General features: G+C 59.5%; 89 protein-coding genes (1 of these 89 running past the window's edge). 31 read left to right on the top strand and 58 right to left on the bottom strand.

The annotated features are described in order from the left end of the window. The 4 genes from JFN93_RS20865 to JFN93_RS20850 form a co-directional block, all read right to left on the bottom strand. Positions 1-869: the 5' portion of a DHA2 family efflux MFS transporter permease subunit gene (locus tag JFN93_RS20865; protein WP_199386080.1), read on the bottom strand. It extends 535 nt beyond the left edge of the window; only the first 869 of its 1404 coding nucleotides appear in the window; the start codon lies at positions 867-869; the stop codon falls past the left edge of the window. Beyond that, complete coding sequence (locus tag JFN93_RS20860; protein ID WP_199386079.1) at positions 870-1436, bottom strand: cysteine hydrolase family protein; 567 nt, start codon at positions 1434-1436, stop codon at positions 870-872. Positions 1437-1438: 2 nt separating this feature from the next. Continuing rightward, positions 1439-1840 carry a hypothetical protein gene (locus JFN93_RS20855; protein WP_199386078.1) on the bottom strand — a complete coding sequence of 134 codons (402 nt, stop codon included), beginning with the start codon at positions 1838-1840 and terminating at the stop codon, positions 1439-1441. Positions 1841-1916: 76 nt separating this feature from the next. After that, positions 1917-2363, bottom strand: a complete 447-nt coding sequence (locus tag JFN93_RS20850; protein WP_199386077.1) for a MarR family winged helix-turn-helix transcriptional regulator — start codon at positions 2361-2363, stop codon at positions 1917-1919. A gap of 270 nt (positions 2364-2633) precedes the next feature. On the opposite strand from JFN93_RS20850, the gene JFN93_RS20845 reads away from it, so the two are divergent. The 3 genes from JFN93_RS20845 (at position 2634) to JFN93_RS20835 (ending at position 6214) form a co-directional block, all read left to right on the top strand. Continuing rightward, positions 2634-3329, top strand: a complete 696-nt coding sequence (locus tag JFN93_RS20845) for a VIT1/CCC1 transporter family protein (protein ID WP_199386076.1) — start codon at positions 2634-2636, stop codon at positions 3327-3329. 723 nt (positions 3330-4052) lie between these two features. Further along, complete coding sequence (locus tag JFN93_RS20840) at positions 4053-4421, top strand: cupin domain-containing protein (protein WP_199386075.1); 369 nt, start codon at positions 4053-4055, stop codon at positions 4419-4421. 179 nt (positions 4422-4600) lie between these two features. Continuing rightward, complete coding sequence (locus JFN93_RS20835) at positions 4601-6214, top strand: methyl-accepting chemotaxis protein (RefSeq protein ID WP_199386074.1); 1614 nt, start codon at positions 4601-4603, stop codon at positions 6212-6214. Between the two features lie 181 nt (positions 6215-6395). Here JFN93_RS20835 and JFN93_RS20830 read toward each other — a convergent pair whose 3' ends face one another. The 3 genes from JFN93_RS20830 to JFN93_RS20820 form a co-directional block, all read right to left on the bottom strand. Next, entirely contained in the window at positions 6396-6878 is a 483-nt protein-coding gene (locus JFN93_RS20830) for a glutathione peroxidase (RefSeq protein WP_199386073.1), read from the bottom strand. Between the two features lie 14 nt (positions 6879-6892). Then, a complete protein-coding gene (locus JFN93_RS20825) occupies positions 6893-7462 on the bottom strand; it encodes an SOUL family heme-binding protein (RefSeq protein ID WP_199386072.1) in 570 nt (189 codons plus the stop codon). 1103 nt (positions 7463-8565) lie between these two features. Further along, positions 8566-11631: a hybrid sensor histidine kinase/response regulator gene (locus tag JFN93_RS20820; RefSeq protein WP_199386071.1), complete on the bottom strand. Its 3066-nt coding sequence runs from the start codon at positions 11629-11631 to the stop codon at positions 8566-8568. A 564-nt stretch (positions 11632-12195) separates the two neighbouring features. Between JFN93_RS20820 and JFN93_RS20815 the strand changes: the two genes are divergently transcribed. The 4 genes from JFN93_RS20815 (at position 12196) to JFN93_RS20800 (ending at position 17546) form a co-directional block, all read left to right on the top strand. Further along, on the top strand, positions 12196-13221 hold the full coding sequence (locus JFN93_RS20815) for an alpha/beta fold hydrolase (RefSeq protein ID WP_199386070.1): 1026 nt from the start codon (positions 12196-12198) through the stop codon (positions 13219-13221). Between the two features lie 852 nt (positions 13222-14073). Further along, positions 14074-15282, top strand: coding sequence for an aminotransferase class V-fold PLP-dependent enzyme (locus tag JFN93_RS20810; RefSeq protein ID WP_199386069.1), 1209 nt, complete (start codon positions 14074-14076; stop codon positions 15280-15282). 1 nt (position 15283) lies between these two features. Then, positions 15284-16252 carry a DsbA family protein gene (locus JFN93_RS20805; protein ID WP_199386068.1) on the top strand — a complete coding sequence of 323 codons (969 nt, stop codon included), beginning with the start codon at positions 15284-15286 and terminating at the stop codon, positions 16250-16252. Positions 16253-17042: 790 nt separating this feature from the next. Next, positions 17043-17546, top strand: a complete 504-nt coding sequence (locus tag JFN93_RS20800) for a chemotaxis protein CheX (protein ID WP_199386067.1) — start codon at positions 17043-17045, stop codon at positions 17544-17546. A gap of 397 nt (positions 17547-17943) precedes the next feature. Here JFN93_RS20800 and JFN93_RS20795 read toward each other — a convergent pair whose 3' ends face one another. From JFN93_RS20795 to JFN93_RS20775, 5 genes are all read right to left on the bottom strand, one after another. Continuing rightward, on the bottom strand, positions 17944-18486 hold the full coding sequence (locus JFN93_RS20795) for a response regulator (RefSeq protein WP_199386066.1): 543 nt from the start codon (positions 18484-18486) through the stop codon (positions 17944-17946). Between the two features lie 38 nt (positions 18487-18524). Beyond that, on the bottom strand, positions 18525-19850 hold the full coding sequence (locus tag JFN93_RS20790) for an HD domain-containing phosphohydrolase (protein ID WP_199386065.1): 1326 nt from the start codon (positions 19848-19850) through the stop codon (positions 18525-18527). 26 nt (positions 19851-19876) lie between these two features. Beyond that, complete coding sequence (locus tag JFN93_RS20785) at positions 19877-20725, bottom strand: response regulator (RefSeq protein WP_199386064.1); 849 nt, start codon at positions 20723-20725, stop codon at positions 19877-19879. Positions 20726-20728: 3 nt separating this feature from the next. Further along, positions 20729-24205, bottom strand: coding sequence for a PAS domain S-box protein (locus tag JFN93_RS20780; protein ID WP_236021863.1), 3477 nt, complete (start codon positions 24203-24205; stop codon positions 20729-20731). Between the two features lie 1648 nt (positions 24206-25853). Then, a complete protein-coding gene (locus JFN93_RS20775; RefSeq protein WP_199386063.1) occupies positions 25854-27284 on the bottom strand; it encodes a hypothetical protein in 1431 nt (476 codons plus the stop codon). 507 nt (positions 27285-27791) lie between these two features. Between JFN93_RS20775 and JFN93_RS20770 the strand changes: the two genes are divergently transcribed. Then, positions 27792-28496, top strand: a complete 705-nt coding sequence (locus tag JFN93_RS20770) for a hypothetical protein (RefSeq protein ID WP_199386062.1) — start codon at positions 27792-27794, stop codon at positions 28494-28496. A 32-nt stretch (positions 28497-28528) separates the two neighbouring features. Next, positions 28529-29080, top strand: a complete 552-nt coding sequence (gene tssD, locus JFN93_RS20765) for a type VI secretion system tube protein TssD (RefSeq protein WP_199386061.1) — start codon at positions 28529-28531, stop codon at positions 29078-29080. A 170-nt stretch (positions 29081-29250) separates the two neighbouring features. Here the strand turns inward: tssD and JFN93_RS20760 are convergent, their stop codons facing one another. The 14 genes from JFN93_RS20760 to JFN93_RS20695 form a co-directional block, all read right to left on the bottom strand. Next, entirely contained in the window at positions 29251-30636 is a 1386-nt protein-coding gene (locus JFN93_RS20760) for a NarK family nitrate/nitrite MFS transporter (RefSeq protein ID WP_199386060.1), read from the bottom strand. Between the two features lie 198 nt (positions 30637-30834). Next, on the bottom strand, positions 30835-31518 hold the full coding sequence (gene narI / locus JFN93_RS20755; protein WP_199386059.1) for a respiratory nitrate reductase subunit gamma: 684 nt from the start codon (positions 31516-31518) through the stop codon (positions 30835-30837). Then, the gene (locus JFN93_RS20750) at positions 31494-32054 is read right to left on the bottom strand and encodes a nitrate reductase molybdenum cofactor assembly chaperone (protein WP_199386058.1); all 561 of its coding nucleotides are present in this window, start codon (positions 32052-32054) and stop codon (positions 31494-31496) included. The genes narI and JFN93_RS20750 overlap by 25 nt, the downstream gene beginning before the upstream one ends. A gap of 171 nt (positions 32055-32225) precedes the next feature. Then, positions 32226-33680, bottom strand: a complete 1455-nt coding sequence (gene narH / locus JFN93_RS20745; protein WP_199386057.1) for a nitrate reductase subunit beta — start codon at positions 33678-33680, stop codon at positions 32226-32228. Between the two features lie 4 nt (positions 33681-33684). After that, on the bottom strand, positions 33685-37260 hold the full coding sequence (locus JFN93_RS20740; protein WP_199386056.1) for a nitrate reductase subunit alpha: 3576 nt from the start codon (positions 37258-37260) through the stop codon (positions 33685-33687). Next, the gene (locus JFN93_RS20735) at positions 37260-38033 is read right to left on the bottom strand and encodes a c-type cytochrome (RefSeq protein WP_199386055.1); all 774 of its coding nucleotides are present in this window, start codon (positions 38031-38033) and stop codon (positions 37260-37262) included. The genes JFN93_RS20740 and JFN93_RS20735 overlap by 1 nt, the downstream gene beginning before the upstream one ends. Before the next feature lie 594 nt (positions 38034-38627). After that, complete coding sequence (locus JFN93_RS20730) at positions 38628-40298, bottom strand: GGDEF domain-containing response regulator (protein WP_199386054.1); 1671 nt, start codon at positions 40296-40298, stop codon at positions 38628-38630. A gap of 11 nt (positions 40299-40309) precedes the next feature. Beyond that, positions 40310-40684, bottom strand: a complete 375-nt coding sequence (locus JFN93_RS20725) for a response regulator (RefSeq protein ID WP_199386053.1) — start codon at positions 40682-40684, stop codon at positions 40310-40312. Between the two features lie 13 nt (positions 40685-40697). After that, positions 40698-42968 carry a hybrid sensor histidine kinase/response regulator gene (locus JFN93_RS20720; RefSeq protein WP_199386052.1) on the bottom strand — a complete coding sequence of 757 codons (2271 nt, stop codon included), beginning with the start codon at positions 42966-42968 and terminating at the stop codon, positions 40698-40700. 111 nt (positions 42969-43079) lie between these two features. Then, the gene (locus JFN93_RS20715) at positions 43080-44600 is read right to left on the bottom strand and encodes a CheR family methyltransferase (RefSeq protein ID WP_199386051.1); all 1521 of its coding nucleotides are present in this window, start codon (positions 44598-44600) and stop codon (positions 43080-43082) included. 10 nt (positions 44601-44610) lie between these two features. Beyond that, on the bottom strand, positions 44611-45627 hold the full coding sequence (cheB, locus tag JFN93_RS20710) for a chemotaxis-specific protein-glutamate methyltransferase CheB (protein WP_199386050.1): 1017 nt from the start codon (positions 45625-45627) through the stop codon (positions 44611-44613). Between the two features lies 1 nt (position 45628). After that, entirely contained in the window at positions 45629-47317 is a 1689-nt protein-coding gene (locus JFN93_RS20705) for a methyl-accepting chemotaxis protein (protein ID WP_199386049.1), read from the bottom strand. Further along, entirely contained in the window at positions 47314-47745 is a 432-nt protein-coding gene (locus JFN93_RS20700) for a CheW domain-containing protein (protein ID WP_199386048.1), read from the bottom strand. The genes JFN93_RS20705 and JFN93_RS20700 overlap by 4 nt, the downstream gene beginning before the upstream one ends. Beyond that, positions 47742-48260, bottom strand: coding sequence for a chemotaxis protein CheW (locus JFN93_RS20695; protein ID WP_199386047.1), 519 nt, complete (start codon positions 48258-48260; stop codon positions 47742-47744). The genes JFN93_RS20700 and JFN93_RS20695 overlap by 4 nt, the downstream gene beginning before the upstream one ends. 344 nt (positions 48261-48604) lie before the next feature. Here JFN93_RS20695 and JFN93_RS20690 point away from each other — a divergent pair, with 344 nt between their 5' ends. From JFN93_RS20690 to fusA, 5 genes are all read left to right on the top strand, one after another. Further along, complete coding sequence (locus tag JFN93_RS20690) at positions 48605-49777, top strand: sensor histidine kinase (RefSeq protein WP_199386046.1); 1173 nt, start codon at positions 48605-48607, stop codon at positions 49775-49777. Between the two features lie 29 nt (positions 49778-49806). Beyond that, the gene (locus JFN93_RS20685; protein ID WP_199386045.1) at positions 49807-50199 is read left to right on the top strand and encodes a response regulator; all 393 of its coding nucleotides are present in this window, start codon (positions 49807-49809) and stop codon (positions 50197-50199) included. Between the two features lie 208 nt (positions 50200-50407). After that, positions 50408-50584 carry a hypothetical protein gene (locus JFN93_RS20680; protein ID WP_199386044.1) on the top strand — a complete coding sequence of 59 codons (177 nt, stop codon included), beginning with the start codon at positions 50408-50410 and terminating at the stop codon, positions 50582-50584. Positions 50585-50681: 97 nt separating this feature from the next. Then, on the top strand, positions 50682-50963 hold the full coding sequence (locus JFN93_RS20675) for a peptidylprolyl isomerase (protein ID WP_199386043.1): 282 nt from the start codon (positions 50682-50684) through the stop codon (positions 50961-50963). Positions 50964-51087: 124 nt separating this feature from the next. After that, positions 51088-53160: an elongation factor G gene (gene fusA, locus JFN93_RS20670; protein ID WP_199386042.1), complete on the top strand. Its 2073-nt coding sequence runs from the start codon at positions 51088-51090 to the stop codon at positions 53158-53160. Between the two features lie 464 nt (positions 53161-53624). Here fusA and JFN93_RS20665 read toward each other — a convergent pair whose 3' ends face one another. After that, positions 53625-56285, bottom strand: a complete 2661-nt coding sequence (locus JFN93_RS20665) for a M16 family metallopeptidase (protein WP_199386041.1) — start codon at positions 56283-56285, stop codon at positions 53625-53627. 442 nt (positions 56286-56727) lie between these two features. On the opposite strand from JFN93_RS20665, the gene JFN93_RS20660 reads away from it, so the two are divergent. Beyond that, on the top strand, positions 56728-57060 hold the full coding sequence (locus JFN93_RS20660) for a hypothetical protein (protein WP_199386040.1): 333 nt from the start codon (positions 56728-56730) through the stop codon (positions 57058-57060). A 237-nt stretch (positions 57061-57297) separates the two neighbouring features. Here JFN93_RS20660 and JFN93_RS20655 read toward each other — a convergent pair whose 3' ends face one another. Next, positions 57298-59292 carry a cache domain-containing protein gene (locus JFN93_RS20655; RefSeq protein ID WP_199386039.1) on the bottom strand — a complete coding sequence of 665 codons (1995 nt, stop codon included), beginning with the start codon at positions 59290-59292 and terminating at the stop codon, positions 57298-57300. 1 nt (position 59293) lies between these two features. Next, complete coding sequence (locus tag JFN93_RS20650) at positions 59294-60676, bottom strand: sigma-54-dependent transcriptional regulator (protein ID WP_199386038.1); 1383 nt, start codon at positions 60674-60676, stop codon at positions 59294-59296. Positions 60677-61149: 473 nt separating this feature from the next. Between JFN93_RS20650 and fdnG the strand changes: the two genes are divergently transcribed. The 4 genes from fdnG to mobA all read left to right on the top strand — a co-directional run bounded on the left by fdnG (position 61150) and on the right by mobA (position 67194). Further along, positions 61150-64182, top strand: a complete 3033-nt coding sequence (fdnG, locus tag JFN93_RS20645) for a formate dehydrogenase-N subunit alpha (RefSeq protein ID WP_199386037.1) — start codon at positions 61150-61152, stop codon at positions 64180-64182. Then, positions 64179-65039, top strand: a complete 861-nt coding sequence (locus JFN93_RS20640; protein ID WP_199386036.1) for a 4Fe-4S dicluster domain-containing protein — start codon at positions 64179-64181, stop codon at positions 65037-65039. The genes fdnG and JFN93_RS20640 overlap by 4 nt, the downstream gene beginning before the upstream one ends. Beyond that, positions 65036-66244, top strand: coding sequence for an NrfD/PsrC family molybdoenzyme membrane anchor subunit (nrfD, locus tag JFN93_RS20635; protein ID WP_199386035.1), 1209 nt, complete (start codon positions 65036-65038; stop codon positions 66242-66244). The genes JFN93_RS20640 and nrfD overlap by 4 nt, the downstream gene beginning before the upstream one ends. A 254-nt stretch (positions 66245-66498) precedes the next feature. Continuing rightward, the gene (gene mobA / locus JFN93_RS20630; protein ID WP_236021861.1) at positions 66499-67194 is read left to right on the top strand and encodes a molybdenum cofactor guanylyltransferase; all 696 of its coding nucleotides are present in this window, start codon (positions 66499-66501) and stop codon (positions 67192-67194) included. A gap of 278 nt (positions 67195-67472) precedes the next feature. Here mobA and JFN93_RS20625 read toward each other — a convergent pair whose 3' ends face one another. Then, entirely contained in the window at positions 67473-69494 is a 2022-nt protein-coding gene (locus JFN93_RS20625) for an ATP-binding response regulator (RefSeq protein WP_199386034.1), read from the bottom strand. Between the two features lie 347 nt (positions 69495-69841). Between JFN93_RS20625 and JFN93_RS20620 the strand changes: the two genes are divergently transcribed. The 4 genes from JFN93_RS20620 (at position 69842) to JFN93_RS20605 (ending at position 73514) form a co-directional block, all read left to right on the top strand. Continuing rightward, positions 69842-70309 (top strand): pyridoxamine 5'-phosphate oxidase family protein, encoded by a 468-nt coding sequence (locus JFN93_RS20620; RefSeq protein ID WP_199386033.1) that lies wholly within the window; start codon positions 69842-69844, stop codon positions 70307-70309. Between the two features lie 92 nt (positions 70310-70401). Beyond that, positions 70402-71163, top strand: a complete 762-nt coding sequence (locus tag JFN93_RS20615) for an XdhC family protein (protein ID WP_199386032.1) — start codon at positions 70402-70404, stop codon at positions 71161-71163. Between the two features lie 151 nt (positions 71164-71314). After that, positions 71315-72112 carry a selenium cofactor biosynthesis protein YqeC gene (yqeC, locus tag JFN93_RS20610; RefSeq protein ID WP_236021859.1) on the top strand — a complete coding sequence of 266 codons (798 nt, stop codon included), beginning with the start codon at positions 71315-71317 and terminating at the stop codon, positions 72110-72112. A 160-nt stretch (positions 72113-72272) separates the two neighbouring features. After that, complete coding sequence (locus JFN93_RS20605; protein WP_199386031.1) at positions 72273-73514, top strand: cation:proton antiporter; 1242 nt, start codon at positions 72273-72275, stop codon at positions 73512-73514. A gap of 132 nt (positions 73515-73646) precedes the next feature. Here JFN93_RS20605 and JFN93_RS20600 read toward each other — a convergent pair whose 3' ends face one another. Beyond that, complete coding sequence (locus tag JFN93_RS20600; protein WP_199386030.1) at positions 73647-74066, bottom strand: Rrf2 family transcriptional regulator; 420 nt, start codon at positions 74064-74066, stop codon at positions 73647-73649. A gap of 44 nt (positions 74067-74110) precedes the next feature. Next, positions 74111-74533, bottom strand: a complete 423-nt coding sequence (locus JFN93_RS20595) for a GNAT family N-acetyltransferase (protein ID WP_328754494.1) — start codon at positions 74531-74533, stop codon at positions 74111-74113. Positions 74534-74976: 443 nt separating this feature from the next. Here JFN93_RS20595 and JFN93_RS20590 point away from each other — a divergent pair, with 443 nt between their 5' ends. The 3 genes from JFN93_RS20590 (at position 74977) to JFN93_RS20580 (ending at position 77747) form a co-directional block, all read left to right on the top strand. Continuing rightward, the gene (locus JFN93_RS20590) at positions 74977-75813 is read left to right on the top strand and encodes an AAA family ATPase (protein ID WP_199386029.1); all 837 of its coding nucleotides are present in this window, start codon (positions 74977-74979) and stop codon (positions 75811-75813) included. A gap of 1 nt (position 75814) precedes the next feature. Next, complete coding sequence (locus JFN93_RS20585; RefSeq protein ID WP_199386028.1) at positions 75815-76993, top strand: vWA domain-containing protein; 1179 nt, start codon at positions 75815-75817, stop codon at positions 76991-76993. 217 nt (positions 76994-77210) lie between these two features. After that, positions 77211-77747, top strand: coding sequence for a shikimate kinase (locus JFN93_RS20580; protein WP_199386027.1), 537 nt, complete (start codon positions 77211-77213; stop codon positions 77745-77747). 130 nt (positions 77748-77877) lie between these two features. Here the strand turns inward: JFN93_RS20580 and JFN93_RS20575 are convergent, their stop codons facing one another. Beyond that, on the bottom strand, positions 77878-79335 hold the full coding sequence (locus tag JFN93_RS20575) for an aminoacyl-histidine dipeptidase (protein WP_199386026.1): 1458 nt from the start codon (positions 79333-79335) through the stop codon (positions 77878-77880). A 281-nt stretch (positions 79336-79616) separates the two neighbouring features. Here JFN93_RS20575 and JFN93_RS20570 point away from each other — a divergent pair, with 281 nt between their 5' ends. From JFN93_RS20570 to JFN93_RS20555, 4 genes are all read left to right on the top strand, one after another. Then, entirely contained in the window at positions 79617-79847 is a 231-nt protein-coding gene (locus tag JFN93_RS20570) for a hypothetical protein (RefSeq protein ID WP_199386025.1), read from the top strand. A 33-nt stretch (positions 79848-79880) separates the two neighbouring features. Then, on the top strand, positions 79881-80237 hold the full coding sequence (locus JFN93_RS20565; RefSeq protein ID WP_199386024.1) for a hypothetical protein: 357 nt from the start codon (positions 79881-79883) through the stop codon (positions 80235-80237). Positions 80238-80319: 82 nt separating this feature from the next. Next, on the top strand, positions 80320-81099 hold the full coding sequence (locus JFN93_RS20560) for a C40 family peptidase (protein ID WP_199386023.1): 780 nt from the start codon (positions 80320-80322) through the stop codon (positions 81097-81099). Positions 81100-81154: 55 nt separating this feature from the next. Continuing rightward, positions 81155-83308 carry a glutamate--cysteine ligase family protein gene (locus JFN93_RS20555; protein ID WP_199386022.1) on the top strand — a complete coding sequence of 718 codons (2154 nt, stop codon included), beginning with the start codon at positions 81155-81157 and terminating at the stop codon, positions 83306-83308. Between the two features lie 186 nt (positions 83309-83494). Here JFN93_RS20555 and JFN93_RS20550 read toward each other — a convergent pair whose 3' ends face one another. Both JFN93_RS20550 and JFN93_RS20545 read right to left on the bottom strand, forming a co-directional pair. Continuing rightward, positions 83495-83803 carry a rhodanese-like domain-containing protein gene (locus JFN93_RS20550; protein WP_199386021.1) on the bottom strand — a complete coding sequence of 103 codons (309 nt, stop codon included), beginning with the start codon at positions 83801-83803 and terminating at the stop codon, positions 83495-83497. 140 nt (positions 83804-83943) lie between these two features. Further along, positions 83944-84936, bottom strand: coding sequence for a carbohydrate kinase family protein (locus JFN93_RS20545; RefSeq protein WP_199386020.1), 993 nt, complete (start codon positions 84934-84936; stop codon positions 83944-83946). Between the two features lie 227 nt (positions 84937-85163). Here JFN93_RS20545 and lon point away from each other — a divergent pair, with 227 nt between their 5' ends. Then, positions 85164-87581, top strand: coding sequence for an endopeptidase La (gene lon / locus JFN93_RS20540; RefSeq protein ID WP_199386019.1), 2418 nt, complete (start codon positions 85164-85166; stop codon positions 87579-87581). Between the two features lie 130 nt (positions 87582-87711). Here the strand turns inward: lon and JFN93_RS20535 are convergent, their stop codons facing one another. The 23 genes from JFN93_RS20535 to JFN93_RS20420 form a co-directional block, all read right to left on the bottom strand. Beyond that, the gene (locus JFN93_RS20535) at positions 87712-88839 is read right to left on the bottom strand and encodes a glycosyltransferase (protein ID WP_199386018.1); all 1128 of its coding nucleotides are present in this window, start codon (positions 88837-88839) and stop codon (positions 87712-87714) included. Positions 88840-88852: 13 nt separating this feature from the next. Then, positions 88853-89401: an acyltransferase gene (locus JFN93_RS25840; protein ID WP_199386017.1), complete on the bottom strand. Its 549-nt coding sequence runs from the start codon at positions 89399-89401 to the stop codon at positions 88853-88855. Between the two features lie 54 nt (positions 89402-89455). Further along, positions 89456-90070 (bottom strand): GNAT family N-acetyltransferase, encoded by a 615-nt coding sequence (locus tag JFN93_RS20525; RefSeq protein WP_199386016.1) that lies wholly within the window; start codon positions 90068-90070, stop codon positions 89456-89458. A 52-nt stretch (positions 90071-90122) separates the two neighbouring features. Beyond that, complete coding sequence (locus JFN93_RS20520) at positions 90123-90812, bottom strand: DapH/DapD/GlmU-related protein (RefSeq protein ID WP_199386015.1); 690 nt, start codon at positions 90810-90812, stop codon at positions 90123-90125. Next, positions 90793-91893 carry an O-antigen ligase family protein gene (locus JFN93_RS20515; RefSeq protein ID WP_199386014.1) on the bottom strand — a complete coding sequence of 367 codons (1101 nt, stop codon included), beginning with the start codon at positions 91891-91893 and terminating at the stop codon, positions 90793-90795. The genes JFN93_RS20520 and JFN93_RS20515 overlap by 20 nt, the downstream gene beginning before the upstream one ends. Before the next feature lie 213 nt (positions 91894-92106). Further along, positions 92107-92976: a glycosyltransferase family 2 protein gene (locus JFN93_RS20510; RefSeq protein WP_199386013.1), complete on the bottom strand. Its 870-nt coding sequence runs from the start codon at positions 92974-92976 to the stop codon at positions 92107-92109. Positions 92977-93015: 39 nt separating this feature from the next. Next, positions 93016-94551, bottom strand: a complete 1536-nt coding sequence (locus JFN93_RS20505) for an AMP-binding protein (protein ID WP_236021858.1) — start codon at positions 94549-94551, stop codon at positions 93016-93018. A 208-nt stretch (positions 94552-94759) separates the two neighbouring features. Next, positions 94760-95974, bottom strand: a complete 1215-nt coding sequence (locus JFN93_RS20500; RefSeq protein ID WP_199386011.1) for a DegT/DnrJ/EryC1/StrS family aminotransferase — start codon at positions 95972-95974, stop codon at positions 94760-94762. 59 nt (positions 95975-96033) lie between these two features. Next, entirely contained in the window at positions 96034-97014 is a 981-nt protein-coding gene (locus JFN93_RS20495; RefSeq protein WP_199386010.1) for a glycosyltransferase, read from the bottom strand. 127 nt (positions 97015-97141) lie between these two features. Next, a complete protein-coding gene (locus JFN93_RS20490; protein WP_199386009.1) occupies positions 97142-98338 on the bottom strand; it encodes a glycosyltransferase in 1197 nt (398 codons plus the stop codon). Between the two features lie 21 nt (positions 98339-98359). Further along, complete coding sequence (locus JFN93_RS20485) at positions 98360-99979, bottom strand: glycosyltransferase family 4 protein (protein ID WP_199386008.1); 1620 nt, start codon at positions 99977-99979, stop codon at positions 98360-98362. A gap of 177 nt (positions 99980-100156) precedes the next feature. Next, a complete protein-coding gene (locus JFN93_RS20480; RefSeq protein ID WP_199386007.1) occupies positions 100157-101866 on the bottom strand; it encodes a type 1 glutamine amidotransferase family protein in 1710 nt (569 codons plus the stop codon). 207 nt (positions 101867-102073) lie between these two features. Then, positions 102074-102739, bottom strand: a complete 666-nt coding sequence (locus JFN93_RS20475) for a NeuD/PglB/VioB family sugar acetyltransferase (protein ID WP_199386006.1) — start codon at positions 102737-102739, stop codon at positions 102074-102076. Beyond that, the gene (locus JFN93_RS20470) at positions 102729-103979 is read right to left on the bottom strand and encodes a DegT/DnrJ/EryC1/StrS family aminotransferase (protein ID WP_199386005.1); all 1251 of its coding nucleotides are present in this window, start codon (positions 103977-103979) and stop codon (positions 102729-102731) included. Before JFN93_RS20470 ends, JFN93_RS20475 begins: the two co-directional genes overlap by 11 nt. 13 nt (positions 103980-103992) lie before the next feature. Beyond that, entirely contained in the window at positions 103993-105006 is a 1014-nt protein-coding gene (locus tag JFN93_RS20465) for an NAD-dependent epimerase/dehydratase family protein (protein ID WP_199386004.1), read from the bottom strand. 82 nt (positions 105007-105088) lie between these two features. Beyond that, positions 105089-106747: a DegT/DnrJ/EryC1/StrS family aminotransferase gene (locus JFN93_RS20460; protein ID WP_328754489.1), complete on the bottom strand. Its 1659-nt coding sequence runs from the start codon at positions 106745-106747 to the stop codon at positions 105089-105091. Continuing rightward, positions 106744-107748, bottom strand: a complete 1005-nt coding sequence (locus JFN93_RS20450) for a Gfo/Idh/MocA family protein (RefSeq protein ID WP_199386003.1) — start codon at positions 107746-107748, stop codon at positions 106744-106746. The genes JFN93_RS20460 and JFN93_RS20450 overlap by 4 nt, the downstream gene beginning before the upstream one ends. 4 nt (positions 107749-107752) lie before the next feature. Further along, on the bottom strand, positions 107753-109018 hold the full coding sequence (locus JFN93_RS20445) for an ABC transporter ATP-binding protein (protein WP_199386002.1): 1266 nt from the start codon (positions 109016-109018) through the stop codon (positions 107753-107755). 38 nt (positions 109019-109056) lie between these two features. Next, positions 109057-109905, bottom strand: coding sequence for an ABC transporter permease (locus JFN93_RS20440; RefSeq protein WP_199386001.1), 849 nt, complete (start codon positions 109903-109905; stop codon positions 109057-109059). A gap of 45 nt (positions 109906-109950) precedes the next feature. Continuing rightward, positions 109951-111039: an XrtA/PEP-CTERM system-associated ATPase gene (locus JFN93_RS20435; protein WP_199386000.1), complete on the bottom strand. Its 1089-nt coding sequence runs from the start codon at positions 111037-111039 to the stop codon at positions 109951-109953. A 23-nt stretch (positions 111040-111062) separates the two neighbouring features. Then, entirely contained in the window at positions 111063-111953 is an 891-nt protein-coding gene (locus tag JFN93_RS20430) for an XrtA-associated tyrosine autokinase (protein ID WP_199385999.1), read from the bottom strand. 68 nt (positions 111954-112021) lie between these two features. Beyond that, positions 112022-113458: an XrtA system polysaccharide chain length determinant gene (locus JFN93_RS20425; protein WP_199385998.1), complete on the bottom strand. Its 1437-nt coding sequence runs from the start codon at positions 113456-113458 to the stop codon at positions 112022-112024. A gap of 51 nt (positions 113459-113509) precedes the next feature. Further along, positions 113510-114874 carry a TIGR03013 family XrtA/PEP-CTERM system glycosyltransferase gene (locus JFN93_RS20420; RefSeq protein WP_236021855.1) on the bottom strand — a complete coding sequence of 455 codons (1365 nt, stop codon included), beginning with the start codon at positions 114872-114874 and terminating at the stop codon, positions 113510-113512. Positions 114875-115343: the final 469 nt, after the last annotated feature.

Genomic DNA, 115343 nt, shown 5'->3' with positions numbered 1-115343 from the left:
AACAGGATGCCATTGGACAGAAACTGGGTGATCGCGGCGGTGGAGAAGGTGCGAATCCTGAAGAGCTCGAGGTCGATGAGTGCCTTCTCTTTTTTTCGCAGCGCCAACCAGATAAAGGAGCCGAGTAACAGTAGGCCCAGAGCCAGAAAAAACGGCGATTGATGGTGGGCGAACTGCTCCAGACCGTAGAGGGTGCAGGATAGCCCCGGCGATAACAGCAGAAATCCCGGGAGATCGAAGGGGCGTTTGCGGATCAGCGATTCGTCATGGGGAAGAAGTGCCGCCGCCAGGGCAACTGCCAGGATGCCGACCGGGAGATTGACGTAGAAAAGCCAGGGCCAGCTGGCGTGTTTTAAAATGGCTCCTGCGAGGGGAGGGCCGAGCAAGGGCGCAAGAAGGACCGGCGCCGAGGCGTAGCCGACCACTCTCGCCATCTGCCTTCCGGCAACCCGGGCCATCATCAGTTGCGTCAGCGGCGTCAAAAGTCCGCCTGCTAACCCCTGAACGATGCGGGCCGCGACGAGCTGCTGCATCGTGTGGGCCGCACCGCACAGAAAAGATGCCGCAGTAAAGGAGGAAAAGCAGAAGAGGTAGAGTCTCTTGGTTCCAAAACGGTCCACCAGCCAGCCGTTGACCGGGAGAATGAGGGCCAGCGCCAGGAGGTAGCCGCTGATGATCCACTGCGTTGCGGAAAGTGAGGCATGCAGATCTTCCCTGATGGAGGAAAGCGACACGTTGACAATGGTCGCATCCATCTGGGTCATGAACGGGGCGAGGATCACCACGGCGATTATTTGCCACGCCTTCGAATCAAGCTTCTCCGGTAAAGAAAGCTCGTTACCTGCCATCGTTGCGGCTTCCGTGCTCATTTAAGGTCCTTCTTCGGTCAGCTCCGCCACCGTCGTGACGATGGCTTGGCGTGGAAATACCTTTTCGGTGAGAACCCGATGAACTTCCTGGTCGGCATCGAAGCAGGCGTCTTTGAGGATGATGCTTCGGTAATCGAGGTCGAACGCCCGCCTGAGCGTGGAAAGAACGATGCCGCTGGTGGAAATTCCAAACAGCACCAGGTGATCGATGCCGCGGGCGCGGAGCATGAGGTCGAGATGGTTTTCGGAGAAGGCGCCGACCCGCTGCTTGTAGACGATGGGGTCGCCGGGCTCCAGGATCCCGCTGTGGAACTCGGCGGAAGGGGTCCCCTTCACGAACAGATTGTTCTGTTTCACCATCAGAAAGGGCGATTCGAAATCGGGAATTTCCGGGTGACCTTCGGAGAAACCGAGGCCGACGTGGATCACGAGGAATCCCTTTTCTCGGGCGAAATTCACCGCCTTCGTGGCGGAGGTAACGGCAGCCTCGGCGTTCGGGGCCATTGCCACGATGCCATTTTGGATATCGAGCGTGAGAAATGCGGTCTTTTGCGGGTCGAGCTTCATCTTTACTCCCGTTGCGTCTGGTCGGTGGTGGTTAGGGCTACTTCTCCATCCTTTTGGTGCCGCAGGCAATCAGTGGCAGCAGCAGGTGAAGGAGAGTTGCCGCCGTGAAATTTGCCAAAATGGCGAGCCGATTGAATCGAGATCAGGATGCCTCCAACTCCGAAGGCCGCCACGTCGGCTGGAGCATGGATATCAAAATGCCCAACATGCAACGTGAGGAGGTAACCTGCGCCGATGTTCAGCCATCCCCACAAGACGTTCACGGTAGATGATGAAAGTCCTTTCCCCGGAGGCTTGGCAAATGGGCTTTGGAAAGACCTGCCCATTAATCCGCTAACCAGGTGCGGGATAGAATTGGCGAGAAACATCCCGCCGAAGAAATAAGAGATATGGATCGCGGTCATGGTTTCTCCTGGTTGCCTGTTCCGAAAACGGGTCGGTATCCGTCACTTCCCCTTCGTTTGTGTCTATCCGCAGTCGTCATGACCTTTCCGCCATCCGTTTCATGATTTCCCCGGCCTGAAAAAGTACCGCCCGTTCTTTCTCGTCGAGTTGGGAGAAGGCCTCGGACAGCCAGTGCTGTTTTGCCTCTTTGAGGCTCTTTCGCATTGCCGTTCCTTTCTCAGTCAGCGCGATATTGATCTGGCGGCCGTCGCTGGAGTGAGCCTTTCGTTCCACCAGTCCCATCGTTTCCAGCGATGCTATGGCGGTACTCATCGACTGCGGCTTGATCCCCTCGGCGCGGGCGAGAGCGGCTGTGGTCGTCGGGCCATCTTTCTCCAGACGGGAAAGAACCGCTTTCTGGGTCCAGGAAAATTCCTGGAATTCGCGCGGGGCATCGGCGCGAACCCGCCGCACAATCAGTCCAATGGCCAAAACGAAATCTTCGATCGTATTTACCGCTTTATTTTTTCTGGTCATGAACATGACAGTAAAACTTATCAGGTAAACTGTCAATTTTAAAATTTGGGGCGGTGCGCGACCGGAACGTACCGTCGTAACTACGTCAACCCTGAGTGCTCACCTTCGGCATGCCACCGGAGTGGCAACCATGGGGCATGAGGCGCTAAGCGATCGTTGTGGGCCGATTAATGGCTGGGTATTCCTGCATTTCCTCGGGGGGAGGTGTAGACTCTCAAAAGCAAAGTTAAGCCTATCCCTTGACATAACCCTCTTCGGAACAAGGAGAAGATGTCCATGCCGCACGTTTCCCAAGAGTCCCACCGAGGTGGCCGTACCGGATGGCTTCGCGCTGCCGTGCTCGGTGCCAATGACGGGACCATCTCGGTGGCAAGCCTGGTCGTCGGTGTCGCGGCTTCCGGTGCTCCCCATGGCAGTATCCTGATAACCGGCGTGGCGGGGCTGGTGGCCGGCGCCATGTCCATGGCGGCGGGGGAGTATGTGTCGGTAAAGTCTCAGGCCGATACCGAAAATGCGGACATCGAGAAAGAAAAGCGCGAACTGGAAACGGAACCGGAGAGCGAATTGATCGAGTTGACATCGATTTATGTCGGCCGAGGACTCGATGAGCCGCTGGCACGACTCGTAGCCGAAAAGCTCATGACGAGCGATGCCCTTGGAACGCATACCCGCGATGAACTTGGCATTTCGGAAACCACACGGTCAAGGCCGATCCAGGCTGCGATCACCTCCGCACTATCTTTTGCCGTGGGGGCGGCCATCCCGTTTGCCGCGGCGTTACTGGCACCTTCGACTCGGGTTGGCGAAGTTACTTCGGTGACGGCACTCGTTGCTTTGATTGGTCTTGGGGGAACCGCGGCCTATGCTGGTGGGGCACCCGTTGCCAAGGGGGCATTGCGGGTCGCCTTTTGGGGCGCACTCGCCATGGCGATCACGGCAGGTGCCGGTCGGTTGTTCGGAGCCGCGGTTTAGGGGGATGGGGCTCAAAGGGCCAAACTCAGAACATCCTGAGAGTCGAGCCTACGCATTTGACGATGTTTAAAGAAAGAGCCCGCTTTCTTGCCTGAAAGCGGGCTCTTTACTTCGGGGCAGGGGAGGGGCTTCCCGTTACACTGAGGGACGCTGCTCGCCCCAAACCCGCCGGCAATTCCGGCGCCGCTTTTATTTGGTAAGGCCCTGGCCTTGGCAATTGGGGCACGTTACTTGGCCGGTTGCTTCGCATCTCTGGCATTGATCCGCGAAGACGCCGCCTACCGGTATCAGGGACGGATTGTACGTGCCCGTTCCATCACACGTTGAGCATTCGATCACTCCATTCCCTGCGCATCTCGGACAAGTCGTCATGTTGTCGTACCTCCCTTGTTGGTCGCCTAACTCATTATAGTCCTATGTTTTTTATGACCGGGCCTTAAATGATGGTAGACCTTCCGGCGCACGTCTCGTCCCTCACGTCGCAAGCTTGGCTCTTTGGCCTGCGGCAGCCCCTCACCCCGTCCCTCTCCCGGAGGGCGAGGGAGGTAAGGTCTTGTTGCAATAAGTAACCGGACAACGCTGCCCATCCCTTTGCCAAAGGGGGATATCAATGCCGGATACTGTTTTGGGAACTCCGTTAGATTGAGCCGCGATGTGGGGCGCGCGTATAATCGGAGGTGTGAAGGTGGCTTGTTTTCAACAGCGGCAATCAGGAGCTCAGCCATGGAAGTACGGGAGGAGTGCACGATGGACAGAGAAGAGGTGGCAGCTGAGACGAAAGGGGTTACGGTCGAGTCACTGGCAACGGTTGACCTTGGGCCCGAGATCGAGGGGATGGCTGGACGGCAGCTTCGCATGCGTATGGTGACGATCGAACCGGGTGGCGTTTTCGGCCCGATTCACGACCATAAAGACAGGCCGGGCACCGTCTACATTCTGCAAGGCACCATTACCGACCATCGAAATGGAGTCGCCACCGAGTATGGGCCCGGAGTGGGCTGGCCCGAGGATAGGAACACCCTCCATTGGCTTGAGAATCGGGGAACAATACCGGCGGTGGAGATCTCGGTCGACATAGTCAGGCAGGAGTAAGGGGGGACCCGACATCTAACATTAGGACGACCCCACTGCTTAGCTGGGAAAGAAAAGGGGGCAGGAGAGCTTTGGTTTTGGTATGGTTACGATAATGGTTTAATTAAAATGATAAAGCTTTGCGGTGAAGCTCCGATGAGGTTCGTATGTGGGGAATCCTTGATCCTTTAGGAGGGGCAATGTTTACGAACATGCGAATCGGGGCCAAATTAACCGGTGGGTTCATGGCGGTTTCTCTCGTTGCATTGGTAATAGGCCTGTTTGGCTATTTCCACATTCACACGCTCGACGATGCCGACACCTTCCTGTATGAGAAGTGCACGGTGCCGCTCGGGGAGTTATCCGATGTGACCGAAGGCTTCGAAAGATCGCTCGCGCATATCGCTTACATTGCCATAGAGAAACGATACGCTCCCGACTACGTGAAAGTCGTAGATAATGACTTGGCGCAGATCGATAAAGCACTCAAGGGGTACAAGAGCACTCTCATCGACGCCGAAGATGAAAAGATGTACAAACAGTTGCTGACTCAGTTCGACGCGCACAAAAAGTACGTGGAACAGATGAAGTCTCTCGGCCAAGCCGGGAAGTTCGACGAGATGCTCGCCCTGCGAGAAGCGAACCTGAAGGGAGTTGATGAGACGCGCACCTTGGTACAGAAGGTGTTCGATCTGAATCTGAAAGCCGCCAAGGATACCTCGGAGAAAAATGCGGTTGACGCCACCAGGTCGGGCCGGCTCATGATCGGCGCCGCGCTCCTTGGCGCGGTCCTGGCCTTCCTGCTGGGGCTTATCATCTCCAGATCCATTACCGCTCCGTTGCATCTTCTGGCTGGCCAGGCACGCCAGGTTGCCAACGGCGATTTGACCGTGGCGATCTCCTATCGTTCGGGGGATGAGGTGGGACATCTGAGCGAGGCATTCAGCGACATGACCGAAGGGCTCAAGATCATCCTGCGCCAGGTCGCCGATTCTTCGCAACTGGTTGCGACGGCGGCCAATCAACTTGAATCGACTGCGGAACAGATCGCCACCGGAGCGGAGGAGGTGGCCGCCCAGGCGGGCACCGTTGCCACTGCGGGTGAGGAAATGGCCGCCACCTCGGGTGACATCGCCATGAATTGTCAGCAGGCTGCTTTAGGAGCCCAGAATGCCGCCACAACGGCGGGAAACGGTGCCGCCGTCGTGGATCGGACCATCACGGTCATGGCCCAGATTGCCGAAAAGGTACAGCAGTCGGCGGACACCGTGGCAAGCCTCGGGCAAAGGAGCGACCAGATCGGACAGATCATCGGAACCATCGAGGATATCGCGGACCAGACCAACCTTCTTGCCCTCAATGCCGCTATTGAGGCCGCACGAGCCGGGGAGCAGGGGCGCGGATTCGCCGTCGTTGCCGACGAAGTCCGCGCCTTGGCCGAGCGGACCACCAGGGCCACCAGGGAGATCGGCGATATGATCAAGGCCATACAAAGCGAGACAAAAGGGGCCGTCGATGCGATGCAACAGGGGGTTCATCAAGTTGAGGCGGGAACTGTGGAGGCAGCGAAGTCAGGGGAGGCGCTCCAGGCGATCCTGAGCCAGATCCATGATGTCGCGATGCAGGTGAACCAGATTGCCACCGCCGCAGAAGAGCAGACCGCCACCACCAGCGAGATATCCAGCAACCTTCAGCTGATCACCGAAGTCGTGCAGCAGACCTCACAGGGGGCGACGGAATCGGCCGGGGCTGCAGCAAAACTGAGCCAAAATGCGGAAGAGATGCTGACGGTGGTGACGAAATTCAAGCTATAAAACATTCTTCTCAGGAGACCACCTCCCTGGGGCTGGGGCAACGCTGGTAACATCTTCCAACGCCCCGGGAAGACGGCGGAAAAAAAGGGGACGGCAACTTTTATGACAAAGTTGTCCGTCCCCTTTCATTTTTCCTGCCTGATGCCCCTTGGGAGGCACCCCCAGGTGCCCCCGATGTCTCTCAACGTAGAGCCGCTTCGATATCCTTTCTCAGGCTTTCCGGCGTGCTCGTCGGGGCGTAGCGCGCTCGTACCGTTCCCTGCCGATCGACCAGAAACTTGGTGAAATTCCACTTGATCCCCTCACTCCCGAGCAATCCTTTTGCTGCACTTTTCAGATACTGGTACAGCGGCGCGGCACCTGGTCCGTTGACGTCAATCTTGGCGAACAGGGGAAAGGTTACGTCGTAGGTGAGCGAACAGAAGCTCTGGATCTCCTTGATATCCCCGGGCTCCTGATCGCCGAACTGGTTGCAGGGAAAGCCGAGCACCACGAAGCCCTGCGAGGCGTAGCTGCGGTACAGCGCTTCAAGGCCTTGGTACTGAGGGGTAAAGCCGCATTTGCTCGCGGTGTTGACGATCAGCATGACCTGGCCGCGATATTCGGCCAGGGTCTTGATCTCACCGCTGGCACTCTGCACAGGAATTTCATAGATGCTGGACATGGCGATGCTCCTCCTTATTCATCGGTCGGTTTTGCCACCGGTATCAGGACCTCGTTGCGGCGCAGGAATGGGAGGGTGAAGGGCGGATTGTACCGGGCCCATACCGGTTCGCCCGTGATCACGAGACCGTTTTCCCGAATCCAGTTTTCCAGTTGCGTTTTGTGGTCGAGGTAGTTCTTTTCGCTCCAGGTCCCCGAATAGCGGACCGCTGCCATCCTCCGGGACGGAACTTGGCGCAAGATGATGCTGCTGTCGTTGGGAACGGGTAGCGTCTCCACCGTGTAGCTGGCCGGCATCGTGAAACTGACGGTCCATTTCCCCGCTGACGCTTCTTGGCTCACCGGCGCCGTCATGGCGATCTTTTCCCCGGATTGCTCCTGTGATACCGGGGCTGTCATGGCAATCGAACTGCGGGACTGATTGGCGCCGGAGATGTAGTTGAAGAGGCGCCGGAAGGCTTTGTTGCCGGCATCTTCGAGAGTGCTGTCAACCAGGATCTCGGCAAGTATCTGCGGCTCGTAGTCGCGCAGTTCGAAGATCCCGGAGGCCTTAACGACGGTGTAGGGTGCTTCTTCAGTTGCCATTGCCTGTTCTCCCGTTCCTGGATTGATCAGAAATCCCCTGGTAGCTTCGATATTAAGTCAGATTCGGTGCAAAACAAAGCTCGAACCGCGGAGGACGCGGAAGGGACAGAGGAAAAACGTGCCACGAGGGGACAGGTGCAGGGTGGTGAAGGTGCAGAACGCGCCGGGGAATGGCTGGTTGGGTGCTGGGGTGGGAAGCTGGAACTTCCCTAAGGTTGTGAGCGCTCCCAAGGTGGACCTTGGGAACGGGAGAAAAACATTAAAGCGTCCGCAGATGGACGCTGATGAACGCCGATGAGGGCGGGGTGGGGGACCCCTCGGGGGGAATCGCGACAGGGATGTCGCTCCTGCAGTTGGAGAAACGGTAACGCTTCGGTTGTATTTAACCCGCGGAAAATGCTATGCTTTTTTCTATCGTTTCGATTCGGAGGTAGTCCAAGATGATAAAGCGGCAGGTACGGGGGGGAGACCTCAACCTGATTGTTTTGTTGCGTCATGACCTGGCGCAATACCAGGTGCATAGGTCGCGGCCTCATGCATGGAGAAATATCGCTCTGGTTCTGGTTTTCATTACCGCTACGGTGGCTGCGGCCCTGATCTTCCAGGAGGTTTAACCGGACCGGCGTCGGGAGTCTCAACGCAAAAAGCGCCCTTCAATTCAGCTGGAATTGAAGGGCGCTCTTGTTTCCAAGAAAAAGAGGCTTACGCTCCGCGGAAATCGTGCCGGGAAGATGCCTTACTCTGGTTGCGGATGCGGAGATTACCAAGCTGGAGCTTGGGACGGCATTGCGTCCCCAAGGTGGACCTTGGGAACGAGAGAGGAAAGGACGGTGAGGGCCGCTTCGGGAAGAGGGGAGGAGGTCCCGGCTCAGCAGGGGAAAATCGCGCCCAGAAGGGCGCTCCCACAGTGCGGCAGAAGAGCTTCCGGCACAGTGGCCGGCAATCTGCGGAATAGGGCCCGTTGGCGGCAATTTGGAATCGGGCCCGATGGCGGCAATTTGGAATCGGGCCCGTTGGCGGCAATTTGCAGAATCGGGCTCAAGGGCGGCAATCTGCGGAATCGGGCCCGAGGGCGGCAATCTGCAGAACGCCTGGTTTTACGGTTACAGGTACGGCTTGGTCGTCTCGATGAATTGCTGGAAGGATTGATCGAGCTCGTCGAGCAGCGGCTGTACTCCGTCTAGTGTCCCGGCGCGGCCCAGGTCTTCGATGGTTGCTGAAATGTCCCTCATCCTTACCGCCGAGATGTTGGCGGACGCGCCCTTGATGGTGTGGGCTTTCAAAACGACCAGGTCCCGGTCGGATCCGGCATAGGCATCTTGCAAGGATTGGAGGTACTCGCCGGTGAGCCGGATGAACAGGCCGACCAAGGGGGGGATCATGGCTTCCTGGCCTCCCAGGCGTTTCATCAGGTCGTCCCAGTCGAAAACGTTCGGGTCTCCTATCGGTTGAGCGGTACCGGGCCGCAACTCGCCCGATGATTCCTCCCCCGGAACCGGCTTTGCCGATACCGGCTCCGCCGCTGATTCTGGAGAAGATACATGCTCGACCGGCAACTCTTCCAACTGTTCCTTTGCCTCGACGGCTCCTCCTGCCAATCGTTCCAGAAGGGCCACGACCTCGGCGGGCTGCGCCGGCTTGGCCAGGTAGTCATCGGCTCCCGCCTCGATGCATTTGTCCCGGTCTCCCTTTAAAGCGTAGGCCGTCATCGCCACGATCGGCGTCTTGCGTCCCGTCTGCTGCTCCAGGGCGCGAATCGCCCGCGTCGCTTCGTAGCCGTCCATGACCGGCATCTGCATGTCCATGAAGACGATGTCGAAGGTGCCGTTTCGGTAGAGCTCCACCGCCTCGCAGCCGTCGCACGCCTCGGCTACCCAATGGCCGTCCTTTTCCAGGATGATCCGTACGATTTCACGGTTTATTTCGACGTCGTCGGCGACAAGCACGCTACGGGGGCTCCGGTGCGCGCGGTCGGCACGGGAATTGGCCGGCTCGTCCAGGGCCAGTCCGCTTCCCTGAAGGATGGTCACCAGGGCATCGCGCAGCTCGTCGAGAATCACCGGCTTGGAGAGGTATCCTTCGACACCGAGCTCCCGGCAACGTTTGCCGCTTCGGACGCCGGCGCTTTGCATCATCACCATCTGCACGCCCTGATACGATTGGTGTTCGCGAACTTGCCGGGCCAACTCCCACCCGTCCAGTACCGGCATTACGATGTCGATGAGGAGCAGGCGGGGAAGACGGCCGCGCTTTTCCAGGGCAGCAAGTTCCGTCAACGCCTCCGATCCGTCCCGGGCCTGGTGCACCGACATTCCCCACCCCGTGAGCACTGAGGCGAGCATGTTGCGGTTGGTTGCGACATCGTCGATCACCATCACCGGTACGCCGGCCAAAAGCCCGCTTCCCTTGAGATCCTGGAGCGCTTCTCCCTGGCGCCTGAGCTTGACGGTAAAGGTGAAGCTGCTGCCGACGCCCGGCTCGCTTTCCAGGGAGATGGCTCCCCCCATAAGTCCGACCAGCCGCTTCGTGATGGCAAGCCCGAGTCCGGTCCCCCCGAAGCGCTTGGTGGAGGAGGCGTCTCCCTGCTCGAACGCATCGAAGATCCGGGGCTGCACTTCATGCGGAATGCCGATCCCCTGGTCGGTAACCCGTATGCGGAGCATCACGTCTTCTTCGGCCGATTCGACCAGGCTGGCCACGACCTCGATGGTGCCGCGGTCGGCGAATTTGACCGCGTTCCCCACGAGGTTGATCATCACCTGGCGCAGCCGGCCCGGGTCGCCCACCAACGCCTCCGGAACCTCGGGCGCCACATCGAAGACCACCTCCAGTCCCTTCTGGGCGGCGCGGGTGGAGATCATGCGCAAGGTCTGGCCCAGCATGCTCCGGAAATGGAACGGGGCCTCATCCAGATCGATCCTGCCCGCCTCGATCTTGGAGAAGTCCAGGATGTCGTTGATTATCTCGAGGAGGTTGTCCGCGGAAATCTTGATGGCGTTCAGGTAGTCCTTCTGTTCGTGGTCGAGCTCGGTGCCGCGCAAAAGTTCGGCCATCCCGATGATCCCGTTCATCGGGGTGCGGATCTCGTGGCTCATGTTGGCCAAAAACTCGCTCTTGGAACGGTTGGCTTCCTCGGCTCGGTGCCGAAGCTGGATGCTCAACGCCAGATCGGCCTCGCGCTGACGCATTGCCACGAAGAGGACCGCGATCCCCGATAAAAGAGCGGCAATACAGACGAGCGCGATGACGGCAATTCCATTGACCATGTGGCGCCAGTTGGTCAGGAAGAAGTCGCTGGTTACGGTGATGTTGACCAGGAGCGGGTAACGGGGCACGACGCGCGCGGCACCGAGGCGGTCGACGGGGCGCCCCCCCTCGGCAAATCGGGAGCCGTGCGTGTAGAGGACGCCGTTATCCAGTTTCATCTTCTGGACGATGGTGTAGGTTGTGCCGGTGGCGTTCACCTTGCCGATGAGGGAGTCATCCCGGGGCCAGCGAGTGAGGATGGAATAGTCGTTGCGGTAGAGGGTGACCGAGGAACCCTTGCCCAGGTTGAGTCCGAGCCGCTTGTAGAAATCGGTGAAGACATCGACCGAGGTGCCGACCAGGACCAGGCCGATCATCTCTCCGTTCCGGTTGTCGATGCGGCGGCTGATGTAAAAGACCCACTTGCCGTTGCCCTTGTTGCGGACGGCGGTGCTGATGAAGTTCGCGGCGTCGTGACTTTTGGCCTGGGCTTGGAAATAGTCGCGGTCGGTCAGGTTGATGGGGGGGGGAGGGAAGGATCGGGTGAAGTTGATGACGTCGCCGTTGGCGGCAACGATGGTCGCGACGTCGACTTGCGGAAGATGCTCCGTGTTTTCTTTCAGCAGGCGGAAAAACTGCGGCGTGGCCACAAGTTTCCGGAAGGATTCCGGAGTGTCGGCGCCGGCGGTGCGAACAGCTTCGGCAATGGTGTTGAGCGCCATGTAGGAGGAGGCCATGGTCTGCGAGGTATGCTCGGCCAGAAGCAGAGAGTTGTTGCTCATCTGCTTGCTCCAGACCTCGATCTCCCGGTTGCGCAAGACCACCGCGGCGATGACGGCCAGCGCCACGACGGCAAGCACCGAAAGCGCACCGAAGACGATCGTGAGCTGGCTGGCCGGGAATTTCCGCCATTTCTTATGCATGTGCCACGCTCCCTCAAAGGCTGTGCGTAGGATGATCCAGTACCTAATCATTTCTATCGGCGGGAGAGTGAGATTTCTTTAGCGATCTTCACCCTTTGGCATCGGTTAAATCGCAGCTGTTACTGCAGGGTTACGCATTGGCGTGGGAACTATGACTGGAGTGGGCAGGCCGGCTACCGCTACGAACGGAGGGGCATTTTCACACTGTTTTCGCTTTGCATTCACCTTGGGACATGGTAGTAAATGGCACCACAGCCAACCAACCAGAAAGCCCTTCAGCCGGAAGACTGAGGGGCTTTCCCTTAATTGATGCCGGAAACCATCTCGTTCCCAAGCTCCAGCTTGGGAACGTCAACGTTTCCGGAAGCTCCAGCTTCGCAGAATCTCCGTCACAAAGCTGGAGCTTTGAACGGCGGTTGCGTTCCCAAGTCGGACCTTGGGAACGAGGCTGATACGAAGGGTTGATGTCGCGTTTCGTGCCTCAACGCGACCTGCCGCTTTACCTTTTCCACGTGATGAACCGGGGCCTCCCCCGTAACTACTTCAGCTGATTCAGGAGGAAAGATGATGAAAGAACGAATTCTGCCGGTTCGGATCGGTTTGCTGGCGATGTTGATGCTGCTCGGCGGGTCGGTTGGCTTGGTCCCCCATGCCATGGCGAAGGACCTCGCGCCGTTGTCCATCACCCTCGAAGGTTATGCCTACCCGTACCCGGTGTCGTATCTCCCCCTCACCATCGAGCACCAGGACCTGCGCATGGCGTACATGGATGTTGCCCCGAACGGAGCTCCCAACGGCAGGACGGTCCTGCTGCTGCACGGAAAGAACTTTTTCGGCGCTTATTGGAAAGACACCATTCATGCCCTCTCCGCACAGGGGTATCGCGTCGTGGTGCCGGACCAGATCGGCTTCGGCAAATCGTCGAAACCGGACCTCCATTACAGCTTCCATCTGCTTGCCGCGAACACGAAGAAGATCCTGGACTCGTTGGGAATCAAGAAGGTGGTCGTGGTAGGGCATTCGATGGGGGGGATGGTGGCGACCCGGTTCACCTTGATGTACCCGGAAACGGTCAGCAAACTGGTGCTGGAAGATCCGATCGGCCTGGAGGATTACCGCACCCTGGTCCCTTACGCTCCACTGGAGGAGCTTTACCTCCAGGAGATGAAGGCGACCTCGGAGAGCATCTTTGCCTACCACAAGGGGTACTTCGTGAAGTGGAAGCCGGAGTACGGTGCGTCCGCCGAGGCGGCGGCGCGGCAGAAGTTGAGCGGGGAGTACCCGCGGCTCGCGCTCTCGTCCGCGGAGACCTACCAGATGATCTACGAGCAGCCGGTTTGCTACGAGTTCGGCCGGATTCGGGTGCCGACCCTGCTGGTGATCGGCCAGAGCGACCGGACGGTGGTTGGGAAGGCGCGGGTGCCCAAGGAGCTTCTCCCTAAGGCGGGGCAGTATCCCGAGTTGGGAAGAAAGACGGTCGCGCAGATTCCGGGGGCGAGGCTCATCGAGATCCCGTCGGTGGGGCACATCCCGCATTTGGAAGCGCCGGAGCGGTTCCACGCGGAGCTGCTTTCCTTTCTCCATGAATGAATAGGTCACGGATTACCGGTGGCGTTGCTTTTCACTGTGGGAGCGCCATTCCTGGCGCGAACCGCCGCAGGCGGTGACAGCAATGGTGGTTATTCGCGCCTGGAAAGGCGCTCCCACAGGGTAGGCTGCTTTTTGCTTGTTTGAGGAGGCCGATCTCGACGGAGTGGCGCTTTTTTTCTCACTTATGAAGGTGCTTTTTCACTGTGGGAGCGCCATTCCTGGCGCGAACCGCCGCAGGCGGTGAATGCAATGGTGGTTATTCGCGCCTGGAAAGGCGCTCCCACAGGGTAAGCTGCTTTTTGCTTGTTTGAGGGACGCGATCTCGACGGAGTGGCGCTTTTTGTCTCACTTATGAAGGTGCTTTTTCACTGTGGGAGCGCCATTCCTGGCGCGAACCGCCGAAGGCGGTGAATGCAATGGTGGTTATTCGCGCCTGGAAAGGCGCTCCCACAGGGTAGGCTGCTTTTTGCTTGTTTGAGGGAGGGGATCTCGACGGAGTGGAGCTTTTTTTCTCACTTATGAAGGTGCTTTTTCACTGTGGGAGCGCCATTCCTGGCGCGATCCGCCGCAGGCGGTGACAGCAATGGTGGTCATTCGCGCCTGGAAAGGCGCTCCCACAGGGTAGGCTGATTCCTTGCTTATTGGAGAGGCGATCGCGACAGGAATGTCGCTCCTACAGGGGGCGGTGCGGTAACGGTGGATGATTATGACTTTCCCTGCTGCGCCGTATAATGTGTGTGCTGGTATGCAGTACACTCATTTACCTTGGGGCGCATGCGGTCGCGATGCCGGGTCTTTCGCGACCAGATTGTCGCTCCTGCATCTTCCTTGCATCGGGAAGGGGAGGGCTCCATGGACGTCGAGGCGGTTCGTCGGGACTTTCCGATCCTGGAAAAAAACGGGGCCGACGGGGTCATCTACCTCGACAACGCCTGCCAGAGCCTGAGACCGCGTGCCGTCATCGACGCAATCAACGGCTACTATCTCACCACCTCTGCCTGCAGCGGACGCAGCATGCACCGGCTTGCCGAAGAGGTTTCCCGCCAATTGGACCAGACCCGCGCCGCGGTCGCCTCCTTTCTCAACGCCTCGCGCAAGGAAGAGATCATCTTCACCCGCAACACCACCGAGGGGATCAACCTGGTGGCGCATGCGCTCGATGTCGGCGAGAAGGACGTAATTCTCGTCTCGGACAAGGAGCACAACTCGAACCTCCTCCCCTGGCAACTCCTCACCCAACGGACCGGTGCCGCGCTGGGCATCGTTTCCTCCCTCGATGACAACTCCTTCGATCTTGCTGCCTTTGAAAAACTCCTCGACGACCGGGTGAAGCTCGTCTGCCTCGGGTACACCTCGAACCTGGACGGGGTCAGTATTCCCGCGCGGGAGATCGTCAAGATGACCCATGACCACGGAGCCCTGGTCCTTTTTGATGCCGCGCAGGCGGCGCCGCACCGCCGCATCGAGGTGAAGGCCCTGGACGTGGACTTTGTCGCCTTTTCCGGGCACAAGATGCTTGGCCCCTCGGGAACGGGGATCCTTTTCGGGAAATATCCCCTGCTGGAGCAGATGCGCCCCTTCATGGTCGGCGGCGGGACCGTTTCCTCGTCGACCTACGAAGGATGCGAGTTCCTTCCTCCGCCGGAAAAGTTCGAGGCGGGGCTGCACGACTACGGTGGGATCATCGGGCTGGGGGCTGCCGTTGCCTACCTCCAAAGAATCGGTTTTGACGCGATCGAGAGGCAGGAGCTGCTCCTAAACCGTTACCTGACCGAAGCGTTGCGGGAGAGTCCCAGGATCAGGCTGATCGGGCCGGCGGCGCCGGAGTTGCGCGGCGGGATCTTCTCCTTTCATCTGCCGGGGATCGACCCGCACCGGATCGCGCTGATGCTGGACCAGATGGCCAAGGTAATGGTGCGCTCGGGGCAGCATTGCGTCCATTCCTGGTTTAACAAGCACTCAATTGCCGGCTCGGTCCGGGCGTCGGCCTACTTCTACAACACGATCGAGGAGGCGGAGGTGTTCGTACGCTGCCTGCGCAAGATCGAGAAGGTGCTCTAGCATGTTCTGCATTGCGGCGCTCCTCATCCTGTCCGTCTTGGGCATCTTCAGCGCGCGCTACCGCAGCCTCGCCAAGGACGCGCTCGACTGCGTGCTGCGTCGGGTGACCCTGCGCCCGTGCATTACCGGCTTCGACGAAAAGATGAAGAGCCGGATCCTGGGGCGCGTCATCAACCGCTCCGAAAGGGCCGCGCGGTTTCTCAACCGGAACTTCGAGCTTCTGGCCTGGGTCTTTTTCATCCTCGTGCTGGGGAGTACGGTCTACGCGGCACGGGGCCTGTACCTCTTTTATGTGACCGGCAGCTGCAACGGCTTGAACCAGGAGAGCTTCTGTGTCTTCGATCCCAAGGGGGAGAACAACGAGGTCACCGACATCTCCCAGGGCTGCAAGGAGAATCCCCCGACCGCGGCCGATCTGACCCTGAAAGGGGTTGACCTTTCCCGGTTCCCGGTCTGCAATCCAGCCGGCAAAAAGGAGATCGTGCTGATCGGCTGTTACGGCTGCAGCTACACCAGGAAGATCTATGCCCCGCTCAAGGAACTCGCCGCGGCCAGAGGGGCGCGGTTCCGTTTTCTGGACTATCCGGTGAAAGTGAGCACTACCCTCAGCGCACGTCTGGCGGAATGTGTCTACCGGCGCGATGAGGCGAGGTATTGGCAACTCAACGACATCCTGTTCGCCGCTGCGCCAGAGCAGCTGGATGATCCGGAGTTTGCCGGGAAAGCCGCAATGCAACTGGGACTCGATTGGGGCGATCTGGGGGGCTGCGTGGAAGATCCGGCGGTTCAGGCGCTCGTGGACCGGCGCATGGACGAGATCGCCAAGACCCGGTTCTATGGCACCCCAACGGTCTTCATCGGCAACCAGGTCTTCGTCGGTCCCAAGCCGCGCCGGGTATATGCTATTGCCCTTGATGGACTTTTTTACTGGCTGAAGGGGGACGGTGGATCGCGATCGGAGGGAAGATAAAGGTAGTTGATCCGAGGGGAAACCGTCCCGGGCCGAGGTGAAAGGGGACCGCTTGCAGAATGCGCGCGGTCCCCTCTGCTTCCGGAACGATTCTCGAAGTCTAACCATTTGGAAATACTAAGAAAAGTGTTAGAAAATGGACATGTCCATTTTGTTACAATTTTGCTGGTAACTGTTCGTAATTCCAGGAAGTAATCGTTCAAAAAAAGTACTGACTGTAAAAAAATGGACACCCGCGGGGTGTCGTGCTGTATGTTCCCGATATCAGTAACTATCTGAATTTCCACAAGACTTTTTCTTGTCGGGGATGGCACAATTCTTGTAAATTTAATGTGAGACTCTCAGCCTTCGTGACGGGGCCGAGTGAATGTTCTGGGGTGTTTCATTGACTGTGACAGTTTGCTGAAAGGGAGGAGTAGTTGAGTATGACGGAAACACTACATCATCGTTTTCCCGATCCTGACCACTGCAAGACCCACCATTTCCGCGGAATCCTGTTTCAATGCAAATCGGAAGAAAAGGTAGTCTGCCCCTACGCCGCCCAGGTCGGGCACGATCATTACTGTCATCACCCCGACGGGCCCGAGTTTCAACGGGGGTGAACGAACGCCCTCTCCTCGTTCCCATGCCATGGTTCACCTGGGGAACGGGAGTGAAAAGGCAGGGTAGGCAGCCCACTCCCCACCGTCGTCCGCGGGGCACGGGGTGCCCACCCTGCGTTGACGTCTTGTTCCCAAAGCGGGAGCTTGGGAGCTTGGGGGCGCGTGGCTTTTTTATCAGGAGGGTTATCTTGGAATTCTCAGCACAGATGCTTGGCAGGCTCAACCTTACCGGAGACGAACTGATCGCGAACATGACCCGCGATGTGAAACAGGTCTTCTCCGACATGGTCGGTATGGACGATCTGAAATCCGTTCCCGGGGCGGCCGACCCGGTAGGGACCTTCACCGAATGCGTCAGTGCGCTCATCGGCATCGCCGGTAGCTACGATGGCTTGGTCAGTCTGCACGTCCCCAACCAACTGGCCATGAAGATGACCTCGAACATGTTGGACCTGGAAGTACACGAGTGCGGGGAGGAAGTCCAGGACGCCCTGGGGGAACTGGCGAACATGGTGGCCGGCTCGTTCAAGGACCAGTTGGACCGCAGCGGCGGCAGCGTCCGAATTTCGCCCCCTTCGGTGGTCATCGGAAAAGAGTACGTCATCCATGTCACTGGCAAGCCGGAGGTGACCACCTTGATGTTCGCCTCCGAAGAAGAAAAGTTCCTGGTGGCGATGGCACTGGATAATTGAAGGACATAAGTTGATAAATTCTAAAGAGCACCAGCTGGATTGAACCAGTTGGTGCTCTTTAATTTTATGAGTAATCCACCTTTCCACTGTGCCTGTGGATAAACGCGTTATGCCTGTGGATATGTGTCATAAATGCAATGTTTTCCCTAGCGGTTTAGCTTCTTGCACAAGGATTAGGCGCCTCGCGTAAGTGCCCGGAATAACGTGTCAAGACTAAATTCCACGGGGGAGGTGATTGTTGCCGGCGCTTATCTGTCGTTGCGGCGCCTGTAACAAATGAGAGTATGTGGATAAGCATATCCGTTGAATCCTCGCTAACCTCGTGTCGTAGCGAAGAAAAATGCAGAGCCACTAACCAGAATGAGGAAGAAATGTGAAGGGGGACGGGGCTGGGAACTCACCTCTCCGGCGGTTCCTCGGTCAACTCCAGCTGAATGGCACCGCTTGCGTCGCGACGGATCTCGGTGATGCCGGGATAATGGCTTTCCAGGTACTGCAACTCGAACAGCTGCCGTTTCACCGTCCAGGAAAGCTGGCGGATCTCTTCCTCAAGGTCGTATTTCTCCACGGCGCACATGAGCGCCAGCTGCAACTCGATGTCATTCCACGGCTTGGTGAAGAACCGGTAAATCTCCCCCCGGTTCACCGCCTTCATCGCCAGATCCAGGCTCGCGTTACCGGTCAGCATCATCCGAACCGTCTTGGGATGGCGCACCCTTACGTTGGCGAGAAACTCGGTCCCCTGCATTCCCCCCATCTTTTCGTCGGAAACCACCACCTTGTAACTTTCCCGCTCCATCAGCCGCAGCGCCTCTTCGCCGCTGGTACTCCCTGCGATCTCGTAGCCGGTCTCTGCCAGGGCGCGGCACAAGGCTGAAATTACGTGCGGCTCGTCGTCTACGATGAGGATGCGGTCCGGCTGATTGATTTGGTCGTTCATCTGCTCTCCTTTGCGTTTCGAATCCTTGCGCCCCGGCATCAGCCGGCGATCGGCTCCAGGGCCATGATCCCTCCCTGGGGGGGATCGATCCGGTAGTAGCGCAGGATGGCGGTGATTTTGGAGCTGTCCAGCACGCTCCCCGCGGTGAGCAGGAGTATCCCGGTACCGCTGTAGAGGTTTCTGGTGATGACCATCCCGTCGTGGAGATCCTTGGGCTGGTATTCGCGTTCGGTCTGTTCTTTATGGCGCTCGGGGGCCGCTTGGTAGAGGTTGAGGATGTGCCCTTCCATCGGTTCGTAGAGTTCGGGATCGAGCAGGCTCCCCAGCTTGCTCTTGCAAAGGGAGAGGACCGCCTGCAGCGCGGAGGCGGTACGCACCCCGCCCAGCTCGCGGTCCACGAAATCGGCAAAGGCGATGATGCGGGCCCCGGGCGGGATCTCGATGCCGGAAAGCCCGTCCGGAAAGCCTTTCCCGTCGAAGCGCTCGTGGTGGTGCCGGATCTGCAGGGCCGCCTCGCGGAGCTCTTCCACCGCGTCGAGGGCGGCCTGGCCGCGCACCGGATGCTGCCGGTAGGACTGGAACTGGTCCCGGGTCATCACGGTCCCGGTGGAGTCGATGAGGTTCGGGTCCATCCCGATGGCGCCGATGTCGTGCAGCAAGGCGGCGATCCGGAGGACCTCGACCTTGTCGCCGCTCCAGCCGAGGGTGGTGGCGCAGTTGACGACCAGTTCGGTTACGTTGCGGGCGTGGTCTTTGAGCCGGGTACCGTGCAATTCGACGAGCCGGGAAAAGGCGAGGATGGTCTGCTGGAACGCCTTCTCGATCTGGCCGTTGCTGGCGCTCAACTCCTCGTTGCGCTTGCGGATGGTGACCGTCTGGTCCATGACCCGCTTTTTGAGGTTGGTGTTCCATTCGGCAAGCTCGGCGTTTTGCTGCTCCACCAGCAGGGAAAGGCGGCGGTTTTCCTGCCGCATGCGGTACTGGGCCACACCCTCCTGGAGGGTCCGCAGCAGCATCTCGTCGTCCCAGGGTTTGGTGATGTACCGGGACGCACCCCCCTTGTTGATGGCGTCGATCGTGGTGGCGACGTCGGCGTAACCGGTAAGGACCATCCGCACCGCATCCGGAGCGGCCTCCCGCGCCTGCTGGAGAAACTCCGCGCCGCTCATCCCCGGCATGCGCTGATCGGACAGGATCACCGCGACGTCGCGGTACTGGTCGAGGAGTTTCAAGGCTTCCTCCCCCGATAGGGCGGTCTCCACGGTGACGGCATCTTCCTCGATGAGAAGCCGCGTGATGGAGCGCAGGATGTTCTCCTCGTCGTCGACCAGGAGGATCCGGCAGGGCAACAGGGTATCAGTCATGTTCCTCTCCCTTCTATCGCAACAGGTTAAAGGCCGTTTTTCGCTGTTTCTTCGCAGACGGTCCGGCAGTCGACCAGGGTGAGCACCACCCCGACCTGCTGGTCGATGAGCGTGTTGACCGCACTCACCTGGATCGCGGCGCCGTTGATGCTGCAGCGCTGGAATCCATCCGCCGTGCGTCCCGCGTTGGCAAAAAATTCGGTGAGTTCCCAGGGGAGGACCGCCGATATGTGTTCTCCCCGGACCGCGGCGGCAACCACCCCCAAAATGGCGGACGCGCTCCGGTTCATCTGCACCACCGTCCCGTCCATCCCGATCGCCACCACGCCGAGCGGGAGGTTGTCGAGCACCTGGCGGGCGTGGAGCAGGGCCTGGTTCTGCTCCACCAGTTCCCGGGTCCGTGATTCCACCAGACCCTCCAGGTGCGCGTTGAGTTCGAGCAGCTCTTCGTTTTTGAGGCGCAGCTCTTCCGCCAGTTGCCGGTTCTTCTGCTGGACCAGGTAGTAGTCGATGGCCTTGGCCACGGTGAAGCGGACTTCGTCGTCGTCCCACGGTTTGGGGATGAACTTGTAGATATGCCCCTCGTTGATCGCCGCGACTACCGCAGCGGTATCGGCAAAGCCGGAGAGAACGATCCGGATGGTTTCGGGATAGCGTTTGTAGACCTCCCGGAGAAAATCGACCCCGGTCATGCCGGGCATGCGGTAGTCGGAAATCACGACCTGGACCTCTCCGGCCGATTCCAGAAGCTCCAGTCCTTCCTCTCCCGAGGGGGCGGTCAGGATTTCGTAGTCGTCGTCGAGAAAGATCCGCTGCAGGGAGCGCAGCACGTTCCGCTCGTCGTCCACGCAGAGAATGCGCACGATCCGATCCATTGCCTATGCCTCCCCGACCGGCAGCCGGACCGTGAAGGTGGTTCCCACGCCCGGGTTACTTTCGACCTCGATGCGGCCCTGGTGCTTCTTGATGATGTCGTAGCTTATGGAGAGCCCCAGGCCGGTCCCCTGGCCGACTTTCTTGGTGGTGAAAAACGGCTCGAAGATCCGGTGCCGGATCTCCTCGGGGATGCCGCAACCGCTGTCCCGGACCGTGATGAGGACCTGGTCCCCCTCCTGGCGGGTGGCGACGGTTATTTCCCCCTTTTCCTCGATGGCGTGGGCGGCGTTCACCAGCAAGTTGAGGAAGACCTGGTTGAGCTGCTGCGGGAGCCCCTTGATCTGCGGAATCTCGCCGTAGTCCCGGGTAAGGGTCGCCTTGTACTTGAGCTCGTTCCAGGCGATGTTGATGGTGCTCTCCAGGCATTCGTTGACATCCACCATGGTCACCTTGGCATCGTCGATGCGCGAAAAACTTTTCAGGTTCTGCACGATGGTCCGGACCCGCTCCGCCCCCTCGCGGGATTCCGCGAGCAGGGCGCGGGCGTCTTCCAGGATGTAATCGACCCTGAGCTTCTTCCTCGCTTCGGCCAGTTCCCCCGCGGTAGCCTCGTCGGCACAGCCCTTGAGGGCGTTCCCCTGCAGCCCCAGGAAATTCTCCATCCGGTCCAGGTACTTCGCCATGCTCCCCAGGTTGCTCGAGATGAACCCCATCGGGTTGTTGATTTCGTGGGCGACCCCTGCGGCGAGCTGGCCGATCGAGGCCATTTTTTCCTGCTGCAAAAGCTGGGAGTGGGTCGCCTTGAGCTCTTCGTAGGCCGCGGCCAGCTCATCGGAGACCCGCTTGATCTCGGTCAGGTCGTGCATGGTGATGACGCTTCCCCCCCGATCCCCGTACGGGTAGATCCTGAGGGTGAACCAGCGCCCGCTTTCCTGATGGAAGATTTCTCCTGACGTCCCTTCGACGCTCGCGATGTCGAGCCCCACCGCCCCGAGGGAAAAACGCCAATCCGCGCCCAGCACCTCGGGGCTTCCGTGCTCGGTGAAATCGGCAAAGGCGCGGTTGAAGCGTCGGACCCGGTGGTCGGGATCGGCCATGATGACCATGTCGTCGATGCAATCCATGGTCTGTTCCCATTCCATTTTGACCTGCTCGACCTGCCGGAACAGGTTGGCCAGCTGCTCGTGTTTCAAAACGAGTTCCGCCTGCTTCTTGGTGAGGGTCCGCTCGGCCTCTTTGCGCTGGGAAATGTCCTCTTTTACCGCCAGGAAGTGCCTGATCTTCCCCTTCGCGTCGACGATGGGGGAGATGGTGGCGCTTTCCCAGAAGAAGGTCCCGTTCTTGCGCCGGTTGTGCAGCTCTCCATGCCACACCCCTCCGTCGACGATGGTCTGCCAGAGTTGCTGGTAGACCTCCGGCGGTTGGTGATCCGATTTCAGCAGGCGCGGGTTTTTCCCGAGGGCCTCTTCGCGCCGGTACCCGGTCACCTCGCAGAACTTGCAGTTGACGTATTCTATGTTGCCGGCCGGATCGGTGATGACGACCGAGCTGCCGCTTTGTTCCACCGCCTGCGAGAACAGGCGCAGCGACTCCTCGGCGGTCGCCCGCTCGGTGATGTCGTAAAGGCTCTCCACCACCGCCACGGTTTCCTCCCCGTGCTTGACCGGAGCGGCGTCGAAGACGATGTAGCGCTTCTTGCCGCCGAGGTTGGCGTACCATCCCTCGGCCCGGACGATCCCGGGGAGAACTCCTTCGGCGTCGAACTTCTCGTAGTAGCTGCTTACCCGTTCGGTGTCGTGGTCGAGCACCAGGTCGGACAGGGTGGGGCGCTTTTCCGGATAGAAGGGTTTCCACTGGTCCGTGGTCCCGAGCATCTGCTGCGCACTGAAGCCGGTGAGTGCTTCGGCCGCCCGGTTCCAGAAGATGATACGGTGCTCGCTGTCGAGGACGAACATCGGCATGGAGGTGTTTTCCAGCAGGCTTTCGGCAAATTGCCGCTGCCGTTCGAGTTCGCGCTCCAGGACCACCTTCCTCGTGATGTCGCGGAAGCTTCCGCCGAAACTCGCCTGCCCCTCCCCGGTCAGGTTAGGGACCCGATGCCAGATATGGTTGAACCACCGGGTCTCGCCATTTTTGTTGATCAGGCGCACGTTGATCGAGGTGGTGGTGTCATCGGAGGCGGCGCCGGTGAATTCGCGCCAAAGCGGAAGATCCTCGGGATGGATGATCCGGGACAACAAGAGCGGATCGGCATAGAACTCGGCATCGGAGTAGCCGGTAAGGGCCAGGCAGTTGGCCGAAATGTAGCTGATGGCATCCTCTCTCGCCCCGACGGCAAACTCCATGGTGAACTCGGAGATGACCCGGTAGAGCTCCTGGTTGTGCCGGAGCACGGCGTGCTTTTCGTCCATCTCGCGGACCATCTCGTTGAAGGCGCCCGCCAGGGATTCCAGCTCGTCACCGGTCTTCAGGGTCAAAAGGCGCTGTTCGCCTTCCTTTTCGGCGAGGCTCCGCACGTGTTCGGTGAGCTGCAGCAGGGGGGCCGTGGTGCGGCGGATCAAAAGCCATAAGGAGAGCGTCGCCGGCACGAGAAACAGGAGAAAGGAGGCGATGAAAAAGGTCCGCGCCCCCCTGAGCGGCGCGTCGAGTTCCTTAAGCGGGGAAAAGATCCCGATGACCCAGGGGGTGTTGGCCACCCGGCGGGCGAGCACCGATGCCTTTACCCCCTGGTAGCTCAGCCCCTCCGAATAATGGATCCCTTCCTCGGCGATCGCCCGGTCCAGAGCGGGAAGCCGCCCGGGGGCACTCCGCTTCATGATCCGCTCTCGCTTGGGGTGAAGGATCACCGTCCGGTTGCGGTCCACCAGGAAGAGAAAGCTTCCCTGGCCGGCGCTGATGCGCGCGAGGTCGGTGAGACCGCCGTTTTCCTGGAGATCATGGCGTCCGATCAGTAAGGCCGTGACCCTGCCGTCGGGGCCTTTGACCGGAAGTGCGAACGACACGATGGGATGGTGGGGAAAGGAGGCTGAGTAATAGGGGGGGGAGATGCTCCTCTTGCCCGAGGAAAAGGTGCGGGAAACGAAATCGGCGTATTCCACGCAAGGTACGGCCCGCCGCGGCGCACGCGGACTTTCCGCGATGACTTTTCCCTGGCTGTCGACAAACTCAAAGCCGCCGTCAAAAAAGGTGCGTGCGAGCCTTTCCCGATCCAGGCGCAGTTGCAGCTGGTCTGCGTGCATCGGGCGAGATTCGGGAGCCGCCGCAGCGATCTTGTCGAGGATCTCCCAGTACCGGGCGACCTCCCCGTTGAGGTGATCGCTCGCCATCGCCAAGAGCGCCTCGTTTTGCTTGGTCAGCGCGGCGCGGAACTTGTGGGTGAAATAGCCGTAGCCGCCCAGGGTTGCCACGGCGGCCAGGGAAGCCACCAGCAAAACCACGGCACCGGTAATTTTGGCATTTATCTTCAACTGTTTCCGCAAACCGGTGCTCCTTTCCGGAGGCAAAATCCCCCTGTTCGTTTTTTGGGGATGATTGAAGATATCGGTATAACAGGTCGACACTTGAGGGGTTTTTACCTTACGGAGGCGTAATTTGGATTGGATGCAGGGGGCGCCGAGACCGGCGGTTGATGCGCGGGGAGGGTGGCATTCCAAACGTGATCGGCAGGGGGGGATCGCCACTGGCATGGCTGAGAGCCCTTACCTTTTTCCGTGGGAGCGCCATTCCTGGCGCGATCCGCCGCAGGCGGTGACGGCAGGTGGGGGATTCGCGCCTGGAAAGGCGCTCCCACCGGGTTGGCAGCTTTTTGTTTGTTTGAGAGAGGCGATCTGGACAGGAATGTCGCTTTTGTCTCACCGATGAAGGTGCCTTTCACTGTGGGAGCGCCATTCCTGGCGCGATCCGCCGCAGGCGGTGACGGCGGCTGGGGAATTCGCGCCTGGAAAGGCGCTCCTACCGGGTTGGCAGCTTTTTGCTTGTTTTAGAGAGTCGATCTCGACAGGAATGTCGCTTTTGTCTCACTGATGAAGGTGCTTTTCACTGTGGGAGCGCCATTCCTGGCGCGATCCGCCGCAGGCGGTGACGGCGGCTGGGGGATTCGCGCCTGGAAAGGCGCTCCCACCGGGTTGGTAGCTTTTTGCTTGTTTGAGAGAGGCGATCTGGACAGGAATGTCGCTTTTGTCTCACTGATGAAGGTGCTTTTTCACTGTGGGAGCGCCATTCCTGGCGCGATCCGCCGCAGGCGGTGACGGCAGGTGGGGGATTCGCGCCTGGAAAGGCGCTCCCACAGGGTTGGCAGCTTTTTGCTTGTTTGAGAGAGGCGATCTGGACGGAATGTCGCTTTTGTCTCAGTGATGAAGGTGCCTTTCACTGTGGGAGCGCCATTCCTGGCGCGATCCGCCGCAGGCGGTGACAGCGGTTGGGGATTCGCGCCTGGAAAGGCGCTCCCACCGGGTTGGCAGCTTTTCGCTTGTTTGAGAGAGGCGATCTGGACGGAACCTTTTGTCTCAGTGATGAAGGTGCCTTTCACTGTGGGAGCGCCATTCCTGGCGCGATCCGCCGCAGGCGGTGACAGCGGTTGGGGGATTCGCGCCTGGAAAGGCGCTCCCACCGGGTTGGCAGCTTTTTGCTTGTTTGAGAGAGGCGATCTGGACAGGAATGTCGCTTTTGTCATCACTGATGAAGGTGCCTTTCACTGTGGGAGCGCCATTCCTGGCGCGATCCGCCGCAGGCGGTGACGGCGGGTGGGGATTCGCGCCTGGAAAGGCGCTCCCACCGGGTTGGCGCTTTTGGTGGCGATGCCTTTGGAAGATCTCCGGGATTTTTCCGCATCACCAGGGGCCATCCTGGAAACGGTCCGGTCTGACGCATGGTCTGATCGCGACAGGAATGTCGCTCCTACACAGAAAGGGGCGCGATCCGCCGCTGGCGGTGAAAGCGGTTGGGGATTCGCGCCTGGAAAGGCGCTCCCACCGGGTTGGGGCTTTTGGTGGCGATGCCTTTGGAAGATCTTTGGGATTTTCCTGCATCACCAGGGGCCATCCTGGAAACGGTCCGGTCTGACGCGCGGGCTGATCGCGACAGGAATGTCGCTCCTACACGGGAGGAGGGGGGAATTGCTGGGGGGGCTTAGCTGCCGGCCTTCAGGACGTCGTAGAGGTTGAACTTCTGGGCCTTGGCGAGGGTCTTTTCGGTGTTGAGGTCGACGATGCGGTACTTGATGGCGAGACCGAAGTCGATGGTGGTGTTTTTGGCTACGCTGCTGGTCAGCCTCGGATAGTCGCTAAGCTTCGCGATGGCTTGGCTTACCCGCGGGTTCACGTCGTACCCGGTGATGACCGCACCCGGAAGCAGTTCGAGCGCCGCCTCGGTGTCGTTCACTGCAAGGTCGACGGTCTGGTTGTTGTAGGTAAAGAGGACGGACTTGATCTTCACCCGCTTCCTGGTCTTGTTGGCGAAGGTCAAAAAGCGGCCGTCGAAGGTCACTTCGACGTTGTTGTCGTTATCGCTGAACCGGGGATAGATCGACCGGAAGTCCTTGGAGACGATTTCGAATTCCACCGGGACTTCGTCGACTTTTTCCGCACACTTGATGGTGTCCGGAGCGAATACCTTGATGTGGTAGTCGTTCTGGGTGAACTCCCTGGGGTGGCGCAACGTGATGTAGGAGGTCAGCTGGGAGAGGTAATTCCCGTATTCGGTGGCGTTACGGTCGATTTCCCGCTTGTCCTCGGCAAATGATGCGTTGCAGGCTTGTTTCTTCCTTTCCAGCTCCTGGGTGAACTGGCTGGGGGGGCAACTGAGCTCGAGAGGGTAGGCGAAGGCCTCGATCCGCTTGATAGGTACGTCGTTCGGGGCAAGGGCTACCTTTTCCATCATGGCAATGCTGTTGTCGTAGAATCCGGAGGAATCGCGGACCTTCTCTACCAGCTGGATCCGCTCCCGGAACTTGTTGTAGAGGGCCGTGGCATAGTAGTGCTCTTCGTCGTACTTCTTTCTGCCGTAGGTCTGCAGGTCCCTGCCGAGCTCGTTGCAGTACGTGATGCCGTCATCGAGCTCGTCCAGCAGATGGTCCCGATCCAGGTGGTCCTGTTTCAAAGCGGCCGAGACGGCGGCGTTGTAATCCTGATAGTCGAAATGGCTTTCATGCACCACGGGAACGACACCAAAAACGGTCAGCAGCCCGACATAGAAGAGGTGCATCCCGACGGTGTCGCCGACCAGGACCGATTTGGAGCGGAACCGGTCCTTGCCGGACTGCGGGCAGTTTCCGGCATTTACCAGCCCGAAAAAACGGTCCAGGCAGCTGTAGGAGGTGACGTCGAGGTCTTCGGGGGAGAGATCGTTGAGGCAGACGTGGGTTCCCTGGAGATGGAACCGTTTGGTGGAAAGCTGGGTGAACCGGTAGCCGTTACTTCCTTTTTCCAGACTGGCGTGCAGTTCGAATTGCCCCAGCCTCTTCTGGGTGTACAGCTCCTTCGAGATCTGTTGCGCTCCGCATCCGGAGAGAAGCAGGGCAATCATCGCTACGATCGACGCAGCGGGCATTCTTATCCGCATGGAAGTGCTCCAACTCAAAGGCAAAAGCGCAGTTGCCCGCGCATTGCATGGCATAAAATCTCAGGGAGCTGTCCTTGTTGCGGAAAAAATCGCTTTGCAACCGTATGGAAATACTGCCTAAACAACACCAGAGGCAGCTCCGGACCGGTCTTTTATCACAGCCGGCGGGGTTTTGTCAATGTTTAGGTTTGTTAGATCTAATGAATCTTTGAATTCGTCCATGGACGCATATTTTCCGTTACTGTCTGAACACTTGCATTGCCGAATGTTTTGTTTATTATTGTGGCTCTCATTGAATATATTTATCTCTCAGGTTGCTGGCGCAGAAGTCCTGTGAGGAGATTTTTCCGGGTCATGACATCACCGGGAGTGCCGCGCGAAGCTTAACCTTCACTGAGTTTCTTTTGGATGGCGAGCTGAGTAAGGTTCGGAACTCGAAGAACTGGTCGTATGCCGGGAGAGGTTGAAACCATGAGCAAATCGAGAGGGCGAGAACGGTGGGCTGGTGTGCTGGCAGGTTATGTCTTCCTCTGGCTCTGTTGTGCCGCCGCCGGAGCCGAAGCGCAGGAGACGGAGTTCGCGGTCGTGCCTGGATATGCAGCGGATGCACCGGTCGAGGACCCGGCCGGAAGCCATACCTTCTGGATCAACGACAAGAAGACGCCGGTGCAGGGGGAGACCTACCGGTACACCTACCACCACGAGGCTTCGGGAGAGCTGCTGCCCTCGTTTCGGATCATCGCCTACTTCGGCGAGATGGTGAAAAACCGGGGCGGCACGATCCTGTACGAGAACCCGCGCAACTTCCTGCACGCCCGCCTTTCTGCGGACGGAAGCGACTACTGGATCGAGGTCTTTGCCGAAACCGGAGGCGAGGAGTTCTCCATGGTCCTGGTGCGGCAGCCGAAGGCAACCGCCACTGAAACTGCGGAGCTTGCTGCCGAGGCGACCGCCGCGCCGGTGAGCCGCGGGGTGGCAAAACCGGTGACGTCGGTCAAGTTGGCGAGCGTCAATCCCTCGCTGCGCCCTTGCCCGAGACCCCCAAAGGGGAGCCGGCCCTTCAGCGTCTCCTTCGCCGGGAAGGCGCTCGGTCCGAAATTTCCTTCGGACGCCCCGGACATCTCATTTTTGAAGGCGTACCAGCCGGGCCCGGCGGTTCCCTTGGGGACGCTCGACGCCTTCTCGGTGGACGGCCCCAATTGCCGCTACTGATGGCAAAATACAATAACTATCAGGAGGGACTTATGAAACGGATCATCCTTGCATTGACTGCGCTGGTTCTCTTTGGGGCACAGACGGTGTGGGCCGGCGGCCACCCGATCTACCTCTCCATCGACGGGTCCAAACAGGGGAAGTTCAAGGCGGACGTCGCTACCGCGGCCAAAGAACGGGTCTCGGCCGCGATCGGGGGCAAAATCTCGGCCGACGGCTATACCCACTCCATCGTCTCCCCACGTGATCCCCAGTCGGGGTTGCCTACCGGGCAGCGCATGCATAAGCCGTTGGTCATCATCAAGGAGGTCTCGGCGTGTACGCCGCAGCTCTACCAGGCGATGTTCACCAACGAGAATCTTAAGACGGTTGCCATCGACTTCATCGGGCCCGATGCCAAAGGCGTCGATACGGTGGTCCAGACCATTACCCTGAGCAACGCAAGCATCGCGTCGGTACACCAGTTCGTGACCGCGGAAGGAAAGGTCATGGAGGAAATCACTTTCGTCTACGGAAAGCTCCAGATCGATAACAAGGAAGGGAAGACCAGCGCATCGGACGACTGGGAGTCCCCGCGGGTCTGATTGGGGCGGGATCCCACCTCGTCTGATTCCCCTTTGGCAAAGGGGGGCCGGGGGCTTAAGCTGCCACCCCATGGGGTGGGGGATCGTTTCCGATTTTCAAGAAATCCGCAGTAACGAAAACGGGTCCGGCCTGACAGGTCCGGGCCCGTTGTTGCGTTTAAGGGACGGAATCAGCAGGGGATGGGGGCGCCTTTTCGGGCGTAGTAGTACCAGGTGAGGACGATGCAGGAGAGGTAGAAAGCGAGGAAGCCGTAGAAAGCGGCGTCGGGCCTGCCGCTGAGGGTGATGGAGCTGCCGAAGGCTTTCGGTATGAAAAAGGCGCCGTAGGCGGCAAAGGCCGAACTGAAGCCGAGGACGGCGGCTGCTTCCTTGCCGGCCTCAGTCACGGCGCGCCGTGCTCCCTCCGCTCCTTGCCCCGCGGCGGCTCGCTGCCGCTCGGTGAGGAAGATCACCGGGATCATACTGAAGGTGGAGCCGTTCCCGATGCCGGTCGCGATGAAGATGAGGATGAAGGAAGCCAGGAAGAGGGTGAAGTTACCGCTGTTGCCAGGACCCGGGAGGTAATGGAGCACCCCGAGCACGGCGATCGACATGACGATGAAGTCCCAGAAGGTCACCCGGGCTCCGCCGATCTTGTCCGCGATCCAGCCTCCGACCGGCCGGACGAGGGCTCCGAGCAGCGGGCCGAGAAATGCGTAGCGCATCGGGTCCAGGCCCGGGAACTGCGACTTGATCAGCAGGGGGAGGGCTGCGGAGTAGCCGATAAAGGAGCCGAAGGTCCCGAGGTAGATCCAGCACATGATCCAGTTGTGCTTGCGGCGGAAGATGACCGCCTGTTCGCGGAAGGAAGCGCGGACGTTGGCGAGGTTATCCATGCCGAGCCAGGCGGCCGCGGTTGCGGCGATGATGAAGGGGACCCAGAAGAAGCCGGCGTTTTGCATCCATACCGTTCGCGTTGTGCCCCGGACCAGGCAAAGCTGCGGTTCGCCGCACAGGTGGCTGAACATGGCGGTGGTGGTGACCAGGGGGATCACGAACTGCATCGCGCTGACGCCCAGGTTCCCCAGACCGGCGTTGAGACCGAGGGCGGCTCCTTTTTGGGCTTTGGGATAGAAGAAGCTGATGTTGGACATGCTGGAGGCGAAGTTTGCGCCCCCCAGCCCGCAGAGCAGGGCCAGGACCAGCATGGTGAGGTAGCTGGAATGGGGGTTGCGCACCGCAAACCCGATGCCGATGGCGGGAATGAGCAAAGACGCGGTGGTGATGGTGGTCCAGGTGCGTCCGCCGAAGATGGGGACCATGAAGGCGTAGAAGATCCGCAGGGTCGCCCCGGAAAGACCGGGGAGCGCCGTGAGCCAGAAGAGCTTGTCCGGATCGAAACCGAAACCGACGCTTTCCAGGTTCACCACCACGACGCTCCAGACCATCCATACCGCGAAGGAAAGGAAGAGGCAGGGAATGGAAATCCAGAGGTTGCGGCTGGCAATCCTTTTCCCGGTCTGTTCCCAGAAGGCTGGGTCTTCCGGGTTCCAATCTTTGAGTGCAGGGCGGAACATCGGATGCTCCTATCGTAAAGAAACTTGTCGAGCTCCCTTCCCTTCCAGGGGAGGGTTGCGGGTGGGGTCGTTGGTTGACGGATCCCCATCCTCACCCTGTCCCTCTCCTTGAAGGAGAGGGGACGCTGGGGGGACGATGGGCAGAGATGGGTAGTCTTTCCCTGAATTAGCCTTCTCCAGCTCACAATCGAACTTGCTTTAGCGGTCTTCGGCGGCTGGCTTTTGTCTCCAGCGGTAGACGATGGGCGGGTCGCGCAAAAAGCTCAGGGGGACGAAGAGCATGTGCACGAGCTTGGTGAACGGGATCACCCCGATGATGACGAAGCCGCAGGCGGCGTGGATCTTCACTGCGAGCGGGAGGTCGGTCATGTACTCCGGCTGCGGGGTAAACGTAAGGATCGACCAGAAGTAGGGGACGACGACGTGCAGGTACCAAAGCGACCCCCAGCGCAAGGAATAGGAGACGTAGATCCCCGCGCCGGTCTGCAGCAGGAGCAGGAAGAGGATGATCCAGTCGGAGGCGTAATTGACTCCCTTCAGCGCCGGTGCGTTCACCCGGCGCAGCAGGAGGAGGATCGCTCCGGTTGCCGCAAAAAGAGCGAGGCCGAGGCCGATCCCCTCCAGGGCCAGCAGGGCATCCTGATTTCCGAGAATTCTTGCCGTCACCCTGGGGAACAGCACCGGGAACAGGTGCGCGAGCAGGATCGGAATGATCCCGTAGTGCCACGGGTTCGACCCCCAGAAAAGAAGCCTTCGCTCCAGAAGTTCGGACGAGAAGGCGGTCCAGGTGAGGCGGTTGCTGAAGTAGCGGTACGGCGTGACCGCGATCAGCAGGGTGAGGGCGATGTAAGGGAGCGCTACGAAGACGAGCGAGTTGAACATGGCGGGTCCTCCCTGCAGTCCTGGGTCATGACGTGGTGCGCGGCCTCGAAGAGAGGCAGCCAATGGGGGCGGCTCCGATCCTGGTTCTCGGTCAACTTTTTCAATCCCGGGAGCACCGCTTGCTCCAGCAGGCTCCGGCGCGGGGAGTCCTGGTTGGTCTCGGCGAGGTGAGCGAGGAAGTGCGCCAGCACGCTGAGGTGGTCCGGCAGCTCGCATCCGGTGGGGACGAAGCCATACCGGGCGAATTCCTGCTTCAGCTTGATGAGGTAGGAGGATCTTTTGCCGTGGTCCCGGTAGAGGTGATGCCCCAGGTACGGCGCGCGACCCGGGTTGAAGTCGAAGGTGGCGACGAAGTCCTCCTGGATTTCCTCCAGGGAGGACCGGCCGAGGAAGTCGACGAAGGAGGAAGCGATGGGCTCCAGGTTGCAACGCAGAAGGTGCTCGGTGGCCCGGTCCAGGTTGACAAGCATTGCGTCCCGGTCTTCGGGGTATTGCATGAGGGCGGCGAGGGCCCGGTAACAGGCGGCTAAGGTCATGCGTTTCTCCGTTTTTAACTCCTAAGGATTGACGGGCGCAGCATGCTGCGCCTCTACAGCTGAGGGCAATATGTTCCGGTAGGAGCGACGTTCATGGCGCGATTCGCCACGGTTATTCGCGCCAGGAATGGCGCTCCCACAGGGGGGGCGGTTGTGAACAGCAGGTTTCGGCTAACGCTTTTCCCGGCGCGATTTCTTGATGATCCCCACCCCGGCTCCTTTTTTGCGCTCCTCCGGCCCCTGGCTTTCCCTGACCTGCGGCGGTATGACATGCCGGTCGTGGTAGCCGGTAAGGGCGAAGAGCTTGTACAGCTGCCGCGCTCCCTCCGCGTCGAGTCCCGCCTTTTTGAGCACCTCCGGATCGGCTGGCTTGCCCAGATTTTCCCCCCGCAGGTAAACCCGCATCGCAAACAGTTTCCGCAGCGCTTCCTCGATCAGGTGCCGGTTGCCGCCGGCGAGCAGCCGTGCCTGGTAGCCGGCCGGAATCCGCAACAGCTGCGGGTCCGGAATCATGCCGTGCTCAAGCACCCGGTGCGTCTCGCCGTAAACGGAGAGGACCGGCGACAGCGCCGGGATGTACCAGGTCATCGGGAAGGTGCGGAACTCGGGATGGAGCGGGAAGGCGACCCGAAACTGCTTCACCAGGGGATAGATGGGAGACTGCTGCGCGGAGCGGAGCCACTGCTCGGAGACCCCGTTCTTTGCCGCCGCTTCCCGCACCTGGGGATCGGCGGGATCCAGGATCAGCGCACGCATCGCCTCCACCAGGTCGGGATCATCCTTCAAAAGCGCGTCCGCGACCTGCTCCGCATCATAAAGGACGACGCCGACGTAGCGGATCCTCCCTACGCAGCTCTGGGCGCAGGCATTCACCTGGCCGCTTTCCACCCGCGGGTAGCAGAAGATGCATTTCTCCGCCTTGCCGCTTTGCCAGTTGAAATACACCTTCTTGTATGGGCAGGCGGTGACGCAAAAGCGCCATCCTTTGCAGACGTTCTGGTCCACCAGCACCACCCCGTCCTCGCCCCGCTTGTAGAGGGCGCGGGACGGGCACGAAGCCATGCAGGAGGGGTGCAGGCAGTGGTTGCAGATGCGCGGCAGGTACTGCATGAAGATGGTGTCGTACGCTTCCACCAGCCGCGCATCGGGGAGATTGGGGTCCTTGGCCGCGTACCTGCGCGATCCGGAGAGGTCGTCGTCCCAGTTGGCGCTCCCCTTGATCTGCTCGATCCGCTCCCCGGAAACCTGGGAAAAGGCCGCCGCCACCGGCTGGTCGTCCGAGTCCGGGGCCCCCATCAGGTTTCCGTAGTCGAAATCGAACGGCTCGTAGTAGTCCTCGATCTCGGGGAGGTGGGGCTGGAAGAAGAGACTGAAGAGCGTTCCCCCCCGGTTGACCGAATTCAGCCGCACCTGGTTCCCGTCGCGGACCCAGCCGCCGTGGTAGCGCTCCTGGTTCTCCCAACCCCGCGGATATCCGATCCCCGGCTTGGTCTCGACGTTGTTCCACCACATGTATTCGGTTCCCTTCCGGTCGCTCCAGATGTTCTTGCAGGAGATGGAGCAGGTGTGGCAGCCGATGCACTTGTCCAGGTGGAACGCCATTACGATTTGAGCCCGCACGTCCATCGCATCACCCCTTTAGCTTTCTGACTACGACATAGCAGTCGCGGTTCACCCCGGTGGGGCCCCAATAGTTGAAGTAGTAGCTCATCTGCGCGTAGCCTCCGACCATCAGGGTGGGCTTCAGCCTGCCGCGGGTGAGGCTGTTGTGCACCCCGCCGCGCTTGCCGGTCCGCTTGGACTTGCGCATCCCTACGGTCCGGTCGGTCGCGTGGTAGAGGATGCAGGCACCGCGCGGAATGCGGGAGGATGCGTTGGCCCGGCAGGTGACCACGCCGTTGGTGTTGTAGACCTCGATCGGGTCGTTGTCTTCGATGCCGGCGCCGGCGGCGTCCTGGTCGTTGATCCAGAGGATGATCCCCCCCCGGTCCAGGGTGAGCATCCGGAGGTTATCGCGGTAGGTGGTGTGGATGCTCCACTTGCCGTGGGGGGTGAGGTAGTTGAGTACCAGCCCGGTCTCGCCATCCTCGATCTCGTCCAGGATCGCCGGGTCGAGTTTCCCCTTGAAGGTCGGGAGGTTCTCGTGGAAGGCAACGTAGTACGGGTGGTCCAGGTAGACCGACTGGCGCCCGGTAAGGGTGCGCCACGGGACGCCGTGTTCCACGTTCAGGACGTACGGGGTGTAGGGGCGGCCGTTGTTGACCAGCCCGCTCCAGATCGGCGAGCTCACCACGCGGCGCGGCTTTTGGACGATGTCCTCCCAATAGATGCGAAAGTCGCGGGAGCCCTGGGCGATGGTTTCCAGCGGCTTGCCGACCCGTTCGCCCAGGTTCTGGTAGGCGCGCTCGGCCAGGGCGCCGTTGGTCTCCGGTGCCAGGGAGAGGATGACGTCGGCCACCACCCGTTCCTCGGCCAGATCGACGTAGCGGGTGCCGCCCCACTCCCGGGTCGGCATCTGCGCCCGAAGCCCCTCGTGCACGTCTCCGGCGTCGTACTTGATGCCGTGGGCGCTCAGGTGGGAGACCTCCGGCCCCAGGGAGAGGAATTGCCGGTACAGGGCGGGGTAGTTCCGCTCCACGACGGTCAGATTCGGCATGGTCTTGCCGGGGACCGGTTCGCACTCCCCGAGCTTCCAGTCGCGGACCTCGCGTTGCGCGATCTCCTCGGGGGTGTCGTGGGCGAGGGGATGCATGACAACGTCCTGCATGGGGGTAGGGAGGTGCTTTTGCGCCAGGGCGCTCACCCGTTCGGCGATCGCGGTGAAGATCTTCCAGTCGGTTCTCGACTCCCAGGCCGGGGGCGTCGCTGCGTCCATGCAGTTGACGAAGGCGTGCAGGTCGGTGGTGTTGAGGTCGCTCTTCTCGTACCAGGTTGCGGTGGGGAGGACGATGTCGGAATAAAGGGCGGAGGTGTCCATGCGGAAGTTGAGGTCCACCAACAGGTCGATCTTGGCGTGCGGCGCCTCTTCGACCCAGCGCACCTCGGAGACCAGCTCCTTCGCCTTCTCGGTGGCGCTCACCGAGCTGTTGGTGGTCCCCAGTACGTGCTTGAGGTAGAACTCGTGCCCCTTGGCCGAGGCCGCTATCGCGTTGCCGCGCCAGATGAACCAAAGCCTGGGGAAGTTGACCGGGTTGTCAGGGTCCTCGCAGGCGAAGCGGATTTTGCCGTTTTTCAACCGCTCCACCAGCCATTTCCGGCAGGCCTCCACCGTGGCGCACCCCTCCTGCTTTGCCGTCTGCATCAGGCGCAACGTCGAGTCGTTAAAGTGCGGGGCGAACGGGAGCCATCCCAGCCGCACCGCCTTGGCATTGAGGTCGGCGATGTGCCCCGGTATTCCCGCTCCCGGCTCCGGCTGGTAATAGTCGCCGATGCCGCGGTCGTAGCGCCACTGGTCGCCGTGCAGGTACCAGTAGTTGGGCGCGCTCTGCAGCCGGCTCGGCTTGACCCAGTCGTAGGCGAAGGCGATCGCGCTCCAGGAGGCGAGGGGGGCGACCTTTTCCTGCCCCACGTAATGGGCGAGCCCGCCGCCGTTGCGCCCCACGCTCCCGGTGAGGATGAGCGAGGTGATCGCCGCGCGGTAGAGGAGGTCCTGGTGGTACCAGTGGTTCACCCCCGAGCCGATGATGATGAGGTTGCGTCCCTGGCTCTCCTCGCCGTTGTTCCCCCACTCGCGGGCGATCCGGATCACGGTTTCGGCGTGGATGCCGGTGAACTTCTCCTGCCACTTGGGGGTGAAGGGGCGATCGACGAAGTAGTCGTCGGGGTACTCCCCGGCGAGGCCGCGCGAGACGCCGAACTGGGCCATGAGGAGGTCGAAGACGGTAGTGACCACCCGGTCGCCGTGCAGCGTCGTCACCCGATGTGTCGGGACCTCGCGGACGGCAGCGGCGCTCCCGCTGAAGGTGAAGCGCACCGGGCGGGTTTCCCCGTCCAGGAAGGTGAGGGCGCAGTCGATGGGCCCTCCGTCGACCAGGTCGACCATGTCCAGATTCCAGTCCCCCTTGCGCTCGCTCCAGCGCGAACCGATGCTCCCCTTGGGGATGCGCACCGCGCCGCTGCGGTCGGCGACGCACAGGACCCAGCCGCCGTTTTCGACCGACGCGCCCCGCTCCAACTCGTCGGCCCGGAGAAACTCTCCGGCCCTCCAGACGCCGTCGGTCTCGGTGAGCTTGACCAGAAAGGGGAGATCCGAGAAACGGGTCACGTAGTCGATGAAAAAAGGGACCTTGCGGTCCTGGTAGAACTCCTTGAGCAGCACGTGGTTGAGTGCCATCCAGAAGGCGCCGTCCTGTCCCGGCTCGACCGGGAGCCAGATATCGGCGAACTTGCTGGCGATGGAGTAGTCGGGGGAAAAGACGGCGACCTTGGCGCCCCGGTAGCGGGCCTCGGTGAGAAAGTGGGCGTCCGGCGAGCGGGTCATCGGGACGTTGGAGCCGGTAACCGCGATGTAGGTGGCGTTGAACCAGTCCGCCGACTCGTGCACGTCGGTCTGCTCGCCCCAGACCTGCGGGGAGGCGGGGGGGAGGTCGCAGTAAAGGTCGTAGAAGCTCAGCATCACCCCCCCCAGAAGAGAGAGAAAGCGGGTCCCGGCTGCGTAGCTGATCATGGACATCGCGGGAATCGGGGTGAAGCCGATGATCCGGTCCGGGCCGTATTTCTTGATCGTGTAGATGGTGGAGGCGGCGATGATCTCGACCACCAGGTCCCAGCTCGCTCGACGAAAGCCCCCCATGCCCCGCCGCTCGGTCCAGGAGGTCCGGGCCTGCGGGTTTTCCACGATGCTCTGCCAGGCCTCCACCGGGTCCTCGATGGTCTTGCGGGCCTCCTGGTAGTGATCCAGGAGCGCGCCCCTGATGTAGGGGTATTTCACCCGCAAGGGGCTGTAGAGGTACCACGAGTAGCTGATGCCGCGGGCGCAGCCGCGCGGCTCGGTGTTGGGAATCGAACTGTCGAACTGCGGATAATCGTAGGCCTGCAGCTCCCAGGCGACGACACCGTCCTTTACGTGGACCATCCAGCTGCAGCTTCCGGTGCAGTTGACCCCGTGGGTGCTCCGCACCACCCGGTCGTACTGCCAGCGGTTGCGGTAGAACTCCTCCCAGTCGCACCTGCCGCCACACTCCTCGTCCTTGAATCGATTCGACATTATCCGATCCTCCTTTTGACCACGAGTGCGATCACGATGAAGAGGGCAAAACAACCGACACCGACGTAGGGATAGACGTTCTCCGCGCGCCCCTTGCCGGTGGAGGCGTCCTGGAAAAGGGCGATCAGGGGGGCTATTTCCTGATCCTTCAGGGGGCGGTTGGCGTAGGCCGTCTTCATGACCGGGAAACTCAGGCTTTGCAGGACGCCGCGTACCCCGCTGTCCCCCATCGTGGCATAGATGCCGGTGAGGTCGGCGGCGAGGGTGCCGCCGTGGACGCCCGGATAGCGGATGGTATGGCAGGAGACGCAGGGGGGGCCGCCGCCGGCGAAGGGAATCCTGCCGGTGAACAGGGCCCGGCCGGTGCCAAGGAGAGCCGGAGTAACGACGACCGGGGGGGCTCCGGCGGACTCGGTTTGGCCGGCCGGCGCGCTGGCGCCGGTGCCCAGAAAGGCGATGATCTTTTCGGCATCGGCGCGGCTTACCCCCAGGTTGGGCATTTCCATACCGAACTTCTTGACCAGCTCCAGCTGGGCCGGATCCTTGGCGGCGGCGAGTTTGTCGGGCGCGGTGATGATCTGCACCAGCCAGTCCGCCGGATGGCGCTCGGTCACCTGCCTCAGGTCGGGGCCGACGCTGTTGCCGCCGCCGATGGTGTGGCAGCTCGCGCAGAGCTTCTGGAAAAGCTCCTTGCCTTCCTCGGCACGGGCCTGGGCCGTGGCAAGAAAAGACAGGAACAGGATGCCGCTTAGCATGACGAAGAGTCTGGGCATGCGGGCCTCCAGCCAAAACAGGATGGGCAAATTGGAAAGGCCTAATTATATACAGAGAGTCGCGGAGGGGAAAGGCAGGGAGAATAGATTTGAGAGAGGGATGGTGAGGCTGAGGGGGATGAATCCGAGCCAGTTAAGCATTGCGTCCACGGGAAGGTCGCATTTTATCACAGAGATGGTGTTCGAAATTGCTGTGGGAGCGCCTTTCCAGGCGCGATCAGCGGTGTCATTCGCGCCAGGAATGGCGCTCCCACCGGGTTGGCGCGAGCCCCGATGGGCAAACTTCATCTCTCGTTGCAAGGGTCGACGGGAAGGGTGCATTTACTCACAGATGTGGTGTCGAAAGTGCCGTGGGAGCGCCTTTTCAGGCGCGATCAGCGGTGGTCGTTCGCGCCAGGAATGGCGCTCCCACCGGGTTGGCGCGAGCCTCCGATGGGGCAACTTCATCTCTCGTTGCAAGGGTCGACGGGAGGGTTGCGCCTGCTCACACCGGTGGTTCTCCTCGTTCCCAAGGTCCACCTTGGGAACGCAGATCCGATGGATAAGCTCCAGCTTCTGGACAGCCGTCGGGTCCGTGCCCCGACTGTTCATTGTTCATTGCCGTCCCGCACCGTCGGCGAGCTCCACGCGGTTGCGGCCGTTTTTCTTCGCCTTGAACAGCGCGTCGTCGGCCGCTTTCCAGAGGACCGCGGCGTCGTCGAAGTCGGCCAGGGTGGCGATCCCGCAGCTGAAGGTGGCGTTGAAGCTCTCTTCGCGCCCGGGAAAGGTGATCGAGGCATAGCTCTTTCTCAACTCGTCCAGCATGGTCATCGCCTGGTCCGCATTGCATCCGGGTAAAACGACGATGAATTCTTCGCCGCCGCAGCGTCCGACGATATCGGTCTTGCGCAGCCGCTGCTGCAACAGGCGGGACAGGGTGATCAGCACGCGGTCCCCGATCGGATGGCCGAAGTCGTCGTTCACTTTCTTGAAATGGTCGATGTCGACCATGGCAATGCTTAATTCCTGGTCCTCACGGTGCGCCATCTGGATCGCCAGGTTCAGCTGCTCCTTGGAGGCGCTGTGGTTGTACAGGCCGGTCATGCTGTCGCGCACCATGAGCGAGCGGATCACCTTCATCCGTTCGGCACGCACCGCGACCGAGGTCACCAGGTGCTGCGGCTTCACCGGCTTGGTCAAAAACTCGTCGCCCCCCATCCGCATGGCATCGAACTGCTTGTCTGCGTTGGTCTCGCTGGAGAGAAACACGATGGGGATGCTGAAATAGGCGTCGATCTGGCGGATCGCCTTGGCAAGCTCCATCCCGTTGAATCCGGGCATGTACATGTCCATCAGGATCAGGTCGGGCTTGAACGAGCTGAGCGGCTCCATCGCCTTGAGCGGATCGCTCAGGGTTTGCGTCTCCATGCCGGCCTGCTGCAGGATGGTCGCGTGGTACTCGGCCAGGGTGACGTCGTCGTCCACGATCAGCACCCGGTTCGGTTCGGGCGTCTCGGTGGTGGTGAGATCGCTGAGGGTGGAGCAAAGGGCGGTGATGTCGATCGGCTTCACGAAATAGGCGCTGGAACCGGCGCGGACCGCGGAGAGCCGGGCCCCGAGGTCGTCGCGCGAGGAAATGAAGACCATCGGGATGTCTTCCTTGAGCTCGTTGCGCAGCTCAGCCATCTCCTCGGTGCCGCCGGTGGGGCGGTTCGGGAAGATGACGTCCATCACGATGGCGTCCGGGCGGTTCTTGGCCGCCTTGCGGAGCTCCTCCGGCTCGGCGAAGGAGACGACCTCATACCCGAAGCACTGGATCTGGGTGGCCAGGCTCATCCTCTGGTAGGGATCGTCCTCGCAGAGGTGGATCAGCTTGCGCTCCCGCCCCTCGCCGTGGTGGGTGGGGACGATCAACTCCGGTGCCTGGAATTCCATCTCCTCGACCGACTCGAGCTCGTCCAGGGACTTTTCCAGCTTGTCGAGCAGCTCCTGCATCTGGCGGTGCCATGCCGAATTGAGTTTGCTCCGGTCGCCCAGCGGCTCTTCCGCGAGCCGTTCGGCGGCAGCCGCCACCGAGGCAACCGAGGGGAGGGCGAAGGAGGCGGTGGCCCCTTTCATGGTATGGATGCGCCGGTGCAGGTCCTCGATCCCCGGCTCTGCCGACGGGTTGGCCATCAGGGCGACGTGGATCTCGCGGATCGCGACGTACTGCTCCGGAAGCTTCTTGATGAAGGACTCCCGGATCTTTTTCAGCTTCATGTTGATGGCCGGTGCGGGCGTGCTCATGTTCGGTCCTTTCAGGCGCGCCCGAGGAGCGCGTCGACGGCAAGCGGGAGTTTTTCCTGAAGGTCTTCGTCCTTGGCTACCACGGCGTCGATGTCCGGATGGGCTGCCCGGAGGGCGTCAGCGTTGCTGCCGGTGAGAAGCACGAAGGGCTGGGTGAAACCCTGGCCGCGCAGTTCGCTGAAAAGCTGCACCCCGTCCATGAACGGCATGTTCAGATCGGATACCACCATGGCGATGGCGGGGTTTTGCGAGATCTTTTCCATGGCGTCGAGGGCTCCCTCGGCGATGGTCGTCTCGTAGCCGGATCCTTCCAGGACCAGGCCGGTCAGCTCAGCGGTAAAAAGGTCATCGTCCACCACGAGGATCGTTGTCGGGGTGTCGCTCATGTATTGGCTCCTTTCATCCGATCAGGGCGCGGACCGTGTCGATCAGGTTCGACTGGTCAAAGGCCCCCTTTACGATGTAGGCATCGGCTCCCACGCTGATGCCCCGTTTTTTGTCTGCTTCTTTTTCCCGCGAGGTCACGATGACGATCGGGACGGTGTGGTAGCGCTCGTCGGCCCGCAGCCGCTCGGTGAGCGAGAAACCGTCCAGGCGCGGCATCTCCACGTCGGTGATGATCAGGTCGTAGCGGTGCTCCCGGGTCTTGCCGAAGCCGTCCTCGCCGTCGAAGGCGGTCTCGACCTGGTAGCCGTTCGCCTCCAGGATGCTCTTTTCCAGCTCGCGGGTGTTGTAGGAGTCGTCCACCACGAGGATGGTGGCGGCGCTGGCGTTTTCCGCCTCGGCCCGGCGGCCGGACGTGGCGACGTTGCGGGCCTGTTTCAAGAGTTCCGGGACGTGGAGCAGGTTGATGATGGCGTTGCGGTCGCCGATGGTGACCCCGGAGACCAGTTTCAGGTTCTGGAGATGGTCGGGGAGGGGCTTGATCACCATTTCCTCGCTCCCCAGCGCCTCGTCGATGATCAGGCCGAGCTTTTCCTCCCCGTCGCGCACGATGACGATCAGGACCTCTTCCGGCTCGGGGCTGGCGGAAAGGCCGACCAGCGGAGCGAGCGGCTCCACCGGAATCAGCTGCTCGCGCAGGCGGATGGCCCGCTTGTTGACCACCTCGATCAGGTCCGCCGCCGGAGCCCGGAGCATCTCCACGATGGAGGTGTTGGGGAGGGCGCAGGTCTTGCCGGCGGCGATCACCTGGAGCACCGGGAAAACGGCGAGGTTGAGCGGCAGCCGCAGCATGAACGAGGTGCCGACCCCCTCGCGGGTGTCCACGAAGATGGTTCCCTTGGACTCGTCGACGATGCTCTTCTTAACGACGTCCATGCCGACCCCGCGGCCGGTCCGGTCGGTGATGATCGCGCTGGTGCTGAACCCGGGGAGGAAGATGAGGTTGATCAGGTCGGCGCGGGGCATCGTGGCGGCGCTCTCCGGGTCGATCAGCCGCTTGGCGAGGGCCTTTTCCCGGATCCGTTCCACCGACATGCCGCTGCCGTCGTCGCTCAAGGTGATGGTGACGCAGCCGCCGTCGTAGCAGGCGGAGAGGGTGACCGTGCCCCGGACCGGCTTGCCGGCAAGGAGCCGGTCCTCGGCGCTTTCGATGCCGTGGTTGATTGCGTTGCTCACCAGGTGGACCAGCGCGTCTCCGATCCGGTCGATGATCTTGCGGTCCAGTTCGGTGTCGCCGCCGGTGACCACCAGGTCGATCTCCCGCCCCGACTCGCGGGCCAAGTCGCGGAAGGTGCGGCGCAGCGGGTCGAAGACCGTGGAGAGCGGGAGCATGCGCATCTTGAGCGAGGTCTCCTGGAGGTCGACCACCAGGTGCTCCTGCATGAGCATGCCCTGCTGCAGGCCGCGGACCGACTCCTGGAGGGTCGCATAGAGCGCTTCTCCGGTCGCCTTGAGCTCGTCGCCGGCCGGGCCGGCCGAACCGAGATGCTCGGCAACCTGCCCGTGGTACCTCCCGCAGGAACGCTCGATTTCCTGGAGACGCTGCAGGTCCTTGGAGAAGCGGCGGTGTTCGGAGACGATTTCCCCCATGAGCTGGATCAGCTCGTCCAGTTTGTTGGCGTTGATCCGCAGGTATTCGGCGCCCTTTTTGACGGCAGGCTGCGGGGTGGCTCCCTCGCCCCCTTCAACCGCGGGGCGGAGTGCGGCGGGATCGTGAACCGCGTCGGCCGTGGCCGGGTCGGTGGCGGCGACCGCGGATGCTGGTGGGGCTGATGCTGCGGGGGGTGGGGCCGGCGGCGGGGGAGCGCTCGGCGTTGCCTCCGCTGCGGGTGGGGCGCCTGCGGGAGCCACCGCATCGGCCAGCAGGGCGCAAAGCTCCTGGGGGGGGACCGGCGCGGTGTTGCCGCCGGAGACCGCGTCGAGCAGGGCGAGCAGGGCGTCGTTGCTGCGGAAAAGGAGGTCGATCCGCGGCTTGTCGAGCGGGGTCTTCCCGTCGCGGGCGGCGTCGAGGAGGTCCTCCATGTGGTGGGCCAGCTCGGTCACGCCCGAGAGCTTCATCATCTTGGCCGATCCCTTCACGGTATGGGCCGCGCGGAATAGGGCGTTGATGGTCTCGGTATGCTCCGGTTCGCTCTCCAGGGCAAGGAGTCCCTCGCTCAGCCGGGAACAGTGTTCCCGCGCCTCCTCGACGAACCGCATCAGGAATTTGGTCGGATCGAATGCCATCGGCTCACCTTCAACACATCATCATTCGTAGGGGCGCAGGCTGCGCCAGTAAATCCTGTTCTCCCTCTCCCCCCGGGAGCGGGGTGGGGTAAGGGCGGTTCCGGGGCGAATCTACTTCGGTCCCTGCATCAGGGTCAGCTTGTGCCGGCAGATGCTGAGAAACTGACCCGGTTCGTAGGACAGCGGAAAGACGGTCAGCTCCTGATCGTCCCCTTTTTCCAAAAGGTTGATCACGGTCTCGAATCCGGCGCGGGCCCGCCCCGCCTCCCCCTTGGCAAAGAGGATTTCGGCGGCGTAGAACTGGGCCAGCCAGCAGGAAGCGTCGCCGTAGAGGGCTTCCCGGAACCGCCGGAACGCCCCCTGGTCGTCGCCGCGGTTGCGGGCGGCGATCCCGAGGATCAGGCTCGCCTGGGCGCAGAGCGGATCCAGGTCCAGGGCGGCCTCGGCAGGGCCTTCGGCTTCGTCGTAGCGTCCGGTCTGCAGCAAAAGACCCGCTTTGAGGACCAGCGGCATGGTCGACGGATTGGCGGCGACCGCCGCCTCGGCCAGCGTCAGCGCCTCGTCGTACTGCATCTGCCGGGCCGCGGCGAGTGCGGCGGCGAACGAGTCGGCGGCCGCGGCCGCGGTGCGGTGCGGCGCTGCCGTCAGGGTCGGACACCCCGGGCGCGGCGGGACCGGAATCCGGCGCCCCAGTTTCGGCTCCGGCCCGGATTGCGGAGGGAGCACCGGCCGGCCGGGAAGGGGGGCTGCCTTGCCTGCCGCGCTGCCGGCCCTGCGCTCGCGCGCTCCGACCTTCTCGCCCGCCTTGGGCTTCCCGGAAAAATAGAACAGGCGGTTTCGCTCCACCAAATGCAGCAGGCCGAGGTCGTGGTGCAGGGTCTCGGAGGCTCCGACGATGAGCGCGCCCTCTTCGGGAAGGAGGTCGGCCAGGCGGCGGAAGATGGCCCGCTGTACCTCGGCGGAAAAGTAGATCGATACGTTGCGGTAGGTGATGAAATCCTGCCGTCCCACCGTGGCCGCTCCCCCTTCGAGGAGATTCACCTGTTCGAACCGGACCATGCGGCGCACTTCCTCGCGCACCCGGTAGCTCTTTCCGGCCGTGGCTTCGAAATAACCCTGGAGGAGCAGGGGATCGGTCCGGCGGAAGGACGGGGCGGCGTAGGTGCCGTGGGTGGCGATGGCCAGGGCCTTGGTGTCGATGTCCGCACCGGTTATCTCGAAGCGCTCGGCAGCGGCACCGAAGCGCTGCCGGAGCAAGATGGCGAGCGAGTACGGTTCCTCGCCGGTGGAGCAGCCGGCGCTCAGGATCCGGACCGGCCCCTCGCCGCAGTTGGCGAGGTACTCCGGAATCAGGACGTCGACCAGCAGGTTGAGGTACTCCGGCTCCCGGAAGAAGTAGGTCTCGTTTACCGTCAAAAGCTCGATGAGGGCCTGCAGCTCCCGTTCTTCCCGGCACAGCAGCGCATAGTATTCATCCGGAGTGGCGATGCCGAAGGCGCTCATTCTTCCGGCGACGACGTTGAAAAGCCGCTCCTGGGCCGCCCCCGGTTCGAACACGATCCCGCAGGTTCTGGTGATCAGCTCGGCGAAGCGGTGTTCGTCCCGCAGTTTTTTGAGAGCTCCGGCTACCATGTCCGCCTCGTTACTTCGCCCCCAGCCGCGCCAGGTAGGGCGCGATCTGGTCCAGGGGGAGGACGGTGTCCACCAGCCCCTGGTCGATGGCCTGCTTGTTCATCCCGTAGATCATGGAACTCGGGCCGTCCTGGGCGAGGGTGATCCCTCCGGTCCCCTTGATGGCGCGCATCCCCTCGACCCCGTCGTCCCCCATGCCGGTCAGGATGACGCCGACCGTCCCGCCGCGATAGGCTTCGGCGACCGAGGCGAGCAGGGTGTTGCAGCTCGGGTGGTAGAGAAAGGACGGGTCGTGCGGGCCGAGCACGATCCGCTCGCCCCGCAGCCGCATGGCATGTTCCGCCGGGTTCAGGTAGACCTGGCCCGGCTTGATCTGCTCGCCGTTGCGCGCGACGCTCACCGGGAATCGGCTGCCGCCGGCCATCCAGTCGGCAAGCCCCTGGGTGAAACCTTCGGCGATGTGCTGGCTGACCAGGATCGGCAGGGCAAAGTCGGCGGGGAGCCCGGAGAGAAGCTGGTAGATGGCCGCCGGCCCTCCGGTCGAGGCCGCGATGGCAACGACGCTCCCGCGCCGCCCCGGGGCCGGAAGGGGCGCCGGGCCGGCCTTGACCCGTACCGCCGCGTGGACCGCCACGTCGACCCGGGCCAGGGTCCGGATGGTGCCCGCCAGCGATGCCCCGGACTCCGGCGTGAGCTCGGGCTTTTCGATGACGTCGAGCGCCCCCTTTGATACGGCGGCAAAGGCGGTCCGGACGCCGGAGAGGGAGGTGATGACCAGGATCGGCACCGGGTGGAGCTCCATGATCCGCTCGATCGCCTCCATGCCCCCCATTACCGGCATCTCGAGGTCCATGGTCACCACGTGCGGCTTCAGGCTCGCGACCATTTCGATCGCTTCCTTGCCGTTGGATGCCTCCCCGACGATCTGGATGTCCGGTTCCGGTTCCAGGAGAAATCGGATCAGCTCGCGGGCCAGCGGACTGTCGTCGACGGTAAGGACCCGTATGGCAGCGGGGGCGTGCGGCATACTAGCCCAGCTCCAAGACGGCCCCGTGCGGTCCGGCCGGGTCCTTTTCGTGCTTGAAGGTCAAAACCAGCGACCGGAGCTGTTCGGAAAGATCGGTCAGTTCGGCCACGATGGCGTGCGATTTGAAGGCGGAGTCGTTGGCGCTTTGGACCCCCTTTTCGATGTCCTTCAGGGCGATGACCACCTGGCTGCTCGCGATCTGCTGCTGCTTGGTGGAAAGGGAGATCTGCCGTGCCGCGCTGGAGGTTTCGTCGACGCTCTCGATCCCCTCCATGAGCATCTCCACGGTGTGGGTCGCGTACTCCTGCCCCTCCTGGATCAGCTGCGAGCTCTTTTCCGAGGACATCACCAGGCGGTTGACCGCGTCGAGGATCTCGGTGATCTTCGACTCGATTTCGCCGGTGGAGGAGACCACGCTGTCGGCCAGGCGCCGGATTTCCACGGCGACCACGCCGAACCGCTTCCCGGCCTCGCCCGCGCTCGCCGCCTCCAGTGCGGCATTGAACGCGATGAGCTTGGTCTGGTTGGCGATGTTGTTGATGATCTCCATGATCTTGTTGATTTCTTTGGACTTCTTGCCGAGCTTGACGATCTCTTCCAGGTTGGTCCTGATGTTGCCGTTCAGATCGACGATCTTCATGGTGAGGGTTTCCACCTCGGCGGCCCCGTGTTTGGTGTCCTCCAGGGACTTGTCGGCCCGGTCCACCACCCCCTGCGAGTGCTGGGCGATCTGGCTGGCGGTGGAGGAGAACTCCTCCATGGTGGAGGAGATTTCCACCACCGAGCTGGAGAGGTGCGAGGTGAAGTCGGTCTGCTGGTTGACCGCGGAGACGATGGTCCCGGCCTGGGCGTGCAGCCGTTCGGTCACCTCGGAAACCAGGTGGATGATGGTGCGCAGGCTGCTGAAGTGCTCGTTGAGCCAGCGTGCCAGCGTCCCGACCTCGTCCTCGGTGGTGACCGGGATGGTGATGGAGAGGTCGTTGTTGAAGTTCTTGATGGTGTTGGAGATGGTCTCCAGGGGACCGGTGATGTAACGCTTCACGATGAAGTGCGCGAAGATCAGCAAAAGAAAGGTGACGGTGAGCGCGAGGACGACGAACTGGGAGACGGTGGAGGAAAGCTCCGCGTCGATCCGGCTTTTCTCCTTGGCGACCTGGGTGTTGATGTCGTCGATGTAGACCCCGGTCCCGGCGATCCACTTGGTGCCGGGGATCGACTTGGCGAAGGAGATCTTCGGCTTCAGGGTCTCGTCACCGGGCATCTTCCACATGTACTCGATGAAGCCTTCCCCCTTGTCCTTGCAGGTCTTGGTGATCTCACGGAGGATGTAGACCCCGTTCGGGTCCTTGAGATCGCTTTGGTCCTTTCCTTCCAGGCGCGGGTCGGGGTGGACGACCATGACGTTATTGAAGTCGTTGATCCAGATGTAGCCGTGTTCGCCGTAGCGTGCCGCCGCGAGCACCGCCCGGGCCTGCTGGAACGGCGACTTCTGCACGATCTTGATCGCCATCTCCACGTACCCCTGGATCTGGTGCTTGCGTTCGGAAAGGAGCACCTCGCGGTAGGCGGCGATCCGCTCGTTGCCGCGGGAGACGATGTTCCGGATGGTGACGATGGAAATCACGGTGGTTATCGTCACCACGGAAAGAATGACCAGTCCAAGTACCTTCCAGCGCAGGGTAAATTTCATCCTTCCCTCCTAGTTGCACACCTATTCCCGTGAGCCAGTCGCTCCAGGTCGACCAGCAGGATCATGATTCCATTGCGGGGAATGACTCCCCAAAGGCCGTTTTCCAGGGCCCGGCCGGCGACCAGGGGCGGAAACGGCTGAATATCGCCGATGGGGACTTCCACGATGTCCTCCATGGCGTCGACGACGATCCGAAACGGTGCCGCCGCGTCCGAGCGGAGCGTGAGCACCGTCGGGGCGCCGTACTGCGCAGGCTCCACCGACTCCATCCCGATTTCCTCGTGAAACCAGTGCAGCTCGGCCCGGTCCGGTTCCTCGGCCAGGTCCCGCATCCGCGCGATCTGCTCCAGGTCGGCGGCAAAAGAGACACCGGCTGCCTGGAACAGGAGCAGGTTCAAAAAGGGGAGGTCGGAAAGGGCGGCAGTCATAGCGCGATCTTGGCCGCCAGTTTTTCCAGGTCCAGGAGGTTGATCAGCTGCCCCTGGTGCTCGATCTCCCCGAGGACCAGGTCCCGCACCGCGCCCGAGAGGGTGGCAAGGGGCGGGTTGATGGCGCTTACCGGGATGTCGGTGACGTCATCGATCTCGTCGACCAGGATCCCGGAGCGAAAACCGTTCTTCACCGCCATGGCCACCATCGGGGCGGCGGGGGAGGAATGGGGAGTATCGAGAAAATGGGCCAAGTCGAGCACCGACTCGATGTCGCCCCGCAGGTTGATCAGGCCGGGAAGGTAGGAGGGGAGGCCGGGGACCCAGGAGATGACACCGGCGGGAAGAATTTCGCGGATGTCGCTGCCGTAAAAGGCGTAACGTTTGCCGCCGCAGAGAAAGACGACGATCTTCACCGTCTCCAGCTCGACGTCGACGATCTGCTCCGCCTGGCGGGTCTGCTTGACGATCTCGAGCATCCGATCGCTCTTCAGTTGTGGTGCGTCATCGTCCATTCTGCCGCTCCGCATTTACCGTGGAATTGGGTGTGAAAGAGACCTGCTGGCGGCCGGCAATCCAGGTGCCGATCGCCACGTCCCTGAACCAGTGCAGGTTGAGCCAGAAAAACGTAGGGCTTTTGGCTAGTTAATCGGGCGATGGACCGGGAAACTTTAGAACAATTTTTTAAAAATGTTAAAAGTTGAGATCCCTCGGCAGTATCGGGATAAGCCGTCTGATTTCCGGCAATTAACTTTCCCGTCCTATTGTGATTCGTCACCTTCTCTTCGACGAGATGTAACACGAATGACATAAAGGAAGGGTACAAAGGCCCCAACGTTTAATGAGGAGAGAGGGCACGGTGCAGAGCTACACAGCGCAGGAGCAGGATGAGATATTTTTTGCCGGCCAGTTGATTGTCTCGGCGGACCAGGTTTCCCCGGCGACCAAGGTTGCCGAGGTTGACGAACGGTTTTCGCGGTCGACGGAACTGGAGGCGATGGCGATTGTCGATGGAGACCGACCGGTCGGTCTGATCACGAGGACCAAGCTCTTATTCCTGCTGTCGCGCCGGTTCGGCTACGAGCTCCATTCCCGGCACGCCATCATTAGCATCGCCGACCAGGCTCCCCTGGTCGTCTTCGAGGACGAACTGCTCGACGCGGTGATCGAGAAGGCCTGCGCCAGGCCCCCCCAGGACATCTACGACGAGATCATCGTGGCCCGGGAGGACGGGTCCTTCCTCGGGTTGCTGTCGCTCAAGGAACTGGTGATCCAGCAGAGCATCGCGCTCACCAGAAACGTGGTTCTCAAAGAGGTCGCCACCGCGCGCAGCCAGGAACTTGAGCGGGTGAACCAGGTAAAGTCGCAGTTTCTCGCGACCGTGACCCATGAACTCCGCTCTCCGGTTAACGCCATCATCGGCTTGGTGCACCTGCTGAAGATGGCCGCTGACCAGGGCTCGATGGAGCAGATCCAGGAACGTCTCGGTTTTCTGCTCACCACCGCCACCAACCTGCGCACCGTGATCACCAACATCCTCGATCTCTCCAAGATCGAAGCGGGCAAGATGGAAGTGGCCCAACAAGAGGTCGACCTCGGGGCACTTCTCAACGAAATCGCGGAAACGACCCGCGTTTTGGTGCGGGATAAGGACGTGGCCGTGGTGGTCACCGCTCCCGGGGAGGATGTGGTTGCCGTTACCGACCCGATCAAGCTGCGTCAGATCGTCACGAACCTTGCCAGCAATGCCGCGAAGTTCACCGAGCAGGGGCGGGTGGAACTGCGCCTGATTCCAGAAGCGGCGGGGCGGACCATCGAGGTCGCCGACACCGGGATCGGCATCAAGGAAGAGGACCTTCGGCTTCTCTTCACCGCGTTCAGCCAGGTCGAGGACGCCGCCACCAAAAGTCATGAAGGAACCGGTCTCGGTCTGGCCATCAGCAAGAACCTGGCACAGCTCATTGGCGGCTCGATTTCCGTATCCAGTGTTTACGGCACGGGAACCACCTTCCGGCTGACCTTGCCCAGATAGGCACTACCATTCCAAAGGAGATGATCTACATGCAGAGCAAGAAAAAGGTTTTGGTGATTGACGATGAGGAAATGCACCTCTACACGGCAAAGGGGCTGTTGGAGAGCGACCGGATCGAGGTTGTCACCTACCGCGGATCTTTTGGCGCGACTAACGCGGTTCGGGCGGCCCGTCCGGACCTGATCCTGCTCGATGTCAACATGCCTGCCCTGTCGGGGGAGAATCTGGTCAGCCTGCTCAAGCCGCTCTGCTCGGAACTGGGAACGCCGATCATCTTTTATTCCTCCAACGACGAGACCAGCCTGCAGGAGTTAGTGCGTGATCACGAGGTGCAGGGGTACGTATGCAAGGGGGATGTCATAGGGCTGCAGGGGAGGGTGAATGACATTCTGTTCTCCCGGCAGCTCACTTCGGCGGCTTGAGCGGCAGGTTCCCGCTCCCCTGTGAGTGCAGCTCCGCGGCAACCCGGCTAACCAGGTTGCCGCGGCAAAGCCCTTCCTGCTCCTGCAGCTCCGACTTCCCCGTCCGCAGTACTTCCCCTTCAAACCGTCAATCTTAAAATCTCTTGATTCAGGCTGGAAACACCATTATCCTGTCGGCACTTCCTGATAAAGCAAAAGGAACGCGACGATGCGCCCTGTCATGCTCATTGGCCTGTTTTTCCTCCTCGCGGCCGCTCCCCAAGGTGGCTGCCACCTGAGTTTTCCCGACCAGGCCCGGCTGGAACCGCCGAAGCTGTCAGCCAGCTTTGGTTCCGATGCCTCGGAAAACAGCCTCCCGGGGATGGGGTGCCTGCTCCTGACGTAGGGATTTGCGATCAAGTCCGGCCCTCACCCCACCCCTCTCCCGGAGGGAGTGGGAGCCAGGGAAACTGCTCATTGCTCATTGTTTAAGGGGTGTTCTCATGGCTAAAACCGCCACTGCACGTCACATTCTCGTTTCTTCCAAGGAGGAGTGCGAGAAGCTCAAATCCGAAATCGAAGCCGGTGCCGACTTTGCCGATGTCGCCCGCCTCAATTCGTCCTGCCCTTCGCGCATGCGCGGCGGTGACCTCGGCGCCTTTTTCCAGGGTCAGATGGTGAAGGAGTTCGACGACGTGGTCTTCTCGGCCGAACTCAACAAGGTCCACGGCCCGGTGCAAACCGAGTTCGGTTATCACCTGATCGAGATCACCAAGCGCTGGTAGCTTCATCCCGCCGTTGTATTTGCTCATTGGTGCTTGGACGTTGTCTCATTGACTCCTTGGCTTATTGTTCATTGTTCATTGTCGTGTGCCCGGTCCCAATCCCATCCAGACAGGAGAACGACCATTGCCATTTGACGCAAGCACCATACGCAATATCGGTATCATCTCCCACATCGACGCCGGCAAGACGACCGTCTCGGAACGGATACTCTTTTATAGCGGCGAAACCTACAAGATGGGGGAGGTCCACGACGGCCAGGCGGTCATGGACTGGATGCCGCAGGAACAGGAGCGGGGCATCACCATCACGGCAACCGCCACCAGTTGCCGCTGGAAGGACTGCCGACTCAACCTGATCGACACCCCGGGACACATCGACTTCACCATCGAGGTCGAGCGGAGCGTGCGAATCCTGGATGGCGCGATGGCGATCTTCAGCGCGGTCGAGGGGGTCCAGCCCCAAAGTGAACTGGTCTGGCGCCAGGCCGACCGGTACGGAGTTCCGCGGGTCTGCTTCATCAACAAGATGGACCGGGTCGGCGCCGACTACCGGCAGGCCCTGCGGCAGATGGCCGAGCGGCTCAAGGCGCGTCCCGTCCTGCTCCAGCTTCCGGTGGGGGAGGAGTCGGGCTTCGACGGGGTCATCGACCTTTTGACCGAGGAGATGGTCCACTTCGAGGAGAGCGATCTGGGCCGGACCATCGTGCGCGGACCGGTCCCGCCGGCATTCGATGCGCAGGTCCGCGAGGCGCGCTTGCAGGTGACCGAGGCCGCCGGCGATTTCGACGACGACGTCGCCGCCGATTTCCTCGATGGACGCCCGGTCTCAGCCGATCGGCTCCGCCAGGCGCTGCGGCGCGGGACCCTTTCCTGCCAGATCTTCCCGGTGCTCCTCGGCTCCGCCTTGCGCAACAAGGGAGTCCAGCCGGTGCTGGATGCCGTCTGCGACTACCTACCTTCCCCACCCGAGGTAACTCCCCCCCGAGGGTACCATCCGACCACCGGTGCCGAGGAGACGCTGAGCTGCGATCCTGCCGCACCGTTGCGCGCCCTTGCCTTCAAGGTGATGGTCGAGGGGGGGCGGCGGCTGGTCTTTTTCCGTGTCTACAGCGGGAAACTCACCACGGGCACCCAGCTGCTCAACAGCAGCCGCCGTCAGCCGGAACGGATCAAGCACCTCTTCCACATGCATTCCCACCGCCGGGAGGAGGTTACCGAGGCGTTTGCCGGGGACATCGTGGCGGCGTCCGGATGCCAAGTGACCCTGACCGGCGACACCATCTGCGACCAGGAACATCCGGTCGTGCTCGAAGGGATGGCCGTTCCGGAGCCGGTGGTGTCGATTGCCGTCGAGGCGAAAGGGGCCGAGGACCGGGAACACCTCCTGGCGACCCTGGAGCATTTCCAACTCGAGGACCCGACCTTCCGAGTGCATGAGGACCAGGAGACCGGGCAGACCATCCTCACCGGGATGGGCGAGCTGCACCTGGAGATCATCGTGGACCGGTTGCGGCGCGAATATGGAGTTCAGGTGAAGACGGGACGCCCGCGGGTGGTCTACCGCGAAACGCTGCGCAAAGAGGTGGTGCGGCACGAGTTCTTCCAGCGCGAGGGGGAACGGAAGCTGGAAACGGCCGAAGTCGTGGTGCGGGTGGTCCCGCTGCAGCGCGGCAGCGGGGTGCGGATCCTCGTTCCGGAGGCGCAGCCTCCCTTGACCGAGGATCTGGTCGCCGCCTTGGAACAGAGTCTCCAGCAGGGGTGCCAGTCCGGTTGCCAGACCGGCTATCCTTTGACCGATACCGAAGTGCAGATCCTGGAGGTACCGCTGAAGCCGGGGGCGCCGCCGCCGGGCGAGGCGGTGCTGAGCGCGGCGGCGCGGCGGGGGATGACCCTGGCGGCGCGCGAGGCGCAGCCGTTGCTTCTGGAGCCGATCATGTCCTTGGAGCTGGAACTGCCGACGGAAAGCCTGGGGAAGGTTCTGGGATCGCTGCAGCAAAAGCGGGGCCGGGTGGAGGGGCTGGACAAGCGGGGGGAGATCCAGGTGGTGCGCGCCGTGGTGCCCCTGGCCCAGATGTTCGGCTACATGACCGACCTGCGCAGCGCCACCAAGGGTCGGGGGAGCTATACCATGGAGTTTCGCGGTTTCGAGGAGGCTCCGGCCGAGGTCCAGGAGGAGTTTGGACTCGGTAGGCATTGAGCTCTGAGCAATGAGCACGTGACAAACGAAAAGGCCTCGGGAGTTTCTTCCCGGGGCCTTTTTACTTCCTGGATATTCCTCGTTCCCAAGGTCCACCCTCCGATGCTGGTGTCGGCGAATTCCCTGGAGCGACATTCTTGTCGCGATCAATATCTCTTCTCCATCGCCCCTTCAAATGCACACGGTTGCCTGCCCTGTAGGAGCGCCTTTCCAGGCGCGATTAGCGGCATTGGAAGGTACCGCCTGCGGCGGATCGCGCCAGGAATGGCGCTCCCACAGGAAAGGCCGCTTCCGTCCGTTATACAAGGAGCGGCATTCCTGCCGCGATCAGCAAGGTCAATCGCGACAAGAATCTCGCTCGTACCGGAAAGGGGGGCGCACCCACCGGGTTGGCGCATTCGGTGAAGAAGCTTGGGCATCTTGTCTGCGCGGTGGCGTCCTCCGCCCCCTGGCGGGCGCTTCTCCTACGGGGCCGGTCCCCGGCTCACCTGGGCAAACCCTGCCGGCCGCAACCACTTCTGGAACGCCTTCTGTACCTCGAGAGCCTTGATTTCTGCGTACCGCTTCGCCGCGTGCACCGCCTCGTCCAGGGGGAGATCCAACTGGGAAAAATGGAGCAGTTCCTCGGCAATCCCCCGCGTGCTTACCTGGGACAACAAGATCTGCCGCAAAAGCAGGGTCTTCGACTGCATCAGCTCCGGTTCGCTTACCGGTTTGCGCTGCATCTGCTCGATATCCCTCTCGATAACCACCCGTGCCTTTCCTACATTGGCCGGCTCGCACCCGTAATAGACGCCCAGTGTGGTGCGGGTCTTGCCGGCATTGAGCATCGCTTCCACCGTATAGACCAGCCCGGTCCTCTCGCGCAGGTCCTGATAGAGCCGCGTGGCGTAGAACCCGCCGCTCAGCACGTGAAGTCCGACCTGCAACGGGTAGTAGTCGGGATGGGAACGGGTCAGTCCCAGGGTTTCCTCCAGGAGCACTTCGTCTTGAATCCGGCTTTGGTCCGGAACCGCGGACGCCGAGGGGGCATTGGCCGGAACGCTCTGGAGATCGGTTGGGGGCTTGGGCCCTTCCCCGTGCCAGTTTCCGAAGTGCTTCAGGATCAGCTGCCGGGTTTCTTCCGGGGTTATCGCGCCGATTGCGACGATGGTGGTCAGATCGGGACGGAAGACCGTGCGGTGGTAGTTCCTTACGTCGTCGAGGGTCAGCGCCGAGACGCTTTCCGGGGTAGGTTCCCGCAGCGACGGGTCTTTTTTCGGGTACAGCGCTTCATGCATCGCATACTCTGCCAGCCACCCGGCGCTTTGCCGCCGGCCGGCCACGGCTTCAGCAGTCTGCCCGCGCACGATGGCGAAGGCGTCGGCGGGGAGGGCAGGGTGGATCAGGTTTTCCGCCAAAAGCTCCACCCCCCGGTCCAAGTGCGGCTTGAGTACCTTGAGCCCGAAATTGTCTCCGACTTCCATGGACGCCGCGATGTCGTCGAGTGCCGCCTCGAACTTGAGCCGGTCCAGATTCCTGGTGCCGTAGGCAAAGAGACTGCCCAAAACTTCGTCCACCCCTTCCTGGCCCGGTGGAGTTTCCAGGTCCGGTTCGGTCTTAACCATGCCATACAGGCTTACCGTATTGCCGTTTCGGATCGGAACCACGATGAGTCGCAGCCCGTTGGGGAGGGTGAACTGGGCCGGTTTTTCCCGGTGGGGTGCACCGGGGAGGGCCTGGGTGAGTTTCCGGGCCCAGGGCGGCAAGTCGGTGCTCTCCACCGATTCCGGAGTGAAGGATTCCTTGCTGCGCGGCGACGGCTTGGCGGCCACCGGCTTGCCGGACGGGTGTGGCGTGAGGATGGCGGTGATCGCGGTTTCGTTCTCCAGGTAGCGGCGGGCTACCCGGTTTACATCCGCTGCGGTCACCTGCTTGATCGCTTCGATATCGTCCTGGGGCGACTTGCGCCCCTCGACCGCCACCGCCTGGGTCCAGGCGTCCGCCAGTTCCTCGATGGAGTTTTTCTGGAACTCCAGGTCGGCGATTTCATGGCGCTTGGCCGCCTCCACCAATTCCGGGGGCACGCCCTTTTCGGCGTATTCCTTCAGCACCTGTTTCAGGGCGGCGATCAGGCCGGGGCCGGCACCTTCCTTGGAGTAGGCCGCCATAGCATATCCCAGCGCCGCCTTGGGAAGCGGCATGCTCTCGAAATCGGCGGAAAGCGCCTTTCCCGCCGGAACCAGGGCGAACAGGTTGCCGCGCTTGCTCGACAAGACGTCGGACAGAACCTCGCCGGCCGCATAATCCGGGCTGTCGAAACCGGGCAACCGGTACGCCACCACGGCGACGCCGTAAGGGAGGTCGGATTCCATGGTGAAGTGCTCCCCCCGGAGGGGGCGGAACTGGAAGGAGGGGCGCGCCGGGAGTTTTCGGGGCGCGATCGGCTCGAAGTGCTTTTTGGCCAGGGCGAGGGCCGCTTTCGGATCGACGTCGCCGACGATGATCAGGACGGCGTTGTTCGGTGCGTACCAGGTGCGATGGAAGTCCCGCAGCATCGATGCGCTGGTCTTCTCGAAGGAGGGACGGGTGCCGAGGGCGTCCTGGGCGTAAGGTGAGCCGGTGAAGGCGGCCTCCAGAAGCTTCACGCTGAGGAGATACTGCGGGTCGGAGAGATCCTGCTCCACTTCCTGGATGATGGCCCCGCGCTCCTGGTCCCAGCCGGCGGGACTGTCCAGGACGGCACGCATCCGGGAGGCTTCCAGCCGCAGCACCGCCTCTAAATCCTCGGCTGCAACCGTAGAGACGTACCGGGTCAGCATCTGTTGCGTGTCCGCGTTGAACTGTCCTCCCATGGCGGCGATGATGGCGGACATCTGCGCCGGGGTGAGGTCGGGGGTGCCGCGGAACATCATGTGCTCCTGGGCATGGGCCATCCCCGGGAAGCCCGGCGGGGCTTCATCCGAGCCGACCAGGTAATCGAGCTGGGTGGAGACGGCATGCGCCAGGGTGTTACGCACCACGACCACCCGGAGCCCGTTCTTGAGGGTGGCGGCCAACGGTTCGGCTGGGGAGGCGGAAGCGGTCCGGGCCCCCAGCAAACAGGCAAACATGAGCAATAGGAACGGAAAAATGGCGGTTTTCATGGGTGGGTTCCTTCCAGGTCGGGAGTTCGGCTCGGTCTTGAGCCGCATCGGCTTATTGTACTCCGATTGGGGAGTGCGGTGCACCCCTGCTGGAGAGGAGAAGCCAGAACGTTGGTTCATACAACGCACGGCCGCCTTTTAGAGAGTACATCGAATCGCGTTAAAGCATTCGTATGAAGACTGATTCAATATGTGGGGGGAGTAATAAAACTGTAAAAAAATGGACAGTCCATTTTGTTACAGTTGCTTTCTAAGATATTGAAAATACAGCTACTGTGCGGAGGGGAACTTGGGAGGTGTAACAAAATGGACAGTTTACGACGATTTCGTAAGGAAGCCTGAGTGGTGCTAAGTAGTTGAAATCACATCCTCTGACTTCAAGATCAAATTGGTATGAAACTTGTTATAGGAAGAATGTCGACTTCAACACAGGAGAAGCATCATGCTGAAACAATACCGAATCCTCACTGATTGTCTGTACCTGCTCAAGAACAGTCACCTGCCTGTGATGGACAAACTGAGACTCGAGGTCCAGCTGATTCAGGCCAAGAGATTGCTGCTTAACGATGAGGTTGGTAACAAGGTGGAAGGGGTTGCCTCCAGCGAGAGCGAGTTCGGAGACCTTTACCGCCGGATCCAGGAAATCTGCGCCCCGCAGCCGGAACTGGGGCAGACGGCCAATCTGCTGCAGCAGCTGACCGACATGACGGAGCAGCTGAAGGGGCACCTCGATATGCCTCTCTCCGGCCCCGCCTGGGCCGCGTTCCATCACTGAGGTCTGACTAACTCGGTAGGAGCGACATTCCTGTCGCGATAGATCTGTTGTTTGCGGCAGGAATCCTGCGCAACTGATAGATGTCATTTATCACTGTGGGAGCGCCTTTCCAGGCGCGATCCGCCGCAGGCGGTACCACCGGTTGTGGTTAATCGCGCCTGGAAAGGTGCTCCCACCGGGTAAGCTCATCCATCACCACCTCAAACCGACCCTGTTATATTGTTGCTATTCCCCTCGTCACTCCTCTTCTTTCCGTACCACCGGCAGCAGCACCCGGAAACGGGTTCCCTGGCCCGGCACGCTCTCCGGCTTGATGGTCCCCTTGTGGTCCTTGACGATGCCGTAGGAAACCGATAGCCCCAGGCCGGTGCCTGCCTCCTTCGTGGTGAAGAAGGGGGTGAAGAGCTTGTCCAGGTGCTCCGGCGGAATCCCCCCTCCCGTATCCCCGACCGATACCGCGCAGAATCCCTCCTCAGCCGGCTCCGCCGTGAGCGTCAGCACCCCCCCCTGCGGCATGGCCTGCACCGCATTCACAATCAGGTTGACGAACACCTGGCGCAGCTTGTCCGGGTCGCCGCTGATCTTGGGCAACTGCGGCGGGTAGCGCCGCTCGATCCGGATCCCGGCCAAATCCACCTGGTGGCCGGCCTGTTCGATGATGTCGTCCAAAAGGCGCGGTATCGCCACCTCCTCCAGGCGCATCGGGCGCTGGCGGGCGAAGGTGAGCAGATTGCTCACGATCTTGGCCATCCGCTCGGTCTGCCGGTTGATCACCTCCACTTCCTCGCGGCCGTCCCCGTCTTCCGGAAGGTACATCTCCAAAAGTTCCGTGTTGCCCCGGATGATCGCCAGCGGGTTGTTCATCTCGTGCGCCACCCCGGCCGCCACGATCCCCAGGTCGGCGAGTTTCTCGGCCCGGGCCAGGTCCTCGTGGGCCGCCAGAAGCAGCCGGTTCTTCTCCTGAAGCTCCGCGGTCCGCGACAGCACCTTCTGCTCCAGGCTGCGGTTCAGGGTATGGATCTCTTCCTCGCGCTGGGCCAGGGACGCGGTCATCTGGTTGAATTCCGCGGCGAGATCGCCCACCTCGTCGGCGCTGCGGATTTCCACCTTCAAGTCACGTTCTCCGACCGCCACCCGGCGGGCGAAGGTTTCCAGTTCCTTGATCGGGCGGGCCAGCCATCCGCTGATGATGCCGGATACGCCGAGGCCGAGGACGGTCCCGATGAGAAGGATCCCGGCGAAAATCGCCATCGCCTGGTCCTTGAGCGCCGCGTAGGGTTTTTCGAGCATCCCCACATACAAAGAGCCCACCGGCCTGCCGTCCAGATCCAGGATCGGCTCGTAGGCGGTCAGGTACCAGTCGTTCACCACAAAGGCCCGGTCCAGCCATTTCTTTTTTTCCAGCATCACCCGTCGATAGACCTCGTCGGACATCTTGGTGCCGATGGCCCGCTCTCCCTGGCTGTCCCGGACGTTGGTCGCGATGCGGGTGCCGTCCAGGAAGATGGTGGCGCTGCCGATGTCCTGGGTCTCGAAGCGCACCCCCTCGTAGACCGTGTCCTTGATCCGGTCCACCAGGGCGTTGTCCTTGTTGAGGAGGATGGCGCCGTAGATGACCCCGCTGACCGCCCCCGAAGCGTCCCGTACCGGGGCCGCCGATACCAGGAGCATCCCCGAGGTCACGGTGCCGGCGGTATCCGGACGGACCGCCCGTGGGGTGCGGGTGACGGCGATGATCGCGCGCTGGGCGAGTTCGGGCCCCTCGACGGCGAGCGCTGACCCCGAGGCGATCTCGGTGCCGCTCACCTGGCGGCCGGCGAGAGCCCGGCTCACCGCGGAAAGGGCGGTCACCCCTCCGGCAGTCCGGTGGGGATCGGCGGCGCGGTAGAGGATGCGGCCGTTTTTGTCGGCAACGGCGAGGATGTCGAGCCGCTTTTTCTTCTGGAGCGGGTCGAGCAGCGCAGCGAAGGTGGCGCGGTTTCCGGTGGCGATGCCGGTCCCGGCAATGGGGGTGCTGGCGGCATACTCCACCAGCTCGGCCATCTGCTTCAACTCGCTGCCGTAAATCTCGCGGGCCGAGTTGAGGTCGGTGCGGACCTTGTCCTGGGCCTGGTCGGCGATCTTGTCTTTGACGATCCAGCCTCCGGCGATGGAGACGATCACCATCACCGCGAAGAGGGGAACCAGCGACCCGATGGTCAGCTTGGTCCGGATCGGGAACCGGCGCTTCATGTCAGTACACCTCGCGGGGAACGGTCGTGCCGGTTTCCAGCTCGTATTCCTCGATCTTGCGGTCGAGGGTGCGGCGGGCGATGCCGAGGATCTGGGCGGCGCGGCTTTTGTTGTTCCCGGTCTGTTTCAGGATGTAACGGATGTGGTCCCGCTCCACGGTTGCCAGGGGGACCAGACGGTCGTGGGCCGGCGCTTCCTCCACGCTCTGCTTTTTCCAACCGGGCAGGACGTCCGGGGTGACCAGGTTTCCCTTGGCGAGGATGGTGGCGCGCTCGACCGCGTTTTGCAGCTCCCGCACGTTTCCCGGCCAGTTGTAGCTCTGCATGAGGCGCAGCGCCTCGTCGCTGAAATCCAGCAGCTCCCGGTTCATGCGCCGGGCGAACTTGGCGAGGAAGTGGCGGGCCAGGGGGGGGATGTCTTCGCGCCGCTCCCGCAAGGGGGGGAGCTTCAAGGTGATCACGTTGAGCCGGAAGTAGAGGTCCTCGCGGAAGTTCCCCTGCCGGGCCTCCGCCTCCAGGTCCTTGTTGGTGGCGGCGACGAAACGGATGTCCACGGTCTTGGGCTTGGTCCCGCCTACCGGGATGAAATCGCGCTCCTGGATTACCCGAAGCACCTTCGCCTGGATGGCGCGGCTCATGTCGCCGATTTCGTCCAGAAAGAGGGTGCCGCCGTCGGCCTCCTCCAAAAGCCCCTTGTGGTTGGTGATTGCCCCGGTGAAGGCGCCCCGGACGTGGCCGAAGAGCTGGCTTTCCAAAAGGGTGTCGGGGAGGGCGGCGCAGTTGATGGAGACGAAATGCTGGTTTTTTCTCGGGCTGGAGTCGTGGATCAGCCGGGCAATGAGCTCCTTGCCGGTGCCGGATTCCCCCACGATGAGGGCGTTGGCCTCGCTCGCGGCGACGCGGTGGGCGAGGTCGATGACCTCGCGGAAGGAGTCGCCGGAATAGATGATGGTGTCGGCGGGGCGGCGCCCCAACTCCTCCTTGAGGGCGTTGTTCTCGTTGAGCAGCCGCTCCCGCTCCAGGACCTTCTCCAAAAGGCCCAATACCTTTTCCTTGGGGAAGGGTTTGGCGACGTAGTCGTAGGCGCCCAGTTTCATCGCGTCCACCGCGGAGCCGATGGAGCCGAAAGCGGTCATGATCACCACCGGGAGGTCCGGGTGGATGACCTTGATCCGCTGCAGGACCTCGATGCCGTCCACATCCGGCATCTTCACGTCGAGAAGGACCAGGTTGCACGGCGCCTGCTTCACGTTTTCCAGGTGGTCCAAAAGGGCCTTGCCGGAGCTGAAGATCCCGGCTTCGACGCCGCCTGCGGTGAGGATCTTCTTGAGGTAGCGGAGGATCTCCACCTCATCGTCGCAAACCAATACGGTCGGTTTCTGCATTCAATAAACCTCGTCAAGGATGATGGGCGCAGCATGCTGCACCCCAAATAGAAGGGCTGCTTTTCTTGTCGGAGCGCGATTTCTGGCGCGATCCGGCAAGGTCATTCGCGCCAGGAATGGCGCTCCCACCCCTCTGGCCACCGTCGAAAATGGAGTTCGCGCCCCTACGGCTGAACGCGCACTGGCCCGGTCGGAAGCCCCTGCTTTGCTAAAGATGAAAGTTGGGTTTAGTTAATAACCCGGCCAAAATAACGCGCTCCCGGCAGAAATTGCGCAACGCGTCTTCGCCTCTAATTTTCCCCGCCGTCGGCACCCTTCCGCCGCAATCCCCATGTATACAAGGGGTTCCCGGGTTTCCCCCGTCTCCGTTTGCCGATTTTTCGACCGTGGCATATCCGTTGCTGTATACGCCACGGATACGAACGAGGGTAATAACGGCAAGTTCTGTGCCTGATTAACGAAAGGAGAGTAGTATGGCGATTTCACGAAGAAAATTTCTCCAGGGAGGGGCGCTGGCCGCGGCCGGTGTTGCTCTCGCCGGCAAACCGGCGGAAGCAAACGCCGATGCGCCGGACCTGAGAACGAAGGGGCTGCAGAAAACGACCACCATCTGTCCCTTCTGCTCGGTGGGGTGCGGCCTCATCGTCCACACCAAAGGTGGCAAGGTCGTCAATACCGAAGGTGACCCCGACCATCCGATCAACCGCGGCTCGCTCTGCCCCAAAGGGAGCGCGCTCTTCCAGATCGCCAACAACGAACGGCGCCTCCAGAAGGTCATGTACCGCGCGCCGGGCTCGGACCGCTTCGAAGAAAAATCGTGGGACTGGGCCCTGGACCGGATCGCGACCCTGATGAAGGACACCCGCGACCGCACCTTCAAGAAGACCGAGGTCAATCCCAAGGACAACAAGACCTACGTGGTGAACCGGACCGAAGGGATGGCTCTTTTCGGTGGCGCCGGCCTCGACAACGAGGAATGCTACCTCTGGACCAAGTTCGCGCGCTCGATGGGGGTGGCGCAGCTCGAACATCAAGCCCGATTATGACACTCCTCTACAGTCGCCGGTCTGGCGGCTTCGTTCGGTCGTGGTGCCATGACCAACCATTGGATAGATCTGAAAAATGCCGACGCCATTTTGGCCATCGGCTGCAATCCCGCTGAAAACCATCCCATCTCGTTCAAATGGATCGAGGAGGCGCTGGACAAGGGGGCAAAGCTCATTGCCGTCGACCCCCGCTTCACCCGGACCGCGTCCAAGGCGGACGTCTACGCCCAGCTGCGCCCCGGTACCGACATCGCCTTTTTGGGCGGACTCATCAACTACGCCCTGCAGAAAGGGATGTTCCACGAGGAGTACGTCCGAGAGTACACCAACGCCGCGTTTATCGTCAACGACAGCTACGACTTCCAGGACGGCATGTTCAACTCCTTCGACGAGAAGGAGAAGAGCTACGACCCGAAGAGCTGGGGCTACGCCCTTGACGCAAGCGGGAATCCGCGCCGCGACCCGTCCCTGAAGGACCCCAAGTGCGTCTTCCAGCTGATGAAGAAGCACTACAGCCGTTACGACGTGGACAAAGTCTGCTCCATCACCGGGACCAGGAAGGAGGATTTCCTCAAGGTCGCCGAGGCCTACTGCGCCACCGGCCGCGCCGGCAAAGCGGGGACCATCCTCTACGCGATGGGGATCACCCAGTCGACCCACGGCTCCCAGAACGTCCGGGCCACCGCGCTCTTGCAGCTTCTCCTCGGCAACATCGGCATCGCCGGCGGCGGGGTGAACGCGCTGCGCGGCGAGTCCAACGTCCAGGGCTCCACCGACTACGGCCTGCTCTTCCACCTGCTGCCGGGGTACCTGAAGTCCCCCGAGTTCGACAACGTCGACCTCAAGGCCTACAAGGAGAAATGGACCCCCAAGACCAAGGACGCCAAGAGCGCCAACTGGTGGGGGAACACGCCGAAGTACATCACCAGCCTCCTCAAGGGTTGGTACGGCGACAACGCGACCGCCGAGAACGACTTCTGCTACGACTACCTCCCCAAGCGCTCCGGTAACTACGGCTACGTGAAGATCCTGGAGAAGATGGGCAAAGGCGGCATCGAGGGGCTCGTCTGCATGGGGATGAACCCTGCGGTCGGCGGTCCCGACTCCGGCAAGGCGCGCGAGGCGCTGGGCAAGCTCAAGTGGCTCGTCACCGCCGACCTCTGGGAGACCGAGACCAGCATCTTCTGGAAGCGCCCGGGGGTCGATCCCAAGCAGATCCAGACCGAGGTCTTCATGCTGCCGGCCGCTTCCTCGGTCGAGAAGGAAGGGTCCATCTCCAACTCCGGCCGCTGGACCCAGTGGCGCTACGCCGCCATCAAGCCGATCGCCGACTCCCGCAGCGACCTCTGGATCCTGGACCAGTTCCACAAGCGGGTGAAGAACCTGTACGCCACCAAAGGGGGCGTCTTCCCGGAACCGATCACCCGCCTTGCCTGGAACTACGGCAACGGTGAGGAGGCGGACGTCCACCTGGTGGCGCGCGAGATCAACGGCTACTTCACCAAGGACACGACCATCAAGGACAAGGACAAGACCCTCGAGTTCAAGAAGGGGGACCAGGTCCCGATGTTCAAGTACCTCCAGGACGACGGCTCCACCGTCTCCGGCTGCTGGATCTACTGCGGCTCCTTCACCAACGAGGGGAACCAGATGGCCCGGCGCGACCAGAGCGATCCGACCGGGCTGGGGATGTATCCCAAGTGGGCCTGGGCCTGGCCGGTCAACCGCCGCATCATCTACAACCGTGCCTCGGTCAAGCCCAACGGGGAACCGTTCGACCCGACCCGCAAGGTCATCGCCTGGGATCCCCTGGAGAAGAAATGGAAGGGGGACGTTCCCGACGGCCCCTGGCCGCCGATGACCGACGCCAAAGAGGGGAAATACCCCTTCATCATGGTCCCGGAAGGACACGGCCGCCTCTACGCCCTGGACCTCAAGGACGGCCCGTTCCCGGAACACTACGAGCCGATGGAGAGCCCGGCGCTCAACAACCTCTCCAAGGTCCAGAACAACCCGGTGGTCGCGGTCCCCAAGAACGTCTCCAGCGACACCAAGAAGTTCCCCTACGTCGGGACCACCTACCGGGTCACCGAGCACTGGCAGGCGGGCGCCATGACCCGAAGCCTCCCCTGGCTCGTGGAGCTGGTGCCGGACATGTTCGTCGAGATCTCGGAAACGCTGGCCCGGCACAAGGGGATCGTCAACGGCGACACCGTGACCGTCACCACCGAGCGCGGCTCGATCAGCGCGAAGGCCCTGGTCACCTCCCGGCTGAAGCCCTTCGAAGTGGAAGGGAAGCACATCGAGCAGGTCGGGATGCCGTGGCATTTCGGCTACGCCGGGATGGCCACCGGGGACAGCGGCAACGTCCTGACCCCGTCGGTCGGCTGCGCGAACACCGGCATACCGGAGTTCAAGGCGTTTCTCTGCAATATCGAGAAAGGAGGTAAACGGGCATGAACGCCGGCGGCTCTTACGAAAACACCAAGGCATTTCTGATCGATACCACCAAGTGCACCGGCTGCCGCGGCTGCCAGGTTGCCTGCAAGCAGTGGAACCAGCTCGAGGGTGAGAAGACCCACTTCTTCAGCGGGGAGGGGTACCAGAACCCGCCCCAGATGTCGGAGTACACCTTCACCCGGGTGAAGTTCAAGGACTACAAGAAAAACGGGCAGAACGAGTTCGCCTTCTACAAGGAAATGTGCATGCACTGCAACGAGCCGGCCTGCGCTTCGGTCTGCCCGGTCGGTGCCCTGAAGAAGACCGCGGAAGGCCCGGTCGTCTACGAGGCGGACAAGTGCATCGGCTGCCGTTTCTGCATGATGGCCTGCCCCTTCGGCGTGCCGAAATACGAGTGGAGCAAGGCGTTCCCGCTGGTGCGCAAGTGCACCGGCTGCTACAGCCGGATCAAGAACGGACTCCATCCGGCCTGCGCCACCGCCTGCCCGACCGCCATCACCTACGGGACCCGTGCCGAGATGATCAAAGAGGCGGAGAACCGGATCAAGAACCGGCCCCAGCGCTACTATCCCAAGATCTACGGCCAGCACGAGGCGGGCGGGACCGGGGTGCTCTACCTGACCCACCAGCCGCTGGACGAGCTCGGGTTCAAGCCGGTGACCTCGCGGCCGCTCCCTTCCTACACCTGGCAGGCGCTGCGCATGGTCCCCGGTATTTTCCTCACCGTCGGCGGCTCGCTCTCCGCGCTCTCCTGGTTCACCCACCGCAAGGAGCGGATCAAGCGCGAGGAGGAGATGCTTGGTAAGGGGAGGAGCCCCGAAGCCGAAGCACACGAAGACCGGGAGGAGAGACCATGACCGCGGCAAAGATCATCATCAATGAAATCAAGGGATACCACCGCTTCCTCCAGGCGATGATCGTCCTGGTCGGGCTCGGCGTGCTCGCCTCGGCGGTGCGTTTCATCTTCGGCCTGGGGGCCACCACCCACTTGAACGACACCTATCCATGGGGGCTGTGGATCTCCTTCGACGTCGTCACCGCGGTCCCCCTGGCCGCCGGTGCCTTCACCATCGGCGTGGTCGCCCACGTTTTCCATATCAAGAAGCTGGAGCCGCTGGTACGTCCCGCGATCATCACCGGGTTTCTCGGCTACTCCCTGGTCTGCATCGGGTTGCTCCTTGACTTGGGACAGCCGCAGCGCGGCTGGCACACTCTGGTGTACTGGAACCTCCACTCGCCGATGTTCGAGGTTTCCATGTGCGTGATGGCGTACACCACCGTCCTCACCCTGGAGTTTTTGCACCCGGTCTGCGAGAGATTCGGCTGGCACGTGCCGCTGCGCCTTTTGCGCAACCTGGAGGTCCCCTTCGCGGTCCTGGCGGCGTCGATCTCGTCGCTGCACCAGTCCTCCCTGGGCACCTTCTTCCTGATTGCAGTCGATAAGCTGCATAACCTCTGGTACAACCCGCTGCTGCCGCTTTTGTTCATCCTGAGCGCGATCTTTACCGGGCTTTCCATCATCATCTTCGAGGCGACCCTGGTGCACCGGTATCTGCGCCAGCCCGACGAGACCGAGCTTTTGCAGACCCTGACCAAGATCATCCCCTGGTTCCTCGGCCTGTACCTCGTGGTGAAGCTCTACGCCCTGGCGTATCTGAGCCACGGGCCCCGGTTCGACCGGCCGGGTCTCACCGCCCTGTTCCTTTTGGAGATGGTAGGCGGGGTGGTGGTGCCGATGGTGATCTTCAGCCTCAAGAGGACCCGGACCGACAGCAGCCTGCAGCTGCGCGCCGCCACGCTGGTGCTGGCGGGGCTGATCCTGAACCGTTTCAACGTTTCCATGTTCGGGATGATCCAGAAGAACCAGGAGATCTACTTCCCGTCGGTGATCGAGTCCCTGGTGACCTTGGGGATCATCGCGGCGCACATCCTGTTCTTCGTGCTGATCAGCAAGTACTTCCCGGTCTTCGAGCACCATCCGGAGACCGTGGACTACGCGATCCCCGACCGGTTCCACAAGATCGAGGGTTCGGAAGAGGGTGACAAGACGGTAAAGGCGTAAGGAGCTTTGCCGCCTCTTGATTGGTAGCTGCGGCCATCACGATGGGAGTGCCATTCCAGGCGCGTATATATTGAATCGCGCCAGAAATGGCACTCCCACAGGATTGGCGCTTTAAGGGATTGCGAAACCAGTATCCAAGCCGTCGGGTCGACCGGTAGGGGAGCAGCACGCTGCGCCCGGTCGGCCCGATGGTTGCGACATGAATGTCGCTCCACACGGTGCACCGGTAATTCAATGGTGAGAGGGAGTCTGCAATGGCAGCAATAGCTAGGGTGATGTTTGGAATCGACCGGATCGGTGGGGCGCCCGCCGATGAAAATCTCGGACATGCTGCGGGGCCGGAACTCCTTCCCAACGTCACCGGTGTAATCCTTGCCGGGGGGCAGTCCCGGCGGATGGGGAGCAACAAGGCGGTGCTGCCTTACGGCGGGGTTCCGCTCATCGAGCGCATCTACCGGCAGATGAGCGAGCTTTTCGTGGAAACGGTCGTGGTTACCAACACGCCGGAACTCTATCCCTTTCTTCCCTGTCCCAAGGTGAAGGACCAGTATCCGGGGATGGGGCCTTTGGCCGGCATCCATGCGGCGCTCAATTACAGCCGCACCCGGTACATCGCCGTGGTGGCCTGTGACATGCCGTGGATCAGCACCAGGCTGATCCGGGAACTGGCCGGCTTTCGCGACGGCAGCGACGTCATCTTGCCGGAAGGAGACCACGGGCTGGAGCCGCTGCATGCGATCTACTCGAAGGAGTGCATTCCGTTCATCGAGGAGTCGCTGAACGCGGACCGGCGCCGGATCGTCTCGTTCTTCGACCGGGTCAAGGTGCAGGTCATGACCCTTGACCAGACCAGCCAGATAGAGCCCTCGCTGCGGGCCTTCCGCAACATCAATACGGTCCAGGAGTACCAGCAGTCGCTGGAGAATCAGGTGATCGGATCTACTCGCTGAACCCAATTCTGACCCTCTCCGGCGCAATCCGTGCTTTCGCACGCGACCTTGAAGGAGAGGGGACGCTGGGGCACCGGCTCATTTCCCAAACAGTGCGTTGAGCCGGTTACCCTCTGGGAGCACCCTTCCGGGCGCGAATCAACCCTGGGGAATCTGAGCAGGAAGTCCTTTAGACGATCACGCCGCCCCTTTGATCGGCCAGCCGATCAGCATCACCCCCACCGTGCAGACCGCGATCCCCACCACGCGAATCCCGTGGAACTCACCCCGAATCCCCATCAGCTCAGCGCCTTGCGCACCGCGGTCGCCAGTGCATCAAGCACGTACGGCTTGCGGAGCACCTCGCGGATGCCCAACTGCTCGGCCTGTTCCTCCCCGACGGTCTCGGTGGCGCCGGTACACAAAAGGACCGGCAGGTCCGGACGGACCGTCCGGACCGCCGCGGCGAGCTTCACCCCGGTCAACCCTGGCATGGTCAAGTCGGTCAGGAGCAGGTCGAAATCGTTTGGCCGCGACCGTACCAGTTCCAGCGCTTCCACGCTGCTGGTGGCTGCGGTAACCCGGTAGCCCAGGGAAGAGAGCATCTCCTCGCCCAGTTCGCTCAACGCTATTTCATCGTCCACCAGGAGAATCCGTTCCGATCCCCCGACCGGCTTTGGCGCGACCGGCCGCTCCTCCCGGGCCGCTCTCTCGATAGAGGGGAAATAGACGTGAAAAATGCTCCCCACGCCGGGCTCGCTGGTGACCGAGATTGCCCCGCCGTGGCCTTTGGCGATCCCCTGGACGACGGCGAGCCCCATCCCGGTCCCTTCGCCGAATTCCTTGGTGGTGAAGTACGGATCGAAGATGCGGTCCATGAGCAGCGGATCGATGCCGGAGCCGGTGTCGGAGACGGTGAGCACGAGGTAGCGCCCTTCACGGAGTTCGGGGAAGCGGCTTAAGAAGGCGGCATCGCTCTCGATCCGGGAAAGGCTGATCTCGAGGGTCCCTCCGTCGGGACGCATGGCATGGGCGGAATTGGCGCAGAGGTTCATCAGGACTTGGTGGATCTGGATGGCGTCGGCAAAAATGACGTCCTCCGCCGGGGTCACCTGGAGGGCTTTCTGGATCGCCACGGTGCTCGGGAGGGTGGAGCGCAGCAGCTTGAGCACCTCTTCCACGATCGGCAGGACGTGCACCGGCGCGCGCTCCTGCTCGGTGAAACGGCTGAAGGTGAGGATCTGGCGCACCAGGTCGGCGGCGCGGTTGCTCGATTCCATCACCCGCTCCATCTCCCGTTTGCCGGGGCCATCCGCGCCGACCTTGAAAATGGCGAGTTGGGAGAAACCGAGGATGGCGGTGAGGATGTTGTTGAAGTCGTGGGCGATGCCGGCGGCGAGCGTCCCGATCGCTTCCATCTTCTGTGCCTGGCGCAGTTGCTGTTCCAGTTTCTTGCGTTCGCTCAGGTCCCGGATCGACTCGATCGCCCCCACCAACCGGCCGTGGCCGTCGTACAGTCCGGCGGCGGTCCCCATGACGTAGGCATTTTGCTGCCGGACCCGGTTCGTGTACCCTTCGCCGGTCACCACGCCGTTTTCCACCTTCAGGTACGGGTAGAGCGCCTCGATCTCCGGGGAGGGGTGCAGCACCATGTCGACCAGCGCGGCGCGCCGGGAGCCATAGAAGGCGATACCGTAGGCAAGATCGCCTTTCCCCAGCATGTCCTCGGCCCGAACCCCGGTGAACTCCTCGGCGGATCGGTTCCATATGGTGATCCGCCCCTCCAGGTCCACGGCGAAGGTGGGGTCCGGGAGAAAGTCGATGATCTCGGCCAGCTTGCGTTCCGAATCCCTCAGCTCGGCGGTCCGCTCCTCGACGCGTTTTTCCAGGGTCTCGTTCGCTTCCCGCAGTCTCAGGGTCAACTCCCAAAGGCGCAGGTGCGCCCCGACCCGTGCCACGACCTCTTCGCGCTGGAACGGCTTGGTGATGTAGTCGACCGCACCCGCCTCGAAGGCCTTGACCTTGTACTGGGTATCGGCCAACGCCGTCATGAAGATCACGGGGATGTCACGGGTCGTTTCCAGGGCCTTGAGCCTGCGGCAGGTCTCGAACCCGTCCATCTCGGGCATCATCACGTCCAGGAGAATCAGGTCCGGCCGGACGTACTGGGCCCGCATCACGCCGGTCTCTCCGTCTTCGGCAATCAGGATGGTGTAGGGGGTGTCGGCCAGGTGATCGGAAATGACGGCGAGATTGTTGGGGTCGTCGTCAACGATGAGTATGGTGGGCGAGGTCCCGGTAGCTGGGATCGTTTCAAGCATAGGTGGTTACTTCCTGTCAGATTCAGCAGTTATGAACATCGTCATTTGGCGGCCGTCTTGCCAGTTAACTATCTGGTCGCTTTTCTTTCGGAGTAATTAGTTGAGGTTTTGACAAAACATCGGCATACAAGTCGGTATGTGACACAGTGAAAGCTACAGACTAGCATAGATTACGCTGAATGATTAATTTGTCAACGTAAGTACAGTATCAATTTCAGGAAACATTACATAGCAAAATCGTTCTGCCATACTAGCATCTTTACTTGCCTTAATATTCTGGCCCTCCCTGGCTTCCAGGGCAGTTTGATGGTGCGTAAAGCAGTTGCATGTGATATTTACTCGGACCTATGGAAACCAAGAATGAAAGAGTTCGGCGGCAGGTAAACGAGTACCTGCAGGGACATAACGTGGCGACCCTGGCAACCTGCAGCGATGGGAAGGTCTGGGCGGCGGCGGTCTTCTACGTCTGGGACGGCGCCACCCTGTATTTTCTGTCGGCGCCCGCCAGCCGTCACGCGGCCGACCTGGCCCGCAACCCGCAGGTTGCCCTGACGGTCCAGGAGGATTACGCCGACTGGCCTGAGATCAAGGGGGTGCAACTGGAAGGGGTCGCCTCCGAGCTTTCCGGTGCCGAGGAGGCGCGGGCGCGGAGGCTGTACGGGGAGAAGTTTCCGGCGGTCGGGATCGTGGGAAAGGTGCCGGCGACCCTGGTCAAGGCGCTGGCCAAGGTCCGGTGGTATCAGGTTGTGCCGCAACACCTGTATTTCATCGATAACTCCAAAGGCTTTGGCCACCGGGACGAGGTGCTTCTTTAGTAAAAGTTCATTTTATAGTTGATTCTAATCTTGCTCTTGAGCTAAAACATCACTTCTCGACTCAATTACGGTAGCGAAGGCGAGGCTCCCTGATGTGGGATTGGATCGGAAAACTGGATGAATTGAGGCGGGCCGGGGAGTTGGCCGTTCTGGTGACCGTCGTCAAAAGCTCCGGCTCGACCCCGAGAAAGCACGGGGCGAAGATGATTGTCCTTCCCGACGGCACCTTTTTCGGGACCGTGGGGGGCGGGGTGCCCGAACTCTACGCCCTGGAGGACGCGCGGCGCTGCTTCCAGGCGCTGGAGGCGGGGACCTCGACCGTTTCCTTGCAGCAGCGCGGCGAATTTCCGGCCTGCGGCGGAACCATGGAGTTCTACCTGGAAGTGATCAACGACAACCCGCGGCTCTACCTTTTCGGTGCCGGGCACGTGGCCCAATCCCTTTGCCAGGTGCTGGAAGGGACCCCCTTCCGGATCCACCTGGTCGACGAGCGCAACGAGTGGGTCAACGCCCCGGAGTTGCCGAATTCGGTGATCCGGCACCAGAGCCACTTCAGCGACTTCATCGCCGGCGCCGCTTGGTGCGGCCAGCGGACCTTCGTCACCATTGTCACCTTCAACGGGGCGGTGGATCAACAGGTGCTGCAGGAGGTGCTCCCCCATCCCGCCCGCTACATCGGGATGATCGGCAGCCGCAACAAGTGGGAACGGATCAGCAGCAACCTGACGGCTCAGGGCTGCGACCTCTCCCGGGTCCGTTGCCCGATCGGGCACGACACCGGGGGGGATTCCCCGCGCGAGATTGCCATCAGCATCGCGAGCCAGCTGCTCGCCACTTACCATGGGAAGGAGTAGCTCGAAACGATAAATGCAGGTGTAGTCGGTGTCTGGTCTGGGTCATTACCTTCCCCCCTTCAAGAGGATGGTCGTGGTGCGGATGAAGGTGAAGGGGAGGGACTGTCTCACTGCATTGGAGCCATTGTCTTTGATCTGAGGGGGGTGACGGATGAGCTTGCCAAGCATCGAGAAACTTCTTTTTTCCCAACCGCAGGGGATTCTGGCCCTCACCGGGGCCGGGGGAAAGACCAGCCTGATGTTCCACCTGGCCCGTCTTCTGGCCGAATCGGGACGGAGGGTTCTCACCACGACCACTACCAGCATCCTGCTTCCCCGGCCGGAGCAAAGTGAGACCGTGCTTCTCGAGCGCAACCCGGAACGGGTCTTGCGGGAAGCGGGGCGGGCGCGCCTTTCCGGAGCGCGGCACCTGACGGCGGCCGCCGAGCCGTTGGAAGGGGGGAGGGTCCGCGGCTTCGCCCCCGAGGCCATCTCCCGGTTTCGCGACTCCGGACGTTTCGACTGGATCCTGGTCCAGGCCGACGAGGCGGCGCAACGGTCACTTAAAGCGCCCGCAGCTAAGGAGCCTTCCGTCCCTACCGGGTCTGATATCGTGGTTGCGGTTTTGGGGCTCGACGTGTTCGGCAAACCGCTTTCCGAGGAAACCGTCTGTCACAGCACCTCGGCGGCCGAGATCATGGGGCTCGAAACGGGACAGCCGGTCGGCGTATCCGCGCTCTCCCGTCTTTTGATTCATCCCGATGGCGCCTTCAAGGGGGCACCACCCCAGGCCCAGCGGTTCATCTTCCTCAATCGGGCCGACACCGCCGAGCGGACCGCCGCCGCCGCGCAGATTGCGGCCTTTCTCCAGGAATCCCCCCCCGCCCGAGCCCTCATCGTCGGAGAGGCGGGCCCATCCCTTGCGGTTCACGCCATCCATTCCCTCGAAGCTGCACCACCCTCTGCCTGATGGTTCCATCTACTCCTGGAGTGCCGGGGCACAGGCCATTGTCCCCTTTTCCTCGATGGACGGAACCTGGCCCATGCCGGGTTTACTTGCCTCCCTGCCGCTTTTGATGCTAGATTCCCCCATCTGAGGCGTCCGTTTGGCCGCCAGCGAAGGAGGGGGCATGGGATCCGCCGCAGTGCACGCTGCCAAAGACATATTGTTTCTGATCGGGGTCATTCTCTTCGGGGGCTCCTGCAGCAGCCTGGTGGCCCAACGCTTCAAAATTCCCGACGTGGTCCTTTTCCTCCTGCTGGGGATGGGGCTCGGGCCAGAGATGGCAGGAATCGTAGGGGTCAAGGCCGATTCCACGCTCAACCAACTGATCCTCATCTTCGGCTCCTCCTACATCCTTTTCGATGGCGGGGCCGGCCTGAAGCTGAAAGTGCTGCGGGAAGTCTGGATAACGTTGGTGGTGATTTCCACGGTGGGGGTGCTGATCACGGCGGGGCTGGTCGGCCTAACCGCCTCATGGCTCTTGGGCCTCCCCACGATTACCGCGCTGCTGCTGGGAAGTACCATCGCCTCGACCGATCCGGCGACGCTGGTTCCGGTGTTCAAGCAGGTGACCATCAAGGAGCGGGTGGCTCAGACCGTCATGAGCGAATCCGCCTTCAATGACGCCATGGCAGCTATTCTGACCTTTTCGGTAGTGGGGATCGCGATGGGGCAGGGGGAACTCTCTTTGGGGGGGGCAGTCCTAGGCCTGCTCAGCAACGCCCTCATCGGGGTCGCTGCCGGCGCGATTCTCGGCTACATCGCCGCAGCCCTCATCGCCCACGAAAAATTCGGCTTCCTCACCGAGTACGCCCCTTTGGTTACCCTGATGGCGGTTGCCGGAGCATACCTGACCGCAGAACGTTTCAACGCCAGCGGTTTCATGGCGGTCTTCGTCTTCGGGATCGTTCTCGGCAACAAGGACAGTTTCGGATTCCGCATCGAGGACCAGGAGCAGGACCGGCTGGAGGATTTCATCGTCACGACGTCGCTGATCATGCGGATGTTCATCTTCATGCTGCTCGGCAGCCAGGTCCAGTTCGCGCTGATGGGAAAATACCTCCCGGCCGGGGTGACGCTGGTGCTGATTTTCATGTTCGTCATCCGTCCGGTGACCGTCTTTTGCTGTGCCATTCCGGACCGGCGCGCCCGGTGGTCCTTCCGGGAGCTCTGCTTCATCAGCTGGAGCCGCGAGACCGGTGTCATTCCGGGGGCCCTGGCCGGGATCCTCCTGGGGATGAAAGTTCCCGGTGCGGAAATCATCGCATCGGTCACCTTCATTGCCATCTTGATGACGATCCTGATTCAGGCCACCACCACCCGGTGGGTGGCGGGGAAACTGGGACTGCTGGTGGAAGGCGAAGGGTAGGAGAAGGGTAGGAAAAAGATGGTCATGACAGAAACCCCCTCTGCCTTCGTTGATAACCAGCAGAGGGGGTTCCTTGGAAAAGATCGCGCCGGAAGGGCACTCCCACTGAAACAGGGAGGATTAAGCCCTTTCTTAGGCGTCTTCGCCGCGGAGTTTGGTGTTCTTCAGCGCCGTGGCGAGGGTGATCGTATCGAGGATTGCCTTGGTGAGGGTGTCGATCTCGGTCGTTATGCTTTGCAGTTCGGACACCACCGGGTCCGCGGCTTTGCCCCAATGCGGCAGGTCGAGTTCCGACTCCAGCGTTTCGAACAGCTTGATGATGTCGAGCAGGGTGGTTCGGTTCACGTTGCCGGCAAAGCGGTATCCGCCACCGACGCCGCGCATCGCCTGGACCACTCCTTCGTGAACCAGGTTCCGCATGACCTTGGCGAGATGATGGGTCGAGATGTCGTACTTTTCGGCGATGTCACTGGTGGAGAGCTGGCGCTCCGGTTCTGCTGCCAGCTCCATCACGGCAATAAGCGCCAGAAGGCTTGCTTTGTTGAGCTTCATGTTAGACGGGCTCCGTTAGGATCGGGGCGGACTTCCCCGTGGTTTCAGTCGTTAAGAAGGTGCTTTTCCAGTTCTATGTAGCGGCCGCTGCGCATGCCGATGCCGCGGAAGAAGGAGAGGGCGCGCTTGTTGTCCAGATCGACCATGGTCCGCAGCGTGGTGACCCCCATCTTTTTCAACCGTCTGCCGATCTCGTCGAACATCCGCATCCCGATTCCCAGTTCCCGGACCTCCGGGGTAACGGTGACCGCGAAGACCCAGCCGCAGGGAGGGGAGCCGAACTCCCACGCCCGCACCTCGCCAACTATGAAACCAACGACGGTTCCGGCCTTTTCCGCGACGAGAAAGATGCGGTCCGGGTTGTTCTCGTACACGTAGTGCTCGAAGATTCCCCGCCAGTATCCCGGCTTGTCATCCTTTTTGCTTCCATCGTCCAGGGCTACCACGATCTCGAAATCGTCTGCCACTGCGTCTCGAATTGAGATATCCATGTCGGTCACGTCACCTTCCGGAAATGCGATTGCCGCTGCGGCAGCGGCCTTGGGCAGAAAACGCTCGCTGACGTTTTCTTGATAGGTTAAAGCGGTAATCAGGTACCACCAATGCAAGAAAAAGGCAAGGGTTGTTTTTAGGGCCCTTCTTCCGCCTGGGTCGTCGGCAGCCTCGGCGAAAGGATCGGTTACCGGGCGGGATCGCCGTTCCGGGCGCGATTCCTGGCCGATGAATGGTGCGTGCCCTATCCGATACCGCGGCCGATTGCTGCGGAGATCCGGGCTCAGCATGCTGCGCCCCGGCGAGGTGGCGGAACGTGCTGTGGTTTGCCTGCCGACAGGCGCATATCGCCATATCGACATTTCCCGATCTATGCTATCATCCGAGGGTCTTTCGTACTAATGAAAAAGGAAGCAACATGAAATTCACCGGAACCGAGTCCTACATTGCCACTCCCGATCTCATGCTGGCGGTGAACTCCGCCGTGCTGCTGGAGCGCCCTTTGCTGGTCAAGGGGGAGCCGGGAACCGGCAAGACCATGCTCGCTGAAGAGATTGCCCGGGCCCTGGACCGGCCGCTCTTCCAATGGCACATCAAGTCGACCACCAAGGCTCAGCAGGGGCTCTACGAGTACGATGCGGTGTCGCGGCTGCGTGACTCGCAGTTGGGGGACCCGCGGGTTCACGATATCGGCAACTACATCGTAAGGGGCAAGCTCTGGGAGGCCTTTGCCTCGGAAACCCAGGCAGTGCTCCTGATCGACGAGATCGACAAGGCCGACATCGAATTTCCCAACGACTTGCTGCGCGAACTGGATCGGATGGAGTTCTACGTCTACGAGACGCGGGAGCTGATTACCGCCCGGCACCGGCCGATCATCATCATTACCAGCAATAACGAAAAGGAGCTCCCGGACGCCTTTTTACGCCGGTGCTTCTTCCACTACATCCGTTTCCCGGATCGGGAGACCCTGGAGCAGATCGTCAACGTGCACTACCCCGGACTCCAGGATGATCTGGTGGGTGAGGCCCTGGAGGTTTTCCTGGGCGTGCGTGACGTGCCGGGGTTGAAGAAAAAACCGTCGACGTCGGAACTGCTCGACTGGCTGCGGCTTTTGGCCGCCGAACAGGCGTCGCCGGAAGCGCTGGCCCAGTCGCGCGACAAGCGGTACCTGCCTCCCCTGCACGGTGCCCTGTTGAAAAACGAGCAGGATCTGCAGCTGTTCCGCGTCCCCGCTGGAGGCGGGCCCCCCTGATATGTTGATCGGCTTTTTCCTGCGCCTCAAGGAGGCGAAGATCCCGGTCAGCCTGAACGAGTTTCTTACCCTGCATGCCGCGCTGCAGCAGCGGATCTCGTTCGGCTCGGTCGAGGAGTTCTACTACCTGGCCCGGCTCTGCCTGGTCAAGGACGAGAGCAATTACGATCGTTTCGACCGGGTCTTTGCCAGCTATTTTCAGGGGGTGGCCAGCCTTTTGGAGATGGTGGAGGGGGAGATCCCGGAGCACTGGCTTCGCCTGCTGACGCAGCGGCATCTCACCGAGGAGGAAAAACGTGAGATCCAGGCGCTGGGAGGCCTGGACCGGCTCCTGGAGACCCTGAAACAGCGCCTGGAGGAGCAGAAAGACCGGCACCAGGAGGGGGGCAAGTGGATCGGGACCGGCGGGACCTCGCCGTTTGGTGCTCAGGGATTCAACCCGGAGGGGATCCGGATCGGCCAGGAAAAGTCCCGGCATCGGCGGGCCGTGAAAGTCTGGGAAAAACGGGACTTCAAGGACCTGGATGCCAGTGCTGAGCTGGGGACCCGCAATCTGAAGGTGGCGCTGCGGCGGCTCAGGCACTTTGCCCGGGAAGGGGCGGAGGAGGAGCTGGATCTTTCCGGCACCATCGGTGCCACGGCCCGCAACGCCGGATTTCTCGATCTGAAGATGGTCCCGCAACGGCATAACAAGGTGAAGGTCCTGCTTTTCCTCGATGTCGGCGGCTCCATGGACGATCACGTGGAGCTCTGCGCCCAGCTTTTCTCGGCGGCCCGCACCGAATTCAAGCACCTGGAATATTTCTACTTCCACAACTTCATCTACGAACGGGTCTGGCGCGACAACCGGCGCCGCTGGGATCTGCAGCATCCAACGGAAGCGGTGATCCGGCACTTCGGGCCCGACTACAAGGTGATCATCGTCGGTGACGCGTCCATGTCGATGTACGAGATACTGACTGCCGGCGGCAGCGTGGAGCATCTCAATCCGGAGCCGGGTTCGGCGTGGTTGGGGCGGCTTTTGGGGCATTATCGGAAGGCGGTGTGGATCAATCCGGTGCCGCAGCGGGAGTGGGGCCACACCGAGTCGATTTCGGTAACCGCCAAGCTGATGCAGGGACGGATGTATCCGCTCACCCCGGAAGGGCTGGATCGGGCGATGCAGTTTTTAAATTCGTGATCATGACACCCTCTCCCGCCGGGGCGCGTGCGAGAATCCGGCTTGCGGCGGACTGGGTGAGGATGGGGCGGTTTGTGGTTGGCTGTTTCTCGGTGAATGTGCTATATAGCTGAAATTCCTGTCGAGCCGGGGCAGCGCCTCGCGTCAAAAATGGCGCTCCCGCAGTGGTGGAAACATCGCAGTAGATGGTAAAGAGGAGAAGGAGAGTTAGGAACGGATGAATCTCGTTTTAATTGGATATCGTGGCACCGGGAAGAGCCATATCGGCCGGCTGGTCGCCAGGCAGCTCAAGATGCGCTGTTTTTCGATGGATCGGGAAATAGAAAAACAGGCGGGGAGGACGATTCCCGAGATCGTTGCCGATGACGGCTGGACCGTGTTCCGCGATCTGGAGTCGGATATGGTACGCCGGCTTACCGCCCTGGACCACGTCATGCTCGATACCGGGGGCGGTGTTATTGAGAGGCCGGAGAATGTCGCAGCGCTTCGGAAAAACTCCTGCGTGATCTGGATGACCGCGGGACTGGATACCATCGTTACCCGTATCTCGTCCGGCATCCACCGCCCCTCCTTGACCGGCGACAAATCATTCACCGATGAGGTCGCCGAGGTTTTGGAACGTCGCAACCCGCTGTACCGGGACGCATCCCATTACCAGGTCTCCACCGACGGGCGGGAACCCGAGGCTATTGCCGCCGAGATCGTGGATTTGTGGGAGCAGTACCGCGCCGCAGCAGGACCGAGGGGGAAGTAGAGGCAACCGTTGCCGATGCAGACCTTACTTGTGGGAGCGCCCTTCCGGGCGCGATTGAACCTTTAGATCCATCGCGCCCGGAAAGACGCTCCCACAGTTGTTTCAGGACTTTTTTTATCCCGCCCGTCTTCTACTTAGCCGTCCTCAGTATCTCCTTCAGGAACTCCCAGAATTTCCCCACGCTTTCGATCTCTATCCTCTCGTCCGGCGAATGTACCGCTTCCAGGGTCGGGCCGAACGAGATCATGTCCATTCCCGGCACCCGCTCGCCGATGATCCCGCATTCCAATCCGGCGTGAATCGCCTCGACCTTGGGCTCCTTGCCGAAAAGTGATTGATAGCATGCCTTTGCCTGCTGCAGGATCGGCGAGTCGAGATCGGGTTTCCACCCCGGGTATCCATGGCTCGTTTCAACCTGCGCTCCCCCCAGCTCGAAAATCGAGACGACCGATTCCACGGCCTCGTCCAACCTGGATCCGATGGAGCTGCGCTGACTGGTGATCAGCGTGATGGAGCTCGCTTCGGTCTTGATGACGGCGGTGTTGGTGGAGGTCTCGACCAGGCCGGCAATGTCGCGACTCATCTGCAGGACACCGTGCGGCATTGCCGAAATGGCCCGGCACAGCTTTTCCTGGAGCTCCGGCTCCAGCACGGCAAGGTCCGACGGCGCGTCAGCTTCCGCGCAGGTTACGGTAACTCCGGCATCGACCGGAGTCAGTTCGTTGCGCACCGCCTTTTCCAACCGGCTGACCATCTCCTTCGCTTGCGCCACGGCGTCGGCGGGGATAACCACCACCGCCTCGCATTCCCGTGGGATGGCGTTTCGCATGTTCCCGCCGTCGATGCGGGCGAGGCGGCCTCCGATACCTGCCAGCATCCGGACCGCGCGGTTGGCTATCTTGATCGCGTTCCCCAGTCCCTTGTCGATATCGAGCCCGGAGTGTCCCCCCCTTAGTCCCTTCACGGAGAGCAGCAGGGCTACGCCTCCGGAACCGGCGGCATCGCGGCGGGCTTCCCACCGGCCCAGGGAGTCTCTCCCTCCGGCACAGCCGACGAAAATCACCCCCTCATCCTCGGAGTCGAGATTCAGAAGGATCCGGCTCTGAATTTTCGACCCGTCCAGGTTCTGGGCGCCGGTAAGCCCGGTTTCCTCGTCGAGGGTGAAGAGAAATTCCAGCGGGCCGTGCTCCAGGTCGTTGGATGCCATGATGGCTAAGGACGTTGCGACGCCGATGCCGTTGTCGGCGCCGAGGGTGGTGCCGTTTGCGGTAAGATATGGGCCGTTGCGCAGCAATTGGATAGGGTCATTCAGAAAGTCATGGACCTTTTCGGCGTTCTTTTCCGCCACCATGTCGAGGTGGGATTGCAGGCAGATCGGTGCGACCTGTTCGCGCCCGGGCGACGCCGGTTTCCGGACCACGACGTTACCGCCGGCATCACGGAATACTTCCAGGCTCAGGCGCTGTGCCGTAGCTACGACGTGGGCCGCTATCTTCTCTTCATGCTTGGAGGGCCTGGGTATGCCGGTTACCTCGGCGAATTTCTCCCACAGGATCTCCGGTTTGAGTCCGTTGATTGCTTCCGACATGACGACTCCTTTCGCGGTCAGGGTTTGCCCGGTGATATCTCTACTTCCGCACCGGGATGAAGCTGGCGGGCTTGCGGAAGAGAGGTCGGTTGGCGAAAGTGGGTATCATACCAAAGTCAGAATATAAGGCAATTCTTCTGTCGCAGACTCTGAAATCCACCCAATATTGTGGGGATCATGTCTACAAAAATTCTATTAAAGTCGTTGTCGATCCTGCCGAATAGTCCTGCAAAGCTTTCACTGTTGGTGTCTTTTGATGGCACGAGATGGAGGAGTCGAATATGCAATGGAGCAAAATCGCAAAAAGCTGGGTGGGGAAACTCCAAAATCTTGTGGTGAAGCATGGACGGCGGATCGAACGTAGCAATGCAAAAACCATCTGCTACATCAAACGGCTCAGCTCGGCAGCTGATGGTGAGTTGAGAAGGATTGTCCGGGACGAAAGTGCCTCCCTGCTCAGAGACACCCCCAAGATACGGGCGGCAAAATTCATCCTCTGTCACCGGGGGTGATTGGGTTGCTACATAGCCAAGGGTGAATCAGCCTTGGTTGCAGTACTGAAAAAGTGCCTGCCGATGGAATCGGGGGCACTTTTTTGTTTTCTGTCTTTGAACCACCCATCTGCTGAGGTGTTAGGCAAGGGGGCAGCCAACTTTCTCCGTGTTTTTCGTGGCAAGTTGGGCAGAAAAATTGCAGACGCAATAGTGGTTATTCAGAAAAGCCATGGCTCTGTTGTTCCCGTGACACCCACGATTCCTGAACAAGGGGCTGCCGGACTGCCGGATGCGTTCGCCGTTGGCGACGTAATGCGCTGGAAATTCATGCTTTTTTATGTTTTGAGGCAAAAGCCCGGACCGCGCCAAACCGGGGGCTTTTGCCTGCCAAAAATGACGAAGCTTTGACTCGTCGTCAAAATTGCGCCTCAGGAGCTGGTCTTGTTTGGGCCGCTCGTGGGTGCTCTGCTCACGTCAGAGGAAACGAAAAATGACCATTGCTTCAGTTCAGGGGAAATACCCGGATCTCTTGATCGACAACAGTTCAGTGCGGAACCCCGGTGCTGCCGGTTCATCCGCCTCTGCATTTGAATCGCTCCTGGACCGCCTGAACGGAACGGCAACGTCTCCGACCGGCGCTGCGGCGGATCCCCAGCGCGCCATGATGGAAGTCCTCCGCCTTGAGATGCTGCAAAGCTCCCTGGGCCTTGGCCACGTCGACGACGGCACGTCCCAACCGGGGGCCGATCCCCTCCCCAACCTGATCTCCGGGCTGCTGCGCGGCGTTACCGGCGCTCCGGGTGCGCCGGGATCCGCGCCCTCGGTCGTATCGAACGTCGCATCGGGCGCTGCCAACAATGCGGCAACGGCGGCCGTTTCGCCCCAGTCTGCGCCGGTTTCCGGGGATGCTGATTCCATTCAGCAGACCGCGGCGCGTTTCCTCGGCACTCCGTACCGCTTCGGCGGCGAAGGTCCGAATGGCATCGACTGTTCCAGCTTCGTGCAGCAGGTTTTCCAGGAGCACCAGGTCGATCTCCCGCGCACCGCGCGGGAGCAGATCCAGGTCGGCACCGAGGTGCCTGCTTCCGAACTGCGCAAGGGGGACCTGGTCTTTTTCCGCACCTACGCCTCCTATCCGTCCCATGTCGGGATCTATCTCGGCGACGGGAAAATGATCCACGCCTCGTCGGGGAAGGGGGAGGTGACGGTTTCCGACATGAATTCCGGTTACTATCGCTCCAGGTTTTTAGGGGCGAAGCGGGTAGTCTGATTCCCGCCGGCAGTCCACCTCTTATCCGGATTTTCTTGGAGGGTTCTCTCTGAGCATGCAGCCTTACCAGATGATTTTTCCCGATGCAGCCGAGCCGATCATGACGTTGGTTCTGGACCGACGCCTTGGTCGTGTCCCGAAGGGAACCTACCGGTTCGTGGAATGCTATTGCACCCATCCCGGCTGCGATTGTCGCAAGGTGAGCATCTTCGTCCTGGACGGCAAGGCGAGAAAAAAAGCGCTGATCAGCTTTGGTTTCGATTCGGACGAGCCGCTGGCCGGACCGATGCTGGATCTGAACATGACTCCGGCGCCTTACGCCGAAGAGCTTCTCGAAATGTTCGTCGAGATGGTGAATACCGAGCATTCCTGGCTGCGTGCGATGTACCGCCGTTACAAAGCTGTTTGGAAAAAATTCACCGGTGTGCCTTACGCCGGGAAACCCTTCCCAAGGCCCGGAATGGTGATGCGCGAGCCGGTTTATCCTGGCGCCAGGGCAGAGACGGCGGTAGAGGGGGGCGGAAATCCTCTTTGGACTCACTCGGTGGGAGAGGGGATACCGCCCGCTTCCATCACGGCAACGCTCCCCGGCATCCGCGGCATCTTCGAGGAATATCTGCGCTCCGACCCCCGCCGGAATGTTCGGAACAGCGCCCTGCAGGACCGGTTGCGCCGGTACCTCCTTGAGGACACCGGCGTCGAAGAAGAATTCGCCAAGCTTCTCGCCGAACAGGGGGCGCAACTCCCTTCCGACCAGGCAGCGATCGATGCTGCTATGATCCTGCTGGAAGATACCTTGGAGCTGCTGCGTTGCGAAATCGAGCGGGACCGCCCCCAGGCACGCCAAGCGCTGGACCAGTTGCAGCACGCTCTGGCCCGTCACGTTTTCCGGGAGGGGGCTGATCCGTACTTTTGCGCCGCGGTCTCTCATGCCGTCTTGCACAGCAGGATCGAGGTGCTTCCGGTCCTGCTGGAGGCGAACACCAACCGGATGGTCCGGTTGGCCGAGGTGTCCGGGGTCCTGGAAAGTTCCGAGGATGAGGCGATGGAAGGGATCTCGCGCAGTATCGCGGCGCTGGGGCTCTCCTCGCCCTTTGAAGGGATCGAGATCCTGCTGCAGATCTTCGCGCTGGGCCAGCCTGAGATGCAGATCAACATCACGGCAAAGCTGCTCGGCTCGGAAAGCGCCTTGATCCGCGACATAGCCGCGCTGATGCTGTTCCATCCCCGCCACGAGGTACGGCTCGGCGTCTCCCGCATGCTTGCGGAAGGGGAGGGCGAGAAGATCACGGGGGAAACGCTGCGCCGGCTGATCGTCTCGCGGAACTGGCTCCCGGTCGGGATCAGGAAGAACGTCGATGTGGCGATTGCCAACGCGCGCCGGGCCCGGGTGGAATGCGCCCGACTTCCGATGCACCCGGATCTTTCCGTCTACGCATCGACCATCGATGGCTCCGGCGCCCAGTCCTTCCAGGTGATTACGCCCAACGGCAGGGGATTTCTCAGCAGCGCGCTGCTCCTCAAACAGGGAGTAGGCGTGGCGGATGCTTTTGTGCTTCACCTGAAGAACCGCCGGGAACTCAAGGAGTTCCTCGGGGAGATAAAACGCCAGGCATTTTTTGTCGAGACGCCGCGTGAGTATTTGGACCACCGGGTCTGCCAGGCACTGTCGGACGGGGCCCGGCAGGGGAGTACCTCGAGCTTTTGGCTGGTTCACATTGCGGAGCTTTTGGGGTGCGATCAATGGCGGGCGGTTGGCTTCAATGCGCGTCGGGACTTGGAGGGGTTGGGAGCGGAAATCGGGAATGCCTCGGCAAAGGGTGGGATTACGACCGGTGCCGACGCCCTCGCGGACTCGGCAAACTGGCCGGCGCTGCCGTTTGCCCATTCCTGGTTCGAAGACGACGCGGCCTTGGAGCGGGAGATAGCGGCGTCGCAGAAAAAGAAGGCCCAACTCGATCCGTCGGCGGCGGTTGCCCGGATTCTCGACGGGATTCTTGAGAAAAAGCGCGGGGTGTGGCTGGAGCGGCTTACCTTGGCTGCGGGGTGGCTGAAAGCCTCCAAAAACCCGCCCCTTCCCTGGTCCAGCATGTATCACGTCGCCTGCGCCGTTGCCGACGAAACGATGCCGCTCAGCCGGATACCGTTATTCATCGCCATTGCGGAGCGGAGCTTCGCCGCCTATCTCGGCCGCCGGCAGGTCTGCTAGACGGCAGCGGGAAAGGATTTTAGCGTCTAATTCCAGCTGATCCCAAGGCTTACCCTGTGGGAGCGCCCTTCCGGGCGCGATCCGCCGAAGGCGGTGATAAGGGGGCACCTCGTTCCCATGGTCCACCCGGGAAGGCACCTTCTCGGTGCAGCTCCAGCTTCATACGCCAGGGGGGCGGACCTCCCCCTACCGCTCCAGCGGGTGTCCTGCCTGGCGCCACGCTGCCATGTGTCCCTCCAGCAGATCCACGTTCCGGTACCCGTACGCGGTCAGCACGCTTTTGGCGATCTGCGCTCTGGGGCCGAGTTCGCACAATACCACCAGCTCGGTCTGCCGGTCCGCCGGGATCCGGGAAAGCCCCAGGAAAATTCTCCAACCCGGTGCATGCAGCGCCCCGGGGATTCTCCCCCGTTTGAATTCGATTCCCGTACGTACGTCGACCACCGTCGGCGGATTCTTCCCCGCCATTCTCTTGATCAGTTCCTGCTGCTTCATCTGCTTTTCACCTCTTGTTTTGCTGACATACCTGAATCCAGTTTCCTCCCTCCCTTTCAACAGGAGGGCCGGGGTGAGGATGGGGTTCGGGCACTCCCCTCGGATGATCCTGGTTTGTTGTACATTACATTCAAATATTTCTATGTCAAGATGTAATTGCCGTGGTCATGGAGACGGGAGGTAAAGCCCCGCTCCCGGAGGAATTGTCGCGCCTGATCCAAAGAGGGGAGGGCGGAACGTCCGCCCAGGGCTCCGGTGTTGAGGGCGGCTACGGCGGATGCCAGCAGGGCGCATTCCTTGAGGGGATAGTTCCGGGAGATGCCGTAGAGGAAGCCCCCGTGGTAGGCATCTCCGGCACCGGTGGTGTCGACCGTTTTCTTGGTGAGCATTGCGGGCTGGTGGAAGGAGTCGCCCTCCCTGGTGCGGACCCAGCTCCCATCCGCACCGGCGGTGATCACGACGATGCGGGGGCCGGTCTTTAGCAGGGATTCGGCGCAGCGGTCGATGGCCGCTTCTCCCGAGAAGGCGCTGGCAAATTGCCGGGCGACGATGCAGAGGTCGGTGTTTTCCAGCAGGGGCACCAGCTCCGGGGTGTAGCGGTGGGCCCCGCCGTCAAACGATACCAGGACCCCCTGCCGGCGGGCCAGCCGCGCGGCCTGCAGGCAGGCCTGGAGGTGGCGGCCGTTAAGGTGCAGGATCCCCGTCGATCGGATCGCCGGTTCCGGAAGCAGGGCGGGGTCGACCGCACCGGCATCGCCGGGTTGATAGACGATCGTCCGCGCTCCGTCGCGCCGGCGTACCAGGATGGTGGCGATTGAGGAGGTGCCTCCGGGCTCCCTTGAGATATGGCGGGTATCGACCCCTTCCCGCTGGAATTCATCGAGGATCAGGTTTCCCCGCCAGTCATCTCCGAGCCGGTCGATCATGGCGATGCGGGCGCCAAGCCGTGCCAGGGTGACCATTGCCGTGGCGACCGGTCCCCCACCTTGAAGCAATGAGGCCCGTGCCTGCTGCACGAGTTCCGCTCCGGGCAACTCGTCCACCACCATCAAGAGATCGAGGGTACTTACCCCCAGGCCAATCACGTCATAGGCAACCTGCGACGCTATCGGCTTGGCTGCGTTGCCGGTCATCTCCTTCTCCTGTCTTTCTGGTTTGTGTGGCTATTCTTTGCGAACAGTAGGAAACTCGGGTTGGGAAGTCAAGAAGTGAATCTGGCAACACAACGACCGGCCGCTACAGCAATTGCATTTTGCTGATCGACGGCAAATCAATGGTCGTAGATAGCTGTGACTGTGGCAGGTTGACATTTACTGGTCGGGTGCTTAGGTTCCCCTAAAACAGGACAGGAGCATATATCATGAGTGAACCTGATGCCAAAGTAATCGATGCCGAAATCAACGGTCACGCTCCGGCCGGCGAAGAACAGGGGGGGATAGTACTTGCCTCTGAGGTGCTTCCTCCCACTCTGAACCTGATACCGCTGCGCCCCCGTCCGGCATTTCCCAACCTGCTGGTCCCCATGGTCCTCAACGAGCCGCATCAGGTCCTCGCGGTTAAGCGTGCGCTGGATGATGCCACTCACGCCTTGGGTTTTGTCCTGGCGCGCGAGCCGGACAAGGGTGATACCGCTGAAAACCTGCACCGCGTCGGCGTGGCCGGCAAGATCGTCAAGGTCCTGCATCTCGATGACGACAGTGCCCAGATCCTGGTTAACACCCTGGAGCGTTTCACGATCGTTGATCTTTCGGAGACGCCGGAAGGGTATCTGGCGCGGGTCGAGTACCAATACGGGACCGAGCTATCGGTCAACGCGGAACTGAAGGCCTTCTCGATGGCGGTTCTTTCCACGCTCAAGGAGCTGGTGCAGATCAACCCGCTCTATTCGGAGGAGATCAAGCTGTTCCTGAACCGTTCCAGCCTCGACGATCCGGGAAAACTCGCCGACTTCGCGGCCAACCTCACCACGGCGGAGGGCCAGGAACTGCAGCAGGTGCTGGAACTCTTCGACGTTCGCAAGCGGCTTGACCTGGTGCTCACCTTGCTCAAGAAGGAGCTCGAAGTCTCGCGGCTCCAGACCAAGATCACCAAACAGATCGAGGAGAAAATCAGCGCCCAGCAGCGTGAATTTTTCCTGCGCGAACAGCTGAAGGCGATCAAGAAGGAGTTGGGGCTCGAAAAGGAGGGAAAGACCTCCGAGATCGAGAAATTCGAGGCGCGGCTCAAGGAGCTGAAGTTGAATCCGGAGGCGCACCGGACGGTCACCGAGGAGATCGAGAAGCTGCGCCTCCTGGAGCCGGCATCGCCCGAGTATCACGTGACCCGCGGTTACCTCGACTGGCTCACCATCCTCCCCTGGGGGAAATTCAGCCGGGACTCCTACAACCTGGACAAGGCGCGCCGCATCCTGGACCGTGATCATCACGGGCTTTCCGACGTGAAGGATCGGATCCTGGAGTTCATTTCGGTGGGGAAAATGAAGGGGGACATCTCCGGTTCCATCGTTTGCCTGGTTGGGCCGCCGGGGGTGGGCAAGACGTCGGTCGGCAAGAGCATTGCCGACGCGCTGGGGCGCACCTTCTACCGGTTTTCCCTCGGTGGCATGCGGGATGAGGCCGAGATCAAGGGGCATCGGCGCACCTATATCGGTGCCATGCCCGGCAAGTTCATCCAGGCGATGAAGAGCGCCGGGACCTCGAACCCGGTCCTGATGCTGGACGAGATCGACAAGATCGGCGCCTCGTTCCAGGGGGACCCGGCCTCGGCCCTTCTGGAGGTGCTCGATCCGGAGCAGAATGGAACCTTCCGCGATCACTACCTGGACGTTCCCTTCGATCTCTCCAACGTCCTCTTCATAGCCACCGCCAACCAGCTGGATACCATACCGGGGCCGCTTCTGGACCGCATGGAGGTGATCCGGCTCTCGGGGTACGTGCTCGAGGAGAAGATGGAGATCGCCCGGAAGTATCTGATACCCAAGGCGCTGAAGAATCATGGGCTCAAACCGGGGCAGGTGACCTTACGCAAGGAAGCGCTGGCGGCCCTGATCGACGGGTGGGCGCGGGAGGCGGGGGTGCGGACGTTGGAAAACCGGATCAAGAAGCTGATGCGCAAGGCGGCGCGCGATTTCGCCGCAGGGCGTTCCGAGCCGATGGTCGTTACCAAAAAGGACCTCCCCGGGCTCCTCGGCCAGCCGGTCTTCACCACCGAGGAAGTATTCGAGGGGGTGCCCGGTGTGGTCACCGGTCTGGCCTGGACCAGCATGGGCGGTGCGACGCTCCCCATCGAGGCGGCTGCCATGCCGAGCAAAGGGAAGGGGTTCCGCCAGACCGGCCAGCTCGGTAACGTCATGGTGGAGAGCTCCGAGATCGCCTATTCTTATGTGATGGCGCACCTTAAGGAGTACGGTGCGCCGGAGGACTATTTCGACACCCACTTCGTGCACCTTCATGTCCCGGCCGGCGCCACCCCGAAGGACGGTCCGTCCGCGGGGGTGACCATGGCGACCGCCCTCATCTCCATGATGAGCGACAAGGCCGTGCGCCCCAAGCTGGGGATGACCGGCGAGCTCACCCTGACCGGGCGCGTGCTTCCCATCGGCGGGGTCAAGGAAAAGACCATCGCCGCCCGGCGCGCCGGACTGAAGGTGCTGGTCTTTCCGGAAGGCAACCGCACGGACTTTTTTGAGCTCCCCGATTATCTCAAGGAAGGGATCGAGGTGCACTTTGCCAAGGATTACCGGGACGTGTACCGGGTCGCCTTGGGGAAGGTGAAGTAGGGGGCGGACGTTCATCATTCCCCGTGTCGCAAACGAAAAGGCCCTGATAACCAGGGCCTTTTCTTGTCTAGCAGCTTGGAAGCGGAGGGGAGGGGGGCTGCGCTCGTTCTTCGGTGCAGCCGTTGGCTGATCAATCCGGGGGGATCAGCTCCTCGTACATCCCTTGGTACTCCCTGATCATCCGGTCGATGCTGTAGTTTTCCTGCACCGTCTGCACCGCACTTGCCGAAAGGCGGCGCCTGACTTCGGCGCCGGACACCAGGAAGCAGATTGCCTGGGCCATCGCCGCCACGTCCTTGGGAGCGACCAGCAGCCCGTTGTGGCCGTCCTGCACCAGGGACGGATTTCCGCCCACGTTGGTAACCAGGGGGACCACGCCCGATGCCATGGCCTCCAGAAGGGAAATCGAGGTCCCTTCGGAAAGGGAGGTCAGCATGAAAACGTCGAACAGGTTGTAGATATCGTGGGTGTCGCTTCGATTGCCGGCGAAGACGACGTGATCCTGAACCTCCAGTTCGACGGCGCAGGCTTGCAGTTCATCGCGCATCGGCCCGTCTCCCACCAGTAACAGGGTCATTTCCGGGAGTTTTTGCCGGGCCTGGGCGAAGGCCTTGACCAGTGAGAACTGGTCCTTGACCTGGGCCAGACGCCCGACCGTACCCACCACCGCGTGGTCCCTGGGAATACGCAGTTCGTCGAGGAGGTGGCGGGGCTTATCGCGGCGGCTGAACTTCCTGGTGTCGATCCCGTTGTTGATGGTGATCACCTTCTCCCTGGGAAGGCGAATGATCTCGGTCAGGTAGCTTTGGAGCTCCTTTGACACCGCGACGATCTTCCTGGCGAACTGCGAAGAGAAGCGGTCCATGAACGGGAGCAGGCGCGGTTCCACGAAATGCCGGCCGTGGTCGGTGTAGACCATGGGGGGCGTTCCGGTCAGGATGCCGGCTTGGGTGCCGATGAAGAACGTGCCGCTGTGCATGTGGAGGATGTGCACCTTCTTCTCCCAGAGAAGCCTGGAAAGCCGCAGCGGAAACAGGGCATCGTAATGTTTCTGGTTTCTTTGCAGCAGGGTCGCCCGGATTCCCTGTCTCTCCAGTTCCTCGCTCAGGGCTCCCAACGTATCGAAGCAGCAGACCTCGACGTTGTACCGCTCCCGGTCCAGATGCTGGGCGAAGTCCACCACCATTTTCTCGAGCCCGCCGGTCTCCAGGCTCAGCACCGTATGCAACAGGTTTGTCTTTCCTTTTCTCTTGGCCATGTCGGTCACCGATTCAGATCTGCTCTTTGCTGCTCCCCCGCCAGGAACTCACCTCTTTGATCGGCCGGGCCGGGTTGCCCACCGCCAGGGTATAGGGCGGGACATCTTTGACCACGACCGAGCCTGCCCCGATGATCGCCCCTTTGCCGATGGTGACCCCCTTGCCGATAATGCAGCGAGCCCCGATCCAGACCTCGTCTTCTATGACGATCGGGCTCGGGGTAGGGTGGCCGCCTCCCGGGGCATGGTAGTCGTACTCGATGATGTTTACGTCCCAGGAAATGAGGACGTAGTCCCCGATCCGGACCGAATCGCCGCAATGGATTTCGCTTCTATCGCCGATGGAGCTGTAAGCGCCGATGTCGACAAGTGGTGCCGCCGCATCTTTTCGGGCATTCAGCGAGAATTTCACCTGAGGCCAGATGCAGGTCCGTTTTCCGATGCGGATTTTCCCCCGTGGATTGTTGATGATCGTCCTGCCGATGGACTTGATCGGTCCGCCGGTTTCGACCCTGAATTTCAGAAAATATCCGCGCAGGTAAGCGAGCAGATCCAGTAGCATGCTTCACCTCGGTGTGGGTGGTGGAAACACATATCGGTCTGGTACTTGTCTGACTCAGACCGCCACTTTGCTGTTCAAAATCCCGAAAGCCACGGTTGAACCAAAATCTTCGAATCCCGCCTTATAGAACGATTTCAGGGATGCGACGTTTTCCTCGTGAATGACAGTATAGAGATACCTGATCCCTTGGCTTTTCAGGGTGTGCATCGAGTCGAGGATCGCCGCAGTTGCTATTCCCCTGCCCCGGTACGGAGGCAAGGTGATGACGTAATTGATTTCAGCCGCATTCTCATCACGGATGTGGAGAAACCTGCTGAAATCGCCCTTGCGGTAAATCCAGTGGATGTAGGCAAGTTCGTTGTCATGCTTGGCGATGCAGCAAAAACTTACTTTCTGAAATTGGTCGCAATGAAACTCGCGCGGAAGATCCCGTCCCGAACGCAGGGCATCGAGTTCGGCGGCGGTGGGGTAATGGATGGTGAGCGGGGAAGACGAACGCTCTGCGGAAAACGCTTTTTCCAGGTCGGCTTTCAAGATCTTGAACCGGTTGAACCGAAACAGGCCGTAGTACAAGAAGTTGCACCATGCTTTTGCACCACCGCCGTAAATGTTCTTCACCGTCGCCCGCGCGTGAAGGATTTGCATTATCAGGGGAGAACGAGTGCCCATGTCATGGCTCCTGTTTTTTCGGTAAAGCTCGAGTCGCATTGGTACGGGGGGCTCACAGGGACAGCGGAAAGCAACGTGCCGGATTTCCGATTGCCAGTGATCTTGCCGGAATCTTAGAGGTAACCACGGCACCGTTGGCTATGACCGAGTCCTCGCCGATGGTGACACCCTTCAAAATGACGCAGTTGCTGCTGATCCAGACGTTGTCTTTGATGGTGATCGGCTTGCTGGTCTCCGGTGCTGCCGGGAGACCCCTCTGGCTCGGGGCGGTGGGATGCCCGTCATAGCTCAGGATGCTGACTCGGTCACCGACGAAGACGTTGTTGCCGATGGTGATGTCGCAACCGACGTCCACGATCAGGTTGTAACCAAGACAGGTGTTGTCGCCGACATGAAGGGTGGGGCTGTCGAATACCTTGGCACCGACCAAGGTGCTTTTGCCATGCAAGGTCACGTTGTCCCCGAGATTGATCTTTAGATGCCCCATGACCAACGGCTGGCCGCCGATCAGGTAGAGCCCTTTTCCCACCGAGCCGCAACGGAGCTTGAAAAGGGGGGTGTGGTAGAAAATCCGGAAGAGATTCGACAGCACGATGTGCCGCAGCGCGCGCTCCCCCTGAAACATGCGGTAGACCGGGCGAAACACCGGAACCTCGAAACGCCTCAGGGCCCTGCCCCACAGATAAAGCCGGTTGTAAAAAGGGGTCTCCCTGCGCCTGATTTTAAGCACGATATCTTGCATTTCCCGCTCCTGGAATAGCAGGGACAGCCCGCGGCGCGGCGGCCCCCAGCCCTGTTTTGCCCGGCTCTCCACGTTCCTGTTCCATCAGACGAAGCAAAAGTGAAGAGATCGCGATGTAGAAGGCCCAGTAAGCCGAGTAGGCTTGGCTGAGAAAAAGTGCCGACACAAATTGGCCTAGGAATCCGGCTGCCGCCATTTCTGCTATTTGGGCCACTTCGGCTGAACTGCTCCGGGTCGAACGGCGGAAGATCTTGAAGGCATTGACGGTCAGGGCAATGAAGAGGATGAGCCCTGGGACCCCCGCTTCAGCGCCGATCTGAATGACGCTGTTGTGGGCGGTCTGCCATCTTGCCTGGTCCAGGTCCCGTTCCTGGCGGTCCCGTCCCACCCCTTCGGTAAACCGGTTGAAGCCGACGCCGGTGAGCGGATTTTCCGCGATCAGCCGCAGCCCGACCTTCCAGATCGCGATCCTTCCTTGTTCGTCCGTTGCGTTATAGTCGCTTTCCACTTCCATGATGCTCTTGAACCGGTCGACGTTGATCTGGGCAACCTGAAACGCCGCCAGTGACACGACCAGGATGATCATGCGGGCGGGAAAACGCAGCGCCAGCGTCTTGGTCTGTTTGAGCAACAGATAACCGAGGACCAGGATCAGCCCCAGTAATCCGCCGCGGGAGCCGGTGCGGAGGATCGTGGTTAATCCGAGGACGATGTTCCCCGCGCCCAATAACTTCATGACAGGGCCGCTTCTGATCATGATGAGGTTGAACGGCAGAAAGCCCAACACGTAGTAAGCGATGTCGTTGGGATCGAACATGGTGCCGAAGACAATCCGGTCCTGGATGTTTTCGCCGTATCCCAGAATGCAAAGGCAGTAGATCCCGATACCGATGCAGCAAAGCCTGACCGTTCGAGTCAACGCCCCTGCCGTGGTTACCATCTTGCCGAAGATGAATACGAAACAGGCGGTGAAGGCATAATGGAGGTAGTCGCCGATTGACGCGCTGGTGTAGATGGAAAAGAGGGAGCTGAAGAACAGAACCCCCAGCAACGCGGCGTACATTCGGAGCTGGCTGTTCATTAGGGGCAATCCGGCACCTTTGACCGTAAAGCTCAGCAGCAGGGTAACCACTCCCAGAGATAGCGCCGGGCGCACGGCGTCTAGAAACGTCAGATAGTCCTGGGGCCGGCAAAGTATGGTGAAGGTCCAGGCAAAAAAAACAAAAGTGGCGAGAGGGGAGGCTGCGTTCCCCTCGCCACCAGCTTTGATCTGGTCGATCCCGATGTTTCGCATTTATGACACCATGCATGCTATTGATAGCCGGACCAGTGCCGAGTACCTTCCGGGATGGGTGAAGGGATGTTCGATGATGGATTTGAGGAGATACTTCAGCCCCTGTCTCGGGTTCTCATCTCGGTAGACAACCGCCATGTTCAGATACAACCAGCTGAATCGCTTCTGGTGGATCAACCACTCCTTGAAACTTCTTCCGCGGTGGCGTTCGATCACTTTCTCCCAGTCCTTTACGTTCCGATGGAAGGAGGTCTGGGTTATGTTCAGCAGGTGTTTGCGGTACCGCGTCAGTACCCTCCCGATGTAGGTAAAGTCGTATGCCTGGAGGATTCGCAGCCACAGATCCCAATCCTCTGCAAAGTGCAGCGACTCATCGAAGCGCCCCACCTTTTTTAAGCAATCCGCTCGCACCATCACGGTCGAGGTGGCGAAGTAGTTCTTGTAATGGCAGCTGCGGACCTCAGAGACTTCAGCTCCGGAGAGAACTTGCTCATCTTTCTTGGCCTCCCCGGCGCTGATGGTCGCGTATCCGGTAGCTACCAGCCCTACTGATGGATTTGCTTCCATAGCCGCTACCTGTGCCGATAATTTCTCCGGCAGCCACATGTCATCGGAATCCAGAAAGGCGATCAAGTCGCCTTTTGCCCGTTTGATGCCCGCATTTCGGGCTGCACTTGGCCCCATTTGGCTCTGATAGAGGTAGAGGACCGAGTCCCCGTAGCGGCCCAGCGCCTCAGCCGTCTGATCCGTGGAGCCATCGTCGACGACGATGATTTCGTAATCGGTGTAGGTCTGGGCCAGGACGCTGTCGATCGCTTCGGTTATGAGATCCGCCCTGTTGTGGGTCGGTATGATGACGCTTACGGTCATGATTCTTCCTTCTTTTCTGCGGGCACGCCCGGAACCTTACTAGAAGTCCATGGTCGAGATGTCGCCGGGGTCCTGCCCGAGGTATTTCGCTCTCAGTACCCGTCGCATGATCTTTCCGCTTTTGTTCTTGGGGACACTGTCGCAGAAGATGATCTCATGGGGGCAAATGGTGCTCGACCCCTTGTTCGCGACGTGAAGCTTGATCTTCAATTCCAGTTCCGGACTGGGGGTGTACCGCGGATGCAGTGCGACAAAGGCTACGATCTTTTCGAACATCAGTTCATCGGGGGCCCCAATGACCCCGGATTCCGCAATCTCCTCCATCTCCAACAATGCGCTTTCCACCTCGAAGGGGCCGACCAGGTGGCCTGCAGTGTTGATGATGTCGTCGTTTCGGCCCATAAACCAGTAATAGCCGTCGCTGTCCTGCACCGCAGTATCGCCGGTGTGGTAGAAGCCATGCTGGAACCGCTCTTGGTATTTCTTTTCGTTGTTCAGGTAGGTGACGAACATGGAAGGCCAGTCCGGCTTGAGGCATAGGTTACCCTGAATCCCGGTCTCCTGATGCTTTCCGGTATCGTCGAGAATGGCTGGTTGGATTCCCGGAACCGGTTTGCCCATCGACCCGGGCCGAATCTTGAGGCCGGGCCGGTTGCTGATCATGATGGCTCCGGTTTCGGTTTGAAACCAGGTATCGTAGACCTCGTGGTTGAGCACTTTCTGGGCCCAGGAGATAACCTCGGGATTGAGCGGTTCGCCAACGCTGAAGATGTGGCGGAGGCTGGACAGCTTCACCGAGGCGAAAATGGAAGTATCTTCCCGCATCAGCATGCGCAGCGCAGTTGGTGCGGAGTACCAGACGGTCACTTTTTCCTGTTCCAGAAGCTGCATCCAGACCTTCGCGTCGTAGCCGCCGCCGTAATGGAGTTGGGGCACACCGAGGCTCCATGGCCCGATGATGCCGTACGAAGTACCGGTAACCCAGCCCGGGTCCGCGGTGCACCAGAAGAGATCTTCATGGGTCAGTGACAGCACCTCCCTGGCCGTCAGGCTTTGCAATACGACGCTGCCATGACGGTGCAGGACTCCTTTCGGTTTCCCCGTGGAGCCCGAGGTATAGTGCAGGACCGATGGGGTGTCAGCCTGAGTAAGGGGGGTGAGAAAATCGGGAGAAGCCTCTGCTAACAGGCGGCGGTAGCTCAACAACTCTAGATCGGGATCATCATCACCGTCGACGACGATGACGTATTGGAGATCGGGGAGCCGTTTCCGGATCGGGAGTAGTTTTTTCAGAAGGCTGGTCTTGGTGATGATCCCCTTGGCGCCGGAATCGCCGAGACGATCCAGAAGGGCCTCCTCACCAAAGTTGGAGAACATCGTGCCACAGATTACCTGCAGTTTCAGCGCCCCCAGAAAGGCGAAAAACTGTTCCGGCATCTTTGGTAGAAAGGTGAAGAAGATGTCGCCGGATCCGAACCCGAGATTGGAAAGGAGATTGGCGAAACGGTTGCTCTCTCGGTCCAGGTCTTCGAAACTGTAATCGATTCGGGTCCCTTGAGAGTCAACCCAGCGCATAGCGAGGTTGGCTCCCCGTCCTTCGAGGCATTGCTGGGTTGTGCAAATGTGACCTATGTTGTGCTGGTTATTGCGGATAAGCGGGTGTGCCATGTTGTATACCTCCCGTGGAGATCTTTCCTGGGAACCGCTGAAATGACGATCGCCCTGGAAAGAATAGGAGGTATTTTATTAGAAAAACCACATCATGCAATGTTCAAGCTGCTTGTTAGGGGGAGAGGTTGAATAATGGGAGTGGGGGGCAGACGCTGCCAATGATCTTTTGCAGGTCCTGGTCGTTGACCAAGGGGTGGATGGGGAGGGTTAACAGCCGGGCCGCTACGTCCTTTGCCACACGAAAACTCTCGGGGGGGAAGTGCTGGTCGGCGAGTTCCGGGATGGCGGCTACGGAGTCGGGATAGCCTGGGGAAAAGCCGAGACCCTGCCGCTCAGCATGGTACAGCAGTTCCCGTTTTCGTTCGGGCATGTCGGTGATGAGCGGGAACCGGATCAAGTCGGGACATTGCGGGCCGACCGGGCCCGGTGGCAGGATGCCGGACTCGATAAGGGCGGTGATGTTCCGGCAGCGAAGTTTTCTAAAACGTTCGATTTTTGCTTGCCAGCGCGCGGCGGTGCCGGCGTTAAACGAGGAAAGTCGGTGGATTGGGAAATCAGGATTGTAGAAGGTTTGGCCCAACTTCAAAAAGGGGAGGGCCTTTGGTAACCAGAACAAGGGAGGATGCATGAAAACCGAGAGGACGATAGTTTCGCCTATGGTCCGGACAATACCGGTGGCCCTCATAGCCGGGAGGGTTCTTATTTTTTCCTGAAGGGCTTGCCCGATCCTTTCGTCGCGGGTGACGATGACTCCCCCCTCGGTGGTCGAGAACGCTTTGCCTCTCCCCATGCTGAAAAAACCCACATCGCCGAGCGCACCCAGCTTCCCCCCTTGCCATTCTGCGCCCATGGCCTGGGCTGCATCCTCGACGATGAAGATGGGCTTTTCCCCGACAAGTTCTCTCAGTTTCCGGATGTTCGCCGGGACACCGAAAAGATGTGTCGGCATTACACACAGAACCTTTTTACTTTTGAGCTGACGGGAAAGCTGATTTAGATCGAAGTCCAGGGTGGTTTCCTCTATATCGCAAAGCCGGATGGCCAGCCTCGCTCTGATTACTGCAGATGGGACGGAATAGCAGGTATAAGCCGGGATCACTACTTCATTTTGTTCCGGACGGAGTTGGTGTAACACCTCCAGTACCAAAGTGAGTGCAGCTTTTCCCGACGAGACTGCGAAACAGTATTCCGCCTCGAAATACTCCTTCAGCTCTTTTTCGAATTTGCTTAGTGTTTCCCCGCCCCGGAGCATGCCACGCAGCCCGGAAATGAGATCCTGAACCTCGATCGGTGCTGCGGCTGGAGGAAGCGTTCTTTTGATCCGCATTTTGTGTTCACTCCTGGGAAGTCGGGCGGCCCGGAGCAGGCGACGTGGTTGCGAAAAAATTAAATCTGGGTTGGCGTCGCAGGGTTAGGGGGGGGATTCCTGCCGGTACGGGATCTTGATGAACGCATTTTCCTTGCTGCGAGTAGCAGCGGTTCGGGGAGCGAAGATTTGAAGAGTTCCACGTAGGAGTTCAATTCCTTCGGGAAATCGAGAAGCAGCTTTAATGCGGTCTGCCTGGCAAGCCGATAATCCCCCTCGCGACGCAGGGCTCCTGGCATCAAGCGTTTTAACATTGCAATTCGCTTTGCTACAATATCGCTGGCATCGGAATTACGATTCAAATCTGTCTCCTCCATGAGTACCTGGAACATCTGAACGGTCGCTTTAAGCATCGCAGCGCTGTTTTTGCTCAGGCTCCCGGATCGCCAGCGGTACATGGCCAGCGGCCTATCGATGTAACCGAATTGATGCCCGCGCAAGGCGACATGAATCCAGTGTAGGTAGTCCTCCACGCGACGAAAACGTTCGTCAAAGCCACCCGTTTGATCGAAGCAGGCATGGCGTTCCATGACAGTCGGTACCTGGATCAGGCAGTTGTGAAGCAGGTCCTCGAGACACTCCCCCTGTTGGCCGGCTCCTCTCTTTTGGTGGTGCCACAGGGGGATAAATGGGGCGTCATTCTCATCGACGTAGGTTAAATCAGCATGGACAATGCCACATCTTGGGGTGGCGTCGAGAAATGAAACCTGCTGCCGTAGCTTCTCCGGGTACCACAGGTCGTCTGCGTCGAGATACGCCAGATACTCACCGTTTGCCCGAGAAACAGCAGCATTGCGTGCGGCAGGAAGCCCGCGGTTGATTTGGTAGAAGTATCTGACGGACTGATAGTTGGCGACAATGGAAGCTGTTGCATCCGTCGACCCGTCGTCCATAACAATGATCTCATAGTCCAGGAAGGTCTGTTTCAAAACAGAATCCAGTGCCTTCCCTATGAATTGGCCACAGTTATAGGTCGGAATTATGACGGATACCTTGGGCATCATTTCCTCGGAGAATGGTTAAGACTTTCTGGAGATGCGGATCCTCGGGGTCCTTGCTCCTTGAGGAGTGGGTGCTACCAAACCGGCATGGTGCCGCTAAGATAAAACACCGTACGCGGCCGTGTGTCTAATCATGATGAGTATCTGTCGATAGTATAGCTTCTGCAGCTTCCCGGTATTTCTGTTCTCCGTTGAAATTTCCCAGAATGTGGGCTCTTGCCTTCTCTCCACGATGTTGCAGTAGCTCTGGGGACATTTCGGCACATCTACACATCGCCTCGGCAAAAGATCTGGTATTGCCGTTGGGGATGAGCAAGCCGACGGCCTCTTCTTGGATCACTTCGGGGATGCCGCCTACGTCCATGGCAATAGGGAGACAACCACAGGACATCGCCTCCAAAAGCGCCAAGGGCATCCCTTCGTTGCGGCTGGGCATAAGAAAGACGTCGAAGCCGGGATAGAGCTCCCATGGAGTGGAGGTAAAACCAGCAAATCTAACCCGGTCCACGATGTTCAAATCCGCTGCCATTTGCGCCAAGGTTTCGCGTTCTGGCCCTTCGCCGGCGATTACCAGCCAGATGTCGCTTCCCGGATTTGCTTTCCTGGTGGCATGAAAGCTCTTCAACGCGGTATCGAAGCCTTTAATCTCATGGAGCCGACCCAGGCAGCCGAAAACCAATGACTGCGACGGTACATCCCAGGATTTCCGCGCCTTTTCCCGAAAAGCTGGCGAGGGGGCAAACCGGAGACTGTCAATACCGTTATGCACGGTCACAACCTTATCTGCTGAAAATCCAAAGTTTTGCGTAAGCTGCTTTTGAATGATGCTACTTACGCAGATGATGCGATCGGGCAGTCGGAATCGGAAGAATCGGTTTAGATATAGTTCGAGACGCCTCCGATACCACCATAAACCGATTCCCGGAATCACGCCTCCCAGGTGTTTTCGGGTGGTCCTCTCCGGGAAAGGTCCCGATGCGAGGTGCTCGATAATGACATAGGTGCGGAAAAAGAGTCTTGCAGCAAGGTCGATGCTCCAATTGCCCTGTTCAAAGCAGCCTTTCGGGAACAGACATATGTCACCAGGTTGACCAGAAAGAATTTTTATCGCTTCGGTAAAAGTTACCAAAGGTAACGACTGGACAATTGGCCTATTGACGACCGTGACGTTGCTTGTTCTGGTGCAGTGGGAACGATAGAGACCTCCTCCATCTACGAGGGTTACCTCATGCCCCATCCCCGCGAGGATCTCAACAAGTCGCGTCGTGTGGACCTCCATCCCCCCCCACGATCGTGCAGCAGTAAGTATCGTGATCGCTGACATAAGATTCCTTCACCGTGGTTATTATTTTGCTGGTTCATGCTCCTTGGACGGGCGAAATCGTAAGCTTAATGCCTGGATCTGCCGCATGATGAACCCATCATCGCGCAGATAAAAGAAAAGATTGTGGCACCAGAACCTCGATGTGGTTGCTTTGGGAAAAAGATATGCAAAAGAGCAAGCCAGCTTGGTCATGATGTTGAAAAAAACATTTCTCTTTATAATATCTCTGGACGCTGCGAGGGCTTGAAGTACAGGAAGGTCCAACCGTGGGGTAAGTCCTCCGACCAATGCCCGCTGGTAGGTGTCCAAAAATTCGTCCTTTCTGTGTTGATTGTGCCAAAAGGCCCCCCAGAAGTTCGAGATAGCCGGCGCAACTTGTTCAACGTGTGGCACCGGATGAATGTGGTGTATGGCGGGCACGCTGCTCTTGATCTGTTCCAAAAAGGAAAACCAGCCTTGGCCCGTGTGAACCCTCTCGATGGCCGCGGCAAGCTTCGATCCTTTTTTGACCCGCTCGTCTGGACTTTCAACAAATGCCTCAATTTGCTTTAGATACTCATCCAGGTCCCGCGGTTTCGGGAGTCCCTCCAGGGCTAAACCATCGCTGGTGAAAGGTGGAGGGCAGGTGCCTGGAGCCAGAACGCAGGGAATGCCCTGCGCCCCTGCTTCCAAGAGTGCCGTTGTCGACCCGAAGGGGAATCCTTCGATATAGATGTCGGCGGCATCATGGTAAATCCGCAAAGATGCATGTCTGCCAACCGCCTGCAAACGACCACCCACTTGCTTGCTCGCCGCACTCCACGCTACATTTTCATCAACGCCAACTGCAAATAAGAAGACATCAGGCCGGTCTTTTAAGATTCTTTTGGCAATATGCAAAAAGTCAATATTTCTGATTGGCGTGAACTTGTATGTGTCTCCCGACGTCAGGATGACCGTCGTGTCATCGGGTATGCCTAGCTTTTTCTTAGCCGAATTTCTTTTTTGGTCTCTTTCTGTTCGTGGCTTGCCTGGTTTGGAATAATCTAGGGGGATCGGAAGGGTCCGTGATCTTTCTTGCGCTACGCCGCGATAGCGAACCGTCCACTCATTCTCAAGATGCGAACCTCTGCAGTTGAGGACGAAGTCCGAAATTGCGACCCCAACCCAAAACTTGTGTGCTCCATGGTTGATAAACCACACCGGGGGGACCTGTGTCACTCCGAAGGCGACGGTGGCAATTACATCCTGAGGATGAACGTGAAGGATCACAATGTCAGCTCCCTCTTGTGCCAAGCGTCTCAAAGACAGGGCCCGTGACGTCAACGCTGCAGCCGGATTTAGCTGGATAACGTCTCCATCGGTTTTCGCTACGGCACCAGCCAAGGAGAACGGCACCGGGGCTTTCTGTTCCAGCGTGACAACACTGTGCCTCGCGGAATGATCCAGCTCAATCCACCTACGCATCATTGCAGTGTGTCCCCCAGAAGGGAGAGCGTAAGTTACGACATGCAGTAATCGCTTTTTTGTCGGGTGCTTCTGCGTGGTAGCCGCGGTTTCGAATGGGGCTGTCGTCAGCTGTGATGCGATGTTCAGTAGGAGGGCTTCCAACTCAGGAGATGACAACGGGGTGCAATGGATTGCGGCGATGTCCGCCGCCAAGTTGCTCCAACGAAGCGCATTCTCGAGGTTTTTTTGGCATGTGCAGTGTTGGGCATTCCGAAGACACCACTCGAAGATTGCTTGGCGGTAAGTGAGGCGTCTTACGATAATTTCGTCGGAGGCTCCGTCGATGTCGTTTCTATAAAGCATCGCACCAACCTTCCTGAATCAAAGTATTTATCGTGTATCACTTCGTTGATCGCCGTGACCTCTGAAATTCACCGTGTATTCGCCAGATGATGCCAAAAAACGGGCATACCGGATTCCCTTGCTGACGACCATTGTGAAATCAACCGGATGGGATTGTCGGGAAATTTGGACATCTGCCCATGCCTTATCAACCGGTACCATCACCGTCAGTCCTTCCGACCCCGGTGCCGCGTAAATCTTAACCCCCAATCCGTTCGCTCCTTTTCGGGTCAAGTGGATGGTTGATCCGTCCTTGCCTTGTAGCCATCGCAGCATCTGCCGCGCCGACACCACTGGTACGTTATGTGCCTGTGCCGACTTGATGACCGCATTTGCCACGTCCGAATGTTCTCGATCAGTATGCGCGTTGACAGCGAAAACTCCGTAGAAACCATCCTTGCCCGTTGCGGCGTCCAGTAACCGGTCGACCGTATAGGGGTAAGTTTGTCCTGATTCGTCAGTCATCTGTGTAGGAACCTGAAAAACATCGATCGTTCGCCCGGAGTTATCGGCGAACCGCATGGGAATGCCCGAGCCCGTAAAGAACCCAGCTCTGTTTCGGACCCAGGGTGCCGGCCAGTAGTAATAGCTAGTATCCAGATGTATTCCGTGCTCCTGCTCAACCAGCGGCAATGTGGCGTAATCGCTCCAGGCGATGCAATGAATTCTCATCGTCGAAGGTGAACCAATCCTCTGGAATTGCTTCCGCCACAGGGTGAGCTGATCATCAAAAAACGCAGTTAAAGAAGTTGGCGTCCAGTCGACACACCCTGTATTGACATGAAGCGCAATTTCGAACCCCGCGTTTTCGAAATTCATCGCTTCGGCTTCCGTCAGTGGCGTATCGGTATATGTGTAAGACGTTCCTCTAATACACTCCCACTTTTCTACGGAACAGCCGAAAGGACTGTTGGCAAGGAAGGTGTCGAATCTGCCCACCGTGCCGCCATGCCCATGATCGTCACCAGTCATTACGATTGCCGCCGGTACACCTCTTGGCAGGTACCAGAAATGAGGCAATGGCGTCTTCGCCAGGCTCAGGAGAGTTATCAGGTTTGTCAGCAGCCGTTGTTGCTCGTCCGCTTGCGGAATCGAGATCTTTTCTTGGTTAATCCAATCCGGCTGTGGATCGCTCCTTGATGCTCCAAAAAAAAGGTCATTTGAACGGATCGGACGTCTGCCGTCCCTTGGCTGTCCTGACCATTCCGGGTTTCCTTGACGAGTGAGTACTACAGACTTTGCAAGATCGAAAGCAAAGGCAGCAACGTGGCCTCCGTTGGTTCCGGCGCTCCGAACGGTGGCTGCCGGATAGAAGCCGGGTTTGTAAGAGGAACTCTGAAGGGTAGCGATTTGGGAACCTTCTCTGAGGTTATAGAGATCCGCAGCACCGTGGAACTGAATTGACTCCGTCACTAACCCTTGGCCGGGTGGTAGGTCGGTATTAATCTGAATGTAACCATTTGAAATGGTGTAGCTCAGGTCTGAGAGTCCAAACCAGGACGCAAGTTTCCTTTGCGGTCGCATTGCAATCAGGTTCCCGCCTGACTGTACCCATTCCTTCAATAATGTTAATTGAGGGGGTGCCAGGTGGATTTCCGGCAAGATAACAAAATCTACTCCGACAAGTCGATCCGCCGTTAATGATAATACATCACAGGTGCTGAATTCATTGAGTCCCTCGGCTTTCAGTATTTCCACATAGTACGTGCTGTAGTGATTAGATTCAGAGGTGATGACCAGTATTGTGTTTGCGGCCGGTCCTGAGTCTGAATCTGCCGAAGCGAGAGTAGTGACGTAATGGGATGTTGCCACTGCGCCGGGAGCCATTCCTCTATCGCACCAGAGATATCGGGAGGCCACTAGGACGGCAACAACAGAAACAGCCAACTGATACCATTTCATTTTTTATATATGCGGCGGTAGCCGTTTTATGACTCTTGCCGGATTGCCCGCTGCTATGACACCGGCGTCGATGTCGGAAATGACGTTTGATCCCAATCCCACAAGGGATCCAGCACCGATAGTAACCTTTTCTTTTATCTTTGTTCCTGAACCGACATAGCAATTGGCTCCAATAGAGACACCCCCTGATATCGAAATATTAGATCCAATGCAGCAGTATTCATTCACGATGCTGTCGTGGGAAATTACCGTATTGGGAAGAATTATGCAGTGGTTGCCAATAGTCACGCCGCAGCTTACGACAACATTGGACATGATCAGGGTGTTGATGCCAATATTGGCATCTGCGGCACGGCATGCGCTCGGATGCATAACCGTAGCAAAGCGTGATGCTGGTAGGTTCAGGCTGTCAATAAGCCCCTTTCGTTGGTTGAAACTTTCAGGACTTCCCGGTACTGCCAAGACAAAGGTTTCGGGCATTTGGACCAAGATTTCCCTTCCCCCGACTACTTTGACGCCGCAGCAGCTCATTCCGTGGGTAGATGGTGCGTCATCAATGAAGCCGATGAGCTCCCAACTCGGCTCCCGGCGATTGGCTTCCATGACCGCGGCTAGAGATTCCCGAGCGTTTCCACTGAACGGGAATAGGAGGAGTTTTTTAACCGGCATTGGCTATCTCCTTGGTGACTTCTACGACTTGCGCTGGTTCTAGCCCGTTAAACATCGGCAAGAGAACAACGCGATCCCGAGCCGTCTCTGACACGGGAAAGGTCTCTTGTGCTGAATAAGCTGGTTCCTGATGCGCGTTCATAATCCCGCGTCGGGTAGAAATCCCCACAGTAAGAAGCTTTTGCATCAGTTGGATCTGGGACACCGGGGCGTCATCGCGGAGTCTCACCGGAAAGCTCTGCCAGTTGGTCTTTGCGAAATTTGACTCCCGAGGGAGTGCCAGCCACGGTATGTTGCTCAATTCCGCCAGGTATATCTTGGCTAGTTCCCTCCGTTCTCGTATAAATCCCGGCAACTTTTTCAGCTGTTCAATCCCGATCGCAGCCTGTAGGTCCGTCATACGAAAGTTAAAGCCTGTGGTGGCGTACTGTTCGAAAATGATGGCGTTGGATGTGTGTCGCTCCGTATCAGTAACAGTCATGCCATGCTGGCGGAGCAAGCGCAACTTAGCGTCGTACTGCTCGTTCCTTGTTGTGATCATCCCGCCATCCCCTGTAGTAAGAACCTTGCGTGGATGGAAGGAGAAGCAGGCGAGGTCGCCATGGGGTCGCCCGATGCGTTGCCATGTGTCCTCCGCCAAGAATTCGCTTCCTGCGGCACAGGCGGCGTCTTCAACCACAGCCACCCCATACCTGCGCGCGATGGGAAGAATCTGTCCGAGATCGCACGGCATCCCCATTTGGTGTACGGGCACAATCGCTGCGACACGACCGATCTCGTTTAAGCCGGGACGTTGTGAACGCTTCAGCATGGTACACAAGGGGGATTCTTCACCTACTATTCGTTCCACGTCTTTGAGATAAAGCTCTCCTTCCCTTAATTCGCATTGTTCAGTGAGCACCTTTTCCAGCGCTGCCGGTGACATATTGTAACTTTCGAGATCGATATCGACGAAGACGGGTTCAGCAAAACAATGTCGTATAGCATTAGCGGTTGCGATAAATGAATGACTCACCGTAATGACTACATCTCCTGGCCGAACTCCAGCCACTAAAAGGGAAAGATGCAGGGCTGTAGTGCAACTGGATACGGCACAGGCATAAGGAGTCCCGACGAAACTCGCAAATGCCATCTCAAAGGCCTTCACTTGGGGACCTTGGGTCAACCAGCCAGACCGTATCACCGTTGCAGCTGCTTCTTGCTCTTGGGGGCCCAGAAACGGTTTTGCGATGGGGATCATGGGGCACCTCCATCTATGGCACAGGGACGTGAGCATCTTCACGGGCGACGGTCTCTGCTTCTGTTTGGACCATCTTTGCTGATTGGCGCCAGACAACCAGTTGCTTCAGCCCTTCTTCAAGCTCCACCTTTGCCTTAAAGCCGAGCACCCGTTCCGCCTTTTCGACATCGGCGAGTCGTCGTGGGACTGGATTCACTGAACGTTCAGGCAAAAAGGCGGGTTTGAGATTGGAGCCGGTTGCCCGTAATAAGACATTCAGTAGTTCCAAAAGCGACGTTTCGGTACCGCTTGCGATGTTGAACACTTCATCAGTCACGCCCGATTGCATAGCCAGAATGTTCGCATCGGTTACATCTGCTATGTTCACCAGGTCCATCGTCTGGGATCCAGTTCCGAAAATCATAGGTGGTTCTCCCTGCTCGATTCGATCCATCCAACGCACCAGCACTTCGGTGTATTTACCGTGCATGTCCATCCTTGGGCCGTAGACATTGAAATAGCGGAGAGCAACGTAGTTGATGCCGTACATCTCAGCAAAGGCTCGAGCCATGCCTTCGCCAGCGATTTTAGCCGCACCGTAATAAGTGCGGTTGTTGTAGGGGGGATGCGTCTCGCTGGTAGGAAAACTATCCGCCAGTCCGTAGATCGAGGCAGAGGAGGCATAGAGAAGCCTCCCCACCTGTTTCTCCACAATCACCTGTAGGACGTTATGCAACCCCAAGAGCATTACCTCCATCGCTTCACGCGGGTCGGCAGCACATGCTGTAATCCTCAGGGCCGCCATATGAAATACTCCGTTAATTCCAGTTGCCACATCCCGCATCAGGTCCAGGCTCCGGATATCGCCGTTGACGAAAGTAACCCGGGGATCTGGCAGCAGGTGTTTGATGTTGTCCATGCTTCCGCGGACCATATTGTCCAGCAGGATTATTTTCCGTGCTCCAGCCGCCACCAATCTTTCCGCAATATGTGAACCCATCAGGCCGGCACCGCCGGTTATGAGAAATGCGTTCCCTTTAATGTCCACGACTGTCTCCTTGTCAGTAATGACGGTTGCGTCGGCAGAGCACTTCGACGTGCTGCCGGTCAAGCGTTTAAAGGAGGGCAACTCAATCCGAGACCAGGGATGATTGCTCCATCATCGAAAGTATCCCCTCTTGAGGCCGATTGCCGCAGCAATCTTTTAAAACTTCGACAACGCGGTCCTGCTGCCTGGCTGTCAGTTCGGGGAACATAGGAAGCGAGAGCAGTGACGCAGCAGCTGCTTCTGTATTAGGTAGATTCCCTAACTTGTAGCCGAGGTCATAGTATGCCGGCTGTAGATGGACTGGTACGGGGTAATGAATCCCCGTCTGAATGCCACGTTCCGTTAACAGGCTCTGTACCTTTTCCCGCTGGGCAACTTGGATGGCGTAGATATGGTAAACGTGTCGGCTTGACGGTGTTTCGACTGGCAGCGTAAGATTCAGTCCATCCAGAAGTTTGTGATAACGAGCTGCATGTTTTCGACGAGCCTCGGTCCACTGCTCAAGATGGCGCAGTTTTACGCGCAGGATAGCCCCTTGGATCCCTTCCATTCGGTAGTTGTAGCCTTTCAATTCATGGTGGTACTTTGTCTTGGTTCCCCAGTCTCGAAACTTGCGGATCATTTCTGCAGCGCTTGCGTCGTTTGTTACGACCATGCCCCCTTCTCCGTATGCACCGAGGTTCTTCCCTGGATAGAAACTGAAGCAGCCGAAGGTGCCGATGCTTCCGACGCGCCGACCTTTGTATTCGGCTCCGTGTGCTTGACATGCATCCTCGATAATTACGAGGTTGTGGCGCTTACCGATCTCCAGGATCGGGTCCATGTCCGCTGGGTGGCCGTGCAGGTGTACTGGGATGATCGCTTTGGTTTTTCTCGTCAGTGCTTTTTCGATTGCCGACGGATCGATGGTGAGAGTCAATGGATTTACATCCACGAGTACCGGTCGCGCCCCGCTGTAAATGATTGCCGCAACCGTGGCCACAAAGGTGCATGAAACAGTGATTACTTCGTCTCCCGGGCCGACTCCGGCTGCAAGGAGGGCCAAGTGCAGGGAACTTGTGCCTGAATTCACCCCGATTCCATGCTCTGCTCCCTGATATGTAGCGAATTCCTTCTCGAAGGCGGCAACCTCATCTCCTAAGATGTAGCAGCCTTTTTCGAGAACATTCCTGACTGCCGGAAATACTTCTGCTTCAATCGCCCGGTACTGAGCTTTAAGATCCAGAAAAGGGACGGTTTCATTGCCGTCGTCTCTACGTGGTTCCTCGGGGTGAAGGAAACGCACCACCTTAGCGGGTATGCCCGCAACGATGGCGTCGGCAGGGACGTCCCGGGTTACGACGCTTCCGGCGCCGACTTGGGCATTTTCCCCGATGGTGACACCGCATAAGATGGTTGAACTTGTTCCGATCGAAGCACCCTTCTTAACTAAGGTAGGGACGCATTGCCAATCTGCCTCGGTCTGTAGCTTCCCGTTGGCGGTAGCGCGGGGGTACTTGTCATTGATAAAAGACACGTTGTGCCCGACGAAAACGTCGTCCTCTATGGTGACTCCTTCGCATATAAAACTGTGACTTGAGATTTTTACGTTTTTTCCGACCCGCGCGTTCTTTTGAATTTCTACAAATGCACCTATCCTGGTGTTGTCACCAATCTCGCACTCATACAAATTGACGAAATCAGCGAGTCGGGTATTTTGCCCAAGGTTCACGTTCTTTATATTCTGAAGACGTTCGTTCATAGCTTGATCTCCTTTCCCCGGTGCTTGATCGACATCTCCGATGCCTCAAGAATTCTGACGACGTTCAGGCCGCTTCGGCCGTCCGAAAGAGGGCATTTCCCATCTTGAATGCACTGCACGAACTCGGTTGCCATATGCTGTAAAGCCTCAGTAGTATCGAGTTTAGGTGCCCACATGTCACCGAGGCGATACGAGACCCGCAGGTCATGTGAGTTTTCCTGCGGTGTCACTTCCACGCCGCGGTCGTATATTTTGACCTTGTCGCTTGCCTGCATGTCATCGTAATGGATGGTCTTTTTGCTACCGCCAAAAAGCATCGATCTGATTTTTACTGGTGAGAGCCAGTTGTTGTGGAAATGAGCGATGAGACCGCTGTCATAATAAACGGTGAGGTAGGCCACATTCTCCAGACCGTTCCCTACATGGCATGCCCCGTTGGCGCAGACACTCACCGGTGTTTCCCGTACCAGGTGCTCGACGATGGCAATGTCATGCGGAGCCAAATCCCACAGGACGTTGACGTCACTTTGGACGAGGCCAAGATTGATACGGACAGAATCGATGAAGTAGAGTTCTCCGACATCTCCGCTGGTGACAATTTCCTTGATCTTCCGAACCGCACCCGTATATATGAAGGTATGGTCGACCATGAAGGTGAGGTTGTGTTTTTCTGCAAGAGCGACGAGTTTCTCAGCATCTGCCACCGAAGTCGTTAGCGGTTTTTCCACGAGGACGTTTTTCCCACCTTCAAGAGCCTTTTTGGCAATCTCGTAATGGGTTCGTACCGGAGTTGAAATGACGACGGCGTCGATGGAGGGATCATTCAACACCTCTTGGTACGATTGGGTGGTTTTTAAGAAGGGATAACGTACAGCGGCTTCGGCCAATCGAGAGGCATTGGTGTCACAACAGTAACGTACGCAGGCTCCTGCTGTTTCGGTCAGGTTTCTGATAAGATTGGGACCCCAGTAGCCATATCCGATGACGGCGAGGTTGATCATGGCACTATCCTCCTGTGGTACCGGTAGCAGATTTCGAAGAACCTGTTGTTCGCATGAACCATTCTCCTGGTTCATGGTAAACGCCAAAATGCGCATCTAGAAGTTCGTGCTTCACATGGAAACTCTTACCAACATGTGCACAATAAAGACGTTCAAAACTAGAGTCTCGTACTAAGACATAAATTTTGTAAGAGTCGGAAACGAGCTTTAATGGAGGCGTCAATAATTCTAATGCGTTGTTCGTCTGGAGCACAGGCAGATGGAACCCATCCATGGTGGTGTTGTAATTGCAGCAGGAAATTTCATCCGATCTAATGAACGAAACAAGGAAGTTTGCATTGTCGACTTTGTTCCTGACATCGAACGTCAACCGCACTCTCATTCGTTCACCGTGGTTAAATAGGTTTTTCTGCTGTCCGCTTTCATCCATTATTTCAATATTGGTTATATATATGGCCCATTCAGAAGGATCTCCACCAATGGCGTCTCGGGCCCAAGAGAGCTCGCTGACGGCTGTTTCTCCTTCGTAAACCTTTATGGCGTCGGCCGGCTCCCCATCGAAAATTATTCTGCCGCCCGACAGAACCAAAACGCGATTGCACATTGTCTTGACGGCAAACATGTTGTGGGAAACGAAAAGGATTGTTGAATTGCTCTTTCGCAAAGTTTCTGCGTACCTCATACATTTTCTTTGAAACTGGAGGTCTCCGACAGAGAGAACTTCGTCAATCATCAGAATTTCCGGACGCAAGTGTGCCGATACTGCGAATGCCAGGCGGACGTACATGCCGCTGGAATACCTTTTGACCGGCATATCAACGAATTTCGATATTTCCGCAAAATCTACTATTGCGTCAAAGAGTCGGTTTATCTCCTGCTTTGGCATTCCTATTATCGCGCCATTGAGGTAAATATTTTCTCTTCCGGTAAGCTCCGGATGAAATCCGGTCCCAACCTCAAGAAGGGAACCCACCCTCCCGTAAATTTCCGCTCTTCCCATCGTCGGCTCCACTATTTGCGACAGGATCTTTAATAGCGTACTTTTCCCGGCGCCATTTTGCCCTATGATCCCGATGACTTCTCCTTGAGGAATCTCAAAAGAAACATCGCGCAAGGCCCAAAAGTCCTTCTTCGTCGCTCTCGGAAAATTCGCAGGATGGAGCAACCGCTGAAGCCCTGATGCTATCTGATCACGAAGGGTGTCCTGACGATAAAGGCCTGATAGGCAAAACCTTTTGGATAGATTTTCCGCACGTATCGCTAGATTCATAAAGGTGTTGTTCCCCTTTAGATATGTACAATTCGGGTTCAAATTATGTCGGCGAACGTTCTTTCGGTGTACTTAAAGAAAACAACTCCGCCCACAAGGGTAAGAGAGACAACACCGAGACTGATACCGAGAGCCGCGAAATCGGGGCGCTGGCTTCCCATTATCGCCCAACGAAAACCTTCGATAGCACCGACCATCGGGTTGAGACTGTAAAGGAGGCGCCATTTTTCCGGCACCAGCGTTGCTGGATAAGCAACGGGAGATGCGTACATCCAGGCCTGAATCAAGAATGGAATGACGTATCCTACATCCCGATACTTGACGTTAAGCGTAGTCAACCAGAGGCCGACGGCTAAAGCTGACAGGAAAGACTGGGCCACGAACAGCGGTAGGAACAGCATCCCCCACGTCGGTATCACGTGGTACCAAAGCATAAGGCCTATTAATACAAGGAACGAGAAAAACAGATCGACTAGAGGAGCCGTCGACGCCGCCAGAGGGATTAGGAGGCGTGGAAAGTAGACCTTGGTGATTAAATTCGCATTGCCTACTAAGCTACTTCCGCTGCGAAGCAGGGCTTGTGAGAAAAAGTTCCAGGGAAGCAACGCCGCAAAGGCAAATACCGGATACGGTTTTCCGTCCGATGGGATTTTGGCGAGTTTCCCGAAGATGACCGTGAATATCAGCATCGTTAGAACGGGTTGTAGGATTGCCCAACTCGCTCCGACCGCAGTCTGCTTATAGCGGACCAGAACATCTCGCCATACGAGAAAATAAAGAAGCTCCCGATACTGCCAGAGGGATTTCAATCCCAAACCAAACAATCTCTTCTGAGGTTGGATCAAGGTTGGGATTCGATTTGAGTTTGGTTCGGCTATCCGGTGCATGTTCTCTCCTGCCTTGGAACCTGCCGCGCACCGGCAGGTTGGGGACTAAAAGATCTTCATCTTTAGAAAATTCTTGATGAACTCCAGAGCCTTTCCATCCCCAGTCTTGACGTCAGATACATCCTTTTCCGTTCCGGATCGATCTTGTTTAGTATTGGCGCCAGTGGATATAGGAGGCGTCGTTTCCTGTTTGATTTCGGGGGCTGGCGTTGAAAAACTGCGGAGGTCGGTGATACCCGTTATTTTATCAAGATCGGTATTGCCGGTTCTCACTGCGACCTCAGCCTCATTGGTCGGAAGATTGGGATCATTATTGCCCCAAAAGTGCTTCTCAAAATTCAAATCCGTCACGATATCTTCAACCATGCCTCGTCCGACCACTTTTGTGCCTTCTGCATAAGCTGAGAGCAAAAGAAAATCGCAGAGAATATTGATGAGCCTTGGAATTCCCCTGCTGGAATTAAAGATGACGTCGACTCCCTCATCCCGAAAATGGACCGCGTTGCGGTTGCCCGCTACTTCGAGTCGGTGCTGAATGTATTCACCTGTTTCGCCTCTCGACAGTGGGTCAATATGACAGTTGATGCTGATTCTCTGACGAAGTTGTATCAACTGGGGCAAAGCCAGGGTCTGCCTTAGTTCTGGCTGGCCGACGAGGATTATTTGGAGCAACTTTGCATTGTCTGTCTCTAAATTCGAAAGCATCCTGACCTCTTCGAGGAGTTCGGGCGTCAGGTTCTGGGCCTCGTCGATTATCAGGACCGGCTTCCGCCCGATGCGGAATTGCTGGATAAGAAAGCTGTTCAATGATCTGAGCAGGCTGATTTTGTCCAAGTCTTTTATCGGCAATCCGAAATCATCATTAATCATTGCGATTAGCTGAGTGGAATCCACCCGGGTGTTGAACACCTTTGAGAGTATGATCTTTTCTAAATGTCTGTTGATTAGGTTTCTGATTACTGTTGTTTTTCCCGAACCAACTTCTCCAGTCAATAATATGAAACCAATTCTTTCGCTGATACCGTAGTCCAAGTAAGAGAGGATCCTTTTATGTGACCGGCTCATAAAAAGGAACTCTGGGTTAGGAAGCAGTTCAAATGGTTTCATCTTAAGATTGAAGAATGCTTCGTACATAATGCCCCCAAGCGATGCCGCTGCTAACCGCAACCGTCATAGCGAAAGGTTGACGAATAAGCATCAACGGCCGCTTGATTGTATACGACACCCAAAATGCTTGCACCCTTGAGACAATCGAGCGTTTCCAAAACCTTTTGCAGTGACACAGACCCTTCCTTTATTACCAGGACAATACCGTCGATCAGAGCAATCATCGATCTCGTTTCCGCAAACGGCAAAACCGGTGCGGTGTCGACGATAACGTAACGGTCAGGGTAACGGTGCTTGACCTCATGGAAAAACTCTCTGATCTTTTTTGATGAGAAAAGCTCCGCAGGGGATGTTACCGGTCGCCCCGCTGGAAGGAGTGAGAGTTTTCCTATGTCCGTTCGTATCAGTACGTCTCTTAGCGGTACCCCTTCTAGGAGACACTCTGAAAGACCGAGGCAGTCTGATATTCCCAGGTACCTGTGAAGAGAAGGTTTCCTGAGGTCGGCATCGACTAGCAAAACGGTATGGTCGTACTCTTGTGCGAGGGTTACCGCCAGGTTCAGTGCCGTTAAGCTTTTTCCTTCATTTGCAACAGAGCTGGTAATCATCAACATGTTTTTCAACGGGTCCGTCTTGGTGAGCTTCACGATGCTGGATTTCAACTTCCGATATTCTTCAGCCATCGGCGAGGAGGGCTCTTTCAAGGCCACAACGAGCCGATCTGTGACGGAGACAGAACGTAGGATCGGGATTGGTTGGAATTCTGAAGTCTGCCTCCCACCTTCCATTTTAAACCGAGCGGCCTTTTCCAACGCTTCTTCCAACGTGGAACGGTGCCGCTGTTCCAACTTCTCGTTTTCTGTCGGAGACGAGGTGCCGGGTTGGCTAACCCGGTTGCGAAGTTCCGCGGCTTTGCCCAAAGCTTCTTCTATCCTGCTCATGTTTGGCGTCCTCTAGATCGATCGACACGGTGTGACACAACAGGCAAAGGCGGAGGATGAACTGGGCCCTATTGCATGATTCTGAACAAGGCGGTCAGACCAGGATAAAACGTCGCCAGCAGCATCAGCAGATAGCCGCTGCTTGCGGTGAAAAAGAAGACGTCTCTTTTCCGGCTTGCCTGCTCCTGGCTGGGATCACTAACTTTTTGAACGATAGCGAGTACCGGAATTCCTAACGCGCGGAACGCCTCGGGACTGCGCACCGACGTGTCGAAATAGTCCAGGAAAAGGATCAAGGCCAAACCCGCGAGCACCCCCCCCACAAATCCCAAAAGCAGGATCTTGTCGGGTTTGGGACTGAAAGGTTTGGAGGGGACCACTGCGGGGTCCACAATCCGAAAAGTCACTGCTTTGGCTTGCACTTCGCTTTGTCGGGATACTTCCGACTGCTCATACCGCGTCACGAACTGCTCGTAGAGGTTCTTCTGAGCGTTTCTTGAGCGTTCCAACTCATCAAGAGCAGTTAATATTTCCGGCAGCCCTTTTTGCAGTGTCTTCTTCGTCAAAATTGATTGCCGATACGATCGTTCCATTTCATCGAGCCCCCTGATTTCCGCCAGGAGCCTCGCTTCCTCCGATGAGTCAGCCTGGGCGACCATCCGTGGCCCCCGTTGCAACTGCTGCTTTACAGTGGCCATTTCCTCTCTGAGTGCGACTACCTCTGGATAGCTGTCGGTAAACCGGCTCGTCATTTCTACAAGTTTCCGTTGCAACTCATACAGCTTTGCCTGCAATGGGTCCTCTGTTTTGCGTACCAGGAGACGCATTGCCTCGAGCTGATTGCGTTTGAGAGAGATCTCTTCCACGCTTTGCTGCAGCCGGTCGATTTCCAACTGTAATTGCGCCGGTGTTTCCGCCAAGCTGGAGCCGTTTTCTTGCCTGAAGCGGTTCAACTGTGCCTCTGCGGCATCAAGCTTCGTCTTATAGATCCCGATCTGGTCGGCAAGAAAGGTCGTTGCGCCCTTGGTATCCTCCCGCTGCAGGCTGAGGTATTCCCGTACGTACCTTTTGATGAGCGTGTTCACGTAGTTTTGAGCCAAATTAGGATCGCTGTGGCGAAATGAAATGGTAAAGAGCCCATCGGCATCTTTGACGGCAATTGATGTCCGGTCCTGAAAATCCTTCGCCAGTACTTCTGGCCTTGACGTCTTCAGGCCGAGGTCGTCGATTACTTTCACGATAAGCCGCCTACTTTTCATGGTATAGCTGAGCACCTTCACGTTGCCGTCCACGTTGGCAGGTATGGCTAATCCTTTAACGATGTCGTTCAGGACCCCCTTTTCTATAAAGAGCGTCGAAGATGCCTGATATTGTTTAGGGAGAAACAGGTTCGCCAAGGTTGCAGCAGTCATTACCAAAAGAAAGGTTGTAACGAACAAATACCTTCGTCGCACGATGAGCTGAAGGTACTTCCAGTAATCCGGTACATCAGATTGAAAGGCCATGGTCTGCTCCAACTTCGCCAAAGACTGGACCCACTTCCGGTGATCTGGTAACTATCTGCTACCCCTACCAAGTACCACTACACCCATCGTCTCGATCATGATGGCCAGGTCGAGTACCATCGAAAGATTTTTGACGTAATAAAGGTCATAGCGGAGCTTCTCCACGGTGTCGCCAGCTGACGCGCCGTAGGGATACCGTACCTGCGCCCATCCAGTAACCCCCGGCTTCACCACATGCCGCTCCGAGTAATAAGGAATGATTTCCTTCAGTTTCTCTACGAACTCCTGTCTTTCCGGGCGGGGGCCAACCATGCTCATTTCCCCACGCAAGACGTTATACAACTGCGGTAGTTCGTCGATGCGGCACTTGCGCAATACTCTGCCTAGCCTGGTGACCCGAGGGTCATTTTCTTTAGCCCAAACAGCTCCGGTGCTGCTCTCTGCGTCAGCGCGCATGGTCCGGAATTTATATAAGGTGAAGAGCTTTTCTCCTTGGCCGACCCTTTTTTGGCGGAAAAATGCCGGACCTGGAGAGTCCATTTTTATGGCCAAGGCAACGAACGGGAGCAGCGGTACGGTCAGCACCAGGCCGAGAACCGAAGATGCCACATCAAGCAGGCGCTTGGTGACCCGGCGCCGTGGTGAGACCCGGAAACCGTCGGAAAAGATGAACCAACTCGGGGTGATTCTCTCCAGTAGGAGTTTTCCGGTCACCTGCTCGTAAAAAGTCGGAGCATCGACAACGTCGACCCCACGGACTTTGCAGGCCATGATTTCTCGCAGTGGGAGCATCCCCCTGCGCTCGGAAAGCGACACGACGATCTTGTCGCATTTTTCCGCCAGCGCGACCACCTGGAGTCCCTCGGTACTTGTGAGAATCCGTTCCGCGGGCACTCGGTCCGGTTCGTTGCCGCAGCGGAGGTATCCGGCCAGGACAAAGCTGCCTCCGGTTTTGTCGACCAGCTTTCCGAAACTGCTTGCTTCTGCACCCGCGCCCAAAATCAGGATCCGGTGTCCCAGGCCAGCCTGACGTAGAAAAGAATGGAACCCGGCGTAATAGATAAAACGGAACACGCCGGCTACGATCAGCGAAAAAAGAAGCACACCTCCGGCAAAGGTAAAAAAAATGGTCGGATAACAGAGCGCGCCGATGACCAAGGAGAGGATGCTGGAGAGGATAACTTTTGCCGCTATCCCCTTTACGCCCAAGTCCTGCCGCCTGTTGCTGGTCTCAACCAAAAACGAGCTGAAGACCAGGATGGTAAGAATCGCAACGGCCGTTACCGGTCCCAGTTCCATCAGGTCGTTCGTGGTCGGGTTCCGGCCTGCCATTACCCGGTATGTGGTTCCGAAAGCGAGCAGGACCGCCATCAGGTCTGCTGCGGCTATCAAAAATAGGCTTCGATATGCTGCCATGTGCTGCTCCTGTCAGGTGCCTGGGGCGAGGAACGTGCCCGCAATCCACGACAAGAATCTAGCTCAATATTTGAGAAAAACAATAAATGTAAATTAATCTTTGCGGCTGCAGGTAGGATCGGTTCGGGGCTTTGGCGATAAAGGTCTAAGGGATAGGGAGGGTTCGGGGATTTCCCCGGAAAGGGTGGGGGAGGTTAGAGGGAGACCGTCATGGTCCCTTCCGAAGGGATTAATTCACTAAAAAAGTGAATAGTCGGGAAGGTCTCGGAAACAGCTGGCGGCGCCTGGGAACTGAAACGGCCAACGTGGATGAGGAACTTGATGCCGAAAAGTTGGGCGGTGGCGAGATTGGTCTCGCTGTCTTCCCCAAGCAGGCACCGCTCGGGCGCGTACCAGCGTTGTCCGGTTAGGTTTTTGCTTTACGTCGCTTGTTTCTTAAGCGGGTGTTTCTTTTCGATCTCGCTTTGAC

The sequence above is a fragment of the Geomesophilobacter sediminis genome, assembly GCF_016458275.1.
GTDB lineage: Bacteria > Desulfobacterota > Desulfuromonadia > Geobacterales > Geobacteraceae > Geomesophilobacter > Geomesophilobacter sediminis.
Note: the sequence above shows the minus strand (reverse complement) of the source record. Positions and strands in the feature narration are given on the sequence as shown.

Bases quoted from the DNA above. Each gene is read 5' to 3' on its own strand.
- JFN93_RS20860 (WP_199386079.1), bottom strand. From the start codon at position 1,436: ATGAAGCTCGACCCGCAAAAGACCGCATTTCTCACGCTCGATATCCAA.
- JFN93_RS20855 (WP_199386078.1), bottom strand. From the start codon at position 1,840: ATGACCGCGATCCATATCTCTTATTTCTTCGGCGGGATGTTTCTCGCC.
- JFN93_RS20850 (WP_199386077.1), bottom strand. From the start codon at position 2,363: ATGTTCATGACCAGAAAAAATAAAGCGGTAAATACGATCGAAGATTTC.
- JFN93_RS20845 (WP_199386076.1), top strand. From the start codon at position 2,634: ATGCCGCACGTTTCCCAAGAGTCCCACCGAGGTGGCCGTACCGGATGG.
- JFN93_RS20840 (WP_199386075.1), top strand. From the start codon at position 4,053: ATGGAAGTACGGGAGGAGTGCACGATGGACAGAGAAGAGGTGGCAGCT.
- JFN93_RS20835 (WP_199386074.1), top strand. From the start codon at position 4,601: ATGTTTACGAACATGCGAATCGGGGCCAAATTAACCGGTGGGTTCATG.
- JFN93_RS20830 (WP_199386073.1), bottom strand. From the start codon at position 6,878: ATGTCCAGCATCTATGAAATTCCTGTGCAGAGTGCCAGCGGTGAGATC.
- JFN93_RS20825 (WP_199386072.1), bottom strand. From the start codon at position 7,462: ATGGCAACTGAAGAAGCACCCTACACCGTCGTTAAGGCCTCCGGGATC.
- JFN93_RS20820 (WP_199386071.1), bottom strand. From the start codon at position 11,631: ATGCATAAGAAATGGCGGAAATTCCCGGCCAGCCAGCTCACGATCGTC.
- JFN93_RS20815 (WP_199386070.1), top strand. From the start codon at position 12,196: ATGATGAAAGAACGAATTCTGCCGGTTCGGATCGGTTTGCTGGCGATG.
- JFN93_RS20810 (WP_199386069.1), top strand. From the start codon at position 14,074: ATGGACGTCGAGGCGGTTCGTCGGGACTTTCCGATCCTGGAAAAAAAC.
- JFN93_RS20805 (WP_199386068.1), top strand. From the start codon at position 15,284: ATGTTCTGCATTGCGGCGCTCCTCATCCTGTCCGTCTTGGGCATCTTC.
- JFN93_RS20795 (WP_199386066.1), bottom strand. From the start codon at position 18,486: ATGAACGACCAAATCAATCAGCCGGACCGCATCCTCATCGTAGACGAC.
- JFN93_RS20790 (WP_199386065.1), bottom strand. From the start codon at position 19,850: ATGACTGATACCCTGTTGCCCTGCCGGATCCTCCTGGTCGACGACGAG.
- JFN93_RS20785 (WP_199386064.1), bottom strand. From the start codon at position 20,725: ATGGATCGGATCGTGCGCATTCTCTGCGTGGACGACGAGCGGAACGTG.
- JFN93_RS20775 (WP_199386063.1), bottom strand. From the start codon at position 27,284: ATGCGGATAAGAATGCCCGCTGCGTCGATCGTAGCGATGATTGCCCTG.
- tssD (WP_199386061.1), top strand. From the start codon at position 28,529: ATGAAACGGATCATCCTTGCATTGACTGCGCTGGTTCTCTTTGGGGCA.
- JFN93_RS20760 (WP_199386060.1), bottom strand. From the start codon at position 30,636: ATGTTCCGCCCTGCACTCAAAGATTGGAACCCGGAAGACCCAGCCTTC.
- narI (WP_199386059.1), bottom strand. From the start codon at position 31,518: ATGTTCAACTCGCTCGTCTTCGTAGCGCTCCCTTACATCGCCCTCACC.
- JFN93_RS20750 (WP_199386058.1), bottom strand. From the start codon at position 32,054: ATGACCTTAGCCGCCTGTTACCGGGCCCTCGCCGCCCTCATGCAATAC.
- narH (WP_199386057.1), bottom strand. From the start codon at position 33,680: ATGGACGTGCGGGCTCAAATCGTAATGGCGTTCCACCTGGACAAGTGC.
- JFN93_RS20740 (WP_199386056.1), bottom strand. From the start codon at position 37,260: ATGTCGAATCGATTCAAGGACGAGGAGTGTGGCGGCAGGTGCGACTGG.
- JFN93_RS20735 (WP_199386055.1), bottom strand. From the start codon at position 38,033: ATGCCCAGACTCTTCGTCATGCTAAGCGGCATCCTGTTCCTGTCTTTT.
- JFN93_RS20730 (WP_199386054.1), bottom strand. From the start codon at position 40,298: ATGAGCACGCCCGCACCGGCCATCAACATGAAGCTGAAAAAGATCCGG.
- JFN93_RS20725 (WP_199386053.1), bottom strand. From the start codon at position 40,684: ATGAGCGACACCCCGACAACGATCCTCGTGGTGGACGATGACCTTTTT.
- JFN93_RS20720 (WP_199386052.1), bottom strand. From the start codon at position 42,968: ATGGCATTCGATCCGACCAAATTCCTGATGCGGTTCGTCGAGGAGGCG.
- JFN93_RS20715 (WP_199386051.1), bottom strand. From the start codon at position 44,600: ATGGTAGCCGGAGCTCTCAAAAAACTGCGGGACGAACACCGCTTCGCC.
- cheB (WP_199386050.1), bottom strand. From the start codon at position 45,627: ATGCCGCACGCCCCCGCTGCCATACGGGTCCTTACCGTCGACGACAGT.
- JFN93_RS20705 (WP_199386049.1), bottom strand. From the start codon at position 47,317: ATGAAATTTACCCTGCGCTGGAAGGTACTTGGACTGGTCATTCTTTCC.
- JFN93_RS20700 (WP_199386048.1), bottom strand. From the start codon at position 47,745: ATGACTGCCGCCCTTTCCGACCTCCCCTTTTTGAACCTGCTCCTGTTC.
- JFN93_RS20695 (WP_199386047.1), bottom strand. From the start codon at position 48,260: ATGGACGATGACGCACCACAACTGAAGAGCGATCGGATGCTCGAGATC.
- JFN93_RS20685 (WP_199386045.1), top strand. From the start codon at position 49,807: ATGCAGAGCAAGAAAAAGGTTTTGGTGATTGACGATGAGGAAATGCAC.
- JFN93_RS20680 (WP_199386044.1), top strand. From the start codon at position 50,408: ATGCGCCCTGTCATGCTCATTGGCCTGTTTTTCCTCCTCGCGGCCGCT.
- JFN93_RS20675 (WP_199386043.1), top strand. From the start codon at position 50,682: ATGGCTAAAACCGCCACTGCACGTCACATTCTCGTTTCTTCCAAGGAG.
- JFN93_RS20665 (WP_199386041.1), bottom strand. From the start codon at position 56,285: ATGAAAACCGCCATTTTTCCGTTCCTATTGCTCATGTTTGCCTGTTTG.
- JFN93_RS20660 (WP_199386040.1), top strand. From the start codon at position 56,728: ATGCTGAAACAATACCGAATCCTCACTGATTGTCTGTACCTGCTCAAG.
- JFN93_RS20655 (WP_199386039.1), bottom strand. From the start codon at position 59,292: ATGAAGCGCCGGTTCCCGATCCGGACCAAGCTGACCATCGGGTCGCTG.
- JFN93_RS20650 (WP_199386038.1), bottom strand. From the start codon at position 60,676: ATGCAGAAACCGACCGTATTGGTTTGCGACGATGAGGTGGAGATCCTC.
- JFN93_RS20640 (WP_199386036.1), top strand. From the start codon at position 64,179: ATGAACGCCGGCGGCTCTTACGAAAACACCAAGGCATTTCTGATCGAT.
- nrfD (WP_199386035.1), top strand. From the start codon at position 65,036: ATGACCGCGGCAAAGATCATCATCAATGAAATCAAGGGATACCACCGC.
- mobA (WP_236021861.1), top strand. From the start codon at position 66,499: ATGGCAGCAATAGCTAGGGTGATGTTTGGAATCGACCGGATCGGTGGG.
- JFN93_RS20625 (WP_199386034.1), bottom strand. From the start codon at position 69,494: ATGCTTGAAACGATCCCAGCTACCGGGACCTCGCCCACCATACTCATC.
- JFN93_RS20620 (WP_199386033.1), top strand. From the start codon at position 69,842: ATGGAAACCAAGAATGAAAGAGTTCGGCGGCAGGTAAACGAGTACCTG.
- JFN93_RS20615 (WP_199386032.1), top strand. From the start codon at position 70,402: ATGTGGGATTGGATCGGAAAACTGGATGAATTGAGGCGGGCCGGGGAG.
- yqeC (WP_236021859.1), top strand. From the start codon at position 71,315: ATGAGCTTGCCAAGCATCGAGAAACTTCTTTTTTCCCAACCGCAGGGG.
- JFN93_RS20605 (WP_199386031.1), top strand. From the start codon at position 72,273: ATGGGATCCGCCGCAGTGCACGCTGCCAAAGACATATTGTTTCTGATC.
- JFN93_RS20600 (WP_199386030.1), bottom strand. From the start codon at position 74,066: ATGAAGCTCAACAAAGCAAGCCTTCTGGCGCTTATTGCCGTGATGGAG.
- JFN93_RS20590 (WP_199386029.1), top strand. From the start codon at position 74,977: ATGAAATTCACCGGAACCGAGTCCTACATTGCCACTCCCGATCTCATG.
- JFN93_RS20585 (WP_199386028.1), top strand. From the start codon at position 75,815: ATGTTGATCGGCTTTTTCCTGCGCCTCAAGGAGGCGAAGATCCCGGTC.
- JFN93_RS20580 (WP_199386027.1), top strand. From the start codon at position 77,211: ATGAATCTCGTTTTAATTGGATATCGTGGCACCGGGAAGAGCCATATC.
- JFN93_RS20575 (WP_199386026.1), bottom strand. From the start codon at position 79,335: ATGTCGGAAGCAATCAACGGACTCAAACCGGAGATCCTGTGGGAGAAA.
- JFN93_RS20570 (WP_199386025.1), top strand. From the start codon at position 79,617: ATGCAATGGAGCAAAATCGCAAAAAGCTGGGTGGGGAAACTCCAAAAT.
- JFN93_RS20560 (WP_199386023.1), top strand. From the start codon at position 80,320: ATGACCATTGCTTCAGTTCAGGGGAAATACCCGGATCTCTTGATCGAC.
- JFN93_RS20555 (WP_199386022.1), top strand. From the start codon at position 81,155: ATGCAGCCTTACCAGATGATTTTTCCCGATGCAGCCGAGCCGATCATG.
- JFN93_RS20550 (WP_199386021.1), bottom strand. From the start codon at position 83,803: ATGAAGCAGCAGGAACTGATCAAGAGAATGGCGGGGAAGAATCCGCCG.
- JFN93_RS20545 (WP_199386020.1), bottom strand. From the start codon at position 84,936: ATGACCGGCAACGCAGCCAAGCCGATAGCGTCGCAGGTTGCCTATGAC.
- lon (WP_199386019.1), top strand. From the start codon at position 85,164: ATGAGTGAACCTGATGCCAAAGTAATCGATGCCGAAATCAACGGTCAC.
- JFN93_RS20535 (WP_199386018.1), bottom strand. From the start codon at position 88,839: ATGGCCAAGAGAAAAGGAAAGACAAACCTGTTGCATACGGTGCTGAGC.
- JFN93_RS25840 (WP_199386017.1), bottom strand. From the start codon at position 89,401: ATGCTACTGGATCTGCTCGCTTACCTGCGCGGATATTTTCTGAAATTC.
- JFN93_RS20525 (WP_199386016.1), bottom strand. From the start codon at position 90,070: ATGGGCACTCGTTCTCCCCTGATAATGCAAATCCTTCACGCGCGGGCG.
- JFN93_RS20520 (WP_199386015.1), bottom strand. From the start codon at position 90,812: ATGCAAGATATCGTGCTTAAAATCAGGCGCAGGGAGACCCCTTTTTAC.
- JFN93_RS20515 (WP_199386014.1), bottom strand. From the start codon at position 91,893: ATGAACAGCCAGCTCCGAATGTACGCCGCGTTGCTGGGGGTTCTGTTC.
- JFN93_RS20510 (WP_199386013.1), bottom strand. From the start codon at position 92,976: ATGACCGTAAGCGTCATCATACCGACCCACAACAGGGCGGATCTCATA.
- JFN93_RS20505 (WP_236021858.1), bottom strand. From the start codon at position 94,551: ATGCGCTGGGTTGACTCTCAAGGGACCCGAATCGATTACAGTTTCGAA.
- JFN93_RS20500 (WP_199386011.1), bottom strand. From the start codon at position 95,974: ATGCGGATCAAAAGAACGCTTCCTCCAGCCGCAGCACCGATCGAGGTT.
- JFN93_RS20495 (WP_199386010.1), bottom strand. From the start codon at position 97,014: ATGCCCAAGGTATCCGTCATAATTCCGACCTATAACTGTGGCCAATTC.
- JFN93_RS20490 (WP_199386009.1), bottom strand. From the start codon at position 98,338: ATGTCAGCGATCACGATACTTACTGCTGCACGATCGTGGGGGGGGATG.
- JFN93_RS20475 (WP_199386006.1), bottom strand. From the start codon at position 102,739: ATGCCGGTTAAAAAACTCCTCCTATTCCCGTTCAGTGGAAACGCTCGG.
- JFN93_RS20470 (WP_199386005.1), bottom strand. From the start codon at position 103,979: ATGATCCCCATCGCAAAACCGTTTCTGGGCCCCCAAGAGCAAGAAGCA.
- JFN93_RS20460 (WP_328754489.1), bottom strand. From the start codon at position 106,747: ATGAACGAACGTCTTCAGAATATAAAGAACGTGAACCTTGGGCAAAAT.
- JFN93_RS20450 (WP_199386003.1), bottom strand. From the start codon at position 107,748: ATGATCAACCTCGCCGTCATCGGATATGGCTACTGGGGTCCCAATCTT.
- JFN93_RS20445 (WP_199386002.1), bottom strand. From the start codon at position 109,018: ATGAATCTAGCGATACGTGCGGAAAATCTATCCAAAAGGTTTTGCCTA.
- JFN93_RS20440 (WP_199386001.1), bottom strand. From the start codon at position 109,905: ATGCACCGGATAGCCGAACCAAACTCAAATCGAATCCCAACCTTGATC.
- JFN93_RS20435 (WP_199386000.1), bottom strand. From the start codon at position 111,039: ATGTACGAAGCATTCTTCAATCTTAAGATGAAACCATTTGAACTGCTT.
- JFN93_RS20430 (WP_199385999.1), bottom strand. From the start codon at position 111,953: ATGAGCAGGATAGAAGAAGCTTTGGGCAAAGCCGCGGAACTTCGCAAC.
- JFN93_RS20425 (WP_199385998.1), bottom strand. From the start codon at position 113,458: ATGGCCTTTCAATCTGATGTACCGGATTACTGGAAGTACCTTCAGCTC.
- JFN93_RS20420 (WP_236021855.1), bottom strand. From the start codon at position 114,874: ATGGCAGCATATCGAAGCCTATTTTTGATAGCCGCAGCAGACCTGATG.